Consider the following 111,976-nt stretch of genomic DNA (forward strand, 5'->3'; position numbering starts at 1 on the left):
GCGGACGCCTGGGGTACTCCGCTTCCTGTTCGGCACCATGGTTGAAAGGGGGCGCCAGATGCGTGCCTACGGATTCAAGTCGAACGGCGGCCCGGAGGTCCTGGAGGAGATCCAGGTACCGACACCGGCACCGGGCCCCGGTCAGGTACTGATCGAGGTCGCGTACGCGGGCGTGAACTTCGCCGAAGTGCAGCACCGGCGCGGCGAGTTCGGTGAGCCCGACGGCCCAGGCGGCTACGACGTGCCCGGGCTGGAGGTCTCCGGCACGGTCGCCGCGCTCGGCACCGGGGCAACAGGGCCGGCTGTCGGCGAGGAGGTCGCCGCCTACCTTCCCGCTTTCGGCGGGTACGCCGAGTTCGCCGTGGCCGACGCGGAGTTCGTCCGGCCGGCGAGTGGGCTACCCCTGGCACATGCGGCGGGAGTCCCGTGCGTCTATCCGACGGCCTACGGCGTGCTGACGGACGCGGGACGGCTGCGCGAGGGTGAGAGCGTACTGATCCATGCCGCGGCCGGCGGGGTCGGATCGGCCGCGGCACGGATCGCGCGTGCGCTAGGTGCGGCACACGTCTTCGGTACCGTCGGCTCCCCCGGGAAGACGGAACTGGCCACCGCTCTGGGCTACGACGCCCTGTTTCCCCGGGAAGGCTCCGCGGACGCGGTCCGGGAGACCACCGCGGGCCACGGAGTGGACCTGGTGCTGGACCCGGTCGGCGGGCCGGTGCGGCGGGCGAGCCTGGACGTACTGGCCCCCTTCGGCCGGGTCGTCGTCTACGGGGACCTGGGGCTCCACCAGGACTGGACGGCGGACGCGTGGGACCTGTGGAAGAACAACCGAAGCATCGCCGGGTACAACATCGGCGACGTGGCCCGCCGCTCCCCGGCCACGATCGGCGAGCACCTGTCCAGGGCACTGTCCCTGCTCGCCTCCGGAGCACTTCCCTACGCCCCTCCGACCGTCATCCCGTGGACCGAGGTCGCCGAGACCCACCGGCTCTTCGAGGCCGGCGCCACCAGCGGGAAGACCGTGCTCGACATCGCGGGGCACGCGGAACGCAGCCCCGCGTGAACGAGCGACCGGGCGCGTCCTCCAGGAAAGCGCGCGGACTCTCGGAGCCGGGGCGATGGGACGTTCGTACGGGATGCCGTATCCGCTCTCGGTCAACTGCCGCGTGCCGAGGGCGAGTCCGAGGCGGGAGCGGCCGGGGCCGGCGAGGGAGAGTCGTATCCGAAGGTCTGACGATGGGAGCAACGACCTCACTCGCGACCGGCATTTCACCTCATGGACGACAGCTTCGTAGCGGCCTTCCAACGCGGCCTCGCAGCAGGACCATCCGGACGGACCGACTTGCCTCTGACGCACACGTCAAGGAATAGCGTGCGCCGACCGCTACGGCCGGGCAGTCACCGACGCGCCCCCTATCGGTTCCTGAAGTCCTGTCAACTGACGCCTGGAGTGACCGAGATGACCGCCGCACCGCCCTCCACGACCCGAGAGATCCGTCTGGTCACCGCACCCGAGCAGCTGCCCGGGGCCGATCACCTGTCCGTAGTCGAGACGCCGCTGCCCCCGCCCGGGCCGGCCCAAGTCGTGGTCCGCAACCAGTACTTCCTCGTCTTCCCGGGGCTGCGCACACTCATCGGAGGCGAAGCCAAGGACGTACCCCTGCCCTCCGTCCGCGTCGGGGACGCACTGTTCGGCCCCGCCGTCGGCGAAGTCGTCGCGGCCGGCCCCGGCAGCGGGTTGCGCCCCGGCGACAAGGTGACCCACCTGCTCGGCTGGCGCGAGCACGCCCTGCTGGCGGCGACCGACTGCGCACCGCTGGACGACGCGCTGCCCGACCCCGTCGCATACCTGTCCTCCGGTGTCGCCGCGTACGCAGGACTCACCCGACTGGCCGACGTACGCCCCCATGACACGGTCCTCGTCACCGGAGCCGCCGGCGCCGTGGGCAGCCTGGCGGGACAGGTGGCCCGGCTGCTCGGCGCCGGTCGGGTCATCGGCACCACCCGCTCGGCGCACAAGGCCGACCGGCTGCGCACCGAACTCGGCTACGACGCGGTGGTGGTGCCGGGCGCGACGCCGTTCGCCGAGCAGCTGGCCGCTGCGGCGCCGGACGGCATCGACGTACTGCTGGACACGGTCGGCGGCGAGCAGCTGACCTCTGCTGTCCGCGCCGCACGCCGTGGCGCACGGTTCGCGCTGATCGGCGCACTCTCCGGGCAACTGTCACCGGAACCGGACAGCGACGGCGCCAGTGCGCCGGCGGAGATCGACACCTTCCGGATCATCACGCAGGGCATCACTCTCCGAGGATTCAGCAGCGCGGACCTCAGCCAATCGACAGACGAATGGAACAAACGCTTCGGTGACTGGCTGCGCTCCGGCGAGATGGTCTTCCCGCATGTACGGATCCCGGGCATCGATCGCGCGCCAGGAGCGTTGCAGGAACTGATCGAGGGGCGGCACACCGGCACCGTCGTCGTGGAACTCCCGCAGCGGTGAGACAGCGGTGACGCGAACGCCGACGTCCCTCGGCCAGTCGGCGGCGCGGTACGAGCGGAGGCGAGCAGCGGGATGCGGATCGGGGACGCGGCGGCAGCGGCAGGGACGACACCACGCGCACTGCGGTTCTACGAGGAACGCGGCCTGCTGCCACCACGACCTCGAACGCCGGCCGGACAGCGTGAGTACGGTCCGGCCGACGTGGCACGGGTCAAAGTGATCCGGGAGCTCCTGGCTCTCGGACTCACGGTGGAGGATCTGGGCAGCCTTTCCGACCGCATCCACCTGCTCGTCGACGACCCGCGGCAGCGCTGCGCCGACAGCTCGGACGGCCCCGGCGCCGTCGTCGTGCACCGCAGACTGGCGACCCTTGACGCCGAGATCGACCGCCTGACCCGGCTGCGGACCAGGCTGGCGGGGCGGACCACCGCAACGGAGTGACGGTGGTCCTGTGCAGCGTCAGCCGCCGAGCCGTCCTCGAAACGGTGGACCGCACCTCGCACGGCGACGCTGTTGCATTCGGGCAGATCAACAACCTGGGGCGCGGCCACACTTCGCGCACTCACGCCCCTCTCACGCTCCTGATCAAGCTTCAACTTCACGCGCTGGACCTTCGGCATGGCAGCCCCGCCCTGCCCACCTCGCACCCGAACTGGAGCAACCTCACCGACTGACCGCTCTCAGTCGCTCCCGTACGCGCGCAGGAAGACGTCCACGGCCGCATCCGCGATGACGCGGAGCTCGGCGGCCGGGACCCGACGGGTGCCCAGCCGGGAGCGGGACTCCAAGGGGCCGGTGAGCAGGGCGAAGAAGTGTTCGGCGGCCTGCTCCGGATCGCATGGACGCAGGCGGCCGGCGAGCGCCAGGCGGGCCAGCCGGTCGGCGAGCGCCGCGCGGGGACGGTGCGCGGTGCGCTCCTGCACCGTCTCGATCAGGTCGGGGAACCGCGCCATCTGAGCGTAGGTCAACCAGCGCAGCGCACGAGCGCGTTCGCCGCAGCAGACCCGCAGCAGTCGCTGAGCCAGGTCCGCAAGCGCGACACGCAGGTCATCGTCCGGGGCCCGCTCGCGCAACCGCTCGACGAGCGCGAGGTTCTCCGCCATCACAGTGTCGGCCGCTGCCTCGATGGTGTGACGGAAGAGGGTCTCCTTGTCGTTCAGGTGGCTGTAGACGGTCGGTTTGGCGACGCGCGCCTCCTCCGCGATCTCCTGGACGCATGCCTGTGCGTATCCGCGCCGCGCGAAGACGGCGAACGCGCCGTCCAGGATCGCCTGTCGCTTGTCGACCCGCCCGCGCGAGACGCCATTGCCCGCGCTTGACGCTGTTGAACTCATGGGTTCATTCTAAGTGCACTACCGATAAGGACGATTTACTGAACTGACGAGTTCAATCAAGGGTGGGGAACCATGATCGTTCACACGCTGCGCTTCGCCTTCAAGGACGAGACGACCGAGGAGCAGAAGGCCCAGGTGCTCGCGCTGATGCGGCGAACGGCGTCCGTCGAGTCGGTCTCGTTCGCAACAGTCGGGCAGAGCCTGGGCGATCCCGCCGAGGGCCTTACCCACGCCTACTGCGTGGGCATTGAGGACCTGGAAGCTCTGGAGCGGTACATGCACGACCCGGTTCACCTGGCGGGAGACCCCGAGATCCTCCCGCACCTGGCCAAGATCTCCATCGGCCCCGACCTTTCCGACGACATGGCCCCGGAGCTGGCCGACGAGATCATCGCGCTGCACGAGAAGAAGGCCGCCATGCACCCGGAGTGGGCCGCCCAGCTCGAACCGCTCCTTGAGATTCAGCTCGCCTCGGGGCTGTCAGATCGTTCATGACCGGAGGGGCCGCCGTCCTCGCGGATCCGACCGCGATGGGCCACTGACCGCGAGGACGGTACATGGCGGGCTTGGCGGTGTCGGCATCCGTCAGGGCGCGTTGCACTCAGCGGTCTCCGCGGTGTAGCGGGCGACGACCGCAGCGGTGGCGCGGTGCTGTCGGGCCAGTCCGCGGGCTCATCGGGAATGGCGCGGTCCGAGATCCCTCCCCAGACATCGTGCGTCTGCCCGGATGCTGGCTGACCTTCCGCGCCAGCAGCTTGGCTCTTGCCGTCCGATCCCCGGCTACTGCGGCCGCTGATCGTCGGGCAGCGGATCCAGCGTGGTCCAGATCCTGACTGCCGCGGCAGGTGCTGCCATGGTCCCGGGCGGGGGTTCTTGGTAGGCAATGACCATGCTCAGCGGCAATTGTTGGTCCATGTTGTAGTAGCCCAGAAAAAGCCCCAGATCACGGCAGAGAGCGTGGGCTTCCCGCCCCGTCATCCCGACCACGTCAGGGACTTCGATACTTGCCGGCCAGTCACCCATCTCCGCACCATACGGCCGACTCCGCCGCAGCGGCGAGGCCTCCGCGCCACGACGAAACAACGTCCCGCACACCCACACTGGCAGCCTGCCTGGCACCGAACGAGCCGACCGTTGCCTCATGCAAGTCTGCGGCATCACCTTCTCCGCGACGGCGCGAAGACAGTGCTTGAGCATAGGCCCGGCTCGACGGGGTAGACGGACGGCGCTGGACGGGGAAGGACCGTGACCTGGGGAGGTCAAACGGTCCTTCCCCGTTCTCATGACTGCACGCAAACTACCCATCCCCAGGCCCGTCCCCCCGAACGCCTCGACGTCGCCCCCCGACCGCGTGCTGGGTGATGTCAGCCGCCTGGTGTAGCGGCGCGGGATTCTTGACTTCGCAGGTCAGTTGACCGATGCAGTCGCTTCGCGCCGGATGGGCGTGCTTACGCCCGCGCGCAGCACGCGCTGCGGCCGGGTGAGCCAGCCGGCTATCCCCACCTCGCCCCTGAGCGGAGCCACACGGCCGGTATGGCTACACCACGCGGCGGGACGCCAGCGCATGCTGCCCACTGCCGCCCACCGGGCGAACTCCCGCCCGCCCCGACAGCCATGAGGACGATCCTGCGCGAGGCCTCGCGCAGGCGGCCTCCGCCATCGCCGACGCAAGATGGCGGCCGCCCCACCCTCATTCGCAACCCTGGCGGCCCGGCCACCTCCGTCGGTTCCGAACTGGCCCACCCCGATGGCTTGCCGGACCTACTGCGCCGCCTGTCCGACCCGTGTCGGCTGCGGGGCCCACGTCACCACGGACTGGTTATGGAACGATCACCAGCGTCACTCAGACTCACGTCCTCGCTCCCAGCCGAACGCGAGAACGGTTGAACCGCGGAACCACCGAACTGGCCTGTGAGTCAAAGGCCATGGCTGAGAGGATTGAGATGAAGCAAGTCATCGTCGCCGTAGCAGTAGTTGCCGGGGTGCTCACAGGCTGTGCGACTACAGGTGAAGACAAAACGGCTGCCCGGTCGGCATCGCCCGGCCGGGAGATCCCCTTCGACCTCTATACGCATTGCGGAATCGACGAAGCCCGTATTGGCTCGACATTTTTCGAAGCAGAAGTCCCGCTCTCCGACGGTTCAGGAAACCCGCCCGAGGGATGGGACAACCCTACCCAGCCTGGCACGATGACGTTGAAGTCCGAGACGGAAGCCGTCTTCACCGACGACGCCGGACATGAGGTCCGCTTCCGCGCCCGGCCGGGCGCGAGCACCTACAAGCGTGTCTGCGCGTAGTGGATCTGCTGAACTGACAGGCCATCACGAACCGCACGCTCTGGGCCTACGCTGAAGCCCCGTCTGGCGTGCGGAGCGCGTCGAGGACATGCGGCCAGGCAGCCGCCCCCAACAGCGCGTCGGCTTCGGGAGTGCCTCCATACTCATAGCGCGCGGATGCCGACGCCGGGCTCTCGCCGGGAAAACGTGGGCGGTGACCGGCATCGTGACGAGCGATCAGACGCACTGAGGCCCCGGCTGAACGCCGACGTTGTGCCAGTTGCTCAGCGAAGGCAAGAGACGGCCACATCGCATCATCACCACCGGCGACCAACAGCAGATCACCCCGCGCCGTCTCCACGGGAATTTCCGCAGAAGGCAGCAGCTCAGCAAACGTCCTCTCGCTGAGCTCGTACCACCCGCGGATGGCGACCGGCCCACCCTCCGCCTGTGCGGGAGTCCAGGAATCGTCCAGCGGTACGAAAGGCAACCCCTGCCCTCGCCACGTCCAGGACGATCGGTAAGGACGGTGCAGACCATCACGCCCTGGTCCTACGTTGCACCAGACCCGAGACGTGGGCGACACCGCGATGACGAGGTCCACGCGCACGTCGTGCACTGCCGTCAGCAGAGCGGCCTCGGCCCCCTTGGAAGTGCCCAGAATGCCGATGCGTTCCGCGCCGTTCAGCCGCAGGAAGTCGACAGCCGCGGTGAACGTCTCCAGGGGGATCTCGCAGATCCCCGGCGACTGCCCCGGACCGCCGAACCAGCGGATCGACACCGCCGTCATGCCCTGCCGGGCAAGGATGCGTGCCCTCTCCCGCTCGATCCGCCCGCTCGAACCCGCCAACACCAGGACACCAACATCACTGCCGCCGACTGGAGCGGCCAATACGCCCTCCCACGGATCGGTCAGCTCGCGCTCAAGGACATCCACGTGAGCCCCTCGGTGAGTCCGCTGCAATCCGTCTGCTCACCTTAATCTTCCAGATCAATTGGGTGACGAGATGGGCCTCGTCACGACCGTAGGGAGAGCAGCGAGGACCTGTCCCGCCCAGGGATTCGGCCCCTGCTTGAGGATGGCGAGCCGGCGCGCCTGGTCGGTGGGCCATACGTCGATCCGATAGAGGAAGTGGTCACCGGGGCCGCCGTTGGTGTCGACGACCGGAGGCTCGGAGGGAACGTAGGAGACCCGGACGCGGAGCAGCCCACGGGGAACCGCCGTGCTCGGTCCGCCCTCGGGAAAAACTCCTGGGCTGGACACGGCGAGTTGGCCGGACTGGCGGCACGTCGACTGGTGTGCCGGCCGTACGCGCGCCGCCGGGAGCCCGTTCGACCACCCGGCGTCATCGGCCGACGCCCTGTCTCCCGGTTCAGGACCTCTGGACCGGCCGACGGTATCGGCGGTACCGTTGATACCATGACGCATCCGAAAGCCATGAGCCTGCGGTTCCCCGACCCGGCTCAGCATGCCGCAATCGAAGCCGCCGCAAAGCAAGCGGGCGTCAGTCTGCAGGAGTACATCCTGTCCGCCGCCTACGACCGTGCCACCGCCGTGGAAAACGCCTTCCTCGACGCCTTCCGTGCCTCGATGGCTCACAGCGCAGCCGCGTTCGCCGAGGAGAGCAGCACGGTCGACCCCAGTGCACAGCAGCGCGCAGCCGAGCTCCAGGCGCGCCGTGAGCTCGACGGACGGCAGCCGGGCCGGGGCCACGCCGCGTGACCCAGAACGAACCCCTCCACCCGCTCGATGTGGCCTTCCTTCTCCATGCCGCCGAGCTTCTGCCGGGCGACCCCCAGGTGGATGACTACGGCCCGCTGTATGCGGCCGTCGCCCGGGTCAACGCACGCGCCCTGGAACACGACGTGTACGGCTCCCTGCACCTCAGAGCCGCGGCACTCTTACAGACGCTGGTACGGCTGCCCTGTTTGGAGCACTCCAACGAGGCCTTCGCCTGGCACGCAGCCGAGGCGTACCTGGCGCTCAACGGATGCCGACTCGAGTACGCGCCCAAGGAAGCGGTAGCCCTGGTGCGGGATGCAGCCACAGGCGCCGCCGGAGTGGGCCTCATCGGCCGTCAACTGCGCGCCTGGAGCATCTCCTGACCCACTGCACGCAGCATCACCCGACACCGTGCCGGGCCCGGTTCGGGCCATCCCGCCGAGCGAACCGGATGTAGCCGTCCGGAATCATCGGCCGGTGTGCGGCGGCCAGCGCGGAGAAACCAGAGGACAGGCGCAGCTCGTCAATCGCACCCACCTCGCCCGGCGCACCGACGTGCGACAGGCCAGATGTCGATGGCCAGCTGTCCGAGCCCGCCGCACCCCCAGGGCTCTGTAGGCCTCATGCCTATCCCCCGTTACGTCCAGCTAGGACGGTCAGCTGATCTCTTCAGCCCCGAGCCACTCACCCCAGCAGGGCAGCCGTGAACATCTCGCGGTGCGCCACCAGCCACTCCTGGATGCGCTCCCAACGCCGCCAACCACCGTGCTCGACCAGCGCCCGGGTATAGAGGGGGTCATCGTCGGCCACTCGGTCGGCGACGAAGGCCCGGCAGGACGCGGTGGCCTGTTCGATCACGCCGGGCAGTTCAGTACGTTCCTGCAAAGAGAGGCCGTAGCCGTCGGCGAGGATCCGCAATCGTGCCGGGATATCCAGTCCCGCTGGATAGAGAACTGCCGCGGACGTGGGATCGAGCATGGGCACCCAGTAGCGGGCGGTCATGGCAACGTCCCACACCGCTCGGCCGGGGGCCGCCAGGTCGAAGTCGATCAGGGCTACGGCGCGTCCGTCGCGGAAGACGACGTTTTCCGGGCACACGTCGTTGTGGCACAGCATCGTCCCTCCCGCCGGGTCAGCCAGGGACCGGGGCCACTCCACGCCCGCGTCGACCACGATGGCCGCGCCGGCCTCGTGCAGACGCCGCAGCAGGCTCCCCACCGAGTGCAGCGCGGTCTCGCTCATCGCCCAGCGCGGAAACGGCGGCAGGGCGACGTCACCGGGGATGAAGGTCAGCTGCTCGCGGCCGTCGGCGGTCAGTTGGATCGGCCTCGGAGCCGCGTCGAACCCCTGTTCCTCGAGCGCGAGGAGATGGGCATGGAGGGCACGTGCAGTGCGCGGCGCCGGGCGTTCCACCACAGCACCGCGGCGGAAGACCGCGCCCGCGTTCGCCATGCCCCCGACCAGCGCTTCGCCCTCTGCAGTCTCGCCCTCAGCCGTCATGTCGATCACGCTACCGCCAGGTCGGCCAAGCGTGGGACGGTCAAGAACTGCGCTGCGAACTACGTTACGCGCATGGGTATTTGTCAGACGTGAGACGGGCCAGGCAGGCGACGCTCCAGACTGCGAGACCGTCATGGTCGGCATCCGTGTTCCGCGAAGATCCGCAAGACCAAGGTCGCCGGGACCACCCGACTCCGACCCTGCCCATGACAGGGCCGGCGTCCGCGCGGATTCTTCGCATGCTTGGTGAGATCGAGATGGAGAAGAGAAGCGGAAACGTCTCGCGGAATTGATCGAAAAAACAATTCATAAGCCGCTGTGACCGCATACCCAATTCATCCTGCCGTTGTCAGCCGGACCGCTTAACCGCGTTTTGAAACAGCATCGCTTCCAAGCTGCCACATTTCGTAGTTCCCGCATTCTGCCGTGATCTCGGCCGTCGCCTGAGCCGCGGCGAAGAAGTCATCGACTACTGGCGAGGTGCGCGATGCCGCCACCGCCAGGCACACCTGGTCGGGTGCCAGATCCGGGATGGGCACGTAGATGACGTCCGGGTGCGAATAGAACACGGACGCCGAACGGGCCAGGAACGAGATGCCCCGGCCGGCCGCGACATGCTCGAGCGTCTCGTCCACCCCACGCACCAGATACCCGGCGTTAGGGTGCGGGCGGTTGGTGGGCTGCGTACTCGGGTCGGCATCCCAGACCAGCGGTTCGCCGGCCAGGTCGGCCTCGGTGACCTCCTCTTTCCCGGCCAGCCGGTGGCCGGCGGGCAGTACTGCCACTCGCGGCTCGGGGTACAGCGGGGTGACGCGCAGGCCGGTCTCGTCGATGGGCAGCCGCACATAGGCGACGTCGATGCGGCCGTCGAGCAGCATCGAGGCCTGGTCGTCGCCTTCGATGCGCTGCACGTCCACGACCACGTCCGGATGCCGGGCCTCGAACGCCCGCGCCGCCGGGATGACCGGGATACCGGCCCGGAAACCGACCATCAGCCGCCGGCTGCCGCGGGCCGCCAGGGACACCCGGCGGCGGACCGCGTGCGCCGAGGCGAGCAGCGGACCGGCGTCGACCAGCAGTTGTCGGCCCGCGTCGGTCAGCGCTACGCCGTGGCGATCCCTGGTGAACAGCGGGGCGCCGAGATCCTGCTCGAGCGCGCGGATCTGCCGGCTGAGCACCGGCTGCGCGATATGCAGCTCATCGGCGGCACGGCCGAAGTGCAACTGATCGGCCACGGCGGCGAAGTAACGCAATTTGCGCAGATCCAGATCCATGGCGTCTCCCATTCCGGTGATGCCTTCAGGGTATCACCACGACTAAAAGAGGTCTTGGACACCCGCTCAGGCTAATGGCAACCTGAATAGGGACCTGAGGCCGAGGCGAATTCAGCACAGGCCCAGGGCCAAAATGAGCACATTATTTCGGATACCCATCAATTCAATGGAGCGACCGTGGGAAAGCTCGATGGCAAGGTAGCGGTGATCACCGGCGGATCCACCGGCATGGCGTTGGCCGGCGCCAAACTGTTCGTCCAGGAAGGAGCGCATGTCTTCATCCAGGCCCGGCGGCAGGAAGCACTGGACGACGCCGTCAGGCTGATCGGTCGTAACGTCACCGCCGTCCAGGGTGACGCGGCCGAACTGGACGACCTGGACCGCTTGTTCGACACCGTGAAGCGGGAAAAGGGCTCTATCGACGTGCTGTGGGCCAGCGCCGGGATGGGCGAACCCGCCGCGCTCGGTGAGATCACCGAGGAGCAGTTCCACCGCGCCTTCTCGCTCAACGCGCGCGGCACCCTGTTCACCGTGCAGAAGGCACTGCCGCTGATCAACGACAACGGCTCGATCTTCATGACCGGATCCAACGCCTCCCTCGGCGCCTTCCCCGGCTGGAGCCTCTACGCGGGAAGCAAAGCCGTCCAGCAGGCCTGGGCCCGCGTCTGGCTCAACGAACTGCGCGAGCGCAAGATCCGGGTCAACGTCCTGACCCCCGGCCAGGTCTCCACCGCCAAGCAGGAGGAACTGTTCGACGAGGCGACCAAGGCCTCATTCGAGTCCCTCATCCCCCGCGGAAAGATGGGCCGCCCCGAGGAAATCGCCACCATCGCCCTGTTCCTCGCCTCCGACGACTCCAGCTACGTCAACGGCCTTGAACTGGTCGCCGACGGCGGCACCACCGCCCTCTGACGCACACATCAGCTGGAAGTACCGGGAAAGGTGCGGCAGTTGACCAAGAGGCATCGCGGCCGACACCTGCGCCTGACCCGGCACGAACGAGACAGAGCGACACCTCGAGAACTGGAAGAGAGCCCACCTCATGAGCAGCATCACCCTCATCGGTACGGGGAACATGGCCCGTACCATCGGCACGCTCGCGGTAGCGGGCGGCAACACCGTTGAGGTCATGGGACGCGATCAGTCCAAGGCCGATGCCCTGGCCAAGGTTCTGGGCGGCGGCGCGACGTCGGGCAAGTGGGGCGCCGTCCCGGCCGGGGACATCGTCATCACGGCCCTGTTGTACGACGGCGTCGTTCCGGTCGTCACCGAGTACGGAGACGCCCTCGCGGGAAAGGTCATCGTCGACATCAGCAACCCCTTCAACGCCACGTTCGACGGCCTGGCTCACAGCGAGGAGACGTCGGTCGCGCAGGAAGTCGCCAAGGTGGCCCCGACCGGCGCCAGCGTGGTGAAGGCGTTCAACACCATTTTCCGCAATGTCCTGGAGAAGGGCCGGCCCAACGTCTTCATCGCCGGCGACAATGCGCAGGCCAAGGCGGGCGTGGCGGCATTCATCGAGAGCCTCGGGCTGCGCCCGCTGGACGTCGGCGGACTGAAGATGGCGCACTGGCTCGAAGGAATGGGCCTGGTCACGGTGAGCCTCGCCGGCAACGGGGTCGGCCACGGGGACTTCGCCCTCGGCGTCAGCGAATTTACCGGCTGAGCCCTCCCGGAGCCGAGCAGGCGACGAACAGAGCACCGTGCGCCTCACCAGGGCTGCCGAATCACCGACCCGCTGATGTCGGATGTCAACGTCGGCGGGCGACGAGGCCCAGGCCAACACACGCGGCCCGGCGTCCATCGAGAGCCTGGGCTTACGCCCGATGGACGCCGGGCCGCTGGCAAAGGTGCGGACGCCGAAGAACGTCATCCTCGCGCCACAAGGCGCCCACCCCTCCACCTACTCTCACAAGGAGCAGCAGCATGCGCGTTTTCGTCACTGGTGGGACCGGCCATGCCGGTTCGTACATCATCCCCGAGCTCATCGCCGCCGGACATGAGGTCACCGGCCTGGCTCGCTCAGACACGGCCGCGGCAGCGGTGTCAGCGCTCGGCGCGAAGGTGTGGCGCGGCGACCTCGAGGATCTCGACGGACTCAAGGAGGCGGCCGCGGACTCCGACGGCGTCATCCACGTCGCGCACAGGCAAGACCTGCTTCCCTCCGGCGGGATCGACGCCGTGGCCGCCGCCGAGCTCCCGATCATGCTCGCGTACGGCGAGGCACTGGCGGGAACCGGGAAGCCGCTGGTCGCGGCGGGAAGCATAGGCTCGCCAGGGAACCTGGGCCGGCCGGTCACCGAGGAGGACCCGGCCCTTCCCGGCGGGGATGAGTACAAGGGCACCCTGCGGGTTCGCAATGTCGTGGAAACCACCGTGGTCGGCCTCGCTGAGCAGGGAGTACGGTCTTCGGTCGTACGGATCGCCAATATCGCGCACAGCACGACCGATCGTGCAGGCTTCCTCGTACAGCTGATCGCGCTCGCGAAGGAGAAGGGTTTCGTCGGCTACCCCGGAGACGGCGCGAACCTGTGGAACGCCGTGCACGTCCGCGATGTCGCGTCCTTGTTCCGCTTGGCCCTGGAGAAGGGGCCGGCCGGCAAATGCTGGCACGCGGTTGCGGACGGGGCCGTCCCGCTCCGCGAGATCGCCGAGGCCATCGCCAGCCGTCTGGGCCTGCCCGCCGTCAGTGTTCCCGCGGACGTACTGATGGTGCCGGGATACTTCGGGTTCCTCGCGAACATCGTCACGCAGAACTACCCGGCCTCCAACCTCATCACCCGCCAGACCCTCGGCTGGGAACCAGCCCAGCCGAGCCTGCTCGCCGATTTGGACAACGGCCACTACTTCTCCGCCAGCTGACAACAGGGACCCGAATCACAAGGGCGGGCCAAGCCACAACACCCCAGCCCACGGCTGCCCTTTCAGACCTCCACCGGGCCTGACCTGTGGGTCCTTCGAGCTCAAACGAGCGGCGGCCGCTGAGCGGCCGATACCGGAGTACGGTGGCATTACCGAGCGCACCTCGCACGCCGTCATCCATTTCGGCGTCGCCCTCGGGGAACGGCAAGGCCGGAGCACATCGCGTCCGGACGGAAATGAGCCGCCCCACATGAGCCTTATGAGCCTCGGAGTACTCGCCTCCTCCCGCAAGGAGAACGAGTTCCGTCTGCCGCTGCACCCCCACCACCTCGACCGGATCGCCCCGGCCATACGCGAGCGGATCTTCCTCGAACAGGGCTACGGCGAACGGTTCGGCGTCGCCGACGACGCCCTGCGACCACTCGTGGCGGGACTGCGCTCCCGCGAGGAGCTCATCGCCGAGAGCGACATCGTCCTGCTGCCCAAACCGACGCACGACGACATCGCCGAGCTGCGCGAGGGCCAGGTGCTGTGGGGGTGGCCGCACTGCGTGCAGGACGAGAAGATGACCCAGATCGGCATCGACAAACGGCTGACCCTGATCGCCTGGGAAGCCATGAACCACTGGACCTCCACGGGCGCCTTCAGCGTCCATGTGTTCCACAAGAACAACGAGCTCGCCGGCTACTGCTCAGTGCTGCACGCCCTGCAACTCGGCGGACTGACCGGTAGCTACGGGCGCCGCCTGCGGGCGGTGGTCATCAGCTTCGGCGCCACGGCACGCGGAGCGGTCACGGGCCTGGGCGCCATGGGAGTCTCCGACGTCACCGTGCTGACCCAACGCGCCGCGGCAGCGGTGGCGTCACCGATGCCCTCGGTGGTGATGGGCCACTTCGAGGAGCAGGAGCACGATCCTTCGCGCCTGCAGGCCGTCACCGCTGCCGGTTCCCAGCCGCTCGCGGAGTATCTGGCCGGGTTCGACATCATCGTCAACTGCGTCCTGCAGGACACTGACGCGCCGCTCATGTTCGTCACCGACGAGGAACTCGCCCTCTTCCGGCCGGGAACGTTCTTCGTCGACGTTGCCTGCGACCAGGGCATGGGCTTCGACTGGGCCCGCCCGACCACCTTCGGCGAGCCCATGCTCTCGGTGGGATCCGGCTGCCACTACTACGCGGTGGACCACAGCCCCTCCCACCTGTGGAACTCCGCCACCTGGGAAATCAGCGAAGCGCTCCTTCCCTACCTGCCCAAGGTCATGAGTGGGCCCGCGGCATGGGACACCGACACCACCGTCAAAAAGGCCATCGAGATCCGCGACGGCGTCGTCCAGAACCCGAAGATCCTCTCCTTCCAGCACCGTTCAGCCACCTACCCCCACCCAGGGGTGAGTAGCACGCGCTGATAGCCGGCGGGTTGGCGGGCGGGGGTGCGACAGCAGGACGCTCACCTGCCGAGGGGCCCGGCCCCCTCGGGGGCGATCCGGCTGCGGACACGGAAGCGGCCGACCGTGTCTTCCTGCCCCGGGATCAGTTGGACGGCCACCGGTCCGGCGAAGATGTAGCCCTGTTCCGCGGCATGCCGACGCACGTGGCTCGACAAATGTGCGCCCAGTTGTCGGCTGGTGCCGGCCAGTTGCTGGTGTGACTGCGGTGGCAGCTCGATGACGAACGCATTGGGCACCAGGACACGTCGCCGGTCCAGAATCAGTGCACGGTCATCACACTCCCGGTACAGCGTCCTCACCACGTCCGCGTGATCGTGCTGTTTGTGGGCGAGCGGGATGAGCAACGTCCAGAGAGCATTGCTCCATCGCTCCATGGTGTGCTCCAGGGCGGCGAGGGATCTCATCTTCCGCGCCTGCCCTCCGGGTCACTGGACACGCTCGTCCGTACGGGTGCTGATCCGCGGCCGTACCGATGTCGTGTCGGCGCCCTCCCACCTGACGGCCACCGCCACGGTGCCCGGCCCCGCGCTCACGGTGGCGTCGAGCGAAAAGGGATGGCTGGAGTTTCTCCGGGCAGGCGAAAAGGGGTCTGAGTATCCATCCCACGGAGGATTGTGATCGTGCGCTCATCCGAGGAAGACGAGGAAGACCATAAGGCCCTGCACGGGGCGAGTCCGCAGACCGCGAAGCGGGCGAGGGATGTCACGCGCGGGTTCTTGTCCGCGGTGGCCGCACCTGCCGGAGATGACGCGGACGCTGTGCTGCTGGTGGTGTCGGAGCTGGTCACCAACGCGGTGCGGCACGCCGGTGGAGTGACCCGGTTCCGCCTGGTGGCCGGTCCGGGAGCCGTGACGGTGACAGTGGAAGACGCCAGCGCCACCGCCCCCTCGCTGCAGCGGAGCAGCGCAGGCGAACCGGGCGGGTTCGGCTGGCAGATGGTGCGGGAGCTGTCCGAAGACGTGGAGGTCAGCACCCGGCCCGGTGGGAAGACGGTGTCCGCGCTGCTGCCGCTGTCCCACTGACACGGAGGCCGGCTGGAGCGGCATCGCCGACGACGCGGCTCCAGCCCGCGCCCTCCGACAGCGAGTTGCTCCCGCGAGCCGACGCCGCAGCGCGCCGCCCATGAGCCCCCTACTCCCCCAGTACCCAGGCGACGCCCCCGTAGGTGTCGGTGCGTGCCGGCGAACCATTGAGCGTCGGAACAGTCATGCAGGCGGTGTTCTGGCGGAGTTGGGGTAACGGAAGGTGCAACCAACCCGAACGGGGGCCGTAATGGCACGCGGAGTTCTGCACGACAAGGCCGAGAAGTCAGCAGCGGGCCGGGCGGGCCCGGGCAGATCCGTCATCTCGTGGTGGGGCCGGGCGGTGGCCATGCTGCTGGCGTTCGCGGCAGCAGTGGCCTTCGCGGTGGTGCTGGCCCGACTGACGCTGGAACCCTCGGCCGCCTCCGCGTCGTTGACGCACAGCAATCTGCGCCCCGGGGACTCCATCCGCAACTACCTCGCGCAGCCCGCCTTCCGTGACACGGTCAAGCAGCTCGGCGGCAACATCGTGCTGGGCATCCCGTTCGGCGTACTGCTGCCGGTGCTGGTTCCCAAAGCCCGCGGGCTGCTGCGCGTGGCAGCGTGCACGGCGCTGTTGATGCTTCTGGTCGAACTCGTCCAGGGCGCCCTGATCACAGGGCGGGCCTTCGACATCGACGACGTCCTGCTCAACACGGCAGGCGCTCTGCTGGGCTACCTGCTCATCGGCCGTCGGCTCGGCCGCGCCGTGCACCCCCGGCGCCGTCACTGGTGGCACCGCCTGACCAAGCGACCGGCCAAGGCCGCCGACTGAGGCCCCCGTCAGTACACGGACCGCGACGACGAGTTCAGGCGCGATCCGTCTCATCTGCCGTGGGAGCCGCGACGGGGCCGAGCCATCGGCAGATCAGGATCGTGGCATCGTCCTGGAGCCGCCCGTCGTGGTGGTCGAGGAGCGTTTGGATGAGACGACGCAGGGTTTCGGGGACGGGCAGTCCGTCGGCATGCTGACGGACCAGAAGGTCGGTGAAGCGTTCCACTCCGAGTTCGTTGTCGCCGCGGCCGCGGGCTTCGGTGATGCCGTCGGTGTAGAAGACGATGCGGTCGCCCGGTTCCAGCTGCTCACGGCACACGGTGGTCTCCAGCCCCAGCGCCGTGCCCATCGGGTGTGCGGGTTTGCAGGCCAGCTGGCTGCTGGAGCGGCCCGCACGGATGAGTACCGGCGCGGGGTGGCCGCGGTTGACCCAGGTCAGCACGCCGGTGTCGGTGTCGAGATCGGCCAGGATGCCGGTGACGTAGCGCGTCCGGTCGTACTGCTTGATCAGTGCCCGCTCGACCGCTTCGCCGATGTCGAGAAGGCTCCCGCCCTGGCGGCGTGTGTTGCGGCAGGTCCCCATGGCCAACGCCGCGGTCAGGCCGGCGGCGGTGTCGTGGCCCATCGCGTCGAAGATCGATACGTGCACCGCCGAGCCGGCGGTGGCGTAGTCGTAGGCGTCGCCGCTGACGTGGTACGCCGGTTCCATCGCCGCGGAGATCGCCACGCGGCTGTCGGCGTACGTGGGAGGCGGCATCAGATGCCACTGCATCTCGGCCGCGATGTTCAGCGGTTCGGTGCGCATCAGCCGGGCGTAGGAGTCGCTGCTCTGTCGTTTGCTCACGACGATCAGCGCGAGCAGGGAGGCCAGCAGTTCCATGTTCTCCCGTGTGCGCGCGTCATCCGCCTGCGTGGTGAGGCGCAGTACGCCGAGCCGCTCGGTGCCGTTGAGCAACGGCACCCACCACTGTTGTGCCTCGGGGGCCGAGCTGCCGTTTTGCAGCACCTGCCCGTACTGGTAGGCCCGGCCCGGCAGCGTCCCCTCGATCTTGATCGAGGCTTCCTCGGCGCCCCCGTCACCCGCGGCGTCCAGTCCCTGGCCGGTCAGCAGGTGCAGCATCTCGCGCTGTAGGTCCGCCAGGTAGATCAGTACCTGCGTGAAACCCGCGTGCGCCGCATGCTCGGCCGTCTTGGCCGGCAGCCACTCCAGCGGTATCAGCTGGCTCGAGGCCAGCAGACCGGCCAGCATCTTCCCGCCGTCCCGGCCCTGATCGTTCACAGGATTTTCTCCCCACCCCGCGGCCCCGCCCGAGCCCCCGCACGTCGCCGTGAAGGAGGCGTGCTCACTCTAGCCTTCCGGGCACACGAAGCCTCCACGCTTCGCGCACACGCGGCCGCTGGGCACACCGCGCGGGTAGTCGGGTCGCAGCGGCAGAAACACCAGGCTCCGCCTGCCCGACCGGCACACCTGGCCGGGAGACAGCCTCAGCGGCGCATGCCGTTCCGGGGCCTGGTCCGGTGCGCAGGCAGACCCGTGTAGTGAGGTGATCAGGGCTCGAATCCGCCCACGGTATTCCCGCGTCTCGGCCCTTGTGGCGTGCTGGGAGCCCCGCGGTAGCCGTCAGGCGTGCGCCGGTGCGGTGGTACGCGCGGCTTCCTGGACATCGGGCAGGGGCAGCGCCAAAGCCTCGGCGAGTTCCGCCAGCTCTTCCGGGGTGGGGCGCACGGGGCCGGTGGCGCCGTCTTGGGCGAAGACGCGGATCCGTGGGGTGCGGATGCCGGTGCGGTCGGCGAGGTCCTGTGCGTTCAGGTGCCTGCGTCGCATGGTCTGTTGCAACAGCTGTGATAGTTCGGCCATTCGTTTCCCCTGCCCTGAACTCCGCGAGCCATGGCTGCTCTCACCGGTACGGGTGGCTGTGAGGCGGGGCCGAGCGGCCTTTGACCCGTGCGGAGTGCGGGCATTCCGGCCGTGATGTCAGGTGCGGCATGGCGGCCTGTTTCGCATACGGAGAGTTATGTCACAGGCATGTCGCGACCGTCGGGGGGTATGCGCCATTCACGACGCGCTCCATTTGGGGGCGCTCTTCTTTTTTCGGGAGCGATGATGGCGACGGCGACTTCGACGGTGACCGCTACTCACAGCAATCCCGCCTACGAATCCCCGCACGCGGACCGACATACCACCGGTTCGGGTGCCGCTGGTGAGGGCGTGTCGGGTCTTGAGGGTCTGCCGTCGCTGCCCGATCCGAAGCAGGTCGGGGCTGTCGACGCCAGGGCGCTGTCCAAGACTTTGTTCGCGCGGCTCGACGCCCTGGAGGAGGGCTCGCCGGAGTACTCCTACGTGCGCAATTCCCTGGTCGAACTCAACCTCGCCCTGGTCCGTTATGCGGTCGGCCGCATGGGGGTGCGCGGGGAGTCGTACGAGGACGTCGTTCAGGTCGGCACCATCGGTCTGATCAAGGCGATCAACCGCTTCGACCTGCAGTACGGGGTGGAGTTCCCCACCTTCGCGCTGCCGACGATCATCGGCGAGATCAAGCGGTTCTTCCGTGACACGAGCTGGTCCGTGCGCGTCCCGCGCCGCCTTCAGGAACTTCACCTCGACCTGAACCAGGCCACCGCCCGGCTCGAGCAGACCCACGGCCGCCCGCCGACCGTGGCGGAGCTCGCCGGAGAGCTGGACCTCGAAGAGGACGAGATCATCGAGGGTCTGGTCGCCGGGAACGGCTACACCTCGTCCTCTCTCGACTTTCCCAGCGATGCCGAGAATTCCGAGGACACCCTTGCCGACCACATCGGCTACGCGGACCCGGACCTGGAGAAGGTCGAGGACCTGCACGCTCTCAGGCCGCTCATCGCCGCTCTCCCGGAGCGGGAGCGCAAGATCCTTGCTCTGCGCTACGTCGGCGACATGACGCAGCGCGCGATCGGTGAGGAACTCGGGATCTCCCAGATGCACGTGTCCCGCATCCTCACTCGCACCCTCAACCTCCTCGAAGCAAAGCTCACCACGCGCCGGTAGGTCACGCCGGACGCCCGCACCCGTCGCCCCTGCCGGCGCACTGACGCGCACGGGCCCGGCGAGGGTGCTCGCCGGGCCCGTGCGGTGTGGATCACTGGTTCAGCAGACGACCGGAACAGTCGCGGACGTCAGCTCCTGGCCCACTGCTGGTTGCTGCTTCCGTTGCAGTACCAGACGTCGACCGCCGTGCCGTTGCCGGTGCCGCCGCCGGCCGCGTCCAGGCAGAGCTCCGGGTTGGCGACGCTGGTGACCGTGAGGTCCGCGTTCACGTTCCACTGCTGTGCCGCCGCGCCGGTGCAGTCGGAGATGGTCACGGGGTCGCCCGCCGTGGCGCCGGTGCCTCCCACCGTCATGCACTTGTTGCCGTAGACGGTGAGTTGCTTGTCCGGGTTCCAGTTCCAGGACTGGTTGCCGCCGTCGTTGCAGTCCCAGAGGTCGAGCTGGGTGCCGTTGGTCGTACTGAAGCCGGGCACGTCCACGCAGCGGTCGGAGCCCACTCCGCGCAGGACCTCGCCGGGAGGCGCGGGCGGCAGGTCGTTGACGGGCGGGGTCTTGCCGAAGCCGTAGCCCCAGCGCAGGAGCGCGACTCCGCTGGCGTTGTTGTCCACCAGGTTGCCCTCGGCGTCCAGCGACTCGATCGAGTAGGCGTCGCCGAACCTCAGCCCCGGCCAGTACACCAGGCCCATGCCCTTGCTGCGGGCGGTGTTGGTGACGGCCGCGAGATACGACGTGTAGATGTTGCCGTTCCAGGCGCCGTAGTTCAGACCGGTGGTCATCGGGGAGCCGGCCTCGTCGATGATGGTCCGGCCGGCGTACTTGCCGATGCGGGCCTCGAGGTCGGCGGTCCAGTCCGCCTGCTCGGTGTGGCTGGCCCAGAAGCCGTAGAAGTGCAGCGACAGCAGCGTTCCCCGCAGTTCGCGGGCCGCGCCGACACCGGTGACGTTGTCGTTGTAGCCGGTGCCGCTGATCACGACACGGCCGCGCGGGACGTCCTTGTGCTGGGCGAGCCAGCCGCCGGTGACGGACACCCACTGATCCAGGGTGTAGCCGTGCGGCTCGTTCATGGGCTCGAAGTAGACCCGCGGGTTGTGCTTGTACTCCCGCACCACGGTGTTCCACATCTTCTTCCAGGCGGCCGTGTCGTCGACCAGCCCGTCCTTGCTGCTGTCGGCCTCCCAGTAGCTGACGATGACCTTGTCGCCGTAGGCCGTGGCCGCGTCGATCGTCGCCCGGTACGACTTCCACCAGTTGGTGCCCACGGTCGCCGGGTTGATCGGCAGTCGCAGCGTGTTGGCGCCCAGGTTCTTCTTGAAGCCGCGCACCATGTGGCCCGTGGTGCGGTACACGGTGCGGTAGTCGTCGGTCACCTTCAGCCCGCTGGGCACCACCGCGTCACTGGCGTAGTTGTCCCGCGGGTCTGCCCAGTTCACCCCGCGGAAGTCACTGGTACCGCCCTTTGTCACGGGCTTCGCCGACGCGTACGAGGTGGCCGACGCCTCGGCGGCCGACTGCGCGAGGGCGGGTGCGGGGGCGGTCAGGAACATGAGTGTCGCGCCGAAGCCGGCCATGAGCACAGCGGCCAGTCTTCTCGACCTCGTCGAGGTCTCGGTCATGTCGTCTCCAGTGACGGGAATCGCGGAGGGCGGAGTGCGGGTTCGTCACCTGAGCCGAGGCAGTGATGAACCAGGGTCCGGATACAGCCACTTGGACCCCTGTAAACCGGCCATGGTTACGTAACCATTGCCCGGACACTCGCACGACGCCCGCTCTTGTGACAAGCCCCGTGACGCTTCCGAAACACGACAGACTTTTGCGCCGAACCCAGAACGGTCCATTGCCTGCCGGACTCGAGGGCGGCCGTTCGGCGGGCCGGACGGCGCATGCTTCGGGCTGCCGCGACCGATCGAGAGGAGTCATGCGCCGTGTCGCGGACACCCGCGACGGGGACGCGGACACCACGGCCGAGCACAAGACTCGGTCGTGCCCGGGTCGGGATGGTTGATGGTCGGCTGGAAGCGGAAGGGGAAGACGAGTCGGATGGGCGCGTTGACGGGATGGGAACGGACTCTGGAGCGGGTGGAGGAAGCGCTGCTGGCGCAGATCTTCCCGAAGGAACCGGTCGAGGTGGTGGACGCGCTACGGCGTGAGTGCGACAGCCAGGCCGTGGTGTGCAGTCGGAGCCGGGTGGTAGTGCCAAACGCCTACGACGTGGAGCTCGCCGAGCACGTCCATGACGAGCTCAGCCACAAGGGCGTCAGCGTGGGGCAGGTCCTCACCGACCGGCTGGCGGGGCACGGCGAGAAGAAGGGGTACGAATGGGCAGGGCCGCTGGTGGTGCACGTCACCAGGTCCTGCGACGTCCCCAACCGGCGCTACCGCGTGACGAGCAGGGTCATGCCTCACGTCAGGGCCGATGGGTTCCAGTCGGGCTGACGGGCCGTGGCCGGCGTTCACCGGCGCCGCTCCCGCTCGCGTCGGTCAGCCGGATGCGGCGCGCTCGAGCGCCGGTGCCCTGTCCGGGCGAGACGCGAAGACCGTACGGCAGGCAGGAAGCTGATCACGGGTGTCGGGTGCGGTCCTCGGAATATCCGCAGTTCATGAGATGGCTGGCGGGGCCGGGTGAAGTCGATCGAGCTGTGACGCAGCAGGCGGGTACGAGGGTGCCGGCCGGTGTCGGCGAAGCGTTGTCGGTGGTGGAGGAGTCCGCGGAGAGCGCGAAGTTGTGGTGCGGTGCCGCCGTGGTGATGGCCGCGTTCGGTGGCCGGGGGGCCGTAGAGCGACGGCTTCAGACATCACGGCGCTCGTGGTGGCGCCGTTCGTCTCCAACGGCGTGGGCGAGCAGCTCGCGGACCGGCAGAGACCGCCTCGGGACTGGTTCCTTCACGACGAGTTCGACGACCGGCCTCACTCGTCGTCGTTCCCCTCCGGGCACACCGCGGCGGCCTTCGCCTTCACCGCCGCCGTCACGCCGACATGGCCGCCGCCGCGGGCATCACGCTGGCGGTCCCGACGCTGCTGGTGAGCGTCGAGTGGGTGCAGTCCGGCGCCCACTACTCCAGCGACGTCGTCGCCGGCGCGGCCCTCGGCCTGCTCAGCGCCTGGCTGACGCGCCAAGTCCCGCACTTGCTGCGGAGACAGGCCTGGCGGCAGCTAGGGACACGAGCCCGGATCGGTCGTTGAGGACCGTGACCGGCAGTTGAGGACGGTCGAGTCAGTCGGGCTCGGCGACCGTGACAGGCCGCGGAAATTCGCCGCCCGGGACTCCATCACCGCCCGCGCGAGACGAGGCGACGGCCATGAGGGTCGTCTGCCGGATCGCACGGGCTGCCACTTGACTTCCTCCCCCGCCTAAAGGCGGGGGATTCCAGCGGTCGCCCGCTGGGGTTCCTGCTTCACCGACGACCGCCCCGTCCGGGAGGACTCCCGTTGAGGTCTTACACCGTCTCCACAGGCAGACGCCGCCAGCCCGGCGGCCAGGATGTTACGTGCCGCGTTGATGTCGCGGTCATGCACGACGCCGCACACGCACGTCCATTCGCGGACGTTCAGCGGCATCTTCGCCGCGACCGTCCCGCAGTTCCCGCACAGCTTGCTGCTGGGGAACCATCGGTCGACCACCACGAGCTCGCGCCCGTACCAGGCGCACTTGTACTCCAGCATGGAGCGCAGGTCCGTCCAGGCCGCATCACTGATGGCGCGTGCGAGCGTGCCATTCTTCAGCAGGTTGCGGACGCTCAAATCTTCGATCACGACCGTTTGATTCTCGCGGACGACTCGAGTCGACAGCTTGTGCAGCACGTCGCGGCGCCGGTCGGCGATCCGCGCATGCACACGGGCCACCTTGCGGCGGGCCTTCTCCCGGTTCGCCGAGCCCTTCGCCTTGCGCGACAACTCCCGCTGCGCGCGCGCCAGTCTGGCGCGGTCACGCCGTTCGTGCCGGGGATTGGTGATCTTCTCGCCGGTGGACAGGGTCACCAGGGAGGTGATCCCGGCGTCCAGGCCGACGGCCGCCGTGGTGACGGGGGCCGGGGCGATGGTGTCCTGGCACAGCAGGGACACGAACCAGCGACCCGCCGCGTCTCGGGACACCGTCACCGTGCTCGGCTCCGTCCCCTCGGGCAGCGGGCGCGACCAGCGGATGTCCAAGGGCTGCGTCATCTTCGCCAAGGTCAGCTGCCCGTTCCGCCAGGTGAAGGCACTGCGGGTGTACTCAGCCGACGCGCGGGACTTCTTGCGGGACTTGTAACGCGGGTACTTCGCACGCTGGGCGAAGAAGTTCCCGAACGCCGTCTGCAAATGGCGCAGCGCCTGCTGCAACGGAACCGAGGACACCTCCGCCAGAAAAGCGAGTTCCTCGGTCTTCTTCCACTGCGTCAACGCGGCCGAGGACTGCACATAGGAGATGCGGCGCTGCTCGCCGTACCAGGCCCGGGTCCGCTCCTCCAGCGCCTTGTTGTAGACGAGGCGGACACAGCCGAACGTGCGCGACAGCTCAGCCGCCTGCTCATTCGTGGGGTAGAAGCGGTACTTGAACGCCCGCTTGACCTGCTCCGCCATACCTCACAGCGTATCAATTTCCGTGTGGGCAAAGGGAGTCGGCCGGTAGACGGCGCACGCCGGTCCGCCTGGGTGGCGAACCGGCTTCCCCTACCCTGCTCCGCAGGAGCTTCGATTCCTCCCCGGCCTGAAGGCCGGGGTATCCACGAAGGACAGACCCGATGAGCTGAGCCGGGCCTGGCCTCTCCTCCTGCCGCCACACGCTTACCAGTTGCTGTCCGGGGCACCGGGAAAGCCGATGTCGTGCCGCCCGGCAGGAGCCGGTGGCGCGTATGCCGGGGCCGAAGGAGGAAACTGGGGTGTTCGAGGGATTCGAGGAGACGCAGGTCGACGTCGGGGAGGCGTCCATCTTCGTTCGCTTCGGCGGCGAAGGTCCGCCGGTGGTACTCCTGCACGGTCATCCCCGCACGTCGGCCACATGGCATCGGGTCGCTCCGCAACTGGTGGCAGCGGGACACACGGTGGTCTGCCCGGACCTGCGCGGGTACGGGCGTTCCAGAGGCCCCGGGTTCACCGCGGATCACGAGGGCTACTCCAAGCGTGCGGTCGCCGATGACGTGGTGGCCGTCATGCGTCACCTCGGGCACCGCCGGTTCGCGCTCGCGGGGCACGACCGTGGGGGCAGCGTGGCTCTGCGCCTGGTGCTCGACCACCCTGACGCCGTGTCCCGGGTGGCGTTTCTGGACTGCCTGCCGTTGACGGAGCATCTGTCGCGGATCACGGTCGAGTTCGCCACGCAGTGGTGGCACTGGTTCTTCTTCGCGCAGCCGGGCATTCCCGAGCGGGTGATCACCGCCGACCCCGACAGCTGGTACCACGGCGAACCCGAGGTCATGGGGCAGGAGAACTACGACGAGTGGCGGCAGGCCACGCGCGATCCCGACGTGGTGCGGGCCATGCTCGAGGATTACCGGGCCGGCCTCACGGTGGACCGCGGGCACGAGGAGGCCGACCGGGCAGCCGGCACGCGTGTCACCTGCCCGGCGCTGGTCCTCTGGTCCCTCAAGGACGACCTGGAAGACCTCTACGGCGACCCGCTCGCGATCTGGCAGCGGTGGGCCACCGACGTGCGTGGGTACGGCATCGACTCCGGGCACCATGTCGCGGAACAGGCACCCGACGCCCTGGCCTACGCACTCGCCGACTTCCTGCGCCCGGCTCCGGCCGGTTGAGCCTCGTATCCGGCGCCGGGTGAGACAGGACCGCCACTGGGACTCCGCAGCAGCGGTCCTTCGTGCTCGTCGCTGTGTCAGGCCGGAAGCGTCGGGTGCACGGGTGCGCGGCTTCTACGCGGGGATCACGTGCAGGGTCAGGTTCGCGCCGTACTCGCCGGTCAGGGCGAACAGCCGGGTGCCGTCCGGGGACCAGATCAGGCCGTGCGCCCGTAGCCACCGGCCGGTTCCCGGTTCCAGGTCGATGACTCGGGACGGTGTGTCGGCGCCGGTCCGGAAGAGGTAGACGTCCTGGCCGTACGAGTTGTCGATGCCCGCCGCGACCTCACCGGTGACGGACACCGCGGCCGCGTTCGGGTAGTTGGTCGTGGGATACGTGTGCACCACGGAGAGGTCGTCCAGCCGGAACGCCAGGTGGTGGTACGGGTAGCCCCCGACGATGAAGAGGGTGGCGGCATCGGGAGACAGTGCGAGATCGACGACGCTGCCGACACCACCGGGGTTGTCCTGACTCGTGCGCACGACCGGATCGCCCGAGCTGACGTCGTACACCGTCACGTTCGCCGACGACGAGTACTGCTCGCCGGCGATGACCACACCGGGCGCGGACGGCGAGGACAGCAGCATCGGCGGACCCGCCCAGGTGCCCCAGGGCACCAGCCCGAGCCGCACGGTCGGACGGGCGCCGCTCAGGTCGAGGGAGCCGATGTTGCTGTCCCAGTCCGATCCGTAGCTGAACCACAGGGTGTCGCCCGCGAGAGCCAGTCGCAGCGGCGCGGTTCCGTCGCCGGTGGCGTAGCGGGCCTTCTCCCGATACGTGCCGGTGTCGACGGCGGCGATCGCGTCGCCGTCGCTGAGCGCCACGTACAGGGTGCGCGAGTCGGAGGAAAGCACCAGGTCCGCCGCACCCGGTTTGTTCTTCAGGGTCCTGAGGAGCCTGCCGTCGAAGTCCGTCACCAGTACGGAACCTGTGACGATGTCGGCGATGTAGAGCCTGCGGTGCACGGCGTCCACGGCCATGTCCGCGTGGTAGGCGATCGGAAGTGCGGTGGAAACCGGGTCGGTCGCAGGCTTGGCTGCGGCAGTGCTGCTCGGGCCGAACAGCGGCAGCAACAGCAGGGTCAGTACACCGACTACGGCTCGTAAGCCGGGTCTTCTCATCAGATCGTCGTCCTCGTCGATCGGGTGCCTGGAGAGGCATGCGAAAAGGAGTGGGACACGTGCGACCGATGCCCGTCCGTGGTGCGTCCATGCGCGCCAAAGCGAACAATTTTGCGACACGGCGCGGCAAGTGAGGCTCTGTGAAGAGAGAGTCTCGGCTTGGCATCTACCGGTGGTTCGTTGGGGCGGGCCAGGTAGAGCTGGAACCGTTGACCTGGCTGACCGCGTCGGTCAACTTCCTCTACCTGTCGGTAAGTTGCCCACCGCACGCGAACCCTTGACGTTGAACCGTTTCATTGCTTCTCTCGAAAGGCTGTCTCTGGGAGCGCTCCCACCCCATGGCGAAAGGGAACCCCGTGCAGACCAACCCCCACACCACCCGCTTACGCCGTCTCACCCGCACCCTCCCCACGCTCATCACGGCCGTTCTCGTCGCCTGTCTGCTGTCCTGGACGGGGAGCTCCCCCGCCCAGGCCGCGCCGGGTGACGGCTCGGTCTCCGACCCGAACATCGACTACGTCGGGCGCTGGGACACCAGCGCCGGCACGGCGGCGGTGCCCTCCTGGACCGGTGCCTATCTGCAGACGGCCTTCACCGGCACCACGGTGAAGGTCAAGGCGAGAGACGCGGTCAACCTGTACGCCAGCATCGACGGCGGCCCCGACGTCTTCCATCCCGGCGTGCGCGGCACGGTGAACCTCACTCCCCAGCCGTTGTCCGCCGGCACCCACACCCTGCGCATTTCGTACCGCTCCGGCGACACCGTCTTCCAGGGCCTGGTGCTGGACCCCGGTGCGCGCACGGTGGCGCCGAACATCCCGTCCCGGCTCGTCGAGTTCGTCGGCGACTCCATCACCGCCGGCGCGCTCACGGACCGGCTCGCACTGGACTCGTACGCCTGGAAGACCGGCGAGCAACTGGGGGCGCGCCACACCCAGATCGCCCGGTCCGGCTACTGCCTCGTCGCCCAGTCCGGATGCACGGGCCTTGGCACGCAGTTCTTCAGGACGGCGAGCACGGGCAGCCAGAACTGGGACTTCTCCCGCTACCGGGCGGACGCCGTCGTCATCAACCTGGGCACCAACGACATCGGCCACGGCGTGACCGGCGCCGCCTTCCAGTCGGCGTACACCAAGTTCCTCACCGACCTGCGTGCCACCTACCCGAGCGCGCGTCTGTTCGCCGTGCAGACGCTCAAGAAGCGCTACGTCAACGAGACCAGGGCCGCGGTCACCGCCCGCACCAACGCCGGTGACAGTGGGGTGCACTACGTCGACACCACGGGCTGGCTGACCGACGGCACCGACTACGAGGACGGCAACGGGCATCCCAACGAGGCGGGCCACACCAAGTTCGCGAACCGTCTCGCCCCCGTCATCGCCGCCCGGCTCGGCGACCCCGCGGCCACTCTGGCGGCCGCTCCCGGCCAGCCCGGCGACCCGAACATCAAGTTCGTGGGGCGCTGGGACACCAGGACCGCCACCGCCTACACCCCGTACTGGGCGGGCGCCTACTACAGGGTCGGCTTCACCGGCCGGACCGTCCAGCTCAAGCAGCGCGGGACGATCGACTTCTGGGCGCGGATCGACAACGGCCCGGTGAAGTTCTACGACGATGTCAAGGGGACGGTGAACCTGACGCCCTCCCCGCTGTCCGCCGGCAATCACGCGCTTCAGGTCAACTACCAGGTGGTCGCCGGTTCCTACCGGGGCGACGCCGTCTTTCAGGGACTGGTCCTCGACAGTGGGGCCACGACGTTCGCACCGCCGGCGCCGGGCAAGCTGGTCGAGTTCGTCGGCGACTCGATCACGGTGGGGACGACGTCGTCGCAGAACGCCCGCACCGCGTACGGCTGGCTGATCGGAGAACGACTCGGCACCGAGCACACCCAGATCGCCCAGGGCGGCGCCTGTCTGGTCGCCGCGGCGGACGGATGCGTCGGCCTGGAGCGGCAGTTCACCAAGCTCAACCCGAACGCGGACACCCCTGACTGGGACTTCTCCCGCTACCAGGCGAACGCGGTCGTCATCAACCTCGGCACCAACGACGTGGGCCACGCGGTCAGTTCCGCGCAGTTCCAGACGGCGTACACCAGCCTGCTGCGCAAGGTCCGCGCGGCGTACCCGCAGGCGTGGATCTTCGCGTTGGAGACCTTCCGCGGCCGATACGTCCCGCAGACACAGGCGGCGGTCCAGGCGGTCGTGGCCGGCGGCGACTCCCGGGTCTCCTTCGTCGACACCACCGGCTGGCTGGGGTCGGGCGACCTGACGGACTCGGTCCACCCCAACGACCAGGGGCACCGCGTCATCGCGGACCGGCTGGCGCCGATCATCGCGGCGCGGATCGGGATGTGAGGCAGGGCCGGGGCCGCCGGACCGCGACGCGCAGGCGGACGCCTCCGCTGCCTGCGCGGACGTGTCCGGCCCAGCCCCGGCCCATGCCCCGACAGGCTGTCGTGAGTGGCGTCAGGGTGTGTCATCAATCCATGGCCACTGTCACAGCCGTGCCACAGGACTCGGCCGCAACTGCTGGGCGTACAACTTCTGTTGAAGGTCGCCGGTCTCATCTGCGGCAAAGGCGGTAAGCCGTGCGTGACCGGCACGGCGTGCTGCCTGGCTGATGAGGCTGCGGCAACGACGCAGCGCCACACAAGGGGGACTCTCATGCGCTCCACACGCGCCGCTTTCCTGGCGGTAGCCCTGCTCGGCGTCACCGGCACCGCGATCGTCGGCGGGCCCGCCTGGGCGGCACAGGGCGCCCAGCGCGCCGGCACGGTGGCCCACGACGACTTCAACGGCGACGGTTATGCGGACCTGGTGACCGCGGCACCCGCCGCGACGGTGGGTGGCAAGCCCGGGGCCGGGTTCGTCTCCGTGCTCTACGGCTCGTCCCAGGGCGTCGACACCGCCAAGAAGGTGGTCCTGACACAGAGTTCGGCCGGGGTGCCTGGCAGCCCGGAGGCCCATGACGCCTTCGGCGCGGCCGTCACGTCCGCGGACCTCGACGGCGACGGATATGCCGATCTTGCCGTGGGAGTGCCCGGCGAGGACATCGGTGACGCCGTCGACGCGGGCAGCGTCACGGTCCTTTGGGGCTCGGCCCGCGGGCTGACCGGCACGAGTTCGTGGCTGCAGAGCGACACCCTGGGCGCGCCCAGCCCGCGGGAGGCCTACGGCAGCGGGCTCACGGCCGCCGACGTCGACGGCGACGGACGCCCGGAACTCGCCCACGTCAACGCGGAGGACTCCGTCTACGTGCACGACTTCAGCGCCTCCCGCACGCCGGAGAACCCCGAGCAGCTCTACGGTGTGCCCACGCAGGACGGCTTCCGGCCCAGCGGTCTGACCGGCGCCGACTACGACAAGGACGGCTATGCCGATCTCGTGGTCACCGGCACCGCGCCGAGGCTGGAGTTCGTGCAGAGCCACTCGGTCCTGTTGCGCGGTTCCGCGGACGGACTGGAACTGGACCGCTCCTTCGCCGGAGGCTCGGTGGGCGTCTCCGGTGACATCAACAAGGACGGATACCCCGACCTCGTGCTGGGCGACCCCCGCATCCTGGAGCACGGCGAGTGGGACCTGTCCCCGGGCAGCGTCTCCGTGCGCTACGGCAGCCCGGACGGCCTGTTCGGCTCCCACCCGCAGACGCCGGATCAGATCTTCGAACAGGGCAGGGGCGGCCTCGGCGGCAGCTCCGAAGTCGGCGATCAGTTCGGTGCCGACCTCAGCCTCGGCGACGTCAACGGCGACGGATACCTCGACCTGGCGATCGGCTCCCCGGGCGAGAGCATCGGCGACCTGGCGGACGTGGGCGCGGTGTGGCTGCTGCGCGGTTCGGCACGGGGACTGGGGACGGCCGGCTCGCAGAACTTCAACCAGAACACCGCCGGCGTGCCGGGTGCGTCCGAGGCGGGCGACCGCTTCGGTGCGCAGGCGCGGCTGATCGACTCCGACCGCGATGGCCACGCCGAACTCGTCGCCACGGCTCCCTACGAGAACGACTCCGCAGGCTTCGCCTGGGTGCTCGACGGCACGGCGTCGGGCGTGACGACCAACGGTTCCTGGTCCTTCGGTGCCGCCGCACTCGGCGCATCACAGGACAACGCCTACTTCGGATCCGTCCTCGGCAAGTAGTCAGGGCAATCGCGGGCCGTCGTAGAACTGCTGGAAAACGCCGTCGGCAGGCCGCAGCCTCGGCCTGCCCGGCGGCGAGGGCGCCCCGGAGGCAGCCGTCCACATCGCACCCGACGGACGGCTGCCGCCGGCGCCCGGGCCGAAAGAGTGTCGCCCCCGGGATTGCGTGCGCCTGTCGTCGGCCCTCCTGGGTGAGAGCGCGGCACGTGGGTACTTGGGTTCCGCCGTCCTGCCCGCACGCGTGCCGGGACTGTCGTCATGGCACGCCGAAACGCTGCAAGGAGCCGAACGCCGTGACCGACGTCTCGAGCATGGGATCCCCCTCGGACGACCCCCGCCCGGTTCTCACCGACCGGCAGGGGCACCCCGTCTACGACAACCAGAACCAGCGCACGGTCGGCGCGCGCGGCCCGGCCACCCTGGAGAACTACCACTTCCTGGAGAAGATCAGCCACTTCGACCGCGAGCGGATACCGGAGCGTGTCGTGCACGCGCGCGGTGTGACCGCCTTCGGCTTCTTCGAGTCGTACGGGGCCTGGGGCGACGAGCCGATCAGCCGGTTCACCCGGGCGAAGCTGTTCCAGGAGCGCGGCAAGCGCACCGACGTGGCGGTGCGGTTCTCCACGGTGATCGGCGGCCGCGACTCCTCCGAGTCGGCCCGCGACCCGCGCGGCTTCGCCGTGAAGTTCTATACGGAGGACGGGAACTGGGACCTGGTCGGCAACAACCTGGGAGTCTTCTTCATCCGTGACGCCGTGAAGTTCCCCGACGTCATCCACGCGCTCAAGCCGGACCCCGTCTCCCACGAACAGAAGCCGGCCCGCATCTTCGACTTCATGTCGCAGACTCCCGAGAGCATGCACATGCTGGTCAACCTCTTCAGTCCGCGGGGCATCCCCGCGGACTACCGGCACATGCAGGGCTTCGGCGTGAACACCTACAAGTGGGTCGACGCCGAGGGCCGCACCGTCCTCGTCAAGTACCACTGGATGCCCAAGCAGGGCGTACGCAGCATGACCGAGGAAGACGCGGCGAACGTACAGGCCGATGAACTGGGCCACGCCACCAAGGACTTGTACGAGGCGATCCGCCGGGGCGAGTACCCGGAGTGGGAGCTGCTCGTGCAGATGATGGAGGACGGCGAGCACCCGGAGCTGGACTTCGATCCGCTCGACGACACCAAGACGTGGCCTGAGCAGGAGTTCCCGCCCAGGCCGGTGGGCCGCCTGGTCCTCGACCGCACGGTCGACAACTACTTCGCCGAGAACGAGCAGATCGCCTTCGGTACCGGTGTCCTGGTCGACGGCCTCGACTTCTCCGACGACAAGATGCTGATCGGGCGGACCTTCTCGTACAGCGACACCCAGCGTTACCGCGTCGGCCCGAACTACCTCCAGCTGCCGGTCAACCAGGCCAAGAACGCGGAGGTGCGCACCAACCAGCGCGACGGCTTCATGGCGTACGACAACCGGGCGGCGAACGAGAACCCGGAGGTCAACTACGAGCCGTCGATCACGGGTGGACTGCGGGAGGCCCAGTACCCGACCCATGACGAGCAAGGGCCCGAGATCCGGGGCCGGTTGACCCGCAAGCGGATCCCGCGCACCAACGACTACCTCCAGGCCGGTCAGCGCTACCTGCTGATGGAGGAGTGGGAACGGGACGACCTCGTGCACAATTTCGTCAACCTGATCTCCCAGTGCGACCGGACGGTCCAGGAGCGCATGGTCTGGCACTTCCTGCTGGTGGAGAACGACCTCGGGCTACGGGTCGGCGAGGGGCTGGGCATCGCCCCCTCCGACGTAGCGCATCTGGAGCCACTGGCGGACCAGACGCTGACGGACGAGGACCGCAAGCGCCTGGAACACCTGGGGAACAACCCGCCCCGCGACGTCTCCGGTCTGACCATGACGCACTGCGTACCGGACGAACGGCACGTGGTGACCCGGTGACCGGCTGATCCGTCGGGCTGTCCACCAAGAGGGGAGGCCGGGCCGTGGTCGTTTCGATCCATGACGTGCACCCGACGCGGCGTACGCCGCGGGTGACGTACGCGCTGGGCCGGTACACAACCGGCCGGCGCCATGGCGCGGGGCCGCGGCCGTGAGCGCCGAAGCGCTCGGTCGGGCGCTGAGCCGACTGCTGGAGGACAGCCACACAGCCGCGTTCGAACAACTCCCCGGTCTCCTCGAGGCCGCCGCTCGGGGCGCGGGCGCCGGCGGAGCGCGGTTGTTCGTGGCGGACCTCCAGGAGGACGTGCTGCGGGAGATCACCGGCGTCGGAGTGGATGCCGGGCGCGGCGGACAGGAGGCGCGCATCGAGGGCACGCTGCCCGGCCGCGCCTACCAGACGCTACTGATCACCACCGCACCCATGGGCGGCGTCTGCTGGGCCCCTGTGCTCGACGGCGCCGAACGCCTGGGTGTGCTGCGCGTCGACCCGGCCCCCGGCACCACCGCCCTCCCCGACGTGGACGTCGTGCGGGCGCTGGCCTCGATGGCCGGGTTGCTGCTGATCTCCAAGCGCAGCAACAGCGACGCCCACGCCCGCCTCACCCGCACGCGGCGCATGAGCGTGCCGGCGGAGATGCAGTGGGCGCTGATGCCGCCGCGCACCTTCGCCAACGACCGCCTCACGGTCAGCGCGGTGATGGAGCCCGCCTATCAGGTGGCCGGCGATGCCTTCGACTACGCCATCGCCGGCGACGTCGCGCACCTCGCGGTCTTCGACGCCATGGGCCACGACACCGCGGCCGGCCTGACCGCGTCGCTGGCCATGGCCACCTGCCGCAGCCACCGCCGCTCGGGCAGTCCGCTCGCCGCCGCCAGTCATGCCATCGAGGACAACCTGGTGCGGCAGTTCGGCCACAGCCGCTACGCCACCGGCATCCTCGCCGACCTCGATCTGACCACCGGACAGCTCAGCTGGGTCAACCGCGGGCATCTGCTGCCGGTGATCATCCGCGGCCGGCGCTGGGTGACCACTCTGCGCTGTGCACCGGCCGGGCCCATGTGCGCCGGGTTCGGCCTGCGCACCGACGTGTGCGTCGACCAACTGGAGCCCGGGGACCGGCTGCTGCTGTTCACCGACGGGATCACCGAAGCCCGCGACAGGAACGGCGAGCTGTTCGGCGTGGAGCGTTTCACCGACTTCATCATCCGCCACCACGCCGACGGCTTGCCCGTCGCGGAAACCCTGCGCCGCCTCATCCATGCCGTCCTCGACCACCATGACGGTCGCCTGGACGACGACGCCACCGTCCTGTCCTGCCAATGGCACGGGAAGCCGCCGAACGCGGCATGAGCCAGGACCTGTCTCGAAGTCCGGCTCTTTTGATCCTGTGAAAAGATCACGGGATGCTGCGACTAACCGACTTCATCATCGACTGCCCGGACACGATGAAACTGGCAGCCTTCTACTCCGAGGTAGTGGGACTGCCGGTCAAGCAGGACAGCAACGAGAACTGGGCCGGTATCCGGTTCGGCGAGCTCGAACTGGCCTTTGTCCAGGTGGATGACTACCGCGCTCCGCAGTGGCCCGACAGCGCGCATCCCAAGCAGTTCCACCTCGACTTCGAAGTCGACGACATCGAGGCCGAACAGCGCCGCGTCCTGGCCCTCGGCGCGACCCTGAAGCAGGACCACACCGACCCCGACGGCTACGGCTTCCGCGTCTACACCGATCCCATCGGCCACCCCTTCTGTCTCTGCCGCAACAAGGGTGTCGTCTGGACCGATCAGGGCCTCATCTGGCCCACGCAGGGGTAGCGGACGGGGGCACTCCCCGGGCGACACGAGGGTGCTTCCTGCCGTCGGCCCGCTGGGCACGGCATCGGTCCGGCCCGGCACCGCGGTTGCGGTGCCGGGCCGGACCGGTGTTGCGGCTCAGAATGTCAGCCCTGGCGGGCCTTGAAGCGCGGGTCCTTCTTGTTGAGCACGAAGGTGACGCCCCGTCGGCGCACCACCTGGGCGCCGGACTTGGCCTTCAACGAGCGCAGGGACTTCCGCACCTTCATAGCCGTCTCCTCCCGGGGATCGAACGAGGTCCGCTGTCAGGCGCGGACGGGAGTGGTGGCGCCGTAGCGCCTTTGGAAGCGCTCCACGCGGCCCGCGGTGTCCACGACCCGTGAGGTGCCGGTGTAGAACGGGTGGCTCGCCGACGAGATCTCGACGTCGACGACCGGGTACGTGCCGCCGTCCTCCCACTGGACCGTGCGCTCCGCGTGAATGGTGGAGCGGGTCAGCAGGTGGAAGCCTGCCGCGCGGTCACGGAAGACGACCGGGCGGGATTCGGGGTGGATGCCGTGCCTCATGGGGTGGCCTTTCTGGTGCTGCCGACGGGGAGCCGCGAAAAAGCGGGTGTCAGCGTTCTTCTCGGAAGAGGACGTGCGCGCCGACCTGCGGGTCGTACTTGCGCAGGACCATTCGGTCGGGATCGTTCAGACGGTTCTTGCGGGTCACGTAGGTGACTCCGGTACCGGCCGTCGACTTCAGCTTGACGACGGCGCGTGTGGTGCTGCGTGCCATGAGGTGCTCCTTCCGCCACCGCCCGAGCTCATTGACTCGGACATGTCAGACGACTACTTCAACAACGTCGGCATGTATCTCATTCCCGACGGTCACCGCTCTCACGGCGAAGAAAAACGTGGGGTGAAGGGCGGTCGCCTACGCGGCGAAACGCTCTGCGGGGCTTCAGCCGGACGATCGTCCCCGCAGGCACTAGATGAGGCCCGGGGACACTGTCCCCTTCACACCCACGCCGCCTTCAACACACCCTCCCCCGCCGGCATTCCCGACGCGGAGATGACGGCCGAAGGGGGTGGTCCGTCAGGGCACGGTGGCGGGAACGTCGATGTCGTCCGGGCCCGGCCGCTTGCCGGGCTGCGACGGGGTGCTCGGCGCCGTCGCGGACATCGCGGAGCAGATCGGTACGGCCCGCGCGACCCGCCTACGGCAGCCGGTCCTCCGGTACGACGTGCATCGCGGCCTCCTCCACGCCTGCCGCTCCCCCGTCGATGCCCTCATCCTCGGCGACGAGCTCCTTGGTGGTGTCCTCCCGCACGCCTTCGTCCGGTGCCACCAGGCGGCCGGCGCGCTCAATGCCGGCCTCCGGGTCGAGGGGTTCACCCTCCCCGTCGGGCAGGTCACCGATCTCGTCCCCCGGCGTCGCCTCCACGTCGGGGACCTCCTGGCCCAGGCGGTCATCCAAGGACTCGCCCTCGTGCTGCTCGGCCGCTGTCGTGCCCGTTTTGGTCACGCCCAAAGGCTTCTCCGGCGGCGAATAGCCCTCGTCCAACTGATCGTCGTAAGTGCGCTCGTCCACCGCGTCCTGGAGGTCCAGCGGGTTCGCGTCCTCCTGATCCTCGTTGCTGCCCGTGGGCTGGTAGACGTCGTCCGCCATGTCCGCATCACTCATGATCGCCTCCGGAACGTTTCTGATCATCTGTGGGTACGGAGTACCGAGTACCCGGCGCATGACACATGGAGGACGAGCCCCGTGAGGGAGTGCGCGCCAAGACCAGGCACCGGCTCTTCCGACCCACCAGGATTCACTCGCCGGTGGTTTTGTCCACCAGCGCGTTGTGTGCCAGCTGCAACGCGTCCGACCCGGCCAGCGCGGCCAGCGCCCCCATGGCGGTGCGCGTCGCGCGGGGCCACAGCAGCTGGCCAGCGGTCAGCGGTCAGCGTCGAGGCGACCCAGACGCTCACGCAGAACGGGCAGGTCACCAGCTCGCCCACGACGTCCTTGCCGTTCTCGGACCGGGCCTCCTCATGCAGTTCGGCCGGGCCCTGCGGACCGACGTACCGGGTGAAGGGGGCCCGCAGCGGACTGGTCACCGACGCCTTGCTCAGCAACCGGCTGAGCCGGAACGTGGCCACGGACGTGAGCACCACGTCCCACGGCTCGGGCCGGTCCGGCACCGGGCGTCCGCGCAGCCGTACCGCCGCCGCCCAGGCCGCCGTGTAGGCGCCGAACCCGGCCATGGTCGTGAGATATCCGCCGAGGGGCCGGTCCTGCGCGCCCGCGTAGTCCCGGCCCGTGCCTCGCACGATCGCCCGCACACGTCGCCCGAGGCGGCTCTCGGTCGCTGTGGTCATGCGCAGCCGGGTCTCCCCCAGCCGACGGACCAAACACGGTGGTGGGCGGCGGTTCGGCGGTTCGGACGTTCGGGCGGATGACCGCGCGGACGCAGCCGTCCGTCTTCTGCTTGAACATGTCGTAGGCGAGCGGCGCCTCGTCCAGGGACACGCTGTGCGTGGCCAGGTACGCGGTGCTCAGGTCCCCGGCGGCCAGGCGGTCCAGCAGCATGGGGATGTAGCGCTGGCCGTGCTGTTGGGCACCCCGGAGCGTCAGACCCTTGTTGATCACCGCGCCGAGCGGGAACTTGTCGACAGCGCCGCCGAACACGCCCAGGACGAAGACCGTGCCGCCCTTGCGGCAGGCGTGGATGGCCTGCCGTACGGCGGTGGGCCGGTCCGTCTGGAGCCGCAGCTGCTGCTTCACCTGGTCGTACAGGTGGACCGGGCTGTCGCTGTGCGCCTCCATGCCGACGGCCTCGATGCACACGTCCGGGCCACGCCGGCGTTCGGGGACGCGGTCGATGGAGATGACCCGTTCCGCGCCCAGCAGGATCGCGGCACGGGCCGCCATCTGCCCGACAGCGCCGCACCCCCAGACGGCCACCACGTCCCCCGGCTTGACCCCGCCCAGGTCGGCACCCATCCAGCCGGTCGGCACCGAGTCGGACACGAACAGGGCACTGGTGTCGTCGACGCCCTCCGGGACGTGGGAGTAACCGAAGATCCCGGCGGTGTCGTCCCCGAAGAGGGCCTGTCCGATGCCGGGGTTGGTGTTGGTGTTGTCGCACAGCGACCACAGGTCGTGTGTGCAGTACCAGCAGCGCCCGCAGCCGACGAACGAGGAGACGACGACCCGGTCGCCGACCTCGTGACGTCGGACCCCGGGCCCCACCTCGACGACCTCGCCGAGGAACTCGTGACCGATCACGTCCCCGGAGCGCATGAAGAGGTTGTAGCCGCCGATGAGATGCAGGTCGGAGCCGCAGGTGGTGCCCGCGATCAGTCGTACGATCATGTCCTGGTCGTTGCGCAGGCCCGAACGGTTTCTCCCGTTACTGGTCCGGTTCGGTTTCGGTTCCACCCCGCGCGCACCATCCCTGACTGTCAACGGAGACTCTGGGCTCCCCGGTGGCGGGCCAGTCGGTGCCGCCGGTGGGACGGGGCGGGGAGCTGGTCCCACCGGCGGCTGCTCAGGACGGCCTGCGGAGAGGCCGTGTGTGCCCGTGCGTCAGAAGGCGGGGATGGCGGCCGCGGCCCGGCTGTCGGCGTTGCGGGCCTTGTTGATGTTGCTCTGGAGGTTGCCGGTGAGCGGGAAGTTGGCCTTGCCCCATGTGGAGTTCCACAGCTGGTCGCGCGGTGTCTTGTCCATGTTCTCCATGGTGACCAGGGCCGGGCGGTCCCAGCCCCCGTCGCCCCACGCCTCCGGGGCCTCGCCCCACGCGGCGAAGCGGAACGCGTGCGTGCTCGCGCCGTCCTTGTGGTAGACGATCTCGACCCGGTTGTAGCTCGACTCGCCGTTCAGCCTGCCCATCGGCACCTCGTTGATCGGGTGGGTGCTGTAGCCGCCGTGCCGGGAGGCGGACAGGAAGCGGGGGCTCTCCTCGCCCTGCTTCTGGAAGACCACGACGGACTCCCAGTCGTGACGGTGACCGAAGGCGTCGGCGCCGGCCAGCGTCTGGTCCTTCTCGAAGTAGAGCGCGTAGACATACGCGCACCAGCCGTCCTTGCACCAGCTCTGCGAGTACGTGTTGGCCTTGCCGAGGTGATTGGTCCGGCAGCCGCCGGTGATCGCCCCGGTGTTGTCCAGACCGCCGTTGAGCTTTCCGCTCGCGTCGACGGCCGCCGCGGGGAAGCAGCTGTCCGAGTCGTAGTCGAAGAGCGGCATGTACTTGTTCTGGTAGGTGCTCGCGTTCCACGGCAGCGGGGTCAGGATGGCGGCGGACGCGCTTGTCGAGACGCCGACGGTCAGCGCGCCGGCGCTGAGCGCGACGAGTGCCGCCCGGCCGAGACGGGACGTTGTGCGGTGGTGCGTGGATGCCTTGAACATTGCGGGTGCTCTCCACTGGGTCGTGCCGGGAACACGGCTCGGTCGTGCCGTCGTCCGGCGTGGCGGGACCGACACTGGCAGCCGGAAAGTTGACTGGCACCCCTTTCATCAGGCCGTTCAATTCCGTCGTCCGGAGTTCGCGTGTGCCGCTCCGACTGTTTTCGGTTGTTTTCGATGTGAACAGCTATGGCGCACGCCCCGTTTACCCCTGTGATGTGACCGTGAGGTGACTCCTGTGCTGTACGGGGATGGGGAGGGTGGAGCTCATGGGGCGTCCCGAGAGACCGGTGGACCCGCAGGCCGGTCCGGTGCAGCGGTTCGCCCATGAGCTTCGGGAACTGCGGCGGACCGCGGGCGGGCCCTCGTACCGGCGGATGGCCGAGGCGGCCGGGTTCTCCGCGGCGACGCTGTCCGAGGCGGCGCGCGGAGAACGACTGCCGTCACTCGCGGTGGTCCAGGGGTATGTGCGGGCGTGCGGGGGCGACCCGGGTGAGTGGGAACCGCGCTGGAAGGACGCCGAGACGGAGACCGCGTCCACCGCCCGCGGCGAGGACGGGGCGGCCGCAGCGCCCTACCGAGGGCTGGCGCCCTTCGGCACGGACGACCGGGAGTTGTTCTTCGGGCGGGACGGACTGGTCGGCGAGCTTCTGCGACTGGTGCGGGAGCACAGGTTCGCGGTGGTGTTCGGGGCGTCGGGGAGCGGGAAGTCGTCGCTGCTGCGGGCCGGGCTGATACCCCGCCTCCAGCAGGAGAGCCGCGACCGCGAACGGAACTCCGACCAAGGTGCCCCTGTCGAGGCCGACTCCCCTGATCCCCCCGGCCCGCCGGACGCCCCGGACTCCTCTGGCGCGTCGGTCGAGGTGCGGGTGTTCACACCCGGGGAGCGGCCCGCCGAGACGTACGGGCACCTGCTGGTCCCGAAGGAAGGAGCGCCGGAGAGCTGGGTGATCGTCGACCAGTTCGAGGAGGTCTTCACCCTCTGCCACGATCGCGCCGAGCGGACCCGGTTCGTCGACCTCCTGCTGGCCGCCCGGAACCCGGACAGCCGGTTGCGTGTACTCGTGTCCGTGCGGGCCGACTTCTACGCCCGCTGCGCCGAACAGCCGGAACTCGCTGACGCGCTCGCCGATGCCGGGCTGCTGGTCGGGGCGATGACGGCGGACGAGCTGCGGGAGGCGGTGACCCGGCCGGCGGCGGCCGCCGGGCTCCTGGTCGAGCGGGAACTCACCGCGCGGATCGTCGAGGAGGTCGTCGGCCGACCGGGCGCGCTGCCGATGCTGTCGCATGTCCTGCTGGAGACCTGGCGGCGGCGCCGGGGCAGGTTGCTGACGCTGGCCGCGTACGAGGCGGCAGGCGGGGTGCGCGGGGCGATCGCGGCGAGCGCGGAGGAGGTGTACGGGCAGCTGACGCCCGAACAGGCGCGCAGCGCCCGACAGTTGTTGCTGCGGATGGTCGAACCGGGGCAGGGCGGCGCCGACACCCGGCGCCCGCTCACCCGGGCGGAACTGGCCGAGTCTGCCGACGGCCATGTGCCCGTGGTGGTGGAACGCCTGGCCCGGGCCCGCCTCCTCACCGCCGACGAGGACGGCGTCCAGCTCGCCCACGAGGCGCTGATCACCTGCTGGCCGAGGCTGCGCGACTGGATCGAGGAGGACCGGGAGTGGCTGTGCCACCACCGGCGGCTGGCCGACGAGACCCGGCTCTGGCTGGAGCACGACCGCGACCCCGGTGCGCTGATCCGGGGCAGCAGGCTAGCTCGCGCCGAGGCCGTGTTCGCCGGTGAACCGACCGGGGAACGGGGCCGTCTCACCCCGCCCGAGCGGGAGTTCCTCGGCGCGGCACTCGCGGCCCGCGCGGCGCACGCCCGGACTGCCGCCCGTACCGCCCGGCGTACCCGCGGGCTCGTCGGCGCGCTGTCCGCCCTGCTGGCGGTGGCCCTGATGGGCGGGCTGGCCGCCTGGCACCTGGGCGTCGACAACACACGGCATCACACCGACACCGCCGCGCGCCGGATCGCCGACCTCGCCGACGCAACACGGACGACCGATCCGCGCACCGCGATGCTGCTGGGCGTCGCCGCCTGGCGCGTCTCGCCGCTGCCGGAGGCCCGCCGGGCGCTGCTCGGTTCCCTCGCCCAGGTGGAACACGCCGTCTTCACCGACCCGGCGCCGGGCGACAACCCGAAGCGTTTCCTCGCCGACTCCGGCCGCACGCTGCTCAGCGTCGAGGGCCGTACCTGGCGGACCTGGGACGTGGTCACGAGCCGCCGCACCGCCTCCGGCCGACTCCCCGTCGGTGAGGTGCTCGCGGCCGGTCCCGACGCCCGGGTCCTCGCGGTCGCCGGCGCTGACGGCATCCGCCTGTGGGACACGGCCACCGGCCGCTGGACCGGCGACCCGCGCCCCCTCCCCGCCACCTCCGTCATCGACATCGCGGAGGGTGGTTACATCGTGAGCGGCACCGGCGACGACCGGGTGAGCCTGCGGTCCGTCACCGGCGGTGGCGTGCTGTTCGGGGGCCGGGTAGCGAGCGGCCCGGTCACTCCGGCCGTGAGCGCGGACGGGCGCCTGGTCGCCGTCTGCCCGGCGGGCGGGTCGCCGCAGGTCTGGGACATCTCCGGCCACCGCATCCGCCCCGGCCCCTGGGAGCGGGCGCGCGGCCTGTGCGCCGAGGCGCAGGCGACGTCCCTCGTGTTCGGCGCCGACGGCGCCCGGCTCGCCGCGCTCTCGGCGTCCGGTGTGACGGTATGGGACACGGCGTCCGCCCGCGAAGTCGCCCGCCTCGACGAACCGGGCGCGCAACAGGCCGCGTTCACCCCGGACGGCACCTTCCTGGCGACCGACGCCGGGGCGGAGATCCGGGTGTGGCGCCTGTCCGACCCGGCGGCCCCCGTGTTCCGCCACCTCGTCAACAACCAGAGCCTGTACGGCCTCTCCTGGGACCCCACCCGCCGGACCGCCCTGCGTTACCTCGAAGGCGGCGCCGTCCACTGCCTGGAACTGGGCATGGCGGTCACGCCGACCTGGCGCGCCCACCCGATGTCGGCCGTACGCATCAGCCCGGACGGCCGTACCTACGCGACCGCCCGACTCGTCGGCACCCGCTACCGTTTCGAACTCCGGGCCATCTCCGACGGCCACCTCCTGCGCACGCTCCCCGCCCCTCCCCCGCCCATGCCGACCGCCCCGTCCGACCCGGCACACACGGTGGCCCTCATCGCGTTCAGCCCCGACGGCAAGGCACTCTCGTACGGGCTCTCGACGCCCAGCCGGCAGGCGTCCTCCCAGCGCTTCACGGTCTGGGACCTGACCCGTGACCGGCTCCGGGTCGCCCTGGAACTCGCGACGCCCGAGTCCGCCGCCCCGGTGGCCGCCCTGGCGTTGGGACCGGGCGGCGGCACCCTTTACGCGGCCCGTCTGCCCGTCCCCGGCACACCGGTCGACGAGGCGTGGAACACCGAAACCGGCCGCCGCGCGACCGACCTCATCGGCCTGACCAGCACCCACCTGGCCGTCCACCCCGACGGCAGCCTCCTCGTCGGCGACAACCGCACCGCGGATCTCCACGCCGGGAAGGTCACCGGCAAAGGGCTCGTCCAGGGCGAACAGATCAGCGCCCTCGCCTTCGCAGCCGACGGTTCACGCCTCGCGGCGGGCGACCTGACCGGGCGGGTCGCCCTGTGGGACGGGGAGTTGAACGACCGTACGGGCGTTCTGCGCAACGTCTTCCGCGCTCCCCTGGGCGAAGTACCGGAGGCGGTGAGCGCGCTGGCGGTCAGCCCGGACGGTGCGACCCTGGCCGTCGGTGGCACCACGGGCACACTCCAGCTCTGGGACATCACCACCCAACAGCCCCTGGGCGGCCCGCTGACCACCCCGGGCGAGATGATCGACTCGCTCGCCTTCAGCGCCGACAGCGCCACCCTGTACGCGGCCAGCGCCCATGTCCCGCTCCAGCGGTACGCGGTCGACCCCGAACGGGCGGCCACCCAGGTGTGCGCCCGGGCGGGCAAGGGGGCGAACCTCTCGCGGGAGCAGTGGCGGACGTATGTGCCGGAGGTGGGGTTCAGGAGGGTGTGCGGCCAGGATCTGTAGGGCGACAGGGCCTGGAGGCCCCAGCGCCGATAGCTCCGTCCGGGCGCAGGCCCAACGGCAGCCCGCCGTCAGGAGGAAGTTGTCACCCAGCTCGCCGCAGAAGGGCGCAGAACCGTACCCGGCCCGCTCAGCGTCCTTGTGGGAACGCATCCGCCCGCGCAGAAGGCTGCTTCATGCCCCCACAGCACAACAGCACCGTTCCTTCGTCGCTCGGGGGGACACAACGCGGCGTCGCGGCCGCCACGTTCGCCGTGCTGCTTCACCACCGGCGCGCTCTCACGGCCGCGACGGTACGCGTCGTCACCCTGACCGCGCTCGCCGGGCTGCTGACGACATTCACGGTCTTCGCTCTGTCCTGGCCTCTGTTCACCCACATGCAAAGCGAACGCATCCGCTACCACCAGCTCGAGGACCCCTACTCGCACGACCACTCCGATCTGGGACTCGTCGCCCTGGCCTCTCTCCCTCTCTACCTCCTGCTGCTCGGAGTGGGCAGCGCGGCCCTGCAGACTGTGTGCTCCCGAACGGTCACAGCACAGGCTCCAAGGTCCCCGGAGTCTGACCGTTCACCTACGGCGGTGGGCGCACGACTGCCACCGATCCTCGCCACATACGTACTGCGCGGCCTGATCGTGTGGACCCCGCCGCTACTGTCCTTCGAGCTGACGCGCCGTCTGACCAGCAATCTGCTCGACACTCCCCTGCCGCTGGCCCGCGGATCATGGCCCTACACACTCGTCTCGGCGTCCCCGGCGGTCGCCGTGTGCCTCGCCGTGCTGGTCCGCCTCGCGCTTGCCCTCGCCCCCGCAGCCGCGGCCTCCGGCCTGAGCCCGCACGTGGCTCTGCGTCATTCATGGACGCTGACGACACGCACGCGTGCGGGCGCGGTCCGCGTCCTCGCGGTCGCCCTGCCACTGGCCGCACTGACCGCCACGGTCATCCGGCTCGCCACACAACTGGCCCTGCCGGTCCGCCCGTTCCTGCGCGACCTCCTCGAAGAGGCAACGGGCAACTTTTTCGCCGCGTACTACGCCGGCATCCTCGCGCCCGTCATCATCGGCATCCTCACAGCCGCGGCCCTGACCTTCCCCCTCACGGCCACCACCTTCGCGGCCCTCTACGACCGCCTGTGGTCATCTCACCTTCCGCCGCGACTCGCGGCGACCACGGGCGACTCCACGACCTGAGGCTCCCAACGCCCCCGGCCTGCCGAACCGCGCGACGTCAGCCCGCATCACCTCGCGCAAGCCGCCTGACGCAGACGGTCACCACGGCAGCTCCTCATCAGCGCGTCTGAGCGCCGCACGTTCCTGTTCGGCGCTCCCACCCCGCGTTCAGTCACGGATGGAACCGCCACCGCCCTTCAGAGACGACATCCACCTTGCCGTCCCTGACGCGAACGGCCGTGTCGTCGTCGAGGAAATAGATCGGGAAGTCCGCCCCCGCAACGATGCGGTCCGCCCAGGCGTCGTCCCGCTCGGGGAAATCCGGCGAGTACAGGTGGGGCTTGAGATACCAGTCGAAGAGGCCGAACGGCGGCTCCACGGTTGTCGCACCGAGTACGTGGAGGTCCGCGCTGTCCCCGATCACGTCGGCGGAGTGCCCGGTGAGATTGCGGCTGAAGATCATCGATCCTGCGCTCATCCCCACGTAGACCCGGCTCTCCAGGGCCTCCAGGAGACCGTCGGCCAGGCCGTTGCCCGTGATGCTGCGTGCGAGGTGGTAGTGATTGCCGCCCTCGACGTAGATGACGTCGGCGTGGAGGAGCCGGTCGAGCACCAACTGCCGCGGCAGGCCGTTCAGCTCCAGGACGTCGAACTCACGCCAGCCGAGGCCATGCAGCCGGCTCATGTCCGTGAGGACCCAGCCGTGGTCCCCCGGTTCGGCAACGGACGCCGTGGGAACGAACACAACGTTCGCCGACCCGAACGGCTTTCCCAGCATGTCCCGCAGCGCATCCCGAAGCGTCTCGTTGCGCAGTCCACTCGCCGTCAACAGAAGGTTCATCGAGCGAGCCAAGCACGGCGCACGGACGCCCGCAACGAACCAGGACCCGCGTGGCAGCTGTCCGAAGCCCTGGCGGGATCGCGCCGAGGCCCCATCTCCGGGGCGCGAGTCCGGTGCAGCATGATGAGGCTGTGGACTTCGAGCGGTACCGGGGTGAGTTGGTGGCGTTCTGCTACCGGATGCTGGGGTCGGTGCACGAGGCCGAGGATCTGGTCCAGGAGACGCTGCTGCGTGCCTGGAAGGCCCGTGACCGCTACGATCCGGCGCGCGCGTCGGTGCGGACCTGGCTGTACCGGATCGCGACCAATGTGTGCCTGACCGCGCTGGAGGGGCGCGGGCGGCGTCCGCTGCCGTCCGGGCTGGGGGTGCCGAGTGACGATCCCGAGGCGCCCTTGACGCCGGCGCTCGACGTGCCTTGGCTTCAGCCGTTCCCCGATGCGCGGTTCGATGTCGAGGTCAGGGCCGATCTGCGGCTCGCGTGGGTGGCGGCGGTGCAGGTCCTGCCGCCGCGGCAGCGGGCGGTGCTGGTGCTGCGCGAGGTGCTGGCCTTCACCGCCACCGAGGTCGCCGAGCAGTTGGGGACCACGGTCGCTGCGGTCAACAGCGCGTTGCAGCGCGCCCGTGCCGCCCTCACCGGCGTGGGCGACGCGGGTGCGGTCACCGAGCCGGACGATCCAGAGGTGCGGGCGGTCATCCAGCGGTACATGCGGGCGTTCGAGGCGGCGGATGTACCCGCGCTGGTGCGGCTGCTGGTCGACGACGCCGTGCTGGAGATGCCTCCCGTGCCGCTGTGGTACCGGGGCAGCCAGGACTACGGCCGGTTCCTGCGGCGGGTGTTCCGGATGCGTGGTACGGGCTGGGGGATGCGGGAGCTCACCGCCAACGGGCAGCCCGCGCTCGCCGCGTACGTACAGGATTCCGGCGGCGGGTACCGCCTGCACACTCTGCAGGTCTTCACCGTCACCGACGGCCGGGTGGCGCACAACGTGGTGTTCGCAGACCCACGGGTCTTCGACGCCTTCGAGCTGCCACGCGAGATTCCCGCAGACGGTTTCCGCCGGGAGCGATGAGTCGGGGCGGTGCGGCCGGTACATACCGGTGAGCACCGAACCGAAGGGAAACTCATCGTGAGCGTCATCGTCATCGAGTTCGTCACCCTGGACGGGATCGTGTCCGACCCGGACGGGTCCGCCGGCACGCCACAGGGCGGCTGGGCATTCAGGCATGGCCCGGAGGCGGTCGCCGGGGACAAGTTCCGGCTCGGCCGCACGCTGGACGAGGGAGTACTGCTGCTCGGACGTGCCACCTGGCAGCTGTTCTCGCGGCTCTGGCCGACCCGGGACGACCCGTTCGCCGCGCGGATGAACGCCGTCCCGAAGCTGGTTGCCTCCCGCACCCTGCTCCATACCGACACGTCGGTGTGGGCGAACTCCCGGCTGCTTGAGGGCGGTCTGGTCGACGCCGTCAAACGCGAGCGGCGGGACGTGGTCGTCGCCGGCAGCCTGAGCGTCGTGGACCGGCTGATGGCCGCGGACCTGGTCGACGAGTACCGGCTGCTGACCTTCCCCGTTGTCCTCGGCACCGGCCGACGGCTGTTCCCGGCCGATGGCCCCCACACCGAGTGGGAGTGCCGGGCCGCCGAGCAGGCCGGTGCCGCCGTACTCACCCGCTATCGGAGGGCCGCCCGATGACCGCCCGAGTCGTCGCCCTGGAAGCGAGGCCGTGGGCGAGGGGCCTTCTGCACTCGGCCATCCCACGGTGCTGCTCGCCTGCGGACGTGCAAGCACGCGCAGCCGAGCAGCACGGGCCGTGATCTTTCGACGGCCGCAGGGCGGGCGGGTCAGCGCAGGCCGGCGAAGAGGTCGTTCTCGGGCAGGGCCGCGCCGGTGGTGTCCTGGACGCGTACGAAGGTCTCAACGCCCATCAACTCGGTGAACTTCTCCTGGCCCATCTTGAGGAAGAAGATGTTCTCGCCCTGGCTGGCGTGCGCGGCCAGGGCGTCGAACTTCTGGCCGCCGAACGCGGTGGTGTCCACCCAGGTGGTGACCTCCTCGTCGGGGAGTCCGATCTCAGCGATGGCTTCGGCCTCGGCGGAATCCGGCTCGGGTACGTCCGCACCGAACTCACGCATGGCCTCCCCGAACCGCTGCATCGTCGAGCGGGGCATTGTTGTCCAGTACACCTTCGATGCCAGCCCGGTCATCTCCAGTGCCGCCATCGTGATGCGGTTGGCCTGGATGTGGTCGGGGTGGCCGTAGAAGCCGTTCTCGTCATAAGTGACGACCACATCGGGTCGGTAGCGTCGAAAGAGTTCCGCGAGCCGGGCGGCGCCCTCCTCGACGGGTGTCTGCCAGAAGGATTCAGGGGCGTCGTTGGTCGGCCAGCCCATCATTCCGGAGTCGGCGTAGTCCAGCATCTCCAGATGACTGATCTTCAGGATGTCGCGGCTTGCCTCGAGTTCCTGACGCCGCATCAGGGCGATGGCCGCCGGATCATGCCCGGGGTCGCCGGGCTTGACACCCCCTGGGCCGTCACCGCATCCGCCGTCGGTACACGTCACGAGGACCGTGCGGATGCCCTCCGCCGCGTACCGCGCGAGAACACCGCCCGTCCCGGTTGCCTCATCGTCGGGGTGTGCGTGTACCGCCATGAGCGTCAACGGCCGGTCGTTCATAAAACGGTCCTCCTGTGTGGAAAGCCTGGGTCCGAGTCCGCGGCAGGCGTACATGAGGGCACGCGGAGATCGAGTGACCGGGCTTACCACGGACCGGGGGCCGGACCGCGCCGGAGCGGACCAGCTCTTCTCTGATCCCCGCCCGCGCGATGCCGGTCCCTCGCCAGGTGCAACAGTGCCGACCGGCTCGGCTGTTCCCGCCGTGCAAGGGGAAACGCCTGAGTCTTGCCGCTTGTTCGTGTCGAAGCACACGACACGGGCCCCCGTGCCGGGCAGGCGCCCGCACCGGTACGACCCGCGCCCCGGTTGCTCAGGTGGCCGGGCCGCACCGGAGGACGGACCGCCGTCGTCAGACGGCGGTCGGCTCGTACGTCCAGCGCAGGAGTGCGCCCAGACCGCCGGCCGGAAGGTCCTCCGCGCCGTCCCCGTCGGAAGGAGGCACGATCAGTACGTCGGCGGCGGTGACAGCCGCCGCCCGCAACAGCGCGTCGTCGGCCCGTACGGGGACCGGATCAGCCTGCGCCAGGGTCCGCGCGTCGCTCCGGCGCGCCGCCACCTGGTCGGGCTCGCCGCCCACCCATGTCTCGCGGGCCAGGTCCGCCCCGTCGGGCCGGATGAGCAGCGTGTCGATGCGGTGCTCCCGGGCGGCTTCCGCGAGGGCCGCGACTCCCTCCACCGCGTCCGTCGGCCTGTCGGTGCCCACCCGTCCGGCGCGGAAGCGGTCGAGCGCCTCCTCGACGCGGTGTCGGGTGTACTGCCGTCGGGCCTGCTCGATGGCCTCTTCCAGTACGGCGGAGGAGGAGCCTTCGGCGCGGCCGCCGTGCTCGGTCTGCACCGTGATGTGTCGGACGGCCTCGGGCAGCCTTTCGTGCACGGCCGGCCGTGCGCGGGGGTCGCCGACCAGGACGACCAGGTCGGCGCCGGACTGTTCGTACGCCGAGCTCAGCGCTTCGGCGATCTCGCCGGCGTTGTGCTCCCAGGTGTTCTCGACCTTGAGCTGGAAGTGCCGCTCGGACCAGTCCGCCGTGGTCGTGCGGTGAACCGGCCACTGCCGCCCCTTCACCTGCCCGGCGTCCTGCCGCCCGGCGGCCCCGCGCAGTTCGAAGTCCGCGCCGGTCCGGTCGACGTACGCCACGAGACAGACGGGGTCCTGGCCGGACAGCTCCAGCAGCGGTGTCAGGCGGGGCAGCGGGGCCCAGCAGGCGATCTGGCCCTGCGGCCGCCGGGAGAGGCGATGACTGAGCACCACTTCCCCTCCGGCGGCGAAGATCACTCGGCCCGCCGGGTCTTCTGCGGGGCTGACGTTCATCAGGGCGTCGCGCACGGCCTGGGTGGTGGCCGCGTCAGCGCCCTCCTCCTCGAGGGTCCGGCTCACTTCCCGTGCGGACAGCTCACGCCGCTTGGCACCCGACTCGTCGTTCTGAGCGGGGTCGAAGTACACGGTCGCCCACGGGCCGGGGCGGTCGAAGAGCGGTTCCAGGAATGACAGCTGCATACGTTCCTCCTTACGTGTCCCCGTTCCGACGCCGGGTGCCCGACGGGCGGCACCAAAACACGTGTCACACCACTTGGATCACGGGAGTTGTCCGTCGTACGACCGTGCATCCGACGTCCCGCAAGGAGCAGCGAGGTTTCCCTCCTGCGGGCGCCATGGCGCCCTCCGTGTGCGTGTCGGATTGCCCGGCTCCCGCAAAGCGAACAACGTCAGGAGCAACAACCGGCAAAAGGGACAGATCCGAGCAGGAAGCAGGGTGCGCGCATGCCCGGCAGTGAGAGCGAGAATCCGGCAATCCCCTCCCCCACCCCCGCGGCGAGCCGGCCGCGGACGAACCGGGACTGGTGGCCCAATCAGTTGGACCTCCAGGTTCTCCATCAGCATTCATCGCGCTCGAATCCGATGGACGAGGGCTTCGACTACGCCGAAGAGTTCGCGGCCCTCGACGTGGAAGCGCTCAAGCGCGACGTCTTCGAGGTGATGACCACATCGCAGGCCTGGTGGCCGGCCGACTACGGCCACTACGGTCCGCTCTTCATCCGTATGAGCTGGCATTCCGCGGGGACGTACCGGACGGCGGACGGCCGGGGCGGTGGCGGTTCCGGCGCGCAGCGGTTCGCTCCGCTGAACAGCTGGCCGGACAACGCGAGCCTGGACAAGGCGCGCCGGCTGCTGTGGCCGGTCAAGCAGAAGTACGGGCAGCAGATCTCCTGGGCGGACCTCCTGGTCTTCGCCGGGAACTGCGCCATGGAGTCCATGGGGTTCAAGACGTTCGGGTTCGGTTTCGGGCGCGAGGACCAGTGGGAACCCGAGGAGATCTTCTGGGGGCCCGAGGACACCTGGCTCGGAGACGAGCGCTACAGCGGGGATCGGGAACTCGCCGGTCCGTTCGGCGCCGTACAGATGGGGCTGATCTACGTCAACCCGGAGGGCCCCAACGGGACTCCGGATCCGCTGGCCGCCGCCAGAGACATCCGTGAGACGTTCGGTCGGATGGCGATGAACGACGAGGAGACGGTGGCGCTCATCGCCGGCGGCCACACGTTCGGCAAGTGCCACGGGGCGGTCGACCCCAGCTACATCGGGCCCGAGCCGGAAGCCGCCCCCATCGAGCAGCAGGGCCTGGGCTGGCACAACACCTGCGCCAGTGGAGTCGGCGGCGACGCGCTCACCAGCGGGCTCGAAGGGGCATGGACGTTCGAGCCGACGAAGTGGGACAACGGGTTCCTGGACAACCTGTTCGGCTACGACTGGGAACTCACGTCGAGCCCGGCCGGTGCCCACCAGTGGACTCCCACCGACCCCTCCGCCCGGGACAAGGTGCCCGATGCTCACGATCCGTCCAGGCGGCACGCCCCCATCATGCTGACGACGGATCTCGCGCTGAAGCTGGACCCGGTCTACGGGCCGATTGCCCAGCGCTTCCACGAGAACCCGGACCAGTTCGCGCTGGCCTTCGCCAAGGCGTGGTTCAAGCTCCTGCACCGCGACATGGGCCCCCGCTCGCGCTACCTCGGCCCGTGGATTCCCGAGCCGCAGCTGTGGCAGGACCCGGTCCCCGCGGTCGACCACGACCTGATCACCGACTCGGACATCGCCGCTCTCAAGGGAAGCCTCCTCGCCTCCGGCCTGTCCGTCTCCCAGCTCGTCACCACCGCCTGGGCCTCGGCCGCAAGCTTCCGCGGCACCGACAAGCGCGGCGGTGCCAACGGGGCACGGATCCGGCTGGCGCCGCAGAAGGGCTGGGAGGTCAACGACGTCCCCGAGGTGACCGAGACGCTGCGCGCACTCGAGCAGATCCAGCAGGACTACAACGGCTCACAGACCGGCCGGAAGCGGGTGTCCCTCGCCGACCTGATCGTCCTGGGCGGCTGCGCGGCCATCGAGAAGGCCGCGTCCGACGCCGGGCACGACCTGACCGTCCCCTTCACGCCGGGGCGCACGGACGCCACACAGGAACAGACCGACGTGGAGTCGTTCGCCGTGCTCGAGCCCAAGGCGGACGGGTTCCGCAACTACCTCAGGGCGGGTGAGAAGCTCTCCCCCGAGACCCTCCTGCTCGACCGCGCGAACATGCTGAACCTCACCGCCCCCGAAATGACCGTCCTGATCGGCGGCATGCGAGCCCTCGGCACCACCTACAAGGGCTCCGCACACGGCGTTCTCACCGACCGGTCCGGGTCCCTGACCAACGATTTCTTCCTCAACCTCCTCGACATGCGCACGCAATGGTCCACGTCGGCCACGGACGAGAACGTGTACGAAGGCCGGGACCGGAACACGGGCGAGGTGAAGTGGACCGCGACCGCCGTCGACCTCGTCTTCGGCTCGCACGCCCAGCTCCGCGCCCTCAGCGAGGTCTACGCCTCCCGTGACGCCGACGCGAAGTTCGTACGGGACTTCGCTGCCGCGTGGGACAAGGTGATGAACCTCGACCGGTACGACGTCCGCCGCTGAGCGAAGCCCAGGGCCCCTCGGCCAGGCGTTTCCGAGCTCTTGGCCGAGGGGACCCCGGGACCCTCCTTCCGCGTTTTCAGTCGCGGGCGACGGGCACCCAGAGACCCATGAATCGGAGCTCTCGCCCCCCTCTCACCGACAGCTCACTCGCCCTCCTCGCCAAGGGGTACACCTGGCTGCCCGACCGTCGGGCCCGCACCACCGCTCCCGTGGTGCGTGCCCGGCTGATGGGGCAGCAGGCCGTCGCCCTGCACGGGCCGGATGCAGTCCGCTTCTTCTACGACGAGCGGCACGTGGAGCGTCAGACGGCCCTTCCCGGCCCGGTGCTCAGCACGTTGTTCGGCCATGGAGCCGTCCACACCCTGGACGGGCAGACGCACCGCGTCCGCAAGGAGATGTTCCTCTCGTTGCTCACCGGCCCTGAGGCGGTCGGTGGCCTGGTGGAATGTGTCACCGCGGCGTGGGACGAGGCCGTGGCGTCGTGGCCCGGCCGGCCGTCGGTCGTCCTGTTCGACGAAGCGAGCCGCATCCTCACCGAGGGCGTCTGCCGGTGGACCGGAATCCCCCTCCTCGACGACGCCGGGCAGACGGCCCGGGACCTGGTCGCCATGGTCGACGGCTTTGCCACCCCGGGGCCACGTCACTGGCGGGCGCGCCGCGCCCGGGCACGTTGTGAGGCGTGGCTGGAACTCCTCGTGACCGACGTACGGGAGGGCACGGCCTCGGCGCCGGCCGGGTCGGTGCTGGAAGCGGTGAGCCGACACCGGGATGCCGACGGCCAGCTCCTCGACCCGCACACCGCCGCGGTCGAGCTGCTCAACGTCATCCGTCCCACCGTCGCGGTGTGCTGGTTCGTCTCCTACGCCACTCACGCACTGCACCGCGATCCCGCCGTCCGGGAACGGCTGTCGGAAGACGAGGCCGCATACGCCGTCGCGTTCGCCCACGAGCTGCGCCGCTTCTACCCCTTCGTCCCGTTCCTCGGCGCCCGTGCGGTCACCGACCTGGAGTGGCAAGGAGAGCTGATCCCGTCCGGCACTCTGGTCCTTCTCGACGTGTTCGGGCAGCTCCACGATCCCGCCCTCTGGGACGATCCCTACGCCTTCGCCCCGGCGCGCTTCCTGGGGCGGCCGCCCGAGCGCGACGGGCTGATTCCCCAGGGCGGGGGCGACCGCGTCACCGGTCACCGCTGCCCGGGCGAGGACATCACGATCGCGCTGCTGGCCGCCCTCGGACCACGGCTGGCCCGGCTGCGGTACGACGTGCCGGAACAGGATCTGAGGATCCCGCTGAACCGTCTGCCGGCTCGCGTGCGCAGTGGATTCGTCATCGAGGCGGTCCGTGAGCCGGTAACGGCCAGCGGCACCGGCAAGGCGGCGTCGCGGGGACAGACGCGGACACGCGCCCTCTGACGGCCCCTGGCAGGAAGGACATCGACGCGCCGACGCCGTGTGCGAGCCCAAGGCCCGCACACGGCGTCGGCGCGTTAGTCGGTCAGGTACTCGACGTGGCACGCACCATTCGCCGCCCGGCGGTCACGGCCGCTCCCGTCAGGGCGGCGGCGACGGCCGTGCGGCGCATCGCAGTGCGTCGGCGCCCGCCCCAGCCTCCGTGTACCGCCCCCTCCCCTGGCGCCGGTACGTGCAGCACTCCGTGGGTGGCCGGAGCCTCCTCGTTCTGGGACAGATGCGTCCTGTCGGCCTGCCGTGCCATCACCCGCTCCGCGAGCGCCGGCGTCCTGCGGGAGCGGCGCACCAGGGCGCGGCCGGCGGGACCGACCACCACTTCACGACGTGGGTGGCGGACCAGGTCCACGATGGCGTGGGCAACCCGCTCGGGGCTGTAGACCGGGGGCATGGCGACCACCTTGCGCCCGGTGAAGTTGGCCGACTGCTCGAAGTGCGGGGTGTCGATGGTCGCGGGCATCACGGTGCACACGTGCACCCCCTTGACCCCCTCCACCCGCAGTTGCTGCCGGAGACTCGATCCGAGCCCTTGGACGGCGTGCTTGGACATGCTGTAGGGGTGGCTGTACGGCTGGGCGACGGCGCCCGCGATGGACGAGATGTTGATCAGCGTGCCCGTCCCCTGCTCCCTCATCACCCGCAGGGCGGCCCGGGCCCCGTACACATAGCCCATCACGTTCACGTCCGGCACCTTGCGGAAGTCCTCCAACGGCACGTCCTCGAAGCGGCCGAAGGCGTTGACGGCCGCGTTGTTGACCCAGACGTCGATCCGGCCGAACTCCGCCACGGCACGCCGCGCAAGCTCCTCGACCGCGCCGGCGTCCGTCGTGTCGGTCGGCACGACCAGCGTCCGCCCCCGCGATGCCGGGCGCACTCCTTGGCCGCCGCCTCCAGCGCCTCCTCCCGACGCGCCGCCAGCACCACGGCGCATCCCTTGCGGGCGAAAGCCTCGGCTGTGATCCGCCCGATCCCGCTGGACGCTCCGGTCACCACCACCACGTGATCCCGCAGTCCCATGCCGCACCTCTCATCTCCGCTCGCGCCGGACGGGTCGGGTCCGGCTCCGCAGCCGACCGGGTACCCGGAACGACCGGGTCACCCTCGGCGATGTGCCGACCGCGCGTGCACCCCCTGTTCGTCGAGGAAGCGCCGGCTGCGGGTGTCGCCCCGGGACGTGCGGTGCCCGGGATCAGTGCCGGGCCACCACGCGCAGCGTCTGCACCGAGGGGTCGGCGGCGTCCGGGATCAGGACGCCGTGTTCGACGCCGCTGCGCAGGTAGTCGAGGACCTCGTCGGTGATGACCTCGCCGGGCGCGATGGCCGGCACGCCCGGAGGGTACGGGCTGATCATCTCCGCGCAGACGCGGCCGGCGGCGCGTTCCGCGGGCACGTGCTCGACCTCGGCGAAGAACGCCTCGCGCGGCAGCATGGCCTGCTCCAGCTCCAGTGCCGAGGGCTCAGGCAGCCGGACCGGGGGGCGGCGCTCGATGGAGTCGGCGCCCTCGACCAGGGCACCCAGGGCGTCCAGCAGCACCCTCTCGGTCCCGTCGTCATCGGCGTGCGTGATGGACGCGCTGATGCGGCAGGTGTCGGAGCCGCCGACGTCCACGTGCCGTTCGGCGCGCAGCCACTCGGCGGCCTCCATGCCGCTGATGCCGAGTTCCCGCACGTCGATCACGATCTTGAGGGGGTCGAAGTCGGCGGCCAGACCCTCCTCGATGATCTCCCCGCCCATGGGCCGGAGGCCCGGCAGATCGCCGACGGCCGTGCGGATACGTTCGACGCGGCGCAGGGCGACGTCCAGGAGTTCGTGACCGTGCTCGACCATCTGGCGCCGCCAGCCGTCGAGGGTGGCGTACACCAGGGTCGACGCGCTGGTGGTACCGAGCAGGTCCTCCCGCTGCTTGAGCGCCTCCGGTGACACGCGGTCGTACTGGAGGTGGAAGACGGAGCTCTGTTCGATCGCGCCGCCCATCTTGTGCACGCTGGTCACCACGAGATCGGCTTCCGCGTCCATGCCCCAGGCGGGCAGCTCGGGGTGGAAGGGCAGATGGGCGCCCCATGCCTCGTCGACGATGAGGGGAACGTCGAACTCGTGGCACACCCGGGCCACGCCCCGGATGTCGGCACAGCTGCCCCAGTCGGTGGGCGTGATCAGCAGCATGCCTTTGGCGTCGGGATGCTCCTCGAGAGCGAGGCGTACGTCGTCGGGCTCCGGGGGGTGGGCGATGTGCCTTTCCCGGTCGAATTTGGGGTGGACCCAGATCGGTTCGACCCCGTTGACGATGACGGCGGAGATCACGGACTTGTGCGCGTTGCGGGACACCAGAAGCTTCTCGCCGGGACCGGCCACGGCGAGCATGGCGGTCTTGACCGACAGCGAGCTGCCGCAGGTGGAGAAGAACGCCTGCTCGGCGCCGACCGCGTCCGCCATCAGCTCCTGGGCCTGGCTCAGCACGCCCTGCGACTGGCGGCGGTCGTCGAGGCCGTTGAGGGCCAGGACGTCCGAGCGGAAGACGTCGAGGCCGACGATCCCGGCCACGCGCGGGTCGGCGCCGCGACCCTGCTTGTGGCCCGGCGGCCCGAACACGACGTCCTCACGGCGCCGGAATTCCTGCAGCGCCTCCAGTACGGGAACCCGCGAGTGATCCATGGCTCCTCCCAAGCCGCCGCCTCGCTTCGAGGCGTCGAGGCCGTACGGCCCTGTCGGTCCACACACCGTGTTGACCTCGTACGTGGCCGCGAACCCTCGAGAGCTCACCGGGACCGCCCGTCGCCGCACGGGCGGCGCTGCGCACGCCGGTGTTTCACAGCCCGCCGAGGTGCCGTTCCATCCAGTCGGCCGCTGCCCGGCGGAACAGTCGCCGGTTGTCCGCCCGCCGGAACTCGTGGCCCTCGTCGCGCAGGAGGAGGAGTTCGGCGGGGACACCGCGTTCGCGCGCGGCCCGGACGAACTGTTCGGACTCCGCCGTAGGGACGTTGGTGTCGTGTTCGCCGTGGACGGCGAGCACGGGGACGCGCAGTGCGTCGATGCGGTTCATCGGCGACAGGGCACGCAGCAACGCCTGGTCGCTTTCGGGGTCGCCGTACTTGTGGGCGGCGGACTCGGCGATCCATGGCTCGGTGCCGGCGAAGAAGGTCAGAAGGTCGGACATGCCGCAGACGGCGACGCCGGTGCGGAACAGATCCGGGTGCCACACGAGCGAGGCGAAGGTCAGATAGCCGCCGTACGAGTGCCCCATCACGGCCAGCCTGGTCGGGTCCGCCAGACCGGCCCCGACGAGGTGGGCAGCGCAGTCCGCGACGTCGTCCAGCGCGGCGAAGCGACCCGCCCCGAGGTCGGCGTCGACGAACGACCTGCCGTGCCCGCCGGAACCGCGGACATCGGGCGCGAAGACGTCCAGACCGCGGCCGATCAGCTCGTGGTAGAGCGGGTTGAACACCGGGCGTTCCTGCTCCTCCGGGCCACCGTGCAGATACAGGACGCAGGGGGCCGGTTCGTTCGGGGCGCGTCCCGGCGCCCGGTGGTACCAGCCGCTGAGCAGCAGGCCGTCGCGCGCCACCGGCCGCAGGGGGACGGGACGCACGGGTGGGCGGCCCGGCGGGACGGTGTCCTCGTCGCGGGCGGACCACGGGGTGCGCAGCAGCGACACGCCCTCGTGGGCCCACCACACGCCTGGGCGGCGGCGCGAGCCGGACAGGGCCAGCAGCAGCCGTCCCGCTCCGGCGGGGACGATCCGTGTGATGACCTCGTGCGGGAGGGGCACGGGCCGTGCCGGGCCGGTGGTGTCCGGGACGGGTCGCGCGGGGAAGGTCTCGACGAGTTCGAGTTCGCTCGCCCCCTGGACGTTCCACGTCAGCACGGCGGTGCGGCCGTCGTGGCCCAGCGACAGCAGTTCCAGCCCGCTGCCCTCGCGCTCCGCCACCACCGTGCGGCCGCACGGTACGCCGTCGGCGTCGAGGACGAGGGCGAACAGTGCCGCGTACTCACGGTCGGCGTCGCTGCGCAGCCACAGCGTGCGCCCGTCCGGGGAGAACCGGCCGATCCATGGATCACCGTCGGCGACCGGCAGGGTGGAGATTGTCGTCGCGTCGTCCAGACGCCGCAGAACCGCCTCCCGGCGCCCGCGCGGTCCGCGGCGCAGCAGCGCCAGAGAGCCGTCGGGGCTGAGATCGCACACCCGCAGCGTTGCGGCGTTGGTCTCCGTGGCCAGCAGCACGGGGGACATGAGGCCGTCCGGGTCGACCAGGTAGGACGACAGCCCGCCACCCGCACGGGTGATGAGAGGCGCAAGGGCGGTGGCCCCCGTGCCCGGCCCAGCGGTTCCGGGCCCGCCGTTGTCCCTCCCGGCCAGGTCGGGCGGGCCGGGACGCCGTGTGCCGTGGCCGCGGGCGGCCGATGTCGCGAGGGTGATCGCGACGGCCGTTCCGTCGTGCGCCCAGCAGCCGAGATAGGCGGAGGTGGCCGGGTCGGCGCCGGCCAGGATGCGCCGGCCGGTGCCGTCGGGCCGCACGCACAGCACCCGTGTGTGTTCGCCGCCGCCGGGTGCGGTGGTGTAGGCGATCCATCGGCCGTCCGGTGACCAGGACACCTCCGTGACCGGGTCCGGGGTGGCGTCGAGCAGTCGGACCTCCTCGCCGTCGACGGGGCCGGCCCACAGTTGCGGACTGCCGCCCCGGTCGCAGATGAACGCCGCTTGGGCGCCGTCGGGGTCGGCGGAGGGATACCAGCACCCGTGCGCGTGCAGCCGGATGACGGCGTCGCGCGGGCCTGTGGCGTCGGGCAGCGGCACCGGGGCCGGCGCGGCACGGTAGCCCGGTGGCGCTGTCCGCACGGTCGACGTGAGCGGCCGGCCGCTCACTGGATTCCGTGTGTCTGCAGCCATATCTCCAGCAGAGCCACCTGCCACAGGGCGTTGGCCCCACGCTTGGTCCGGTGTTCGTCGGGTGCCGCGAGGAGTTCGGTCACGTACGACTCCTGGAAGAGCCCGCGCTTCTTGGCCTCGGGCGCTTCGAGGGCCTCGCGCACCCGGTCCAGGACGGGGCCCGCCATCTGCCTGATGGCGGGGACGGGAAAGTACCCCTTGGGACGGTCGACGATTTCCCTCGGCAGCAGCTTGCGGCCCGCCTCCTTCAGTACGCCCTTGCCGTCGTCGGCGAGTTTGAGCTCCGGCGGGCAGGCCGCGGCCAGTTCCACCAGTTCATGGTCGAGGAAGGGCACCCGGGCTTCCAGGCCCCAGGCCATGGTCATGTTGTCGACCCGCTTCACAGGGTCGTCGACGAGCATGACATGGGTGTCCAGCCGCAGCGCGGCGTCCAGGGCGGTCTGTGCCCCGGGGAGCGCCATGTGTTCCCTGACGAAACGGCCCGAGACATCGTCGGCGGGCAGCATGTCGGGCTCCAGCACGTGTGCGAGGTCGGCATGCGGGCGGTCGAAGTAGACCTCGGCGTACCGGTCGGGTTCCTCCTCGCGCGCCACCGCGGCAAGCTCCGGATACCAGTGGTATCCGGCGAACACCTCGTCCGCGCCCTGCCCGCTCTGCACGACCTTCACCTCGCGCGAGACCTGCTCGGACAGCAGGTGGAACGCGACCACGTCGTGGCTGATCATCGGTTCGCTCATCGCGGCGACGGTGTCGTCCAGGGCGGTCGACACCCGCCGGGAGGGAACCATCATCCGGCGGTGGTCGGTACGGAACTCGCGGGCCACCAGGTCCGAGTAGCGGAACTCGTCGCCCTCCTCCCCGCCCTCGGCCTCGAACCCGACGCTGAACGTCATCAGGTCCCGCTGCCCCTCCTCGGCCAGCAACGCCACGATCAGGCTGGAGTCCAGGCCGCCGGAGAGCAGGACGCCGACGGGCACGTCGGAGACCATCCGGCGGCGCACGGCCGTGCGCAGGGCCTCCAGCACCGCGTCCCGCCACTCGTCGGGACCCATGTCCGCGTACTCGTCCCGGCGCGTGTACGAGGGCTGCCAGTAGCGGTGGTCGCGGTGGGAGCCGTCCGGTTCGACGACCCGCACGGTGGCCGGCGGCAGCTTGCGCACGCCGTTGAGGACGGTGCGCGGGGCCGCGACCGTGGCGTGCCAGGTCAGGTACTGGTGGACGGCCACCGGATCGAGGGTGGTGTCGACGTCGCCGGCGGCGAGAAGGGCGGGCAGCGACGAGGCGAACCGCAGCCGGCCCGGCGCTTCTGCCAGATACAGCGGTTTGATGCCGAGGCGGTCGCGGGCCAGTACGACGCGGCCGGTGCGGTGCTCGACGAGGGCGAAGGCGAACATGCCGTAGAAGCGCTCGACGCACGCGGTGCCCCACTGCCGGTACGCCTTGAGAACCACCTCGGTGTCGGATGTGGAGGCGAAGCGGTGGCCGAGGCGCTGGAGCTCTTCACGCAGCTCCCGGTAGTTGTAGACACAGCCGTTGAAGACGCCGGTGAGCTCGCCGTCGGTGTCGGTCATCGGCTGCGCCCCGAGATCCGACAGATCGATGATCTTGAGGCGGCGGTGTCCCAGCGCCACCGCGCCCCGAGTCCAGGTCCCGTGCCCGTCGGGTCCACGGGCGGCAAGGCTGTCGCTCATGCGCTCGACGGCCGCGAGGTCGGGTCGCCGGCCGTCGAAGCGGATCTCACCGCTCAACCCGCACATGCGACGTCACCTCCCTTGCGAACTTCGTCGGTCACGCTCCGGTGGGGGACCTCCGGGCCGTGGCTGCGGACCGCAGCCCGGAAGGGATGGCTGGACATGGGAAACCTCTTCTGTGACGTCGGGAAAGACTGCGCGCGGCGGCGCGGATCAGCGGGCGACGGCCTTCGGCGCCCCGGAGGCGGTGGAGGCGACCGCGGGGCCCGTGGCGGAGGGCAGGGTCTTCCTGCGGCCGGGGGATGATGGCCGACGGTCCCTGCGTTCGCCGCGGGTTTCGGCGATCAGCACATCGACACAGGCCAGCAGGTCCTCTTCCTGGGCCACGCGACGGATACGCCGAGCGGCGCTGCCTTCGGCCAGGACCCTCCTGGTCAGGGCGTAGACGGTCTGCCAGTCGTCGTGGGCTTCGAGCGCGGGACGCAGACGATCGAGAAGCTTGCGCACGACTCGTGCGGCGGATGCCTCCCGACGGGTCTCGGGGTCCACCAATGTCCCCTCCAGCCCGGATCGCGCGGCTCGCCAGGAGGCGCCGCGCAACCACTCGTGGTGGCCGTCGCACGCCACCGGGCCGGCCGCCAGACGGTCGCGGGCGTCGGTCACCAGGGCACGGAACAGCCCGGCGACGAGGACAACGGTCTCCACACGCGGACAGGCGTCGCAGATGCGCAGTTCCAGCGTGGGCAGATGGGCGGAGGGCCGTACGTCGTAGTAGATCATCCCCGGATCGCTGATGATCCCGGCCTGGACGAGCTCGTCGACGGCGGCTTCGTACTCGGCCGCGTCGGCGTAGCAACCCACCGGACCCGCACTCGGCCAGCGCTGCCACACGAGCGTGCGCCAGCTGGCATAGCCGGTGTCGACCCCCTGCCAGAAGGGCGAACTCGCGGACAGCGCCAGCAGCACCGGCAGCCACGGCGAGATCGCACACATGACGCGCACCGCGGTGTCGCGGTCGGGTACGTCCACGTGGACCTGCGCGCCGCAGATGAGCTGCTCGTCGGCCACCCGGCGGTACTCCTCGACCATACGGCGATAGCGCGCGTCGGCGGTGGGGGCCCCGGAGGCGGCGGGTGCCAGCGGCGCCGTCCCCGCGGCCACCACGGCCAGTCCCAGCGAGGAGGCGGCCGCGTCGAGCCGGCGTCTGATGCGGGAGAGGTCGGCGTACAGGTTGTCCAGCGAGGCGTGCACCCCGCTGTTCGACTCCACGGTCGACTGGTGCAGTTCCGCGGTGAAGCCTGGCCTGGGAAGCCGTCGCAGCACCTGCTCGGCGCGCGGCACGAGCAGCCCGCTCTCCACCTCCAGGAGATGGAACTCCTCCTCCACTCCGATGTGTACGTTCACGTCACTCCTAGCGGTCTGACCCGAGCTCCGCACGTGTCTGCAAACGTGCCCTCGAGGGGCGGACGCGGCGGCTGTGATGACGATCTCCAAGTGCCCAGAGCGGCGATGACTAAGCACGCTCAGGCGCCCATCTGGCACAGATGCTCCACAGATGAGCGGCTAGTCGTCGTCCTCGCTGGGCACCGGACCGCCGGGTTCTGCCCGCGGGAGTGAGTCCCGGTCCGTTCAGCGGATCACGAGCGTCATCACGCTTCGTGCAGGCAGCGACACGGTGAAGGAGCCGTTCGACACGCTGCTCGTGCCCTGAGACGCCACGTTTCTGCTCGCGTCGGTCAGCCACGAAGCGACACTGGAACCGGTGGTGTTCGCCAGGGTGAACTGCTGGCTCACCGCGGCGGATGCCTTGTTGATGGCGACGACGACCGTGGAGCCGCCGCCACGGTACGCGGAGACGTAGACGTTCGTCGCCGGATTCGCCGTCGCCGAGACCCGCACATACCCGGGTCGGACGAACCTGGCGAAGTGCGCCATGCAGGCACCGCGCTTGCTGATCCTGCCGTCCTCGCGCATGGGGCCGTAGCCGCGCCGAATGTACCACCAGACGTAGGCCTGGAACTCGGCGTCCACCATGGCCCGGTGCATGTGCTCCCCGACGTCGAGCGCCTGGGGCCAGAGGTCTGCCGAATCCGAGCTGTTGGGGTAGTAGACCTCGGTCATCCAGAGTTCCTTGCCCGCGCCCTTCTGCTTGAAGAGGGGGTACGGGAAGTTCGCGAACGGCGTGCCGTAGAGGTGGGCCCCTATGACGTCCACGTTGGCGAGCGCAGCCGGGTCGTTGAGGATCGGGTCCGACATGTTCTTCAGGTACTGGAAGGATTCCGGCGCGATGACCCTGGTGCTGATGGAGCCGGCGTTCTCGCGCAGGAACCGGACGATTTCGGCGGGGGTCCACCACGTCCAGTCGTGCGCGTAATCGGGCTCGTTCTGCACCGATATGCCGTACAGATTCACTCCGTTGTTCCGGAGATAGGTGGTGAAGTCGTTCAGGTGCTGGGCGTAGGCGCCGTACATGTCGTACCGCAGACGCCGGGCGTCGGTCTGGCTGCCGCGGACGAAGGTCTCGACCATGGAGGCGGGCGGATTCCACGGTGAGGCGAAGACGGCGGCCCCTCGTTCGACCGCACGCTGCGCTGTCGCCAGATCGCGGCTCCACGCCGCCCGGTCCTCGGGCACGGGGATCCTCAGCACACTGAACCCCAGCTGTCCGTCGCCGGTCCCGAATGCCGTGTCCCGCTGAGCCGCTGTGAGGTCGCCGATCCAGGCCGAGTGGGTCATGCCGCCGAAGCCGCGGATGGTCTGCCGGGTCGCCGACGGATCGATGACCGCCGTGGCAGCGACCAGCGCGGTCCCGGCATCGGAGGCCCGCGCGACCGATGCCGTGGCGGGGAGGACGGGCAGGGCTCCGATCGCGCCGAGAACAGTCCTCCGGCTCGGCGATTTCCGGTCCCCGCTCTCGGGCTCTTTCCGACTCTGTGCCATGTCTCCTCCGTAGGTACGGGCGATATGGGAGCGCTCCCATAGGCGTAGATGACTGCACACGTGCCGTTTGACGGAAAGCTTTGACGGACAGCACTACTGGTCGTCGCCCCGATGCCCGTTCAGCGGCTCACCGTGGCACCCATGTTGTTCGACATGCTGAACGATGTCCATGTGGCGGACCTGACGAAAGTTAACGATGCCCGTCACCGAGGTCAAGCCCCTCGACGCGGCGGCTTCGGACCGGGCGGCCGGCCCGCCGGCGGACGATCACCGAGTGGAGCGAGATCCTGTCGGACCACTCCCCCAGCACTTGGTGGTACATCCCAAACGTGTCCGGGCACCTGTCAGAACCCCCGATGCCGTGCCGCCATCGGAAACACCGGGGCTGCCCGTTCAGCCCTGCCTGGAGTGGACAGGACTGTTGGCGACCTCGTCCGGGCAGCGGCGGGGCGAATTGTCGCCCCCACGGTCGCGCAGCCAGTCGGCGGTGGCCAGCGCCAGCGAGGCGGCCATGCCGACAAGGGCCACGCCGAGCGCGGTGACCAATGCCGTGCGGTAGTGATCGGTGCCGCCCAGGACGAGGTAGTAGATGCCGGGCAGAGCCGCGGTACCCACAGCCGCCCCGAGACGCTGGCCGGTCTGCAAGGCGCCGCCCGCAGCCCCTGCCATGCGCACGGGCACGTCCCGCAGGGTCATGGTGATGTTCGGGGAGACCACGAAGCCTCCGCCGATGCCCGCGACGAACAGAGCCGGTGCGGCCACCCAGGGCGCCACGTCGCCCGCCACAAGCCACAGCAGCAGCGCGGCGCCACCCATACCGAGGATGACGGCGCTCAGCCCGCACACCGTCAGCAGGCGACCGAAACGGTCCACGAGTCGGCCCGCCACCACCGCGGCAGCGGCGGATCCGAGGGCGAAGGGGGTGACGGCAAGGCCGGACTTCAACGGCGTGAAGTCGAGCCCGCCCTGGTAGAAGAGCGCGAAAACGAGCCACACCCCACTGAACCCGATGAAGTACAGCGTGCCGACACCCGCACCGACCGCGTAGCCCCGCACCGTGGTGAACAGCCGCGGATCCAGCAAGGGCTGGGAGTCACGAGCGACCAGGCGGAACTGACGCCGGGTGAAGAGCGCGAGCAGCACCGCACCCACCGGGAAGAGCCACCACAGCCGTCCGATGCCGCCGGAGTCCGCCTGCACCAGCGGGTACATGACCGCCAGCACGCCCAGGCCGAGCAGCGCGATACCGGGAACGTCCACCGACCCGCGGCCGGAGCGCTCGACGCGTGGCAGCAGGCGCAGACCGAGCAGGACAGCGAGCACACCGATCGGCACGTTGACAAAGAAGATCCACCGCCAGCCCTCGGAGCCGTCGGCGAGCGCGAGGATGGCACCGCCGGTGAGAGGTCCGGCGGCGGAGGAGATGCCCACAGTGGCGCCGAAGAAACCGAAGGCGCGGCCGCGTTCGGCGCCGCGGAACATCTGCTGGATGAGGGCGGAGTTCTGCGGGGCCATGAAGCCGGCGGCCAGCCCCTGGGCGAGCCGGGCCGCCACCAGCAAGGCGATGTTCGGGGCCGCACCGCACGCGGCGCTGAAAAGGGTGAACCCGCTCAGCGCCAGCAGGAAGATCCGCCGCCGGTCGAGCGCGTCGCCGAGCCGCCCGGCGGTGACCAGGGCCAGGGCGAAGGAGAGCGCGTACCCGGAGACCACCCACTGCACCTGGGCGGGGGTGGCGCCCAGCTCACGCTGGACGGTCGGCAGAGCCACCGCCACGATCGTCACGTCGAGCAGGCTCATGAACCCCGCGACGAGGGTGACCCACAGCGCATGCCACCGGTTGGGATCCGGAACGTAGCCGTCCTCGGCCCCGCCCGCGTGCGGTCCGTTCGCCGCCGAGTCAGACACCGCTGCCACAAGGTTCCTTCCGCCGCGCCACGATCAGGCTGGACAGGTTCCCTTCCAGGACCCTGGCCACACCCGACCGGCCACTGACCGGCGCAGGACGGACCGCCTCAGACGTAGACGTCCATCAAGGTCGCATCAATCAGCAGCTCGCCGAGGCGGGCAGGTCGCCGTACTCGTCGCCCTTGAGGTAGACAGCGCTGACGTACCCCTCGGCGAGCTTCACCCAGACCCTGTTGGTGAAGCCGTAGTCGCTGACCCATCCACCCAGCTCCCAGCAGTAGGCGCCGCGCGTCTCACCCGCCGCCACCGTCCCCACCGCGGGGAAGGCAGTGGACGGCCCCGTGCGGACGTTGACGGTCTCGTACGGCACGACCGCGTACGGCGCGGCCATGACACGGGCGGCCCCCTGCTCGGCTGCGGTGGACGCGGCAGCGGTCCCCGCGGTGAGCGGGCTGAGCAGAGCGAGGGCCCCGGCGCCGACGAGCGCGGTCCTGGCGAAGAGGTGAGTGGTCATGCGAGTTCCCCCTGAGTGGTGTGGCTGACGCTCAGGACTGTAGGGAGCCCAGGGGCGGAGCGGACCCTGACAGTTGTCAGGGTCGCGGTGGGACGAAAGGGGAAACTGACGACTCGGATGACTCGGACGTGGCGGGACGACGTCCCGGGGATGTCACCGAGGTCCCCGGGAAGCCGTCCATCGAGGCCGTGTGCTCAGGGTGCGTCGATGAGGATCCGGCCATCGGTGGGCACGAGCGCGGCGACGCCGCTTGCGTAAGCGGACTGCACACGGGACCGCTCGGTCGCGTTGGGTACGGCGTTGGTGCATGCCGTACCGGCGCTCGACCCCGACATCAGTTGTGAGCAGGGGCCGGGTTTGGTGTCCGGCAGGCCGAGGCTGTGGCCCAGCTCGTGGGCGGCGATCCGCGTCTTGTCGTAGCCCTGGCTCACGGCCTGACTTCCGAGTTCGACGCGGACCTGACGGCCCGGGCGGACGGGGCCGAGGGTGGCTTGCGGCCAGCCCGTGGTAGCGACGATCACGATCTCGGCACCGGTGCCGGATGCCGCTTCCACCAGTTTGACGTTGCTCACGTTCGCGTTCCACGAGGCGACTCCGGCCGCGATCGCGGCCTCCCAGCCGGCGGCGCGGCTGTCGTCGTAGCGAAGGGTCACCACGGCCGCCTGTGCGGTGGGGTGTTCAGCCACAGGGGCCGCAGTCGCGGCGCTCGCCATGGCGAGGGTGAGCGCCGCGGCGGAAGTGCCTGCCTTGAGCCATGTGCCGAGGGGCATTTCTGCTCCTTGTCCGTGGGGGGATTCCGGCCCCGGCGGGGCCGGGTACGCGAAGGAGCGGCACGATGGTCCGGTGGGGCAGGACGTGTCGTCGACCGCCCCTCCGGGGCCTTGCGATGGTATGCCCCGCACGCCTTGTAGGTCATGTACCTGCCAGGCCAATTTTTTACGTCATTACCGCACCCTGAAAGGGAAGTTGGGCGGCCACCCGTCAGAACCGTCTCGAGATGCGGGGCATGCAGAGGCAGCCGCACCTCAGCGTCTCGCCGGATAGCCAGCGACCGGGGACCCGGTCCGCGCCGGTTGGCGTCTTGGACACCGCGACGGGACCGGACGCCACCGCAGCGCCGACCGCGTCCGCCCACGACAACACCGCCATGGCTCTGCTGCGGCCCCTATCAGAAGCGGGCTCAAACGCTACGCTTCGCGGGCTGGAATCGGCACAGCCGACGGCCGCCACTCTCGCCTGAGCAATCCGAACACCCACGAGTCGGACACCTCGCCGTTCACGACGCAGTCTTCCCGCAAGGTCCCTTCCCGCACGAACCCGATCTTCTCCAGGACCCGGGCAGATGCCACGTTGCGCGTGTCGGTCTCGGACTGGATCCGATTCAGATCCAGTGTGTCGAACGCCCACCGCACCAGGGCATGTGCCGCCTCCGTCGCGTAGCCGTGGCCCCACATCGCCTCGGCGAGGCAGTAGCCCAACGACGCGCTGCGGTACTCCGGCTTCCATTCGGCCAGAACGCACCAGCCGACGAAGGCCCCGTCAGAAGCACGGTCGATGGCCAGCCGCACCCCGGCACCCTCGTCCGCCATCGTCCGGCACGTCGCGATGAAACGCTCGGCGCGAGCCCGGTCGATCCACGGCGGGGAGTCCCAGTACCGCATCACGTAGGCGCTGCTGTGCAGCGCGAACAGGGATTCCGCGTCGGCCTCGGTGAAGGGGCGCAGTCGCAGGCGAGGCGTGTGCAGTGTGGGGGTGGCCAAAGTCATGCGCACCATCTTGTGTCCTCGCGGGGCGGGCAGGACACCGAATATCCGAGCCCGGTCCGGACCTCACGGCCATGACACCGCCTACCAGCGGATCGCGCATGCCATCCTTCAGCACCCCCGACCGGCCCCCTGCCCATAGCCTGGTCCACCAACAGGCGCATCGGGTAGGGCGGTTGACGCCGATGAGAAGAACTCTCCGTCACTGGCGCAGCGACTGCCCAGCCGGGCAGCTCGCCAATTCGCTTTCAAGCCGCGCCACTTGAGCGTCACAGAGCCGAGGTCGTCCGGGTGATCCCTAGGCCGACGTTCTGGTCCTCCTCCCCGTGTTCAAAGCGCGCCCCGGCCCGCAGCCGGAACCACTCCCCCGCTTGCCCTTCCGGCATCGGTCAGCCACGTAGCCATCAGATGGGCGTCCAGGCGTCGGGCCCGCCGCTGCGCCACTCGATCAGCGAGGACCTGACGACGTCCATCTCGTCCCAGTCCTGCAGCCCGGCCTCCTGCACGAAGGCGGCGATGTCGAGGACGCTGTAGGCGATGCCAACGAAGTGGTCATCGATCCGCACGCGTCGGCCTCCGTCCGCGGTGGGCGGGTAGACGACGACGGGGTGATCGGTAGCCATGAAACAACCCTGCACGCCGAACGACTGAGACGCCTGGTGTGCTGCGCCAGCCGCGTGGCCGTCAGGGACTGGTGTGGATTCTCCGCTCCCCTGCCGTCCGGCGCGGCTGGGACATGAGACCCCTGCGAAGCCGCGTGCGCGAGCGGACCAGCTTGACCGGCACTGGCACAAGAACGTGCGGCCGCGGCTGCACGGTCTTGCCGATGAGGAGTACTTCTGGGAGCCGGTGCATGGCTGCTGGAGCATCCGCCCACGTGGCATGTCGGCCGTGCCGATGTCGGCACGTTCGGGGCAATGGACGATGGACTCCGCGTCCTCTGACCCGGTCCTGCCTGGGCTATCGGGTCGGATGGCACTTCGGTGGCCAGGGCATCGACTCCCAGACATTCGCCTACACGGGGGTCCGCGAGCTCTCGGACGCCGACCTGGAGAATCCGCCCACGGTCGGTCCCGAGCGGTTTCCCATGGAGGGCATCGTCCTGCACGTCAACAGGAGCTGATCCATCACGGCGCCGAGATCTCCCTGCTGCGCGACCTCTACCGCTGACGGGACTGAGCCGTACCGCGCCGCATACCGCCGGAAGTGTCGGCCGGACGCTGATCGTGCCGCAGCATTCCGCCAGGCGGACGTGGCGAAGCGTATCGGGATGGACATACTCAAGGAGGTGGCGTGTTGTGGCGGGGTCGGGTGGGTCTTGGGACAAGGCTGTGGCCGACCGTTCGTGGCCTGGTGCGAGGGCTCTTGGGAGGGTTCACCGGATGCTTGTGCTCGGACGTTCGCAGGTCGAGGCCCTCATCGACATGGGCGCGCTGATCGACGCCTTGGCCCCGGCCATGGCGGACCTCAGCGCGGGCCGCGCCTCGGCACCGGACCGGATCGCAGCGCTTGTGCCCGAACAAGAGGGCTTCCTTGCGGCGATGCCGGGATACGTGCCGTCGGCCGGTGTTCTCATGACCAAGCTGGTCTCCCTCTTCCCGCGCAACGCCGCGACGCCGCTGCCTACCCATCAAGCGGTCATCGTCGTGTTCGATCCGTCCACCGGCGAGCCGACCGCGTTGCTGGACGGTACGGCCATCACCGCGGCGCGGACCGGCGCCTGCTCGGCACTGTCGGCGCGGCTGCTGGCGCGTGAGGACGCAACGGTCCTGGCCGTCCTGGGTACCGGAGTACAGGCCCGTTCCCACGCCCGCGCGATGTGCCGCGTCCGCCCCATCCGCGAAGTCCGCGTCGCCGGCCGCGACCCGGCGAAAGCGACCGCGCTCGCCGCGGAGCTCTCCTCCGAACTGGACGCCGACGTACGGGCGATGACCCCCGTCGAGGCACTCAATGGAGCCCACATCGTCGCAGCGACCACCCATGCCCTCGAACCGGTGATCCGCCGTCCCTGGCTGACGCGCGGGGTCCACATCACCTCGGTCGGCTACAACCCGGCCGGCCGTGAGATCGACGACGCCACCATCGCCGATGCGCTGGTGTGCGTCGAATCGCGGCAGGCCGCGCTGGCTCCCTTCCCCGCGGGCAGCAACGATCTGCTGGCGCCCATCCGAGACGGCGTCATCAAAGCCGAGCACATCCACGCCGAGCTGGGCGAGCTCGTCTCCGGTGTCAAACCGGGCCGCACCTCGTCCGACCAGATCACCTTGTACAAGTCAGTGGGGGTGGCGGTCCAAGACGCGGTCGCCGCGGGACTGGTCGTCACCGCCGCCCACAAACAATCGGCCGGCGCCGACATCACCCTGACGTGACGTCGACACGCGAAGACCGAACAGTTCGCCCGCCTCTTCATGGCCCCGGGTGCGGGCACTGGTGACGCTACGACTGTCGTCGCCAGTCAGCGGCAGTGGATCCAGCTGATCGAGGACACACAGCGCGAGCTGCACCCAAAGGAAACTGGCCCCAGAGCCCTACAGCTCAGCCCTGCACAGCCTGGCCGATGTCCCGCGGGTCCAGACCGGTGAGTTGGGCGATACGCGCCGCGGGGATCCCGGACGTGAGCGCCCGGTGGACCAGGGACTGCCAGTCCTGGGTGGTGTCGCGGAAGTTGAGCAGTTCGGACTCCATGTCCGTCACGGATTGCGGCGCGCAGGCGTGCTCCACCCGCATCGTCTCCTCCTGCGTCAGGGGCACCGGCAGCCGCTCCGCCTCCTCCGGGATGAGCACCTCGGCTCCGGCCGGGACGATCCTGACGCACTCGGAGGTCGCGGGAACCCCGTGCGCATCAAGCCACCCCCGCACCGCAGGGGTCTCGGTGCACTCCAGGTCGCCGACAGCGGCCAGAGCCGCGCCCAGACGCGGATGGCGCTCGGGGAGAACGAACAACAGAGCATCGTCGGCCATGGCCTTGGCACCCACCTTCGCAACGAAGCATGAACACGAACGTGATGCCAATACCCCCGGAAGGCACTTCGATCCCAGGGCATCCAACTACTCCCCCGCACGGGTGGCCGGACCGACCGCGGCGGACTCGCACGCTGGGCGACGGCCTCCACCACACGGTCCGGGCCGTCGCCCCTGTGCACAACCTCGGCTTCGCATCGTGAGCAGACGGGTACGGTCACGCATCCCGGGCTGCCCGAACACGGCCGTGCCCGACAGGCTTTCGAAGAGGCTCAGTGCTCGCAGAGCGAGAATTCTCGTTCGTAGAGCTGTTCGTTGTGCTCGTCGACGAAGAACTTGCGTTCTTGCATGAGCTGGTCGCGGTACTCATTGGCCTGTTCAAGCGTCATGGTCGAGGAGTCGGACCAGGGTTGCTGCGGTGGCACATCGGATGTCGAGACGATCTTTTCTGACGGATCGACCAGGAAGAACGCGAGAATCTTGCGATAGCCCGGGCGGGTTGGGTCCGTGAGGCGGAATGAACCGACGCGGTGTTGCAGGACGTTCGGGAAGGCAAGGCAGCGTCCCGCCGGGGTCGATGCCGATCCCAGAACCTGGTTCAGTGCGTCTTCGTCCTCGAGGCCGTAGACCTCGCGCAGACCGTTGTCGTCGTTCTGCTCGTAGCTCGGGTCGTCGAGTGCCGCCCGGAAACTCAGGTGGCTTTCGGTGATGTTCTCGCTGTCCCAGTAGTAGATGCCGGTCGAGACGATCCGCTCGTTCATCATCCCCTCGACATGCCAGGATCCGCCGGGGTACTCAGGTTTGTCCGGGGTCAGATGAATAGCGGCAATCTTGACGATGACCTGGAGAGAGCGGCCACGCAGGTCGACTCGGGCGGACGCGTCGGGCATCGCGGGCGGGGTGAACACAGAGGCATCCGGGATGACCGGCCGGCGGTCTTCCCACCAGGAATCGTGGGCTGCTTCCCACGCCTGGAGGGCTTCGGCGTACGCCTCGTCATCGCTGTAGCGGGACTTGTCCGGGTATTCGGGCTCCGAGTCGTACCAACCGTACGGATCGGCCTCGATCCGCACCGGTCGCGGATGCCGCAGGTCGGTCAGAACGTTCTCCCAGAGCGGGCGGAAGCGAGCGAACAAGTCGGGTAGCACGGAGACGAGTTCGCGATGCGCCTCGGGATGCACGTTGTTGACGTACGAACGGAAAGCGACTGAGCCGTCGTCACTGACGTCCACGTCCGTGGGCAGCCACTGGAACTTCTCCGAGAACTCGTACTTCGAGTATCGGTCCGTCGGATTGCGCCAAGCCCGCTCGGGCGCCTCGCTGACCCCTCTCACCAGGCAGAACAGTGAGGGGTGAACCAGATCCAGTACGAGGCCGTCGGATCCGGGATGCCAGTCCTGTTCTGCCTCGGGGACCTGCTCCAGAGGCTGCACCGCCTCGCGCAGCCGCGATCTGAGCTTGTCGTCGACAAGCGTGTCCGACTGCCACACTCCATCGACGGCGGACACCTCGATGCCGGATCGCACGTCTCGCAGCGCGGCGTAATGCCGAAGTTCAGCCAGCACGTACTGCACCTGTGCTTCGGTGAGCCCCTGGGCCATCGCCTCTCGCGTCCATCTGGCGGCGATGTCGGGGTCGTTCATCTTGTCGACCCAGCGCGGCTTCGCCCGAATCTGCGAGCTGCACTCCATCATCTGACGTTCTCGCAGTGTGCGGGGTGTCGCGAAGGCTATGGACCGGGAAGCGTGAAAAGGCAACGGAAAAGCAGACAGGTCAGTCAAGTCTCTGTGTCTTCCCAGTAGGTGAGTGGTGGCCGGAAGACTACTTGAGGGGACTGACACGAGGAGATGCCCCGCAAGTCACTGGCCAGGCCCCGCGGTCCAACAGATCGAGGACGAGCGCCGCGATGTTCCATGCGTCGTCCTCGCCTCGGTGATGGCGCCCCTCGAGCGGCAGTCCGGCGATCTGTAGAGCGTGATCCATACCCGGCTTCTTGCGCAGCCCGTACGCCGCGGCAAATACCGCCTTGGCGTTGGTGTGGGTGCGTTCCGTCGGATAGCCGAACGGGTAGGCCACCCCGTCGGCCCGACTCTGCCGAGCGAATTGCCGACGGTCGTACTCGCCCCAGCTCGCCCAGGGGCGCTTCCCGGCCTCGTACTCCTCGACGAGGATCCGGCATGCCTCGGCGAAGGTGACGCCCCGTTCCACCTCAGCTTGCGTCAGTCCGGTCAGTTCGGTGCAGAAGTCGCTCACCGCCGACCGGACAGGGCGGACCAGGACGCGGTGCCGGGACACGCGGCGCCGTGCCGACACATCCACGACGGTGAGACCGATCTCGATGATCTCGTTCACAGAGCCGGGCGGTGGCTGCCCGTCCCAGCAGGTGGCCTCGACATCAATGACGTTCAGCAGCGACGGTTCGTGGGGCATGGGCCGAGAGTAAGGATGCGCGCCCGGTTCGGGCACCTCGATTTCCACCCGCCCGCACCGTCGCTGCCGCTCGCCCGTTCAGGGCCGTACGTCGACGAAGTCGCCGGCTGCCTTGGCGGGCCCGGTGGTGGCCGAGCCGGTGAAGTTCCATCGCCAGTAGCCGTCCTTGACCGCTTTGACGGTGGTGCGCAGGGTGCCCGTACTGCTGGTGTTCACCGTGGCCACCGTGGCGTAGGTGCTGCTGCCCTTGGGGCGGAACTGCAGTTTCACCGCCCGGCCCGCGTATCCCGCATACCGGTAGGTGTCCCAGTTGGCCCGCACGAGCTTGCCGGTGACGGTGATCTGCGCGCCCTTTGCGACCGGTTCCGGTGCCGCGTTGACTGTCAGCTGCGCAGCACGCTTGAGGGCGAACGACGCTACGCCGGGGGAATAGACGGAATCGCCGTCGTTGGCGTCGACCAAGGCGTCCACCGACCAGGTTCCCGCGTTGGCGTTGGCCAGGTCCACCGGGTCGTCGCTGCCGGGAGACAGGTGGGCGTTGACGGTGAACACCGCCGTGCAGTCCGTCGCGGTCTCGCAGAACGCGTCGGTGGTGTAGAAGCCGCCGTGAGGTCCTTTCAGGTCCACGTCGACAAAGGAGAGCCCGGAGTCGTCCGATCCGGTGACCGTGACCGGGAAGACCACGTCGCGTGTGATCCCCACGATGACGTCATGCCCCGAGTTGATGACGGCGCCGCTGACCGCCGGCTCACTGCGCGAGGTAGCGGACGTGGCATCAGCCGAAGCTCCCGCCCCCACCACCACTACGGCGACGGCTCCCATCACGGCTCCTCGCCGTGCCGCGCTCCTGACGGGCTTGCGCCACGAGGCGCGCGTGGCTCGGGCGGCCGGGGAGGCCTCGCGCGCGTCGACTTGTCTGTCGCCCATCGGTGGGACGTAACGGCTCATGATTCCTCCACGGGCGACGCGCCACGCACCCAACCGTTCGCAGGACGAGGGCAGTTGGCGGCGGGCACAGCGGGCTGGTGCATGTCGCCTTCTACGACTACCGAACCGCCCCGATCGTTGCCCTGGATCGGAACCCGTACGGCAGAGCGGACTGGTGCCACCGAAACCGGCACCGAAGTGTCCGATTATCACCGCTCCGCCGTAAATGCATGGACTGAGAACCTTGTTCGACGGGACACTGCCCGCTTCCTCACCCCCGGGAGTGTGATGGGCACCTCTGACACGTACGGCTCCGCGCCGGGCAGGAGTGCGGTCCTGCTGGCGCTGCGCCACTACAACCGTGAACTCCTGCGCCTACGGTGGCTGGCGCTGCCCGCGCTGCTGCTGCCGGCCCTGGGCAACATCGGCATCCGCTACGTCGCCCCCTTGCTGATCGCCAAGCTGGCGGGACAGGCCGCCACGGACGGTGGCCTCACCCTCGACTCCGCGTCGCCGTACGTGCTGGGGTTCGGGGTGACGCTGCTGGCCTCCGAGGCCGTGTGGCGGGTCGGGCAGCACTGTCTGAACCGGGTGGCGGCGCTCGGCATGGAGCACCTGTACGTCGACGGCATGGACGAACTCCTGGCCAAGGACGCGGCGTTCTTCCACGACAACTTCGCCGGCTCCCTCACCAAGCGGGTCCTGAGTTACGGCAAGCGATTCGAGGACTTCATCGACACGATGACGTACCGGATCGTCGGCAGTCTGGTGCCGTTGCTGTTCGGTGCCGCGGTGCTGTGGACCTACTCGCCGATGCTGGTCGCCGGCCTGCTGGTGATGATGGCTCTGACCCTGGTGGCCGCGACCCCGCTGATCCGGCGTCGGCAACGGCTGGTGAACGAACGGGAGGCGGCGATCGCCCGTGTCTCCGGCCATGTCGCCGACAGCCTCATGAACATGGAGACCATCCGGGCGTTCGCGGCCGAACGGCGCGAAGGCGCCGAGCACCGCAGCCGGGTCGCGGAGTCCCGTCGGCTGACGCTGCGGTCGTGGGACTACGGCAACCTGCGCGTCGACACCGTGATCGCGCCGCTGTCCGTGGCCACCAATGTGCTGGGGCTGGTGGTGGCGATCGCCTTCGGCGGTCCGGGGCTGGGGGTGGAGGGGGTTGTTGTCGCCTTCACCTACTACTCCCAGGCGACCGAGATCATGTTCGAGTTCAACCAGATCTACCGGCGCCTGGAAAGCTCGATGACCGAGGCGGCGCAGTTCACGGAGCTGCTGCTGGACCCGCCCACCGTGCTCGACCCTCCGTCGCCGGAGCCGCTCGCGCCGCGTGACTCCGGTGTCCGCTTCGACAAGGTCACGTTCGCCCACGCGGGCGCGGCACCGATCTTCGAGGGGCTCGACCTGGACGTGGCGGCGGGTGCACGGATCGGGCTGGTCGGCCGGTCCGGCGGCGGCAAGACCACCCTGACGCGCCTCCTGCTGCGGATGTCAGACGTCAACGGCGGACGCATCCTGATCGGCGGCCAGGACATCAGCCGCCTGCGGCAGAGTGATCTGCGGTCACTGATCGCCTACGTCCCGCAGGAACCCGCCATGTTCCACCGCACGTTGCGGGACAACATCGCCTTCGCCCGGCCCGGCGCGTCGGACGAGGAGATCCTCGCGGCGGCCGAGGCGGCGCACGTCACGGAATTCGCCGAACAGCTCCCCGAAGGCTTCCGGACACTGGTGGGCGAGCGAGGCGTGAAGCTCTCCGGCGGCCAGCGCCAGCGCGTCGCCCTGGCCCGCGCCATCCTGCGGGACGCGCCGGTCCTCCTGCTCGACGAAGCGACCAGCGCCCTGGACTCGGAGAGCGAGATCCTCGTGCAGGACGCGTTGTGGCGGCTGATGAAGGGGCGCACGGCGCTCGTGGTCGCCCACCGGCTGAGCACCGTGGCGGGCATGGACCGTCTCGTCGTCCTGGACCACGGGAGGGTGATCGAACAGGGCTCCCACGAAGAGCTGCTCACGGCACAGGGTGCCTACGCCAGGCTCTGGCAACACCAGTCGGGCGGCTTCCTCGGTGAGAGCGACCAGCAGAACTCCACTCCGGACCAGGCGGCGGTCCCAACGCCGCACGAGGGCCCTGCGCTGCCCTCGCCCGCGGGGACCAAGACCGCGTGACCAGCAACACGGAACGATCAGGACGCAGCCTCTGATGATCACCCTGCCGCGCCTGGTCGATCAGGCGCGGTCGTGGAGGGTGACCTGGTAGCCGTCGGGGTCGGCGAAGGTGAAGGTCCGGCCGAAGGGGCCGTCGATCGGTGCGGAGGCGATGGTGTGGCCGTCGGCGACGAGCGCGTCGTGGATGGCCTGGACGTCGGTGGCGTGGAGCCAGATCGCGGCACCGATGCCGGGCTGCGCGACGGATGCGAGGTCGGTGCCGGGAATGACGTCGCGCAGGGCGAACGCGATCGGCTTCGTCTCGAAGACGACGGCGTGCGGAGGCCCGGCCGGCGAGCGGACGAGGCCCAGGTACTGCTCGTAGAACGCTTGTGACGCGTCGAGGTCGCGCACTTGGAGCGAGATGAAGTCGGGGCCGGTGGCGGGCATGGTGGAACTCCTTCTTTTGTGTCAGTTTTCTGACACGCCGGAACGTATGTCAGAATACTGACATGAGTCAAGAAGGTGTCGGCGTCGACCTGGAGACGTCCCTGGGCTACCTGCTCAAAGAAGCCTCGAGCGCCCTCCGCGCGGCCATGGAGGAAGTGCTGCGGCCGCTCGGGATGAGCGTGACGCACTACTCCTGCCTCGAGCTGCTGGCACAACGACCGGGCTTGTCGAACTCCGAGCTCGCGCGGGGCGCGTTCGTGACACGGCAGACGATGAACGTGCTGCTCCAGTCCCTGGAACGAGACGGCTACGTGACCAGACCCGCGGAGGCGGCCGTCGGGAAGGTGCTTCCCACGCGGCTCACGCCTCGCGGCCGCCGAAGCCTCGAAAAGGCGAGCGCGGCCGTCCGGTCCGTCGAGGCCAGAATGCAGGGCGGCCTGACCGAGACCGAACAGTCAGAGGCCTTCCGGATCCTGCAGAGCATGATCCGTTCTCTGCGCGGGGACAACGAGGATGCCCCGCGTCCCACGCAGCCGTAGGCAGTTGCTCTTCCGGTATCAGGTGTCGGCGCGGTCGCCTGTCGGGTAGCCGATCTCGGCCGTGTCCTTTGCCAGGGCGTCCAACGCCACCTCCGGATTCAAGGCCGCAACCACCTCGCTCGTCAGAGGACGCTGTGCGAACACGTGCTGAATGGCCGCGAGGGGAACCGGGATTTCGTAGTAGTCCTCGGCGAAGCGCTGGAATGCTTCCGGAGCCCGGTCGACGAGGAGTCCGAACAGGTTCTCGGAGCCATCCGGATCGCCGGCACCGTCGTCAGGGAACTCGATCGTGCCCGCCTTCCAATCGCCATCGCCCCGCTCTCGCCACGCGCAGGCGGTCACGGCAGGCATTCCGTCCTCGTCCGCGAACGCGGGCTCTTCGACGCAGGAACGGAAGACGTCCGGGACGTCGTCCAGGACACCTGGCCACGGCCCGTCATTGGCGTAGGGGCTCATGGGCGACTCGTGCGCGAACCCGCGGATGTAGGCGCCGGCGTCCGAGAAGACGATGGAGAACTCGTCGCCCGATCCGTTGCGCATCGAGGCCATCTCCTCTCCGGCGGACCAGTGCGCGTCGAAGGAGTAGTACCGGTCGGCCCATTCCGGGCTGAGTATCGCTTCCAGCATCGCCATCGAACGGCAGTGATCGCGCAGCTCGGAAATCTCGGGCAGCCGCCGGGCAACACGGTGAATGGTCATGCCTTCATCCAACATCAGGGGTCTGACAGTCCCGGCGACGCCGAGGGGGTCTTACCGGGATCCGTATCGGGTACGGCCCCGCCCTCTTGCTGTCGCCGGTCGGGGGGTCAGCGGACGTTGAGGTCCCGGCAGGTGTGCTCGTCGGGCAGCAGGGGCCGGAAGGACACCGCGTAGAGGCTGCCCCCGCTGGTCCAGCGGCAGTCCTTGCGTGTGTCTCGGGCGAGACGCTGAGCCTGTGTCAGCGCCTGACCGGTCAGGACGGTGCACTTTCCTCACGGGTCCACGTGCCTTCGGAGAGCGGGTGCAGGGGCCACGGCGTGGCCGCGGCCGATCCCGCGCTCACTCCGCTGGTGGCCAGCACCGCAGCGCTGTCGGGCGCGAGCCCGTCCCGCCCGCCTCCGGAGCGGTGATCCGAGTGGTCCGCACACCCTCCGTCGTCCGCAGTGCCACTCGCAACAGTGAGGCGTCGGTACTGCCGGAGTCCTCGTAGGTCCGGGCCCGGCCGGGGCCCACTGCCCGGGCATCCGCCTCGACCTTCTCGTACTGCGGGCCCGGGAGCGGGAATTCGCGGGCCGTCTGGAGTGCTCCGGCCGGCTCTCCGGGAACGATGAACCGGCCTCCGCCATAGAGCGAGAAGCCCGGCAGCCGGCCCACTGATTCCGGTCGCCCCCGGGACGTACCGGCCTCCTCCTCCACGGAGCTCGCTGACATCACCTCGCGCTGCCCCGGCGTCGCGCCCTTGTGGTCCTGACAGATGTCAGGACGGCAGGCGGCGCACTGGCGCGTACGTTGCTCTCGGTCCGCAGGTCAACCGCGGGCCGGGACGACGCGCCCGCATCGGGGGAAGTGGATTTTGATGAAGCGCATGGGCGCTGCCGCGCTCGTCGTGACGGCGGCTCTGGGTGTTGTCACGGCGGGATGCGGCCCGCAGAAGCAGGACGAGAAGCCCTCCGGGACGGATCGGGGAACCTCGGCCGCAAGCACGCGACCGCGCGAGCTGACCGACGCCGAGCAACTGCGTATCGCTGATGCCCAACAGCGGTTGATCAAACGCTGCATGACGCGCAAGGGCTTCGACTTCTGGGAGGCGGAGCGGCTGAGCCTGGAGGAAAGCCGCACGCTCGGCTGGGTCACGGACGACGTCGCCTGGGCGGACAAACACGGCTACGGCAGCCGCATTGACGCCAAGCACGAACGCGCCCGGCTGACCAACAGGAACGTCGCCTACCGCGCCGGCCTCTCCGATGAGCGGCGTGCGGCATACGACAGGGCCCTGGACGAAGGCATCGACGCCCCCGTCATCACGGCCGAGGTGCCCACCGGCGGGACAGTCCGCAAGCGAGTGGGCGGTTGCGTGGCAGAGGCGGAGAAACACCTCTACGGGGACCGGGTGGCCTGGTTCCGCGCGGAGAAGACGGCGATGGGTCTGCAACCCCTCTACGTCCCCCAGGTGATGGCCGACAAGCGCTTCGCTTCGGCGCTGGCTTCCTGGTCCCAGTGCATGGCACGTTCCGGCCACTCGTACCGCACTCCGCAAGAGGCCCGTCAGGCAGCCGTCGAGCTGGGCCTGAAGGCGGGCCCCGGCAAGGCATTCGAGACAGAACGCAAGCTCGCCGTCGCCGATGCGGCGTGTGCGAAGAACACCTCGCTCCGGTCCATCGGGAACGAACGCGAGACCCATTACGTCAACAAGCTTCGCGACCGGTACGGCAACGACCTCGACACCTACGCGCGCCTCCAGCTCCAGGCGCTCGCCCGCGCCAAGAAGGTCGTCGAACCGCGCACGTGAGAGCTCCGTTCAGGTCCTCCCGTGACGACAGCGCACGATCGCGACACCCACGTCCATGGTCACCACCGTGGATCAGCACACCTCCCACGACACAGACAACAGGAGTACACATGCGCAAGCTGACCACGGCCATCGCGGCCACGGGCCTCATGGCCCTCGGTCTCGCCGTCCCCACATCCGCCCATGCGGCGCAGCAGGGCCAGTACTGCGATGCGGAGTGGGGCAGCCACGGCCGCGACGGCAACGTCCGCGCCTGGAACGGGTTCGACTGCACGGGCACGCTCCTGGGCGTCACCCCCGGCAACGACCCCGACTGGAGCGACGGCTCGGGGCCCTTCCAGGGCGACGACTGGAGCCAGCCCAAGTCCGTCGCGAACAACGGCACGATCGGCGGCAACGACGTCGTCGCCTTCTACCTGGGGCTCAACTACGCCGCCGAGCACGGATATGTCTGCCTCTCACCGTACGAGCTGTATGCAGACGACGTGACCGACAACAGGTACACCAGCGGCAGCGTCCCCAACCACATCTCCTCCCACCGGTGGGTGCAGAGCACCGGGTGCGCCACGAACAGCTGGCTCACCTGACCGAGCTCGCTTCCGGCATCCCGCACCGGAAGGGCACTGACGCGCGCCTCCGGGGCCGTCCCCGCCGCGTGCACAGGTGAACGGGTGGGCCATCGCACTGCGTGCAGCAGTTGATGGCCCGCTCACATCCGCCTTCTCCCGTCACACCGTGTCCGCCCACTTCCGAATGAGCTGCTCGGCGAGCTGAGATGCCGCTGAGACGGGATGCCGCGAACCTGCTCGCCGCCGCCAACCGCTGTGAAATCGAGCCCGGATTGACCGACGCCGAGTTCCGTCGTATCGAGGCGGATTACGGCTTCGAGTTCGCCGACGGCCATCGGGCGTTCCTGGCTGCGGGGCTTCCGGTGAGGCAGCCGCCCGAAGAGGGCGCCACGTGGGAGAACCCGTGGCCCGACTGGCGGCACGGGGGCCCGGCGCAGCTTCGGAAGCACTGACGGCCTCCCCGTTCGGCGAGAGAAGCAGCCTCGGGCTCGGCCGCCACTGCAGCGCCGGCGCACCGTCACCGCGATGATTTTCCGCTGCCTCAACGTGTGATGGACAGGGCTCACACGTGCGGGTGCTGGGACTTCTCGACTGGCAGCCCTCCGGCCCTGGCAGTGGCGGCGAGCGTTGCCACGGTATGTGGCGGGGCGTTAGGGTCGATCATGTGACTGCCGGGTCGGCCATGGGCCATACACGAGTGAGGCCCCCGGCCTCGGCGTGAGTGCGAGGCGGGCAAGAGCCCCGCCGACGTCTCCTTGTCTTTCCTTCCAGCGCCCCACACGCGGCGCTCAACAGTGGAACCGAGACCCGGAGACCCGTCCACACATGCCACATGATGAGCAGCGCCAGCGCGAAGCTGAGCTGTCGGCCAACGCCGTCCAACTGAACCACACCGCCGTCTTCGCCACGGACCGGCGCCTGTCAGCAGAGTTCATCGCCGCGATCCTGGGTTTGAAGGTCGGCGCGCCCTTCGGGCCGTTCCTGCCCGTCGACTTGGGCAACGGCGTGACACTCGACTACTACGAGAAGCGCGACGAGCCGATCCAGCCGCAGCACTACGCGTTCCTCGTGCCTGACGAGCACTTCGACGCCGTGATCGCCCGCCTGGAGGCGGTGGGGGTCACCTACTACGCCGACCCCCGCCACACCGAACCCGGCCAGATCAACCGCCTCTTCGGCGGACGCGGTGCCTATTTCGACGACCCGAGCGGCCACAACATGGAGATCATGACTGTGCCGTACGTCCGCCCCTAGCAAGCCGCAGGGCGGCTGCCCCGTCGGGTTCGCACACTGAGCGGCTCCCCAACTTCCCGCCCCGAGCGAACACTTGGGGCGGCGAGGTGCCGGGGAGCCGCTTGCCGAGCGGATTCACCTCAAACCGGGTTCACACAAGCCGCCCTGCCTTGCGCCGACTTCCGACTGGTCGTCATGGGCCTTGGTCGGCAGCGGAGTTGGGCCGCTTCGACGGAAGGTCGCCCGGGCTCGGACAGCAGTCTCTGGAAAACCCGTGGAATCCCCTTGCGCAATGGTCAAGAAACGTTGACCATTGCTCGCATGCCTGCCGATGACCTCCCCGAGACGTTTCACGTCACCACTGACGAACAATTGCGCGCGGTCTCCAATCTGACCCGCCACCGGATCATGGCGGCGCTCCGCTTCGAGCCCGCGACGATCACGCAGATCGCCGAGCGAGTGGGTCTCGCGAAGGGGAGCTCCAGCTATCACATACGGCTGCTGGAACGGGCCGGCCTGGTGAAGGTGGTACGGACGCGGAAGGTACGCGGTGTCACCGAGCGGTACTACGCGATGGCCGCGCGGTCGATCGAGCTGCCGGATCCGGGCGAGGGAGGGCCGGATGTGCTGATGCGCCATGCGGTGGCGGACCTGGAGGCGTCGCCGGTGGACGGCGAGCGGCACGTACGGATGGCTCATCTGCGGCTCACCGAGGAGCAGTTCGCGCAGTTGGGGGCGCGGCTGGAGGAACTGGCGGATGAGTTCCAGGCGCTGTCCGATCCGTCGCTGCCGGACGCGTCACTCGTCTTCGCACTGTTCCGTCCGGCACCGCGCGAGCAGGCCGAGGGGGGTGCCAAGTGACCTCAACCGCTCGGAAGTTGCCGACCGGGTTCGGACGGCTGTGGACCGCGCAGACCATCTCCTCGCTCGGTGACGGGGTGTCGCACGCCGCACTGCCGCTGATCGCGTTGACGCTGACGCGGGATCCGATGGCACTCGCCGTCGTCACGGCCGCCGGCACGCTGCCGTGGCTGCTCTTCGGGGTGCTCGGCGGTGCCCTGGTGGACCGCTGGGACCGCCGACGCACGATGTGGGTCGCGGACGCGTCGCGTGCGGCGCTGCTCGCGATACCGGCGGCGGCAGCCGCGCTCGACGCGCTGAGCATTGCGCTGCTCGCGGCCGTCGCCTTCCTGCTCGGCCTCGGCGGGCTCTTCTTCGATACGGCCGCCACGGCCTACCTGCCGGATCTGCTCCGCCGCGACCCCGCACTCCTGGAGCGCGCCAACTCCCGCCTGCGCGGAGCCCAGACCGCCATGTCCGGTTTCGCGGGACCGCCTGCCGGCAGTGCGCTGCTCGCGCTCGGCCGGGCGGTTCCACTGCTCGCCGACGCGGTGTCCTTCCTGTTCTCCGCGCTGCTCGTCCGTACGCTGCCCGCCATGCCCCGGCCCGTGCCGGAAGTCCGCGAGTCGCTGCTTCGGCAAGCGCGGGCCGGCGCCTCGTACGTCTTCCGGGACCGGGTGCTGCTCGGACTCGCGCTCCGCCCGGCGGTCGGGAACGTCGCCTTCCTCGCCGTGGAGACCGTCCTCGCCCTCTTCGCGCACGACCGCCTCGGCATCGACACCTACGGCTTCGGCCTGCTCCTCACGGCGGAGGCCACCGGCGGTCTTCTCGGCGCAGGCATCGCCTCCTACCTCGGCCGACGACTCGGCACCGGCACCGCGCTGACCTGCACGGCCGCCGTCGAAGGGCTGGCCATCCTGGGCCTGGCCGCCGCCCCGAACCCGTACGTGGCCGGGCTCGCGCTCGCCGTCTGCGGGGTCGGCATGGGAGCCACCATGGTCCTCGCACCCTCCCTCCGGCAGGCGATCGTCCCCGCCCACCTCATGGGCCGGGTCGCCTCCACCTCCCGCATGCTGGCCATGTGCGCCGCCCCCATCGGGGCCTTCCTCGGCGGCTGGCTTGCCACCACCTACGACATCCGCACCCCGCTCTACGCCGCCGCCGGCCTCCTCCTGACGATGACGGCCGTCACGGCATCCATGACCAGCAACCGCCGGGTCGAAGCGGCCCTGCGCGCCGCCGCCCCGGCCGACGGCCCAGCTGACCGGGCAACCAAGCAGCAGCCCGCCCGGCAAAGTGCGTCCGACGTGTTGTGAAGCCTGCCGGGAAGGCGTCGACAGATGTCGGGTGCCAGGCCACGGTTTGACTGCCTCATGGAAGCCGAGAGCGCGTGGTCAGGGTCCATGCTGTGCGTCGGCGGAGGGAGAGGTGACGGTGGCGGCGTCGATGAGTTGGCGCAGGGCGCCGTAGTAGACCTCGTCGTCGGTCACGGCGGGCACGATCGCGGCCAGGTGACCGGTCAGCGCCGGAAACTCCTCCGGGTCGAGCGCGGCCAGCGCGGTGCGCGTCGCGGCCCGGGTGGCCTTGGGGTCGCGGTGGTCGACGAAGCTCGCGCTGCCGAGTGTGAGCAGGTACAACCGCCGGTACGCGGTGATCGCCTCCTGCGGGCTCATCCCTGCCGCGAGGCTGTCGGCCAGCTGCGGCTCCACCAGGCGGGCCAGCAGGTTCGATCCCAGCCAGGGTCGCGTCCCGCGCAGCGCGAGCAGCCCGGGGTGGGCAGCGAGCAGCCGGTACAGCGCGAGGAAGCGCGCTTCGGTCGCCGTGGCCCAGTCGGTTCCCGGCTCGATCACGGGGAGGCGGGCGGCCAGGTGGTCGGTGCACAGGTCGAGGAGGCCGGCCATGTCGGTGCAGCGCCGTTGGAGGGAAGCGAGGGAGATGTCCAGTCGCACGGCCAGGGCCCGGAAGGTCAGCGCCTCGGGGCCACCCTCGTCAACGAGGAGAAGGGCGGTCTCGGCGATGCGGTCCGGGGTCGCACGGTCCAGGGAGGGTGAGTGACGCGGCATATGAGTCACTGTACGATACGACGTATCGAAAAGCCCGGCCGAAGAGGGGGGTCGCCCCCTCGACAGGAGCAGCACCATGGACCAGCTCACCTACGGTGACGTCAAAGCGGCCGCCGAACGGATCAGCGGCCGGGTCCGCCCCGTCAGCCTTGCTCCGGCCGACGCCGGCAGCGCGCCGGGACCGTGCGAGCTGTGGCTGGCGCAGGAGTTCATGCAGCACACCGGCTCCTTCAAGGCCCGCGGCGCGCAGAACTTCCTCCAGGCCCACCGCGACGCCGGCACCCTCCCGGACACGGGGGTCGCCATCGCCTCCGGTGGCAACGCGGGGCTCGCGTGCGCGTGGGCCGCGCGACAACAGGGCGTCACCGCGACCGTCTTCGTACCCACCACCGCACCCGCGGTGAAGGTGGCCAAGCTGCGCGCGTACGGCGCCGTCGTCCGCCTCGTCGGCACGGAGTACGCCGAGGCCCTCGCCGCCTGCCAGGAGTTCGCCGGCACCACCGGCGCACTCACCTCCCACGCCTACGACCACCCGCTCATCGCGGCGGGCGCGGGCACCCTCCTGGAGGAGATCCACGCCCGGCTGCCCGGCCTGGACACGGTCGTGGTCGCCGTCGGCGGTGGTGGGCTGTTCGCCGGTGTGTCCACCGCCGCCCGACACCACGGGATCCGCGTCGTGGCCGTCGAGCCGGAGAACTGCCGGGCCCTGAACGCCGCCCTGGAGTCCGGGCGCCCGGTCGACGTCCGCGTGGACTCCGTCGCCGCCGACTCCCTGGGCGCCCGCCGCACCTCCGCGATGGCACTCCACGCGGCCCAGCAGGACAACGTGCGCTCCGTCCTCGTACCGGACAGCGAGATCATCCGGGCCCGCCAGGCGCTGTGGGACGACCGCCGACTCGCCGTCGAACACGCCGCCGCCACAGCCCTCGCCGCCCTCACGGCCACCGAGGCCCCCTACCGGCCCGCCCCCGGCGAGAAGGTCGCCGTCGTACTCTGCGGCGCCAACACCGACCCCAGCGACCTCGTCCACTGACCAGCGAGACCACGCCCCCGCCGGCGTGTGGGAGCGCGTCCTGTCTTGGCTCTGCGACCTCAGCTCAGCTCGGCTCGCCTGGCTCGTCGGTCAGCCAGGGTTCTCGCCGGAGTCTGCGGGCTGGGAGTCGTCCAGGGTGGTCCGGTCGATGTCGTCGTTGGCCGCGGCCCAGCTGGCCAGCAGGTTCAGGGCGTCCTGGGACGGGGATGCGGGCTCGGCGGTGTAGGTGAGGAGGAACTGGCTGGGGCCGTCGGGGAGCGGGAAGGTCTCGAAGGGCAGGTCGAGGTCGCCGACGACCGGGTGATGGAGGAGCTTGACGCCGGTGGTGTGCATCCGGACGTTGTGGGCCGCCCAGCGGCGCCGGAACTCCTCGCTGCGGGTGGACAGTTCCCCGATCAGGTCCGTCAGCCGTCGGTCGTAGAGGTCGCGGCCGGCTTCGGCGCGCAGCATGGCGACCGTGTCGTTGGCGACTTCGTCCCAGTGGCGGAAGAACTCTCTCGCGTGCGGGCTGAGAAAGACGAACCGGGCGTTGTTCGGCGGCCGTACGGGATCGGCGTAGACGAGGGAGAACAGGGCGCGCCCGAGGTGGTTGGCGGCCAGGATGTCCCCGCGTCCGCTGAGGATGAACGCGGGTGTGCCTGCCATCGAGTCGAGGACGCGCTGCACCGCGGGCCGGACTCGCTGCTGGGCCGGGCGGCGGCGTGGGGGGCGGGTCGTGCCGGCGCCCCTCAGGAGGTCGAGCAGGTGGATGCGTTCGGCCTCGTCGAGCTGAAGTGCCTGGGCGATGCCTTCGATGACGCTCTCGGAGACGCCGGTGGCGTTGCCGCGCTCCAGCCGGGTGTAGTACTCGCTGGAGATGCCCGCCAGGAGGGCGACCTCCTCGCGGCGCAGCCCGGTGACCCGTCGGCGCTCTCCGCCGTACAGGGGCAGTCCGGCCTGCTCGGGGGTGACCCTGGCCCGTCGTGTGACGAGGAATTCCCGGATCCCCGCACGGAAATCATCACGGATGTCGCGGTTATTGCCTTGCGGGTCGTTTCTGCCTGCCATGCGCTTCACTCTACGAGCGCTGGCGCCGGGCTGGGGGTCCCTGTCAGTGACCCCCTCATCAGGGACTCCCACCCTCGCGTGACAGCGGGTTTTGTAGGTGGTGCACCGCCCACGGCGATGCGAACCCCCGCACACACCAGGTGCCGGATCACGGCGCCTGAAAGGAAAGTCCTCATGAGCAAGGTCATTCTCGTCACCGGTGCCGGACGCGGCCTGGGCACCGACATCGCCCGCGAGGCCCTCGCCGCCGGCCACCAGGTCGTCGCCACCGGCCGCCGCCCCGACGAGATCGAGAAGACCCTGGGCGGGCCGCAGGACAACCTGCTGGTCACCAAGCTCGACGTCACCAGCCTCCAGGACGCCGAGTCCGCCGCGCAGGCCGCCGTCGACCGGTTCGGGCGCATCGACGTCCTGGTCAACAACGCCGGTAACCTCTTCACCGGCTACTTCGAGGAGATCTCGCCCGCGCAGATGCGCCGGCAGTTCGAGACGAACCTCTTCGGCCCGATGAACGTCACCCGCGCCGTTCTGCCGATCCTGCGCCGGCAGCGCGCCGGCCACATCATCACCATCACCTCGACCGCCGGCCGGGTCGGCATGGAGTTCACCTCCGCCTACGCCGCCTCCAAGTTCGCGGCCGAGGGCTGGATGGAGTCGCTGCGCTACGACGTCGAGCCGTACAACATCCACACCACCGTCGTGGAGCCCGGCTACTTCCGCACCGAACTCCTCGTGGACGGCTCCACCACCTGGCCCGAGCTGTCCATCGAGGACTACGCCCCGCGCACCACCCCCAGAATCGAGGGCATGAAGAGCATGAACGGCAAGCAGCCCGGCGACCCCGCCAAGCTCGCCCGCGCCCTGCTCACCATCGCCGGCCAGGACAAGCCCCTCCAGCGCTTCATCGCCGGCGCGGACGCCATCGAGGCCGCCGAAGCCAAGGCGAAGGAACTCCTCGCCCAGGCCGACGCCTCCCGCGAACTGGGCGACAACCTCGCCTACGCCGACACCCACGCCTGAACAGCACACCCCCACGCACAGACCGAGGCAGAGGACCGGTCGAGCGCACTCCTCGACAGCGAGGAGAGAGGTGCACGCCCCTCAACGGCGAATACGAGCCGAGCAAGGCGCAGTGCATACGTGACCAGTACAGATCCCCGCCGCCCCTCCCTCGCCACACGAACACCCACAGCTATCGCCCACCGAACAGGCTCAACGGCCACTACGACAAGGAGTACCTCATGAAGCACGTATCACTGGGCGGGCTCGATGTCTCGCGCATCGGCCTGGGAGCCATGACCATGGCCGGCACCTACACCACCGGCGGAGGACTCGACGACGCCGAGTCGATCCGCACCATCCACCGGGCCCTGGACCTCGGGGTCACCCACATCGACACCGCCGAGATCTACGGACCCTTCCACAGCGAGGAAATCGTCGGCAAGGCCATCAAGGGCCGCCGCGACGACGTCGTGGTGGCGACGAAGTTCGGCCTCGTCTCCCACGCCGGTGACGGCCCCGGCGTGATCGACAGCAGCCCCGCCAATGTGAAGACCGCGGTCGAAGGCTCGCTCCTGCGGCTCGGCATCGACCACATCGACCTCTACTACCAGCACCGCGTCGACCCCGACACGCCCATCGAGGAGACCGTCGGCGCGCTGGCCGAGCTGGTCGCCGAGGGCAAGGTGCGCCACATCGGCCTCTCCGAGGCCGGCCCCGACACCATCCGCCGGGCGCACGCCGTGCATCCGGTGGCCGCGCTGCAGACCGAGTACTCGCTGTGGACGCGTGACGTGGAGGCCGAGATCCTGCCGCTGCTGCGCGAGTTGGGCATCGGCTTCGTCCCCTACTCGCCGCTCGGGCATGGTCTGCTGACCGGGCAGATCCGTAGCGTCGACGACTTCACGGACGACGACTGGCGCAAGACCAACCCGCGCTTCACCGGCGAGAACTTCCAGCGCAACCTGGCGATCGTCGACGAAGTGCAGGCCATCGGCGCCGAGATCGGAGCCACCCCCGCGCAGACAGCGCTGGCATGGCTGCTGACCCGCGGCAACGACATCGCCCCCATCCCCGGGACCCGCCGTGTCACCCGCGTCGAAGAGAACACCGCCGCCGACGCCGTCCAACTCAGCGCCGCGCAGCTCGACCGCCTGAACAACCTCACGCCTGCCGCGGGCGAACGCCACGACGAGGCGAACATGGCCAGCATCGACCGCTGAGCCGCAGCGAAGATCCCACCCCACCTGCACCCATTCTCAATTCACTGACTACTGAAGCGGTTTCTCCCATGTCCAAGGTTCTCCTTGTCGTAGGCCACCCCGACCTGTCCCAGTCGAAGGCCAACGCCGCGCTCGTGGACGCCGTCCGCGATCTGGCCCATGTCACCGTGCACGACCTCTACGCCGCCTACCCCGACTTCCAGATCGACGTCGCGGCAGAGCAGGCGCTGCTCGCCGAGCACGATGTGATCGTCTTCCAGCACCCGGTGTTCTGGTACAACACCACGCCCCTGTTCAAGCAGTGGCAGGACAAGGTCTTCACCTTCGGCTGGGCCTTCACCATCGACGGCTCCCCCTCGCAGCTGGCCGGCAAGAAGGCCGTCGTCGCGGTCACCACCGGTGTCCCCGCCGACCACTACACCCCCGAAGGCTCGAACCAGGCCACGATCGAGACCCTCCTCAGCAACTGGCACGCCACCCTGCGACTGTGCCAGTTCGACATCCAGCAGCCGATGGTCAAGGTGCACGGCACCGCCTTCGGCCTCTCCGACGAGGACCTGGCCACCTCCGCCAAGCAGTACAACGAACTGCTCGCCTCCTACGCCGCCTGAGCGCATTCTCACCACGGCGGCGGCCCTTGCGGCACCGCAAGGGCGGCACGAACGCCGTCAGGACGCTGCTCCCGGACGGGACAGCCGGGTCAGCTGTCGGTGCACGAGGGCCAGTGGTCCAGCGCCCACTCCGGCCAGCCCGGCCAGCCGGCCGGCGGGGGCGGGATCTCGCCGCCGGCGAGTTCAGCGGCGTCGGGCACCTGGAACTGCTCCCGCCATCGGTCTACGTCGGCCTCAGTCATCGGGAACGTCTGATGCGGTGCCGTTGTCTGGCGGTGCGCGATGCGGGCGAGCTGGACTTCCTTGTCCACGGGCAGATAGACCACCTGGCATGCTGCCCCGGCCGACCGTGCCAGCCAGCGCAGTGCCGAGCGTTCGTCGCGGCCCCAGAGCCCGTAGTCGAGCACGACGTTGGTCCCCAGCCGCAGCGCCTGCAGGGCGACCGAGATGAGCCGCCCTTCGAGCACGAAGCGCTTGCCGTCGGCCATCGAGTCGTCGAAAAGCGGCACCATCCAGTGATCCGGGGTCAGCCGCAGCGCCCGGTGCGTCACGGCGAGCTCATTGGCCCGGGTGGTCTTCCCGGCTCCGGGGAGCCCGACCATCAGGAACAGGATGGCGACAGCCGGGTCCTGTGTGACGACGAGCCCGGCTGTATGCGGGCATGGGTACGGGTGTGGGTTTTCGTGCTGTGCGTCGAAGCGCTGCGACTGAGACATGTCTCCCCTGATCAGGCAGGATGGCCCGGCAGCACAGAGACCAGTGGGTGGCTGCCGGCAGAACACTGATCCGGCGGTACATCAGCAAGGGGCCGTGGTTACGGCAGCCTCGGACACCGCCGCAGAGCGGCGGTACGGGTAGTCATAGTGGCGCAGCAGCACATGCCCGCACGATAACCGACCACGACGCCGATCCCTTCAGCAAGCTGCCCGTCACAAGCGTCCGCACGGTCACGCCGACCACCGGGACGGGGACGGGCATCGCGGACCGGGCAGGCAGTGGATCATCCCGGCCGGCTCCCCGGTAACGTGAGGGTATGAGCCATCCACACCCAGAACTCAAAGCCGCCCCTCCCCTGCCCAACGGCGGACTGAGAGTGACCGCCCTGGGAGGCCTGGGCGAAATCGGCCGGAACATGACCGTCTTCGAGCATGCCGGCAAGCTGTTGATCGTGGACTGCGGTGTGCTGTTCCCGGAGGAGAACCAGCCCGGCGTGGATGTGATCCTCCCGGACTTCACCTCCATCCGGGACCGCCTCGACGACATCGTGGCCGTCGTGCTCACGCATGGCCACGAGGACCACATCGGCGGTGTGCCCTATCTGCTGCGGGAGCGGGCGGACATCCCCGTCGTCGGCTCGAAGCTCACCCTCGCCTTCATCGAGGCCAAGCTCAAGGAGCACAGGATCACCCCGCGCACCGTGCGCGTGCGGGAGGGCGACCGGCGCAGCTTCGGCCCCTTCGAATGCGAGTTCGTGGCCGTCAACCACTCCATCCCGGACGGGCTGGCGGTGGCCCTTCGTACCGCCGCCGGGCTGGTGCTGCACACCGGTGACTTCAAGATGGACCAGTTCCCTCTCGACGACCGGATCACCGACCTGCGCGCGTTCGCCCGGCTCGGCGAGGAGGGTGTGGACCTGTTCCTCACCGACTCCACCAACGCCGAGGTTCCCGGCTTCACCACCTCCGAGCGCGAGCTGAACCCCGCGATCGAGCAGGTGATGCGGACCGCCCCGCGGCGGGTCATCGTCTCCAGCTTCGCCAGCCATGTGCACCGCATCCAGCAGGTCCTGGACGCCGCCCACCAGCACGGCCGGAAGGTGGCCTTCGTGGGCCGCTCGATGGTCCGCAACATGGGCATCGCCCGCGATCTGGGCTATCTCAAGGTCCCGTCCAACCTGATCGTGACTCCCAAGGAGCTGGAGAAGCTCCCTGACCACAAGATCACCCTGGTCTGCACCGGATCCCAGGGTGAGCCGATGGCGGCCCTGTCCCGGATGGCCAACCGCGACCACCAGATCCGTATCGGCAAGGGCGACACCGTCCTGCTCGCCAGTTCCCTGATCCCCGGTAACGAGAACGCCATCTACCGGGTGATCAACGGTCTGACCCGGTGGGGCGCCAACGTCGTCCACAAGGGCAACGCGAAGGTGCACGTCTCCGGCCACGCCAGCGCCGGCGAGCTCGTCTACTGCTACAACATCGTCCGTCCCCGCAACGTCATGCCCGTGCACGGCGAGTTCCGTCACCTGCGGGCCAACGCCGACCTCGCCATCCGCACCGGCGTCGACCCCGACCGGGTCGTCATCGCCGAGGACGGTGTCGTCGTCGACCTCGTCAACGGCCGCGCCTCCATCACCGGCAAGGTGCCCGCGGGCAACGTCTACGTGGACGGCATGGAAGTCGGCGGCGCCACCGAAGCGTCCCTCAAGGACCGGGTCACCCTCGCCGAGGAGGGTGTCATCACGGTCGTGGCCATCGTCGACGCCGACACCGGCGCCCTGGCCGAGGCCCCTGACTTCCTGGCGCGCGGGTTCGTCCACGACGACACCACCTTCGAGCCGGTCATCCCCGTCATCGAAAAGACGCTGGCCACCGCCGCCCAGGAAGGCGTCGGCGACGCCCACCAGCTCGAACAGCTCATCGCCCGTGCCGTGGCCAACTGGGCGTTCCGTGCCCACCGCCGCAGGCCGCTGATCATTCCCGTGATCATCGACGCCTGACCGGGCCGCCGTCTCGGCTCCGGGCTCTCACGCCCGGGCGGAGTATGCGTCGCCACACCGGCGACGGCAGCCGAGCATTCACGAACGTCAGAAAGGTAGCGGATGAGCCTGCGCTTCGAGGAGATCGATTGGCGACCGACGCCGATCGGCGAGATCAGTCTGCGCAGGCGCCGCCACCCGGTCTCGGGGGACGACGTGTACGAGGTGAAGCTCGGCGATGAGTTCCTGATGTCCAGTCTCTTCACCGTCGGCGAGGTCGCGCTCACGGAACTCGCCCTGGCCGAGCTGCCGGACGCCGAGCTGGACGTCGCGGTCGGCGGACTCGGGCTCGGCTACACCGCCCAGGCGGCTCTGGACGATCCCCGGGTGCGCTCGCTGACCGTGATCGACGCGCTCGCCGAAGTCATCGACTGGCATCAGCGGCACTTGGTACCCCTGGGGGCCCGGCTGACGTCGGACGCCCGTTGCCGCTTGGTGCACGGCGACTTCTTCGCGTTGGCCGCCGACCCCGGCGGCCTGGACGCGCAGGAGCCGGGCCGTCGCTTCCACGCCATCCTGCTGGACGTCGACCACTCACCACGCCATGTCCTCCACCCCCGCCATGCCGCTCTCTACCAGCCGGCCGGGCTCCGCGCTCTCGCAGCTCACCTGCGCCCCGGCGGGGTGTTCGCCCTGTGGTCGAACGACCCGCCGGACGAGGAGTTCACCTCCACCCTCACGAAGGTCTTCGCACACGCAGCGGCCCATGTCGTCGACTTCGACAACCCCCTGCAGGGCGGCACCTCGACCAACACCGTCTACCTCGCCCGCACGGCACCGGACACACCGTAGGACGCTGGCGGCCGGCACCCGGGCCCACACGTCGAGGAGCGTCGTCACGCCTGCCTCGCCGTGACGGAGTCCGACCTGGCGATCCACGGGACCCTGCTCCGCCCGGGAAGTCGACTTGATCGGCTGCCGCCTGGCTGGGAACGCGAGGCCCGCAAGCACGGCGCCCCCGCGTCCTGCCGTGGGGCCGTCGATCGGACGGTGGCAGCAAGCTGGAACTGGAGTAGTTGACCGCCGAGGACTTCGATCGAACACTGCCCCACTTCCAGCCCGGGGACGCGGTCATCGCCACGGCAACGGGGGCCAGGCCCGACCTGGACACCGCAGGCCCGCACATGCCGCCGGACGGTCTGGCCCAGATCGGGAGCGACACACCCCTGGGCCGCGCGGCGTCGAGCTTGCCTGACGCACCGTCAATACCGCGTGAGCGCAGCTACGAATCCGGCCCACAGCCTGCGACGCCACCACCTGTATTGAAATCCCCGTACCAGGGAATTCAGATATGGAGTGCTCTGACAGGGAAAGGACCAAACCGTGATGATATCTCACATGTTTGACCGACGTGTTCTCGTCATCACGATGCACGACGATCCCGGCATCGATATGAGGGCGGCCCTGCTCACCGAGATCAGCGACCTCGTCCACGCATACAAGCCCGCTTCGGTCGTGATCGTCCTTGACCAGCCCGCGCCAACCCAAGCCGCGCTCAGCGTGGTACTGCGCGCCCACCGGTTGTGCAGCCGCCTCGGCCTGGTGATGTCCGTGGCCACTCGTAGCGCCCCCGCTCGACGCCTCCTCGCGGCCAGCGTCGAAATGGAAGAACACATTCGACTGGTCATCCACGCCAGCGCCGACACGGCAATCGCCACGGCCACCGCACTGACCATGGCGGCATGAGGACCAGCCACCAGCCGCGGCCCTGAACGCCCAGCATCAGAGCACAGTCAGCAACGGTCACGCTGTTGAGGATGAACCCGCCCGGGCTACCCAGCGACCCTCTCGTTACGCTCCACGCGCGCCAGCCACTGCCACGCCCGTCTGACCGAGACGGCGCCAGGACGCTGACCACGCAAGCTACGACGCGGAGGGTCGCGAGGCGCGTTGCGCGCACATCTTCCGCTCGGCCTCGACCGGTCACGGCCCGGACGATTCGCCCTCCTGGTTGTTCGTCCGCGCGGGCGGGTCCTCGTCGTCCTCGGGATCCTCGCCCTCTGCCTGAGACGGGGTCGTGCGGGGTACGTCCCGGCGGTCGGGCGACTGGGGTGCGTCGTCCGCTGTGTCCTGTGGCTGTTCGCCTTCCGCCTGGGAAGGGGTTTGCTCGCTCATGTCGGCCTCACTGTCGGCCGTGTTCGTACCCCCGTAAGTCACTCCTTGGTCGGAGGGCCGGGTACCCCCGGCCGAAGCACTCACCCTGGTGAGAGCGGGAGTTCGGAACGTCCGCGCGCAAGGGAAACGCCACGGCAGCCCGGCTCGCCCAGCCGTTCATTCGTGCTGGTCCGCGGCCAGTTCCTGGGTACCGGCACCCACTGTTCCGCTCCGTGGACCACTGCAGGAGAGCCAGGTCCCCACCAGGATTGGATCAGCGCCTCCTGGGCACCCAGAGTGACGCCAGAGGCGAGACCCGACGAATGGAGATGCCCGATGGTGGCGGAAACTTTGGTGCCGGCTCCGCCGGTGTCGTTGCTGACACCTCCGGGCGTGTACGCCCCCCAGTGGGACACAGGGCTTCTGGTGCGAGCCATGGGCCAGGAGGACGTCGGCTCCGCGACCGACGTCCTGGACCTCGGCACCGGCAGCGGCGCGGTCGCTGTGCAGGCGGCGCGGCTGGGTGCCCGGGTGACCGCCGTCGACATCTCACGGCTGGCCGTGCTCACCGCGCGCGTCAACGCGCTGCTGGCCCGGCAGCGGGTCCGCGTCCGGCGCGGCGACCTCACGACGGCGGTGACGGGGCAGTCGTACGACCTGGTGGTCAGCAATCCGCCCTACGTCCCCTCCCCCGCCGCCCGGCTGCCGCGCCGGGGTCCGGCTCGGGCCTGGGAGGCGGGCGGGGACGGCCGGATCTTCGTGGACCGCATCTGCGAGGCGGCTCCCACCGTGCTGCGTCCGGGAGGGGTCCTGCTGATCGTGCACTCCGGCCTGTGTGGGACGGAGACCACGCTGCGGCTGCTGGCAGAGCGCGGACTGCGTGCCTCGGTCGCCGACCGCGCCGTGGTGCCGTACGGGCCCGTCCTCCGTTCCCGCCGACCCTGGCTCATACGGCAGGGGCTGGTCGACGCGCACGACAGTGACGAGGAGCTGGTGGTCGTCCGCGCCGAGCGACCGTGAGCACGAAGGTGGCCTGCGCCGACGGCCATTGAGCCCGGACAGGCCCTCCTTGGAGGCCACTTGGGCAGGGAAAACGCAACTTCGACATGTCTCGCAGCGGCAGCTACCTTCACCTGGTCGTCGGCCAACCAGGGAGAGACGCATGCCCCAACTTGCTCTGTACACATTCGGCGTCCTGAAGTCACCTCTCGTCGATCCCGCGCCTCTCACGCGCGAGTTCTACGACATTGGTGAGGCCGTCTACCGGGAGTTCAGTCGGCATCCTGGATATCTCGCGCGTGCTGAAGCGGCAGAAAACGGTGACCGGGGCGCGCTCTTCGGGACGGACTGGGGCGCCTGGGGAGAGTTCGCCGCACCGGCCTGGTACGGCAAGGGCCGTACGGTGGAAACCACCGCCTTGGCCACGACGCTCTCACTCTGGACCGATCTGCGCCCCGCCTTCGACGCCGTCTACACCGGTCTGCACCGCGGTGCACTGAACAGGCGTTACGACTGGTTCGAGAGGACAGGGCGCCCGAACTACGTGTTCTGGTGGGTTCCTGACGGCGTGACACCCACCTGGCAGGACGGGGTTTCCAGGCTGGAACACCTCCACGACCACGGCTCCGCGCCGCACGCGTTCACCTTCCACCACTCGTTCGCGCCGGATGGGTCCAGCGTCAAAAGCCCGACGGGATGAGGGCCCAACGCCTTCGTCAGAGAGGCCGGCCGCCGTGTTCCTGCACGGCTTTTGCCAAGTGACTGGCGAGCGGCTCGGGCAGGTGGTCGCCGTGCACGGTGTTCATGAGTGTTTCCGCGAGCAGGCGGAGTTTGGTGTTGCTGGTCTGCGAGGTGGTCACCAGGACCTGCCACGCCTGCTCCGCGCTGATGGTGTAGGCGGCCATGAGGATGCCACGGGCGATGTCGATGGCCGGACGGGTTTGCATGGCGCGTCGCAGTTGTTCGATCTCCGCCCTGATGCCGTCGTTGGCCGGGTCCGCGTCAGGCTGCGGCCCAGAGGGTCCCCTGTCGCCTCCCGTGGCCGTTGCGGTGAGCTCGTCGACGGTGCCGGTCAGCTCGAGCAGGCGTTGTACGGCCGGGCTGGAGACTTTGACGGTGAGCGTCTTGGCGGCCTCGCAGGCACGTCGGCGCACGTGCAGCAGAACGTCGAGTCCGGAGCAGTCGCAGAACCCGATCCCGGCGAGTCGACTTCCACGCCGTCCGCGGAATGGTCCAGCGCCTCTTGCAGGATCTGTCCCAGTGCGGGGCTGTTGCCGAAGTCGATCTCGCCGGACACCGTCACCACAGTGTGATGGCCGTCCGCGTCTGCGTGGATGGTCAACGACAACGGGGGAACGTGCGAGACGGGGCGCCGTCCCGCGCCGCAGTCGATGCAGAACTCCCGCCGGACGCCTGGCAGGGCAGTTACCTGATCGGACATGGCCGCTCCGAGCATCCGTCCTTCCGTGCTTCTTTCAGCATCCCCGTCTCTCGCTTTCCACGTCAACAGATACACGAAACAGAAAACGTGCTTTTGAATACGCGTAGCGGTCCGACCTGCTCTGGTTGCGGAGCCACGTAAATCCGAATACCCAGCTGGGAGGCCGGGAACTGCGTCAGGGTGAGCGGGCCGCCGGTCGATGATCGCCCGGATGGCCAAGGCCGGACACCACGATCCGGACGGCGAACGCGCTCGCCGGCAGAAGGGACGAGGGTGCCCGGGGACGGGGAGCCAAGCGATCAGGACGCTGAACGCACTGCGCAGCGCGAGCGTTCCCGCATCGCCCGCGAGCTGACCAGTGCGGTCGCGGGACTCCCCGCCGCCGCGATACCCGACGCGCTGTACCGGGCCTGCGTGACGCTCCTGCCGGAGGTCTCCGGCCTGTCCGCCTCGCTCGCCGACCCTGGCACGGGCACCAGCATCGTGCTCTTCGCCAGCGGCGACGTCGCCTCGGAGCTGGCGGAGACCCAGTTCACGCTCGGCGAAGGTCCGTGGACGGAGGCTCTGCGATTGCGGGCCCCGGTGCTCGCTCCGGACCTGACGCGCGGCCCGAACGCCAGCCGGTGGCCGCTGTTCACGGTGAAGGCGGCCAGGATCGGCGTCGAAGCCGTCTTCTCCGTGCCGTTGACGGATGCCGCGGGCCCGCTGGGCGAACTGGACCTCGGACAGGCGCTGACGGACGCGGCCGTCCTGTCGCTGATGCACTGGGCCACCGAACCCCGTCACGACGACGTCACCACCCGAGTGCAGAGCGCCATCGCCGCCAAAGCCACCCTGGAGATCGCCAAAGGCATGATCGCCGCCTACCACGACGTGACATCCCCCAGGCCGGACGCCTCCTCGCCGACCACGCCGCCCGTCACCGGACCAGCCTCGCCGACACCGCCCTCGCCCTCGCCCTGGTCGACCGCACCATGGAACCAGCCCTCATCCTGAACACGCCGACCGGATGATGACGACTGCGACTCGTCCTCCACGACCCGGCGGCAGTGCGTGACAGGCGACGAGGCCGCGCGGCTGCTCGGTGTCACCGTGCGCGCGGCCCGCGTCTGCCGGCGGCCGTCAGCCGTCCTTGCCCATGGCCTTGCGTACGGCGTCCCGGGTGCGGTCGACCAGGGCCGTGATCGGGCCGAGGGTGAGGTTCTTGGCCGCGGACTCCGTGCCGGGGTGAGGGTGGGTGGGAGCCATGGCCTCGGCTGCTTTCAGGGCGGTGGCCATGGAGGTCAGGAGAGCCGTGTCCGCGTGGCGGCGGATGTGGTTGAACTCGTAGCGTTCCTCGGCGCGGGCGTGCCGCATCACGTCCGTGCGCAGGGTCTGGAGCTCGGTCAGGAACTTCGGGTCGTCGGTGTCCATGGTGTCCAGCCGCGACAGCAGCTCCTTGGCCTCCCGTTCCTCGGCCAGCCGTGCCTCGACGATCCGTGCGCCGTCGGGCACGGCGCTGCGGGTGAAGGGGTGGATCACCTCTTCCTCGGCCGTCTCGTGCACGGCGAGGAGCTGGACCAGGTGACGGAAGGCGGTCCTGCGTTCGTCTCCGGTGGTGCGCTCGACCTTGTCGAAGAGGTTGCGGATGTCGCCGTGCTGACGCATCAGGAGGGCGACCACGTCGGCGTCGCTTGCCGCGATCCCGGCCATGTCAGCTCCTCTCGCGTGAGGCGACGTCGGGGTGCTCGCCCTCGGACTCGATGCGGTACTCGCGGCCGAACATCTCCCGGTGCTGCGCCATCACCCGTTCGCTGGGCGGTTCCCCGCCGCCGTGGATCTGCTCCTGCATGCTCTCGAAGCGCTCGTGTGCCTCGCGGACATAGCCGGTGCCCAGGGTGGTCAGGTCCATCTGGGTGTCCAGCAGACCTCGTACGAACTGCTTGTTCTCCTCGAAGGTCAGGACGTTGGGCAGCTCCGGGGCGAGGATCTCCTGCGGTTCGCGGCCGTCGTGGCGGCGCATCAGGTCGCAGGCGATCTGCAGATGAGTGAGCTCCATGTTCAGATGCAGCTCCCAGATCGCCTTGACCTTGGGATCGGGCTCCTGCTCCATGAAGGAGTGGTACAGGTAGCACTCGTTGTATTCGTGGTTGACGAGCTGCTCCCACCAGCTCTCACCCGGGTCGACGAGGGACTCGTAGTGCGTGACGTGCTCCTCCTCGATGAGCCCGATCTCCTGGTAGAGCTGGCGGGCGATGGGCTCCATGTACTGGGGGCCGACGTTCATGTAGAAGTTCATGGTCTGCTGCTCCGCCGACATGATCGTCAACGCGTGCAGCCGGGACAGCGGGCTGACGGTCGTGCGGTCGTAGGGTTCACGCACGTTGTCGGCCGGATGGCGGTGGTGGAACTTGGTCGGTCGTCCCGGCATCACCTCGGTGAGCCCCTCGACGATCGACTCCGCCTTGCGGTGCTCGATCATCTCGTAGAGGTTGGCGTACCGGTACAGGTGGTCGAAGTCCTCCAGGACGCCGAACTCGTACGCCTGCTTCAGATACGGGTCCGGTTCATGACGGGCGATCCAGCCGGTGAGGTCGACCGCGACCTGCTCGTAGGCGATCGTGGTCTCCAGCACGGAGGAGAGGCCGGGCAGCAGCCAGTTGACGGCCTTCTGTTGCTGGTGCTCGATGTAACGGACCTCCGCCAGCTGCCGTTTGACGTCTGGGTCGGGACAGTGGCGGGCGAACTGATGACTGAAGAGGATCGCCTCGACCTCGATGCCGTTCATCGTGATGATCCGGCACTTGGTGTACGGGTCCCCGTGGTCGGGGTCGACGGGCTCGACGTCGAGCTCCCGCCAGTTGCGCAACTGGCGGTCCAGAGGGATGCCTTGGTGTTCCAGAGGGTTGAAGCCCATGAGGTCTCCTCGGCTGGGGCCGCAGCGGAGCCGCGCGAGTACCCGCGCCCATTCCCCCTGTAACCAGAACGTGAAGGCCGCGGAAAGGAATCGGTCAGACCGAGGAGGGGCGTCTCCGCCGTGGGTCAGGTCGATGAGCCGGTGTCGGCCGCAGCCGTAGACGGCGGTTCCTTGGGCTGCGTGGGGAACAGCAGGGCGGTGGCGGCCCTGGAGTGCAGGGAGTCCAGCGTGTTGATCTGCCGCTCCGCCCTGCGCAGCAATTCCTCCAGGCGGTCGGCGTCCAGGCGCGCGTCCTGTGCCGCCGCAGCGAGCAGGCCGCGCCACAGGGCCTCCTTGCCGAGCGCCCCCAGCCGCAGGGCTTCCAGCTCGACCAGCAGCGCGAGCCCTGAACGGCGCACCAGCCGCCCATTGGGCTTGGCCCGTCCCGCCTTCTCACCGAGCCACGCTCCGTGGACCTTGTAACGCCGGACCGGGACGTCGAGGTCACCGAGGAGGCGTACCAGGGCCTGCCGGTCCTGCGAGATCTCCTTCCGCAGGTTCTCCAGCGCCTCACCGAAGGGCGACCCCCGGTGCTCCTGAGCCGCCCGGGCGGCAAGCTCGACGCCCGCCGTCGCCCCGGCCAGGTGGTCGTTGAGGTAGATCGCCAGCCGCTTGTGCCGTGTCGGACCGTCCTGGGAGGCCCGTGCCGTCGTGTTCAAGGTTCTCCTCCGGCTGCCGAAGTCCGGTGATGACCTCCGAGTGCCCCCACCGGGCCGCCCGTCAACCGATCTGTCCCGAAAACCCGGCGTCGGCCACGCGCCCGGGCCCGTCCGGCGGCGACGTACCAGCTCACCCCCGTCAGCAGGGCCATGCCGGCTTCCGCGAGGTCGCCGCCGTAGCACATCCATGCGGGTCCGGCAGGGGGCGGCGCCGTACGTCACCGGGTCCTGGGCGGCTCAGTGAGAACGCGGTGTCCCCATGACGCCCGGCTGTACGGCTTTGTAGCGTTCGGCCGGTGTCAACTCGGCTTCGTTTGCGTCGCGTTGACCTGCATCACTCGGTCGGGTGGCCGCTCGTGTGCTCGCGACACCCTGCGGCATCGACCGGGGCCTGGCTCACGCGTCGCACGCACTGACCGAACGGTGTTGGTGGTTGACAGGTGTCCGCGCAGATCAGGTAGAAGAGCGAACTCGGGGAAGGAGCTCATCATGGCAAGTGCACGGCCCGAGACGGGGATTGTGGTGCTGCCGGTACAGGGTGCTCGGCAACCTGCGGTGCGAACGAGGTCGCTTCGCCGTCCGGATGGCCGCCCTCATCAGCCGTGGGAGGATGCCGACGCTTCAGGCCGAAGAAGACCGGCGAGGTCCGTGGCGTGCGCCGACTCGTCCGCCGCGACCTCCAACGGAGCACAACAGTCGTGAGCCCGCCGCCTGCCGGCGACGCTCGATAGCTCAGCGGCAGCACGCTACGGCGCCGTCCCGCCGACGATTCACCGGTCGAGCCCTTTAGCGGCCACCAGACCCGCCTCCCCTCCGGGAGGCCCACACACACATGGGATACGGACATGTCTCCTACCGGGCATGAGCACTCGGCAGCTCCCGCGCTGCTCGCCCTGGTCGACGCCCCGCTGCGCGGAGACGACGACGAACGCCTCCTGTCCCGCCTCGCCCGCACCGTCACAGGTCTGTCCGGTGTGGAGGCGGCGGGCTGCAACCTCCTCGACACCGACGGCCGGCCCGCGCTCACCGCCGCGACTCACGACAGCGCGGACCAGCTCGAACGCGCCCAGAGCGAGTTCCTCGAAGGGCCCTGCCTGGACAGCGCGCGCACCAACAAGGCCTTGGTCAACGTGTCGATGACCCACCCGCACAGCCGGTGCCGGTGGCCGCGCTACTCACAGCGGGTCCTCCAGGCGGGCTTCACCGCGGTCACCGCTCTGCCCATCCGGCACGAGGTCGGCGTCACGGGGTCGCTCAGCCTCTACCACCAGCGCGAAGCCCTGTGTGAGGAGGATGTCGCGTGGGGCCGACTGCTGGCCTCCGCCGCCGCTATCAGCCTGGCCCACCGCAACACCCTGCTCCGGGCGCAGACACGCGAACGGCAGTTGCAGGCGGCCCTCGACAGCCGCGTCCTGATCGAACAGGCCAAAGGCCTCCTTGCCGAACGCTTCGACTGCACCGTGGACGACGCTTTCGATCTGCTGCGCCATCACGCCCGCACCCATCAGCTGAAGTTGCTCAACCTCGCCAGGCAGGTCATCGACGACCGCGCCACCGGCGGACCGTTCGCGCGCAAGCGAGACTGACCGGACAGGTGCCCCCGTGCCGCGCCGGAGGTTCGGTGATTCAGGCTCCGTGTTCGGGGGCGGCGGTCCGCATCCTGGCGTGGGCGGCGCGGAGCCGGTCGTAGCGGTCCACGTCGGTCCACAGGTCACGGTCTGCGGGGCGGCCTCCGCACCAGGCCCAGATGCCGGCCAGGACACACGTGACCAGGGGAATGAGCAACCACATCAGGGCGGTCACAGGTACCTCCATTCGGCCCGGCACGCCGTGCACGAGGCGTGCCGGGCCTGCTTCTCATTCGCTGCTTGCTCTGCCTCGCTTTCCGGTGTGTCTCGGTCACCTCGTGATCTGGCGGGCCTCCTTGTCGCCTCGGGTGATTTCGATACGGCGTGGCTTGGCCTGTTCGGCCACGGGGATGCGCAGGGTGAGTACGCCCGCGTCGTAGTGGGCGTCGATCTTTTCGACGTCGAGTGCGTCGCCCAGGAAGAGCTGACGGCTGAAGACGCCGTAGGGGCGTTCGGCGACCAGCAGATCGGCGTCCTTGGCGTCGGGTGCGGGCCGCTCCGCCCGTACGGTCAGGACGTTGCGCTCCACGTTCAGGTCGACGGTGTCCGGGTCGACGCCGGGCAGGTCGAAGTGGACGACGAAGCTGCCCTCACTCTGGTATGCGTCGATCGGCATGGCAGCCGGCCTGGCGACGGTGCCGAACGCCTGCTGGGTCAGCTGCTGGGCGAGCCGGTCGAGTTCCCGGAAGGGATCCGTGCGGATGAGCACCATGGTCCAACTCCTTTCGCCTGGTCGGTCGGGTCCGCCCGGGCTCCGGGCGCCCGGAGTGCGTTCGGTAATGCGTATACCCCGCCCGCTCATACTTGACAAGAGGGCACTCAAGTTTTATCCCTGGCGATAGGCAAGTATGAGCGGAGACAGCAGCTCGCGGCAGGTAGGGAGGTGGCTGCCTTGGGGTCGCGGAACCTGTACGACGTACTGGGCGTGAAGCCCTCGGCGACGACCGAGGTGATCACCTCCGCGTTCCGTGCCCGAGTGCGTGAGCTGCGCCCGGACATCCGGGTGGATGCCGTCACCGCGGAGCGGTTCGGGCGGTTGCGGGCCGCTTACGACACCCTCCGCGACCCCGGACTGCGCGCCGCCTACGACCGCGAGCGCGCCGCGTCGCGGTGGTTCTGGTGGTGGGCGGTCCACCTCCCCGTACGAGCCGCCGCTGCGGGCGGGACCGGTCCGGTGGGAGCGCGGACCGTGAGGGCATCCGCCGACCAGGAAACCCGGGCGACAACGTGAGGAAGGAGAACGCAGATGGCGCGCTCGGTCGGCATCGGCCTCGGCCTCGGCCTCGGCACCACGAACTCGGTGGTCGCGGTCCTCGAAGGCGGTGTACCCACCGTCGTCACCAACACCGAGGGAGCCAGGACCACCCCGTCGGTGGTGGCCTTCGCCAAGAACGGCGAGGTCCTCGTGGGCGAGGTCGCGAAGAGGCAGGCCGTGACGACCGTGGAGCGCACCGCACGCTCGGTGAAGCGGCATATGGGCGACCACGACTGGCGGTTCCCGGACAGCGGGAGCGTCGACGGCAAGCGGTACACCGCGCAGGAGCTCTCCGCGCGAGTGCTGCAGAAGCTGAAGCGGGACGCTGAGGCGTACCTGGGTGAGGACGTCACCGACGCGGTGATCACCGTCCCGGCGTACTTCGACGACACGCAGCGCCAGGCCACGACGAGCCGAAGGCGAGCTGACCTCTGTACGGACATCCTGCGCCCCGGGCCGGGGACCGCCTGCTGCGCCCGGCCCAGGTGAAAGTCGCCGGGCACGTCGGCCGGAGCGGAGCCGGCAGGCCCCGCGGATGACGGGAGGGAAGACCATGACACGGCGGAAGGAGGCAGCAAACCGTACGGTCTCACGCGCACCGGACCGGGTGATCCCGATCGTGGGCGACCTCGATGTCGCCACCGTCGCGGACTTCCGCGTCCGGGCGCTCAGCATGCTCGACTCCGACTGGCAGCCGCGGAGCCCGTCGGGTTCCCGCTCTGGCCGATCCGCCGCGGGAACCATCCTGCAGCGCATGGTCTCGCGCGTCAGCCGGAGCAGCCGTCCCGCCAGGTCGTCGGCGACCACGCCGTGGCTCAGGCGGGCGTGGTGTGGAGTTCGCGTACCAACTGCGGGGTGAGCAGTTCGCCGGCGCGGTCGGCGAGGACGGCCATTTCGTAGCCGACCAGGCCGACGTCGCATCCCTCGGCGGCGAGGACGCCGAGGCAGCTGCCGTCGCGGATGCGGCCGACCATGAGGAATCCGCCGAACATTTCGATCATGACGAGCTTCATGCCGCGGAATCCGTGTGCCGTCGCCGCGTTCTGGGCGAGGCTGGTGATGCCGGAGACGATGGCCGCGAGATGGTCGGCGCGGTCTCGGCCGAGTGTGTCCGAGGCGGCCATCAGCAGGCCGTCCGAGGAGACGGCGACGGCGTCGGTGACACCGTCGGTGGTGCGTGCGAACTCCGAGATGAGCCAGCCGAAACTCTGGACGGCGGTGGTCACGATGACGCTCCTTGGGTGGTTCGGGCCTCGGCACGGGCGACACCTGCTCTGAAGCCGTTGAGCAGGGAGGAGACAGCGGGCCGGGCGGGCGGGGGTGAGACGGAGGGGTTTTCCACGGGGGCGAGCAGACGACCGGGGAGGGCAAGAAGTGCGGACAAGCCGCCGCCCGGAGTGTCGAAGAGGTGGACCTGGGCGCCTTCACCGAGACGGTGGGCGAGCCTGCCGACGACGAGGTGGCCGAGGAACCGCGTGGGCGCGGCCAGGAAGGCCTCCTGCCCGGGATCGCGGAGGCGGGCGTTGGCGCGTTCCTTGTCGGCCTCGGACATGCCGACGCCGTGGTCGACGACGGCGAAGCTGTATGTGTCGTCCTCGGGGTCGTACCAGCCGTGCACCTCGACCGGTTCGGTCGGTGGCGAGAAGGTGAGCCCGTTCTCGATGAGTTCGGCGAGGAGGTGGGCGACATCGGCGACGGCGTGTCCGCGTACCCGTACCGGCTCCACGGTCGCGATCAGGACCCGCCGGTACTGCTCCACCTCGGCGACGGCGGACTGGACGACTTCCAGGCCGTCGGCGGGCGCTGCGGTGGGCCGCGGCGGGTTCTGTCCGGCCAGGACCAGCAGGCTTTCGGCGTTGCGCCGCATACGGGTGGCGAGGTGGTCGAGTTCGAAGAGCTCGGCGAGGGCGTCCGGGTCGAGTTCCTTGCGTTCCAGGCGGGTGATGAGGCCCAGTTGGCGGCGCACGAGGTTCTGGTTGCGGCGGCCCAGATTGGCCAGTGATTCGGTGGTGTTGCGGCGCAGGCCGGCCTGCTGGGCGGCCAGGTGGAGGGCGGTGTCCTCCACCTGGTGCAGGGACGCGGCGACCTCGGCGATCTCCGCGGTCCCGCCCAGTTGCCGAGCATCGGAGCCGGTCGGCACGTCCGACCGCTGGAGGAACTCCCCCTGGTCGTTCGGGGATTGCTGGATCCGGGCGACGGCCTCGGGCAGCCGGCGGCGAGCCACGTCGTGGGCTGCCTCGGCGAGCGCGCCGAGCGGGCGGGTGAGGGAACGCGAGGCGAAAGCGGCGAGTCCTACGACGAGGGCGGCCATGAGCGTTCCCGCGGCGAGGTAGGCGGCGAGGGCCAGCTCGGCGTCGTGGCTGAGCCGGTCGGCCCGATCCCGTACGTCGCCACCGACCGACTGCTGGACGGTGTACAGGTCATCGACGAGTACCGTCATCGCGTCCCACCAGGTGCCGGCGTCGACGTGCAGCGCGGAGCCGTCGGCGGCGCCCGCCGCCTGCTTCTCGTAGGCAGCGGCGCGTCGGGCGTCCTGGGTCGCGAAGGCGTTCTTCAGGGCCGCGCGCTGGGGTGCGGTGGCGACCTGCCGGAAACGGGCTTGGGCGGCGACGCGTGTGGCGCGCACCTCGCTGAAGTCGAGGTACGCCTGGCCGCGGAAGGCGCCTTGGGCGAACACGCCGTTGAGGAGCCCGCGTTCGAGAGCGACGGACTCCTTGACCGCGGCCAGCTCTCGCAACGCCGCAAGGCCGTCGCGCAGTTGACGGTCGGCGCCCGTCGCGGTCTCCGCCACCGGATCGACGGCGTTCAGGGCATCGACGGCGCGCGTGTAGAAGGTGAGAACCGCGTTCGGGTCGGCGGTGCCTGCGTCGGCGGAGGCACGGATGTCGGCCAGCCGTCGCAGGTGACGCTGGAGGACATCGTCGACCGCCCTTTCGGGGCGCATCGCGCGCAGCGCCGTGTCAACGCGCTTGCGGGTAGCGGTGAGTGAGGGGCGGAAGTCCTCCTCGCCACCCAACAGCCCGTTGGTCAGGCCGCGTTCGCGTTGCAGCTGGTGCACCAGGGCCTGGATGCGCAGGCTGAGGCCGACCTCGGTACGGGTCGTCCGTGCGTCGCCGACGGCCTCGGCACGGCCGCTCACAGCGAGACCAGCCACCACCAGCAGCAGGCAGACGGGGACCGTGATGACCACAGCCACACGGCCTTTGATGCTGCGCCAGCCCGGGATCGGACGGCGCTCCAGAGCGGTTCCGTCACGGTGGCGTGGCCCTGAACCGCCCCTGCCGAAGGCGCCCTTGGCGATTGCGCCGAGTCTGCCGAGCAGCGGCCGTACTGGCGTCCACAATCTCATAGTCACGAAGCTAGTCCGGCTGCGATACCGGCCGGTTTCCGACCTGTTAGACCGCGTGGGAACTTCAGTTGCGCCGCCCTCACACCGCAGGCCCGGACACTGTGACCGCGGAGGGCACGACAGGTGGTCGAACTGTCGCTGGTCGATCTCACCTCGTTCACCTGGCGCCTGTTCGCGGGCGAGCCAGGCCAAGGAAAGGCCAAGGGAAAGCAAGGGGGGACAAAAATCTCCCTGCCACGGGTGACGCCTGTGGTGCGAGACTTCCGGCGTGATCAGCCGCCCTGTCGAGGCGAGCGGTCACCCAGTTTCCCGCGGTGGCGTCGATCTCGTGCCTGGTCCCCCGCTGGTGTACACGACTGATCCGTCCGTGACGCAAAGGCGAACGCATGTCCTCTGAACTCCCTGATTCTGCTGTTTCTCCGCCCACCGGAGCCGGTGAGTCCACCTCGGGGCCCAGTCGGCGCACCGTCATCGCCACCGGTGTCGCGGTGGGCGGTGTCGTGGTGGCCGGAGGAGCGTTCCTGGCCGGTGCCGAGGAAGCGACCGCCGCGGGTACGGCCCCTTCCAGCCGTGTGTCCCTGACGGTGAACGGCACCCGCCGCACCGTGACGGTCGACAACCGCACCTCGCTGCTGGACCTGTTGCGCGAGCACCTCGACCTGACCGGCTCCAAGAAGGGCTGCAACGCCGGTGCCTGCGGGGCCTGCACCGTGCTGGTCGACGGCCGGCGGGTCAACTCCTGTCTGACGCTGGCCGTGCGGCTGGAAGGCGCCGAGGTCACCACCATCGAGGGACTGGCCAAGGGCGACCGACTCCACCCGCTGCAGCAGGCGTTCGTCGACGAGGACGCCTTCCAGTGCGGCTACTGCACGCCCGGCCAGATCATGTCCGGCGTCGGCTGCATCCAGGAAGGTCACACCGGCTCACCGGAGGAGATCCGGGAGTACATGAGCGGCAACATCTGCCGCTGCGGCTGCTACGTCAAAATCGTGCGCGCGGTCGAGCAGACCGCCGCCCGCAAGTAAGGACCAGCCACCATGCACCCCTTCTCCTACACCCGCGTCAGCAGCGTCCCGGAAGCCCTGGCCGCCGGCAGACGCGGCGGCCGCTACATCGCCGGCGGCACCACGCTGGTCGACCTGATGCGCGAGACCGTCGAAACCCCCGACACACTCGTCGACATCAGCGCCCTGCCCCTGCGCGAGATCACCGCCACCGCGGGCGGCGGCATCCGCATCGGCGCCCTGGTCCCGATGGCCACCGCCACCGCCGACCCGAAGCTCAACTCCCTGTTCCCGGTGGCCGCCCAGGCACTGCGGGGCGCCTCGGCACAGCTGCGGAACATGGCCACCATCGGTGGCAACATCATGCAGCGCACCCGCTGCACCTACTTCCGCGACATCACCGCCGACTGCAACAAGCGCGAGCCCGGCTCCGGCTGCGCCGCCCTGGGCGGCTACAACCGCGGCCACGCGATCCTCGGCGGCTCCGACCACTGCGTCGCCACCCACGCCTCCGACTTCGCCGTCGCCCTCACCGCTCTCGAGGCAACCGTCGACCTGCGGGCCCCGGACGGCAAGGAGCGCAGCCTTCCCTTCGCCGACTTCCTGCTCCGCCCCGGCGACACCCCGCACCGCGAACAGGCCCTCAAGCAGGGCGAGTTGATTACGGCCGTGGAGATACCGGCGTATCCGCGTCCGCTGAAGTCGGCCTATCTGAAGCTCCGCGACCGGCAGTCCTACTCGTTCGGGCTCGCCTCGGCGGCCGTCGCGCTGCACATCCGGGGCGGGGTGATCCGCGAGGCGAAGGTCGCCGCCGGCGGTGTGGCGACCGTCCCGTGGAAGCTTCCGGCCGTCGAGCGGGCCCTGATCGGCGAGCGCCCGTCGGACCGTCTGTGGGCCGAGGCCGCACGCCACGCGGCCGACGGTGCCCGCCCCCTCCAGCACAACCGGTTCAAGGTCGAGCTCCTGCAACGGACCGTCGAACGCCAGCTGCGCACCGTAGGAGAAATGGAATGAGCCCTCAGCCGCAGGCAGCCGTCGGTGCACCCCTGTCTCGGGTGGACGGCGTGCTGAAGGTCACCGGCAAGGCGGAGTACGCCGCCGAGCACGACCTCAAGGGTGTCGTGCACGCTGTCATCGTCGACGCGAGCATCGGCCGCGGCCGGATCAGATCCATCGACACCCGCGCCGCCGAGAAACACGCCGGTGTGCTGCGAGTCATCCACCACGGCAGCGCCCCGAAGCTCCCCTACCGCGACAACGCCGGGTCCAACAACCCGGCCGGGCGCAGACTTCGGGTCTTCCAGGACGACCGGGTGCTCTTCCACGGCCAGCCCGTCGCCGTGGTGGTGGCGAGCACATTGGAGGCCGCGCAGCACGGGGCGAGCCTCGTGAAGGTCCGCTACGACGCCGAACAGCCCTCCACCGACCTCACCAAGGCCACACCGGGCGAGCCCACTCGTTATGCGCGCGGGGACGCGGAGGCGGGGCTGCGCTCCTCGGCCGTACGACTGGACCTGACGTACGAGCTGGCCCGCAACCACCACAACCCGATGGAGCCGCACGCCACGGTCGCTCGCTGGGACGGCGACAAGCTCACGGTCTGGGACAAGACCCAGTGGATCATGGGCACGCACGATGAGATCGCGGCGGTCTTCGACCTGCCCGCGGACGCGGTCCGGGTCATCAACCCGTTCGTCGGCGGCGGGTTCGGCAGCGGACTGCGCTGCTGGCCGCACACGATCGTCGCGGCGTTGGCCGCGCGGGTGACGCGTCGGCCGGTGAAGCTGGTGCTCAGCCGCAAGCAGATGTACTTCGGCACCGGTTTCAGGCCGTCGTACGAGTACCGGCTGCGGCTGGGCAGCGACCGGCGCGGTCGCCTGAACGCCGCGATCCACGACATCGACGCCGAGACCTCCTCGTACGAGACGTTCAACGAGGCGGTCATGCTGGCCGGGCAGATGCTCTACAGCATGCCGAACGTCCGTCAGGCGTACCGGCAGGTGCCGCTGGACGTGAACACACCGATCTGGATGCGCGGACCCGGTTTCGCCTCGGCGTCCTTCGTGATCGAGTCGGCGATGGACGAGCTCGCCCACCGCCTCGACATCGACCCGATCGAGCTGCGCCGGCGCAACGAGCCGAGCGAGGACGAGTCGACCGACGAGCCCTTCTCCACCCGGCGGCTCAGCGAGTGCTACACCGTGGGCGCCCGCGAGTTCGGCTGGGACCGCCGTAACCCGAAGCCACGCTCGACGCGGGACGGTGACTGGCTGATCGGCCTGGGCATGGCCACCGGCGTGTACGACCCGGGACGGTTCCCCGCGCAGGCCCGGGCCCGGCTGGACGCCGACGGCACCGCGGTGGCCGAGGCCGCCACCAGCGACATGGGGCCGGGCACCTACACCGCGCAGACCCAGGTCGCCGCGGACGCGCTCGGGCTGACCATGCGCACGGTGACCTTCCGGCTCGGCGATTCCCTCTATCCGCCGACCTCGCCGCACGGCGGCTCCGCGACCATGGCCAGCGTCGGCTCGGCCGTCGTCGAGGCCTGCAACAAGGTACGGCAGCAGGCGATCAAGCTGGCTGTCGAGGACCGCGAGTCCCCGCTGTACGGCGTGAACGCGGACGACGTGGTCGTACGCAACGGCCGACTGCACGTGCGCGACAACCCCGCCCGCGGGGAGACGTACAAGAGCCTGCTGGCCCGCAACGACCGCTCCCACCTGGAAGCGGAAGGCTCCTACACCGGAGCGGGCAGCGACCGGTCCGCCTATTTCGCCTACAACGCCACCTTCGCCGAGGTCGCCGTGGACGCCACCCTTGGACTGGTGCGAGTACGGCGGATGCTCGGCGTCTACGACGCGGGCCGCATCATCAGCCCCAAGCTCGCCGACAGCCAGGCGCTCGGCGGAATCGTGGGCGGCATCGGTACCGCGCTGCTGGAGCACACGGTCACCGACCACCGCGACGGACGGATCGTCAACGCCAACCTCGCCGACTACCTCGTCCCCGTGAACGCCGACATCCCCGACATCAGGGCGATCTACCTCGACGGCGAGGACAACGCCGGGAACCTGCTGGGCGTCAAGGGACTCGGCGAGGTCGTCCAGGTGGGCGTGGCCGCGGCGATCGGCAACGCGGTCTACAACGCCACCGGCCGACGGATCCGCCAACTGCCCATTACCGCCGAGGCGTTGCTCTGACACCACCGCCTCCCTGAACGGGTCCGGCAGCCGAACCCCCCGTACGGCTGCCGGACCTCCCAGGCCGCCGCCGCGCATACTCCCCGTCGACGCGGCGGCGGCCCGCTCACCTTCTGCGACAGCGACCGTCTGCTCTGGAGACCTCCATGCTCAACATCGCGGACATACTGCACCGTTGGTGCCGCGAGGAACGCCCCTTCGCCCTGGCCACCGTCGTCGACATCACCGGCAGCGCACCCCTGCCCATCGGTACCTCGGTCGCGGTGGACGAGGACGGCAACGCGGTCGGCAGCATCTCCGGCGGCTGCGTGGAGGGCGCGGTGTACGAACTGTGCCAAGAGGTGCTCCAGGAGCAAGGCGCGCCACAGCGTGTCCGGTTCGGCTACTCCGACGACGACGCCTTCGCCGTGGGCCTGACCTGCGGTGGGGATCTCGATGTGTTCGTGCAGCGTGTCGATCCGGCCGCACAGCCGCATCTCGGCGCGGCGCTCGCCGAGGCGGTCGAGGGCCGACCCGCCGCGGTCGCCCAGGTCGTGGACGGGCCCGAGAGGATGCTCGGCGCCACTGTAGGCGTCCTCGGCGACAGTTGGATCGCCGACAGCGCCCTCGGCGACGGGCCGACCGGCCGGGCCGTGGCGGACCGTGCCACCGCCCAACTACGCACCGGGCGCACCGCGTTCCTCGTCCTCGGCGGCGACGCCGACACCTGCCCCGAGAAGCTCTCCGTCCTCGTCCATGCTGCTGCCACCCGCCCCCGCATGCTGGTCTTCGGCGCCGTCGACTTCGCCGCCGCCCTCGCCCAGGCCGGCCGATTCCTGGGCTATCACGTCACCGTGTGCGACGCCCGCCCCGTCTTCGCCACCACAGCACGCTTCCCGCACGCCGACGAAGTGGTCGTCGACTGGCCCCACCGCTACCTGGCACAGACGGCCGTGGACGCCCGTACCGCGATCTGTGTCCTCACCCACGACGCAAAGTTCGACATCCCCCTGCTGAAGCTGGCACTCGACCTGCCCGTCGGCTACGTCGGCGCGATGGGCTCCCGGCGCACCCACGAAGAACGCCTTCTCCGGCTGCGCGAAGTCGACGTCACACCTGAGCAGTTGGCCCGGCTAAGGTCCCCGATCGGCCTCGACCTCGGCGCCCGCACGGCCGAGGAGACGGCGATCTCGATCACCGCGGAAATCATCGCTCACGCCGACCAAGCGAGTGGCTTGCCCCTGGCCCGGGTCAGCGGCCCGATCCATCGCGGCTCCGGGGCGGTGCCGGAGCCGGCGCGGTACGGAGGAGGAATGGTCTCAGGAACGTGCTGACCGACACTTACGGCCGGCAGGCCACCGACCTGAGAGTCTCGCTGACCGACCGGTGCAATCTGCGCTGTACGTACTGCATGCCCGAGGAGGGCCTGCAGTGGCTGGCCAAGCCCGATCTGCTCACCGACGACGAGATCGTCCGCCTGATCGACATCGCGGTCACCTCGCTGGGCATCCAAGAAGTCCGCTTCACCGGCGGCGAGCCGCTGCTGCGCCCCGGCCTGGTGGGCATCGTGGAGCGCGTCGCGGCCCTGGAGCCCCGCCCCCAGATGTCGCTGACGACCAACGGCATCGGCCTCAAACGCACCGCGAGCGCCCTGAAGGCGGCGGGCCTGGACCGGGTCAACGTCTCCCTGGACACCCTGCGCCCGGACGTCTTCAAGACCCTCACCCGCCGCGACCGCCACAAGGACGTCATCGAGGGCCTGTACGCGGCCCGCGAGGCGGGCCTGACCCCGGTCAAGGTCAACTCGGTCCTGATGCCGGGCCTCAACGACGACGAGGCCCCCGACCTGCTGGCCTGGGCCGTCGAGCACGACTACGAACTGCGCTTCATCGAGCAGATGCCGCTGGACGCCCAGCACGGCTGGAAGCGCGACGGCATGATCACCGCGGGCGACATCCTCACCTCCCTGCGCACCCGCTTCGACCTGACCGAGGAAGGCTCCGAAAAGCGCGGCTCGGCCCCGGCCGAACGCTGGCTGGTGGACGGCGGCCCGCACGTCGTGGGGGTCATCGCCTCGGTCACCCGCCCGTTCTGCTCCGCCTGCGACCGCACCCGCCTCACCGCCGACGGCCAGGTCCGCACCTGCCTGTTCGCCACCGAGGAGACCGACCTGCGCGCGGCCCTGCGCTCCGGCGCCCCGGACCAGGAGATAGCCCGCATCTGGAAGGTCGCGATGTGGGGCAAGAAGGCGGGCGCGGGCCTGGACGACCCGACCTTCGTCCAGCCGGA

At 69.6% G+C, this 111,976-nt stretch carries 106 protein-coding genes and 5 pseudogenes (2 of these 111 cut by a window edge); 59 read left to right on the top strand and 52 right to left on the bottom strand.

What is annotated here, in order from left to right; genetic code table 11:
- From OG381_RS03335 to OG381_RS03355, 5 genes are all read left to right on the top strand, one after another.
- Positions 1-45 carry the end of a nitroreductase family protein gene (locus tag OG381_RS03335; RefSeq protein ID WP_327714565.1) on the top strand. 564 nt of this gene lie to the left of the window's left edge, so the window shows 45 of its 609 coding nt (coding positions 565-609); its start codon lies off the left edge, out of view; its stop codon occupies positions 43-45.
- A gap of 13 nt (positions 46-58) precedes the next feature.
- Positions 59-1,066 (top strand): quinone oxidoreductase family protein, encoded by a 1,008-nt coding sequence (locus OG381_RS03340; RefSeq protein ID WP_327714566.1) that lies wholly within the window; start codon positions 59-61, stop codon positions 1,064-1,066.
- A gap of 396 nt (positions 1,067-1,462) precedes the next feature.
- A complete protein-coding gene (locus tag OG381_RS03345; protein ID WP_327714567.1) occupies positions 1,463-2,503 on the top strand; it encodes an MDR family NADP-dependent oxidoreductase in 1,041 nt (346 codons plus the stop codon).
- Positions 2,504-2,575: 72 nt separating this feature from the next.
- Complete coding sequence (locus OG381_RS03350) at positions 2,576-2,944, top strand: MerR family transcriptional regulator (protein ID WP_327714568.1); 369 nt, start codon at positions 2,576-2,578, stop codon at positions 2,942-2,944.
- A complete protein-coding gene (locus tag OG381_RS03355) occupies positions 2,941-3,177 on the top strand; it encodes a hypothetical protein (protein WP_327714569.1) in 237 nt (78 codons plus the stop codon). The genes OG381_RS03350 and OG381_RS03355 overlap by 4 nt, the downstream gene beginning before the upstream one ends.
- A gap of 6 nt (positions 3,178-3,183) precedes the next feature.
- Here the strand turns inward: OG381_RS03355 and OG381_RS03360 are convergent, their stop codons facing one another.
- On the bottom strand, positions 3,184-3,837 hold the full coding sequence (locus tag OG381_RS03360) for a TetR/AcrR family transcriptional regulator (RefSeq protein WP_327714570.1): 654 nt from the start codon (positions 3,835-3,837) through the stop codon (positions 3,184-3,186).
- Between the two features lie 72 nt (positions 3,838-3,909).
- On the opposite strand from OG381_RS03360, the gene OG381_RS03365 reads away from it, so the two are divergent.
- Positions 3,910-4,332 (top strand): Dabb family protein, encoded by a 423-nt coding sequence (locus OG381_RS03365; RefSeq protein ID WP_327714571.1) that lies wholly within the window; start codon positions 3,910-3,912, stop codon positions 4,330-4,332.
- Between the two features lie 285 nt (positions 4,333-4,617).
- On the opposite strand, the gene OG381_RS03370 is transcribed toward OG381_RS03365, so the two are convergent.
- Complete coding sequence (locus tag OG381_RS03370; protein WP_327714572.1) at positions 4,618-4,860, bottom strand: PASTA domain-containing protein; 243 nt, start codon at positions 4,858-4,860, stop codon at positions 4,618-4,620.
- Positions 4,861-5,780: 920 nt separating this feature from the next.
- On the opposite strand from OG381_RS03370, the gene OG381_RS03375 reads away from it, so the two are divergent.
- A complete protein-coding gene (locus OG381_RS03375; RefSeq protein ID WP_327714573.1) occupies positions 5,781-6,134 on the top strand; it encodes a hypothetical protein in 354 nt (117 codons plus the stop codon).
- A 46-nt stretch (positions 6,135-6,180) separates the two neighbouring features.
- Here the strand turns inward: OG381_RS03375 and OG381_RS03380 are convergent, their stop codons facing one another.
- Positions 6,181-7,050: an acyl-CoA thioester hydrolase/BAAT C-terminal domain-containing protein gene (locus OG381_RS03380; RefSeq protein ID WP_327714574.1), complete on the bottom strand. Its 870-nt coding sequence runs from the start codon at positions 7,048-7,050 to the stop codon at positions 6,181-6,183.
- 483 nt (positions 7,051-7,533) lie between these two features.
- Between OG381_RS03380 and OG381_RS03385 the strand changes: the two genes are divergently transcribed.
- Entirely contained in the window at positions 7,534-7,836 is a 303-nt protein-coding gene (locus OG381_RS03385; RefSeq protein WP_327714575.1) for a hypothetical protein, read from the top strand.
- Positions 7,833-8,219, top strand: a complete 387-nt coding sequence (locus OG381_RS03390) for a fic family toxin-antitoxin system, toxin component (protein ID WP_327714576.1) — start codon at positions 7,833-7,835, stop codon at positions 8,217-8,219. The genes OG381_RS03385 and OG381_RS03390 overlap by 4 nt, the downstream gene beginning before the upstream one ends.
- A gap of 301 nt (positions 8,220-8,520) precedes the next feature.
- Here the strand turns inward: OG381_RS03390 and OG381_RS03395 are convergent, their stop codons facing one another.
- The gene (locus OG381_RS03395; protein WP_327714577.1) at positions 8,521-9,336 is read right to left on the bottom strand and encodes a phosphotransferase; all 816 of its coding nucleotides are present in this window, start codon (positions 9,334-9,336) and stop codon (positions 8,521-8,523) included.
- A gap of 362 nt (positions 9,337-9,698) precedes the next feature.
- Positions 9,699-10,610: a LysR family transcriptional regulator gene (locus OG381_RS03400; protein ID WP_327714578.1), complete on the bottom strand. Its 912-nt coding sequence runs from the start codon at positions 10,608-10,610 to the stop codon at positions 9,699-9,701.
- 177 nt (positions 10,611-10,787) lie between these two features.
- Here OG381_RS03400 and OG381_RS03405 point away from each other — a divergent pair, with 177 nt between their 5' ends.
- The 4 genes from OG381_RS03405 (at position 10,788) to OG381_RS03420 (ending at position 14,877) form a co-directional block, all read left to right on the top strand.
- A complete protein-coding gene (locus OG381_RS03405) occupies positions 10,788-11,522 on the top strand; it encodes an SDR family NAD(P)-dependent oxidoreductase (RefSeq protein WP_327714579.1) in 735 nt (244 codons plus the stop codon).
- A gap of 130 nt (positions 11,523-11,652) precedes the next feature.
- Entirely contained in the window at positions 11,653-12,276 is a 624-nt protein-coding gene (locus OG381_RS03410; RefSeq protein ID WP_327714580.1) for an NADPH-dependent F420 reductase, read from the top strand.
- A gap of 260 nt (positions 12,277-12,536) precedes the next feature.
- Positions 12,537-13,472, top strand: a complete 936-nt coding sequence (locus OG381_RS03415) for an SDR family oxidoreductase (protein ID WP_327714581.1) — start codon at positions 12,537-12,539, stop codon at positions 13,470-13,472.
- A 250-nt stretch (positions 13,473-13,722) separates the two neighbouring features.
- On the top strand, positions 13,723-14,877 hold the full coding sequence (locus tag OG381_RS03420; RefSeq protein ID WP_327714583.1) for a N(5)-(carboxyethyl)ornithine synthase: 1,155 nt from the start codon (positions 13,723-13,725) through the stop codon (positions 14,875-14,877).
- Positions 14,878-14,918: 41 nt separating this feature from the next.
- Here OG381_RS03420 and OG381_RS03425 read toward each other — a convergent pair whose 3' ends face one another.
- A complete protein-coding gene (locus tag OG381_RS03425) occupies positions 14,919-15,323 on the bottom strand; it encodes a DUF3662 domain-containing protein (protein WP_327714584.1) in 405 nt (134 codons plus the stop codon).
- Between the two features lie 216 nt (positions 15,324-15,539).
- Here OG381_RS03425 and OG381_RS03430 point away from each other — a divergent pair, with 216 nt between their 5' ends.
- Both OG381_RS03430 and OG381_RS03435 read left to right on the top strand, forming a co-directional pair.
- Positions 15,540-15,941 carry an ATP-binding protein gene (locus OG381_RS03430; protein ID WP_327714585.1) on the top strand — a complete coding sequence of 134 codons (402 nt, stop codon included), beginning with the start codon at positions 15,540-15,542 and terminating at the stop codon, positions 15,939-15,941.
- Between the two features lie 250 nt (positions 15,942-16,191).
- The gene (locus OG381_RS03435; protein ID WP_327714586.1) at positions 16,192-16,755 is read left to right on the top strand and encodes a VanZ family protein; all 564 of its coding nucleotides are present in this window, start codon (positions 16,192-16,194) and stop codon (positions 16,753-16,755) included.
- Between the two features lie 34 nt (positions 16,756-16,789).
- On the opposite strand, the gene OG381_RS03440 is transcribed toward OG381_RS03435, so the two are convergent.
- Positions 16,790-18,004 carry a PP2C family protein-serine/threonine phosphatase gene (locus OG381_RS03440; RefSeq protein WP_327722371.1) on the bottom strand — a complete coding sequence of 405 codons (1,215 nt, stop codon included), beginning with the start codon at positions 18,002-18,004 and terminating at the stop codon, positions 16,790-16,792.
- A gap of 372 nt (positions 18,005-18,376) precedes the next feature.
- On the bottom strand, positions 18,377-18,580 hold the full coding sequence (locus OG381_RS03445; RefSeq protein ID WP_327714587.1) for an XRE family transcriptional regulator: 204 nt from the start codon (positions 18,578-18,580) through the stop codon (positions 18,377-18,379).
- A gap of 276 nt (positions 18,581-18,856) precedes the next feature.
- On the opposite strand from OG381_RS03445, the gene OG381_RS03450 reads away from it, so the two are divergent.
- Positions 18,857-19,777, top strand: coding sequence for an RNA polymerase sigma factor SigF (locus OG381_RS03450; protein ID WP_327714588.1), 921 nt, complete (start codon positions 18,857-18,859; stop codon positions 19,775-19,777).
- Positions 19,778-19,905: 128 nt separating this feature from the next.
- Here the strand turns inward: OG381_RS03450 and OG381_RS03455 are convergent, their stop codons facing one another.
- Positions 19,906-21,390, bottom strand: a complete 1,485-nt coding sequence (locus OG381_RS03455) for a ricin-type beta-trefoil lectin domain protein (protein WP_327714589.1) — start codon at positions 21,388-21,390, stop codon at positions 19,906-19,908.
- Between the two features lie 424 nt (positions 21,391-21,814).
- Here OG381_RS03455 and OG381_RS03460 point away from each other — a divergent pair, with 424 nt between their 5' ends.
- The 3 genes from OG381_RS03460 (at position 21,815) to OG381_RS03470 (ending at position 22,957) form a co-directional block, all read left to right on the top strand.
- Complete coding sequence (locus OG381_RS03460; protein WP_327714590.1) at positions 21,815-22,210, top strand: DUF3662 domain-containing protein; 396 nt, start codon at positions 21,815-21,817, stop codon at positions 22,208-22,210.
- Positions 22,211-22,607: 397 nt separating this feature from the next.
- Positions 22,608-22,799: a phosphatase PAP2 family protein gene (locus OG381_RS03465; RefSeq protein WP_327722372.1), complete on the top strand. Its 192-nt coding sequence runs from the start codon at positions 22,608-22,610 to the stop codon at positions 22,797-22,799.
- Positions 22,751-22,957, top strand: coding sequence for a hypothetical protein (locus OG381_RS03470; protein ID WP_327722770.1), 207 nt, complete (start codon positions 22,751-22,753; stop codon positions 22,955-22,957). Before OG381_RS03465 ends, OG381_RS03470 begins: the two co-directional genes overlap by 49 nt.
- Positions 22,958-23,125: 168 nt before the next feature.
- On the opposite strand, the gene OG381_RS03475 is transcribed toward OG381_RS03470, so the two are convergent.
- Positions 23,126-24,334, bottom strand: coding sequence for an RNA-guided endonuclease InsQ/TnpB family protein (locus OG381_RS03475; protein WP_327714591.1), 1,209 nt, complete (start codon positions 24,332-24,334; stop codon positions 23,126-23,128).
- Positions 24,335-24,633: 299 nt separating this feature from the next.
- Between OG381_RS03475 and OG381_RS03480 the strand changes: the two genes are divergently transcribed.
- Positions 24,634-25,506, top strand: coding sequence for an alpha/beta fold hydrolase (locus OG381_RS03480; protein ID WP_327714592.1), 873 nt, complete (start codon positions 24,634-24,636; stop codon positions 25,504-25,506).
- 114 nt (positions 25,507-25,620) lie between these two features.
- On the opposite strand, the gene OG381_RS03485 is transcribed toward OG381_RS03480, so the two are convergent.
- Positions 25,621-26,667, bottom strand: a complete 1,047-nt coding sequence (locus tag OG381_RS03485) for a YncE family protein (RefSeq protein WP_327714593.1) — start codon at positions 26,665-26,667, stop codon at positions 25,621-25,623.
- Between the two features lie 356 nt (positions 26,668-27,023).
- On the opposite strand from OG381_RS03485, the gene OG381_RS03490 reads away from it, so the two are divergent.
- From OG381_RS03490 to OG381_RS03510, 5 genes are all read left to right on the top strand, one after another.
- Entirely contained in the window at positions 27,024-29,021 is a 1,998-nt protein-coding gene (locus OG381_RS03490; protein WP_327714594.1) for a GDSL-type esterase/lipase family protein, read from the top strand.
- Positions 29,022-29,330: 309 nt separating this feature from the next.
- A complete protein-coding gene (locus tag OG381_RS03495) occupies positions 29,331-30,800 on the top strand; it encodes an FG-GAP-like repeat-containing protein (RefSeq protein ID WP_327714595.1) in 1,470 nt (489 codons plus the stop codon).
- 293 nt (positions 30,801-31,093) lie between these two features.
- Complete coding sequence (locus OG381_RS03500) at positions 31,094-32,752, top strand: catalase (RefSeq protein ID WP_443061866.1); 1,659 nt, start codon at positions 31,094-31,096, stop codon at positions 32,750-32,752.
- A gap of 151 nt (positions 32,753-32,903) precedes the next feature.
- Positions 32,904-34,103 (top strand): PP2C family protein-serine/threonine phosphatase, encoded by a 1,200-nt coding sequence (locus tag OG381_RS03505; protein WP_327714596.1) that lies wholly within the window; start codon positions 32,904-32,906, stop codon positions 34,101-34,103.
- 53 nt (positions 34,104-34,156) lie between these two features.
- Positions 34,157-34,567, top strand: a complete 411-nt coding sequence (locus OG381_RS03510) for a VOC family protein (RefSeq protein ID WP_327714597.1) — start codon at positions 34,157-34,159, stop codon at positions 34,565-34,567.
- A 125-nt stretch (positions 34,568-34,692) separates the two neighbouring features.
- Here the strand turns inward: OG381_RS03510 and ykgO are convergent, their stop codons facing one another.
- The 7 genes and pseudogenes from ykgO to OG381_RS03545 form a co-directional block, all read right to left on the bottom strand.
- Positions 34,693-34,815: a type B 50S ribosomal protein L36 gene (gene ykgO / locus OG381_RS03515; RefSeq protein WP_327714598.1), complete on the bottom strand. Its 123-nt coding sequence runs from the start codon at positions 34,813-34,815 to the stop codon at positions 34,693-34,695.
- Positions 34,816-34,851: 36 nt separating this feature from the next.
- Positions 34,852-35,112 (bottom strand): type B 50S ribosomal protein L31, encoded by a 261-nt coding sequence (locus OG381_RS03520; RefSeq protein ID WP_327714599.1) that lies wholly within the window; start codon positions 35,110-35,112, stop codon positions 34,852-34,854.
- A 49-nt stretch (positions 35,113-35,161) separates the two neighbouring features.
- Positions 35,162-35,326: a 50S ribosomal protein L33 gene (gene rpmG / locus OG381_RS03525; protein WP_266833770.1), complete on the bottom strand. Its 165-nt coding sequence runs from the start codon at positions 35,324-35,326 to the stop codon at positions 35,162-35,164.
- A gap of 421 nt (positions 35,327-35,747) precedes the next feature.
- Positions 35,748-36,215, bottom strand: coding sequence for a DUF5709 domain-containing protein (locus tag OG381_RS03530; protein ID WP_327714600.1), 468 nt, complete (start codon positions 36,213-36,215; stop codon positions 35,748-35,750).
- Positions 36,216-36,348: 133 nt separating this feature from the next.
- Positions 36,349-36,898 (bottom strand): annotated as a pseudogene (locus tag OG381_RS03535) (DUF1360 domain-containing protein).
- 205 nt (positions 36,899-37,103) lie between these two features.
- Positions 37,104-37,895 (bottom strand): annotated as a pseudogene (locus OG381_RS03540) (alcohol dehydrogenase catalytic domain-containing protein); the annotation flags it as partial.
- A gap of 213 nt (positions 37,896-38,108) precedes the next feature.
- Positions 38,109-38,927: an NPP1 family protein gene (locus OG381_RS03545; protein ID WP_327714601.1), complete on the bottom strand. Its 819-nt coding sequence runs from the start codon at positions 38,925-38,927 to the stop codon at positions 38,109-38,111.
- Between the two features lie 266 nt (positions 38,928-39,193).
- Between OG381_RS03545 and OG381_RS03550 the strand changes: the two genes are divergently transcribed.
- Positions 39,194-43,021 carry an nSTAND1 domain-containing NTPase gene (locus OG381_RS03550; RefSeq protein WP_327714602.1) on the top strand — a complete coding sequence of 1,276 codons (3,828 nt, stop codon included), beginning with the start codon at positions 39,194-39,196 and terminating at the stop codon, positions 43,019-43,021.
- A gap of 173 nt (positions 43,022-43,194) precedes the next feature.
- Positions 43,195-44,208, top strand: a complete 1,014-nt coding sequence (locus tag OG381_RS03555) for a hypothetical protein (RefSeq protein ID WP_327714603.1) — start codon at positions 43,195-43,197, stop codon at positions 44,206-44,208.
- Positions 44,209-44,359: 151 nt separating this feature from the next.
- Here the strand turns inward: OG381_RS03555 and OG381_RS03560 are convergent, their stop codons facing one another.
- Positions 44,360-45,028: a Type 1 glutamine amidotransferase-like domain-containing protein gene (locus OG381_RS03560; RefSeq protein WP_327714604.1), complete on the bottom strand. Its 669-nt coding sequence runs from the start codon at positions 45,026-45,028 to the stop codon at positions 44,360-44,362.
- Positions 45,029-45,141: 113 nt separating this feature from the next.
- Between OG381_RS03560 and OG381_RS03565 the strand changes: the two genes are divergently transcribed.
- Both OG381_RS03565 and OG381_RS03570 read left to right on the top strand, forming a co-directional pair.
- Positions 45,142-46,098 (top strand): sigma-70 family RNA polymerase sigma factor, encoded by a 957-nt coding sequence (locus tag OG381_RS03565; RefSeq protein WP_327714605.1) that lies wholly within the window; start codon positions 45,142-45,144, stop codon positions 46,096-46,098.
- 57 nt (positions 46,099-46,155) lie between these two features.
- Positions 46,156-46,719 (top strand): dihydrofolate reductase family protein, encoded by a 564-nt coding sequence (locus OG381_RS03570; RefSeq protein ID WP_327714606.1) that lies wholly within the window; start codon positions 46,156-46,158, stop codon positions 46,717-46,719.
- A 149-nt stretch (positions 46,720-46,868) separates the two neighbouring features.
- Here OG381_RS03570 and OG381_RS03575 read toward each other — a convergent pair whose 3' ends face one another.
- Complete coding sequence (locus OG381_RS03575) at positions 46,869-47,702, bottom strand: PIG-L family deacetylase (protein WP_327714607.1); 834 nt, start codon at positions 47,700-47,702, stop codon at positions 46,869-46,871.
- A gap of 349 nt (positions 47,703-48,051) precedes the next feature.
- Entirely contained in the window at positions 48,052-49,197 is a 1,146-nt protein-coding gene (locus OG381_RS03580) for a baeRF2 domain-containing protein (protein WP_327714608.1), read from the bottom strand.
- A 264-nt stretch (positions 49,198-49,461) separates the two neighbouring features.
- Between OG381_RS03580 and katG the strand changes: the two genes are divergently transcribed.
- Complete coding sequence (katG, locus tag OG381_RS03585; protein ID WP_327714609.1) at positions 49,462-51,654, top strand: catalase/peroxidase HPI; 2,193 nt, start codon at positions 49,462-49,464, stop codon at positions 51,652-51,654.
- 107 nt (positions 51,655-51,761) lie between these two features.
- Positions 51,762-53,066, top strand: a complete 1,305-nt coding sequence (locus OG381_RS03590) for a cytochrome P450 (protein ID WP_327714610.1) — start codon at positions 51,762-51,764, stop codon at positions 53,064-53,066.
- Between the two features lie 82 nt (positions 53,067-53,148).
- Here OG381_RS03590 and OG381_RS03595 read toward each other — a convergent pair whose 3' ends face one another.
- From OG381_RS03595 to OG381_RS03650, 12 genes and pseudogenes are all read right to left on the bottom strand, one after another.
- On the bottom strand, positions 53,149-53,961 hold the full coding sequence (locus tag OG381_RS03595) for an SDR family NAD(P)-dependent oxidoreductase (RefSeq protein WP_327714611.1): 813 nt from the start codon (positions 53,959-53,961) through the stop codon (positions 53,149-53,151).
- Between the two features lie 80 nt (positions 53,962-54,041).
- A pseudogene (locus OG381_RS03600) lies at positions 54,042-54,137 on the bottom strand (SDR family NAD(P)-dependent oxidoreductase); the annotation flags it as partial.
- A gap of 172 nt (positions 54,138-54,309) precedes the next feature.
- On the bottom strand, positions 54,310-55,773 hold the full coding sequence (locus tag OG381_RS03605; RefSeq protein ID WP_327714612.1) for an aminotransferase class I/II-fold pyridoxal phosphate-dependent enzyme: 1,464 nt from the start codon (positions 55,771-55,773) through the stop codon (positions 54,310-54,312).
- A 154-nt stretch (positions 55,774-55,927) separates the two neighbouring features.
- On the bottom strand, positions 55,928-58,006 hold the full coding sequence (locus tag OG381_RS03610; protein WP_327714613.1) for a S9 family peptidase: 2,079 nt from the start codon (positions 58,004-58,006) through the stop codon (positions 55,928-55,930).
- A complete protein-coding gene (locus OG381_RS03615; protein ID WP_327714614.1) occupies positions 57,979-59,763 on the bottom strand; it encodes an N-acetylglutaminylglutamine amidotransferase in 1,785 nt (594 codons plus the stop codon). The genes OG381_RS03610 and OG381_RS03615 overlap by 28 nt, the downstream gene beginning before the upstream one ends.
- Before the next feature lie 147 nt (positions 59,764-59,910).
- A complete protein-coding gene (locus OG381_RS03620; protein WP_327714615.1) occupies positions 59,911-61,101 on the bottom strand; it encodes a carboxylate-amine ligase in 1,191 nt (396 codons plus the stop codon).
- A gap of 225 nt (positions 61,102-61,326) precedes the next feature.
- Positions 61,327-62,637 (bottom strand): glucuronoxylanase, encoded by a 1,311-nt coding sequence (locus OG381_RS03625; RefSeq protein WP_327714616.1) that lies wholly within the window; start codon positions 62,635-62,637, stop codon positions 61,327-61,329.
- Between the two features lie 393 nt (positions 62,638-63,030).
- Positions 63,031-64,542 (bottom strand): MFS transporter, encoded by a 1,512-nt coding sequence (locus OG381_RS03630; RefSeq protein WP_327722374.1) that lies wholly within the window; start codon positions 64,540-64,542, stop codon positions 63,031-63,033.
- Between the two features lie 139 nt (positions 64,543-64,681).
- The gene (locus OG381_RS03635) at positions 64,682-65,056 is read right to left on the bottom strand and encodes an SH3 domain-containing protein (protein ID WP_327714617.1); all 375 of its coding nucleotides are present in this window, start codon (positions 65,054-65,056) and stop codon (positions 64,682-64,684) included.
- A 194-nt stretch (positions 65,057-65,250) separates the two neighbouring features.
- Positions 65,251-65,826 carry a snapalysin family zinc-dependent metalloprotease gene (locus OG381_RS03640; protein ID WP_327714618.1) on the bottom strand — a complete coding sequence of 192 codons (576 nt, stop codon included), beginning with the start codon at positions 65,824-65,826 and terminating at the stop codon, positions 65,251-65,253.
- Between the two features lie 417 nt (positions 65,827-66,243).
- Positions 66,244-66,822, bottom strand: coding sequence for a GNAT family N-acetyltransferase (locus OG381_RS03645; RefSeq protein ID WP_327714619.1), 579 nt, complete (start codon positions 66,820-66,822; stop codon positions 66,244-66,246).
- A gap of 401 nt (positions 66,823-67,223) precedes the next feature.
- Positions 67,224-67,442 (bottom strand): hypothetical protein, encoded by a 219-nt coding sequence (locus tag OG381_RS03650; protein ID WP_327714620.1) that lies wholly within the window; start codon positions 67,440-67,442, stop codon positions 67,224-67,226.
- Between the two features lie 106 nt (positions 67,443-67,548).
- Here OG381_RS03650 and OG381_RS03655 point away from each other — a divergent pair.
- Both OG381_RS03655 and OG381_RS03660 read left to right on the top strand, forming a co-directional pair.
- A pseudogene (locus tag OG381_RS03655) lies at positions 67,549-67,989 on the top strand (DinB family protein).
- A gap of 212 nt (positions 67,990-68,201) precedes the next feature.
- Positions 68,202-69,188 (top strand): ornithine cyclodeaminase family protein, encoded by a 987-nt coding sequence (locus OG381_RS03660; protein WP_327714621.1) that lies wholly within the window; start codon positions 68,202-68,204, stop codon positions 69,186-69,188.
- A 166-nt stretch (positions 69,189-69,354) separates the two neighbouring features.
- On the opposite strand, the gene OG381_RS03665 is transcribed toward OG381_RS03660, so the two are convergent.
- From OG381_RS03665 to OG381_RS03680, 4 genes are all read right to left on the bottom strand, one after another.
- Positions 69,355-69,780 carry a DUF6003 family protein gene (locus OG381_RS03665; protein ID WP_327714622.1) on the bottom strand — a complete coding sequence of 142 codons (426 nt, stop codon included), beginning with the start codon at positions 69,778-69,780 and terminating at the stop codon, positions 69,355-69,357.
- A 272-nt stretch (positions 69,781-70,052) separates the two neighbouring features.
- Positions 70,053-71,561 (bottom strand): DUF4246 domain-containing protein, encoded by a 1,509-nt coding sequence (locus tag OG381_RS03670; protein ID WP_327714623.1) that lies wholly within the window; start codon positions 71,559-71,561, stop codon positions 70,053-70,055.
- A 40-nt stretch (positions 71,562-71,601) separates the two neighbouring features.
- Positions 71,602-72,210, bottom strand: coding sequence for a 3'-5' exonuclease (locus tag OG381_RS03675; protein ID WP_327714624.1), 609 nt, complete (start codon positions 72,208-72,210; stop codon positions 71,602-71,604).
- Between the two features lie 78 nt (positions 72,211-72,288).
- Positions 72,289-73,137: a calcium-binding protein gene (locus OG381_RS03680; RefSeq protein ID WP_327714625.1), complete on the bottom strand. Its 849-nt coding sequence runs from the start codon at positions 73,135-73,137 to the stop codon at positions 72,289-72,291.
- A gap of 288 nt (positions 73,138-73,425) precedes the next feature.
- On the opposite strand from OG381_RS03680, the gene OG381_RS03685 reads away from it, so the two are divergent.
- On the top strand, positions 73,426-75,309 hold the full coding sequence (locus OG381_RS03685; protein WP_327714626.1) for an ABC transporter ATP-binding protein: 1,884 nt from the start codon (positions 73,426-73,428) through the stop codon (positions 75,307-75,309).
- A 60-nt stretch (positions 75,310-75,369) separates the two neighbouring features.
- On the opposite strand, the gene OG381_RS03690 is transcribed toward OG381_RS03685, so the two are convergent.
- The gene (locus OG381_RS03690) at positions 75,370-75,738 is read right to left on the bottom strand and encodes a VOC family protein (RefSeq protein ID WP_327714627.1); all 369 of its coding nucleotides are present in this window, start codon (positions 75,736-75,738) and stop codon (positions 75,370-75,372) included.
- A gap of 62 nt (positions 75,739-75,800) precedes the next feature.
- On the opposite strand from OG381_RS03690, the gene OG381_RS03695 reads away from it, so the two are divergent.
- On the top strand, positions 75,801-76,277 hold the full coding sequence (locus OG381_RS03695) for a MarR family winged helix-turn-helix transcriptional regulator (protein ID WP_327714628.1): 477 nt from the start codon (positions 75,801-75,803) through the stop codon (positions 76,275-76,277).
- Positions 76,278-76,295: 18 nt separating this feature from the next.
- On the opposite strand, the gene OG381_RS03700 is transcribed toward OG381_RS03695, so the two are convergent.
- Both OG381_RS03700 and OG381_RS03705 read right to left on the bottom strand, forming a co-directional pair.
- Positions 76,296-76,976: a hypothetical protein gene (locus OG381_RS03700; RefSeq protein WP_327714629.1), complete on the bottom strand. Its 681-nt coding sequence runs from the start codon at positions 76,974-76,976 to the stop codon at positions 76,296-76,298.
- 339 nt (positions 76,977-77,315) lie between these two features.
- On the bottom strand, positions 77,316-77,687 hold the full coding sequence (locus OG381_RS03705) for a hypothetical protein (protein WP_327714630.1): 372 nt from the start codon (positions 77,685-77,687) through the stop codon (positions 77,316-77,318).
- Positions 77,688-77,841: 154 nt separating this feature from the next.
- Here OG381_RS03705 and OG381_RS03710 point away from each other — a divergent pair, with 154 nt between their 5' ends.
- The 6 genes from OG381_RS03710 (at position 77,842) to OG381_RS03735 (ending at position 82,723) form a co-directional block, all read left to right on the top strand.
- A complete protein-coding gene (locus tag OG381_RS03710) occupies positions 77,842-78,765 on the top strand; it encodes a hypothetical protein (RefSeq protein WP_327714631.1) in 924 nt (307 codons plus the stop codon).
- 110 nt (positions 78,766-78,875) lie between these two features.
- Positions 78,876-79,352 carry a hypothetical protein gene (locus tag OG381_RS03715; protein WP_327714632.1) on the top strand — a complete coding sequence of 159 codons (477 nt, stop codon included), beginning with the start codon at positions 78,876-78,878 and terminating at the stop codon, positions 79,350-79,352.
- Positions 79,353-79,540: 188 nt separating this feature from the next.
- Positions 79,541-79,786 carry a hypothetical protein gene (locus OG381_RS03720; protein WP_327714633.1) on the top strand — a complete coding sequence of 82 codons (246 nt, stop codon included), beginning with the start codon at positions 79,541-79,543 and terminating at the stop codon, positions 79,784-79,786.
- A gap of 373 nt (positions 79,787-80,159) precedes the next feature.
- Positions 80,160-80,588, top strand: coding sequence for a VOC family protein (locus OG381_RS03725; protein ID WP_327714634.1), 429 nt, complete (start codon positions 80,160-80,162; stop codon positions 80,586-80,588).
- A 300-nt stretch (positions 80,589-80,888) separates the two neighbouring features.
- Positions 80,889-81,428, top strand: a complete 540-nt coding sequence (locus OG381_RS03730; protein ID WP_327714635.1) for an ArsR/SmtB family transcription factor — start codon at positions 80,889-80,891, stop codon at positions 81,426-81,428.
- On the top strand, positions 81,425-82,723 hold the full coding sequence (locus OG381_RS03735; RefSeq protein WP_327714636.1) for an MFS transporter: 1,299 nt from the start codon (positions 81,425-81,427) through the stop codon (positions 82,721-82,723). The genes OG381_RS03730 and OG381_RS03735 overlap by 4 nt, the downstream gene beginning before the upstream one ends.
- Before the next feature lie 78 nt (positions 82,724-82,801).
- On the opposite strand, the gene OG381_RS03740 is transcribed toward OG381_RS03735, so the two are convergent.
- Positions 82,802-83,470, bottom strand: coding sequence for a TetR/AcrR family transcriptional regulator C-terminal domain-containing protein (locus OG381_RS03740; RefSeq protein WP_327714637.1), 669 nt, complete (start codon positions 83,468-83,470; stop codon positions 82,802-82,804).
- Between the two features lie 76 nt (positions 83,471-83,546).
- Here OG381_RS03740 and OG381_RS03745 point away from each other — a divergent pair, with 76 nt between their 5' ends.
- Positions 83,547-84,503 (top strand): threonine/serine dehydratase, encoded by a 957-nt coding sequence (locus OG381_RS03745; RefSeq protein WP_327714638.1) that lies wholly within the window; start codon positions 83,547-83,549, stop codon positions 84,501-84,503.
- 90 nt (positions 84,504-84,593) lie between these two features.
- On the opposite strand, the gene OG381_RS03750 is transcribed toward OG381_RS03745, so the two are convergent.
- The gene (locus OG381_RS03750; RefSeq protein ID WP_327714639.1) at positions 84,594-85,550 is read right to left on the bottom strand and encodes a helix-turn-helix domain-containing protein; all 957 of its coding nucleotides are present in this window, start codon (positions 85,548-85,550) and stop codon (positions 84,594-84,596) included.
- A gap of 174 nt (positions 85,551-85,724) precedes the next feature.
- Here OG381_RS03750 and OG381_RS03755 point away from each other — a divergent pair, with 174 nt between their 5' ends.
- The 3 genes from OG381_RS03755 (at position 85,725) to OG381_RS03765 (ending at position 88,383) form a co-directional block, all read left to right on the top strand.
- A complete protein-coding gene (locus OG381_RS03755) occupies positions 85,725-86,570 on the top strand; it encodes an SDR family oxidoreductase (RefSeq protein ID WP_327714640.1) in 846 nt (281 codons plus the stop codon).
- Positions 86,571-86,791: 221 nt separating this feature from the next.
- On the top strand, positions 86,792-87,772 hold the full coding sequence (locus OG381_RS03760; RefSeq protein ID WP_327714641.1) for an aldo/keto reductase: 981 nt from the start codon (positions 86,792-86,794) through the stop codon (positions 87,770-87,772).
- Positions 87,773-87,840: 68 nt separating this feature from the next.
- The gene (locus OG381_RS03765; protein WP_327714642.1) at positions 87,841-88,383 is read left to right on the top strand and encodes an NAD(P)H-dependent oxidoreductase; all 543 of its coding nucleotides are present in this window, start codon (positions 87,841-87,843) and stop codon (positions 88,381-88,383) included.
- Positions 88,384-88,472: 89 nt separating this feature from the next.
- Here the strand turns inward: OG381_RS03765 and OG381_RS03770 are convergent, their stop codons facing one another.
- A complete protein-coding gene (locus OG381_RS03770; RefSeq protein WP_327722375.1) occupies positions 88,473-88,985 on the bottom strand; it encodes an AAA family ATPase in 513 nt (170 codons plus the stop codon).
- A gap of 431 nt (positions 88,986-89,416) precedes the next feature.
- On the opposite strand from OG381_RS03770, the gene OG381_RS03775 reads away from it, so the two are divergent.
- From OG381_RS03775 to OG381_RS03785, 3 genes are all read left to right on the top strand, one after another.
- Positions 89,417-91,102 carry a ribonuclease J gene (locus tag OG381_RS03775; RefSeq protein WP_327714643.1) on the top strand — a complete coding sequence of 562 codons (1,686 nt, stop codon included), beginning with the start codon at positions 89,417-89,419 and terminating at the stop codon, positions 91,100-91,102.
- A 102-nt stretch (positions 91,103-91,204) separates the two neighbouring features.
- On the top strand, positions 91,205-91,933 hold the full coding sequence (locus OG381_RS03780) for a spermidine synthase (protein ID WP_327714644.1): 729 nt from the start codon (positions 91,205-91,207) through the stop codon (positions 91,931-91,933).
- Between the two features lie 546 nt (positions 91,934-92,479).
- Complete coding sequence (locus tag OG381_RS03785; RefSeq protein ID WP_327714645.1) at positions 92,480-92,827, top strand: hypothetical protein; 348 nt, start codon at positions 92,480-92,482, stop codon at positions 92,825-92,827.
- A 237-nt stretch (positions 92,828-93,064) separates the two neighbouring features.
- Here the strand turns inward: OG381_RS03785 and OG381_RS03790 are convergent, their stop codons facing one another.
- The gene (locus tag OG381_RS03790) at positions 93,065-93,256 is read right to left on the bottom strand and encodes a hypothetical protein (protein ID WP_327714646.1); all 192 of its coding nucleotides are present in this window, start codon (positions 93,254-93,256) and stop codon (positions 93,065-93,067) included.
- A gap of 315 nt (positions 93,257-93,571) precedes the next feature.
- Between OG381_RS03790 and OG381_RS03795 the strand changes: the two genes are divergently transcribed.
- Together OG381_RS03795 and OG381_RS03800 are read left to right on the top strand one after the other, a co-directional pair.
- Positions 93,572-94,255, top strand: coding sequence for a HemK2/MTQ2 family protein methyltransferase (locus tag OG381_RS03795; protein WP_327714647.1), 684 nt, complete (start codon positions 93,572-93,574; stop codon positions 94,253-94,255).
- Between the two features lie 142 nt (positions 94,256-94,397).
- Complete coding sequence (locus tag OG381_RS03800) at positions 94,398-94,934, top strand: DUF3291 domain-containing protein (RefSeq protein ID WP_327714648.1); 537 nt, start codon at positions 94,398-94,400, stop codon at positions 94,932-94,934.
- Between the two features lie 16 nt (positions 94,935-94,950).
- On the opposite strand, the gene OG381_RS03805 is transcribed toward OG381_RS03800, so the two are convergent.
- Positions 94,951-95,388: an ANTAR domain-containing protein gene (locus OG381_RS03805; protein ID WP_327714649.1), complete on the bottom strand. Its 438-nt coding sequence runs from the start codon at positions 95,386-95,388 to the stop codon at positions 94,951-94,953.
- Between the two features lie 560 nt (positions 95,389-95,948).
- On the opposite strand from OG381_RS03805, the gene OG381_RS03810 reads away from it, so the two are divergent.
- On the top strand, positions 95,949-96,671 hold the full coding sequence (locus OG381_RS03810; protein ID WP_327714650.1) for a GAF domain-containing protein: 723 nt from the start codon (positions 95,949-95,951) through the stop codon (positions 96,669-96,671).
- 126 nt (positions 96,672-96,797) lie between these two features.
- Here OG381_RS03810 and OG381_RS03815 read toward each other — a convergent pair whose 3' ends face one another.
- From OG381_RS03815 to OG381_RS03825, 3 genes are all read right to left on the bottom strand, one after another.
- Positions 96,798-97,367, bottom strand: coding sequence for a hemerythrin domain-containing protein (locus tag OG381_RS03815; protein WP_327714651.1), 570 nt, complete (start codon positions 97,365-97,367; stop codon positions 96,798-96,800).
- A gap of 1 nt (position 97,368) precedes the next feature.
- Positions 97,369-98,571 carry a hypothetical protein gene (locus OG381_RS03820; protein WP_327714652.1) on the bottom strand — a complete coding sequence of 401 codons (1,203 nt, stop codon included), beginning with the start codon at positions 98,569-98,571 and terminating at the stop codon, positions 97,369-97,371.
- Positions 98,572-98,696: 125 nt separating this feature from the next.
- Positions 98,697-99,269, bottom strand: a complete 573-nt coding sequence (locus OG381_RS03825; RefSeq protein ID WP_327714653.1) for a hypothetical protein — start codon at positions 99,267-99,269, stop codon at positions 98,697-98,699.
- 845 nt (positions 99,270-100,114) lie between these two features.
- On the opposite strand from OG381_RS03825, the gene OG381_RS03830 reads away from it, so the two are divergent.
- Entirely contained in the window at positions 100,115-100,855 is a 741-nt protein-coding gene (locus tag OG381_RS03830; RefSeq protein ID WP_327714654.1) for a GAF and ANTAR domain-containing protein, read from the top strand.
- A gap of 40 nt (positions 100,856-100,895) precedes the next feature.
- Here the strand turns inward: OG381_RS03830 and OG381_RS03835 are convergent, their stop codons facing one another.
- Both OG381_RS03835 and OG381_RS03840 read right to left on the bottom strand, forming a co-directional pair.
- The gene (locus OG381_RS03835; RefSeq protein ID WP_327714655.1) at positions 100,896-101,072 is read right to left on the bottom strand and encodes a hypothetical protein; all 177 of its coding nucleotides are present in this window, start codon (positions 101,070-101,072) and stop codon (positions 100,896-100,898) included.
- A gap of 96 nt (positions 101,073-101,168) precedes the next feature.
- Complete coding sequence (locus OG381_RS03840) at positions 101,169-101,609, bottom strand: Hsp20/alpha crystallin family protein (protein WP_327714656.1); 441 nt, start codon at positions 101,607-101,609, stop codon at positions 101,169-101,171.
- 180 nt (positions 101,610-101,789) lie between these two features.
- Between OG381_RS03840 and OG381_RS03845 the strand changes: the two genes are divergently transcribed.
- Both OG381_RS03845 and OG381_RS03850 read left to right on the top strand, forming a co-directional pair.
- Positions 101,790-102,128: a J domain-containing protein gene (locus tag OG381_RS03845; protein ID WP_327714657.1), complete on the top strand. Its 339-nt coding sequence runs from the start codon at positions 101,790-101,792 to the stop codon at positions 102,126-102,128.
- A 15-nt stretch (positions 102,129-102,143) separates the two neighbouring features.
- Positions 102,144-102,560 (top strand): annotated as a pseudogene (locus tag OG381_RS03850) (Hsp70 family protein); the annotation flags it as partial.
- Positions 102,561-102,967: 407 nt separating this feature from the next.
- Here OG381_RS03850 and OG381_RS03855 read toward each other — a convergent pair.
- Together OG381_RS03855 and OG381_RS03860 are read right to left on the bottom strand one after the other, a co-directional pair.
- On the bottom strand, positions 102,968-103,378 hold the full coding sequence (locus OG381_RS03855) for a roadblock/LC7 domain-containing protein (RefSeq protein WP_327714658.1): 411 nt from the start codon (positions 103,376-103,378) through the stop codon (positions 102,968-102,970).
- Positions 103,375-105,348, bottom strand: coding sequence for a sensor histidine kinase (locus OG381_RS03860; protein ID WP_327714659.1), 1,974 nt, complete (start codon positions 105,346-105,348; stop codon positions 103,375-103,377). Before OG381_RS03860 ends, OG381_RS03855 begins: the two co-directional genes overlap by 4 nt.
- Before the next feature lie 539 nt (positions 105,349-105,887).
- Between OG381_RS03860 and OG381_RS03865 the strand changes: the two genes are divergently transcribed.
- The 5 genes from OG381_RS03865 to moaA all read left to right on the top strand — a co-directional run.
- On the top strand, positions 105,888-106,526 hold the full coding sequence (locus OG381_RS03865; protein ID WP_327714660.1) for a (2Fe-2S)-binding protein: 639 nt from the start codon (positions 105,888-105,890) through the stop codon (positions 106,524-106,526).
- Positions 106,527-106,538: 12 nt separating this feature from the next.
- Positions 106,539-107,519, top strand: coding sequence for an FAD binding domain-containing protein (locus tag OG381_RS03870; protein WP_327714661.1), 981 nt, complete (start codon positions 106,539-106,541; stop codon positions 107,517-107,519).
- Positions 107,516-109,708 carry a xanthine dehydrogenase family protein molybdopterin-binding subunit gene (locus OG381_RS03875; protein WP_327714662.1) on the top strand — a complete coding sequence of 731 codons (2,193 nt, stop codon included), beginning with the start codon at positions 107,516-107,518 and terminating at the stop codon, positions 109,706-109,708. Before OG381_RS03870 ends, OG381_RS03875 begins: the two co-directional genes overlap by 4 nt.
- A 146-nt stretch (positions 109,709-109,854) precedes the next feature.
- Positions 109,855-111,021 carry an XdhC family protein gene (locus tag OG381_RS03880; protein WP_327714663.1) on the top strand — a complete coding sequence of 389 codons (1,167 nt, stop codon included), beginning with the start codon at positions 109,855-109,857 and terminating at the stop codon, positions 111,019-111,021.
- Positions 111,015-111,976, top strand: partial view of a GTP 3',8-cyclase MoaA gene (moaA, locus tag OG381_RS03885; RefSeq protein WP_327714664.1) — the 5' portion only. It continues 28 nt past the right edge of the window; the window shows 962 of its 990 coding nt (coding positions 1-962); the start codon lies at positions 111,015-111,017; its stop codon lies beyond the right edge, outside the window. The genes OG381_RS03880 and moaA overlap by 7 nt, the downstream gene beginning before the upstream one ends.

Source organism: Streptomyces sp. NBC_00490, assembly GCF_036013645.1.
GTDB classification, from domain to species: domain Bacteria; phylum Actinomycetota; class Actinomycetes; order Streptomycetales; family Streptomycetaceae; genus Streptomyces; species Streptomyces canus_F.

Excerpts from the sequence above, each read along its gene's own strand:
- OG381_RS03530 (WP_327714600.1), bottom strand. The coding sequence starts at position 36,215 with ATGAGTGATGCGGACATGGCGGACGACGTCTACCAGCCCACGGGCAGC.
- OG381_RS03555 (WP_327714603.1), top strand. The coding sequence starts at position 43,195 with ATGCCCCCACAGCACAACAGCACCGTTCCTTCGTCGCTCGGGGGGACA.
- OG381_RS03690 (WP_327714627.1), bottom strand. The coding sequence starts at position 75,738 with ATGCCCGCCACCGGCCCCGACTTCATCTCGCTCCAAGTGCGCGACCTC.
- OG381_RS03635 (WP_327714617.1), bottom strand. The coding sequence starts at position 65,056 with ATGACCACTCACCTCTTCGCCAGGACCGCGCTCGTCGGCGCCGGGGCC.
- OG381_RS03400 (WP_327714578.1), bottom strand. The coding sequence starts at position 10,610 with ATGGATCTGGATCTGCGCAAATTGCGTTACTTCGCCGCCGTGGCCGAT.
- OG381_RS03445 (WP_327714587.1), bottom strand. The coding sequence starts at position 18,580 with ATGCGACGCAGGCACCTGAACGCACAGGACCTCGCCGACCGCACCGGC.
- ykgO (WP_327714598.1), bottom strand. The coding sequence starts at position 34,815 with ATGAAGGTGCGGAAGTCCCTGCGCTCGTTGAAGGCCAAGTCCGGCGCC.
- OG381_RS03470 (WP_327722770.1), top strand. The coding sequence starts at position 22,751 with ATGGCCGCCGCCGCGGGCATCACGCTGGCGGTCCCGACGCTGCTGGTG.
- OG381_RS03665 (WP_327714622.1), bottom strand. The coding sequence starts at position 69,780 with ATGGCCGACGATGCTCTGTTGTTCGTTCTCCCCGAGCGCCATCCGCGT.
- OG381_RS03350 (WP_327714568.1), top strand. The coding sequence starts at position 2,576 with ATGCGGATCGGGGACGCGGCGGCAGCGGCAGGGACGACACCACGCGCA.
- OG381_RS03395 (WP_327714577.1), bottom strand. The coding sequence starts at position 9,336 with ATGACGGCTGAGGGCGAGACTGCAGAGGGCGAAGCGCTGGTCGGGGGC.
- OG381_RS03880 (WP_327714663.1), top strand. The coding sequence starts at position 109,855 with ATGCTCAACATCGCGGACATACTGCACCGTTGGTGCCGCGAGGAACGC.
- OG381_RS03545 (WP_327714601.1), bottom strand. The coding sequence starts at position 38,927 with ATGTTCAAGGCATCCACGCACCACCGCACAACGTCCCGTCTCGGCCGG.
- OG381_RS03675 (WP_327714624.1), bottom strand. The coding sequence starts at position 72,210 with ATGCCCCACGAACCGTCGCTGCTGAACGTCATTGATGTCGAGGCCACC.
- OG381_RS03425 (WP_327714584.1), bottom strand. The coding sequence starts at position 15,323 with ATGAGATCCCTCGCCGCCCTGGAGCACACCATGGAGCGATGGAGCAAT.
- OG381_RS03385 (WP_327714575.1), top strand. The coding sequence starts at position 7,534 with ATGACGCATCCGAAAGCCATGAGCCTGCGGTTCCCCGACCCGGCTCAG.
- OG381_RS03625 (WP_327714616.1), bottom strand. The coding sequence starts at position 62,637 with ATGGCACAGAGTCGGAAAGAGCCCGAGAGCGGGGACCGGAAATCGCCG.
- OG381_RS03700 (WP_327714629.1), bottom strand. The coding sequence starts at position 76,976 with ATGACCATTCACCGTGTTGCCCGGCGGCTGCCCGAGATTTCCGAGCTG.
- OG381_RS03650 (WP_327714620.1), bottom strand. The coding sequence starts at position 67,442 with ATGGCTACCGATCACCCCGTCGTCGTCTACCCGCCCACCGCGGACGGA.
- OG381_RS03770 (WP_327722375.1), bottom strand. The coding sequence starts at position 88,985 with ATGGTCGGGCTCCCCGGAGCCGGGAAGACCACCCGGGCCAATGAGCTC.
- OG381_RS03680 (WP_327714625.1), bottom strand. The coding sequence starts at position 73,137 with ATGGGCGACAGACAAGTCGACGCGCGCGAGGCCTCCCCGGCCGCCCGA.
- OG381_RS03785 (WP_327714645.1), top strand. The coding sequence starts at position 92,480 with ATGTTTGACCGACGTGTTCTCGTCATCACGATGCACGACGATCCCGGC.
- OG381_RS03800 (WP_327714648.1), top strand. The coding sequence starts at position 94,398 with ATGCCCCAACTTGCTCTGTACACATTCGGCGTCCTGAAGTCACCTCTC.
- OG381_RS03605 (WP_327714612.1), bottom strand. The coding sequence starts at position 55,773 with ATGGATCACTCGCGGGTTCCCGTACTGGAGGCGCTGCAGGAATTCCGG.
- OG381_RS03870 (WP_327714661.1), top strand. The coding sequence starts at position 106,539 with ATGCACCCCTTCTCCTACACCCGCGTCAGCAGCGTCCCGGAAGCCCTG.
- OG381_RS03780 (WP_327714644.1), top strand. The coding sequence starts at position 91,205 with ATGAGCCTGCGCTTCGAGGAGATCGATTGGCGACCGACGCCGATCGGC.
- OG381_RS03440 (WP_327722371.1), bottom strand. The coding sequence starts at position 18,004 with ATGCTGGCCGGTCTGCTGGCCTCGAGCCAGCTGATACCGCTGGAGTGG.
- OG381_RS03360 (WP_327714570.1), bottom strand. The coding sequence starts at position 3,837 with ATGAGTTCAACAGCGTCAAGCGCGGGCAATGGCGTCTCGCGCGGGCGG.
- OG381_RS03755 (WP_327714640.1), top strand. The coding sequence starts at position 85,725 with ATGAGCAAGGTCATTCTCGTCACCGGTGCCGGACGCGGCCTGGGCACC.
- OG381_RS03485 (WP_327714593.1), bottom strand. The coding sequence starts at position 26,667 with ATGAGAAGACCCGGCTTACGAGCCGTAGTCGGTGTACTGACCCTGCTG.
- OG381_RS03730 (WP_327714635.1), top strand. The coding sequence starts at position 80,889 with ATGCCTGCCGATGACCTCCCCGAGACGTTTCACGTCACCACTGACGAA.
- OG381_RS03660 (WP_327714621.1), top strand. The coding sequence starts at position 68,202 with ATGCTTGTGCTCGGACGTTCGCAGGTCGAGGCCCTCATCGACATGGGC.
- OG381_RS03450 (WP_327714588.1), top strand. The coding sequence starts at position 18,857 with ATGATGGCGACGGCGACTTCGACGGTGACCGCTACTCACAGCAATCCC.
- OG381_RS03560 (WP_327714604.1), bottom strand. The coding sequence starts at position 45,028 with ATGAACCTTCTGTTGACGGCGAGTGGACTGCGCAACGAGACGCTTCGG.
- OG381_RS03575 (WP_327714607.1), bottom strand. The coding sequence starts at position 47,702 with ATGAACGACCGGCCGTTGACGCTCATGGCGGTACACGCACACCCCGAC.
- OG381_RS03875 (WP_327714662.1), top strand. The coding sequence starts at position 107,516 with ATGAGCCCTCAGCCGCAGGCAGCCGTCGGTGCACCCCTGTCTCGGGTG.
- OG381_RS03685 (WP_327714626.1), top strand. The coding sequence starts at position 73,426 with ATGGGCACCTCTGACACGTACGGCTCCGCGCCGGGCAGGAGTGCGGTC.
- OG381_RS03615 (WP_327714614.1), bottom strand. The coding sequence starts at position 59,763 with ATGTGCGGGTTGAGCGGTGAGATCCGCTTCGACGGCCGGCGACCCGAC.
- OG381_RS03760 (WP_327714641.1), top strand. The coding sequence starts at position 86,792 with ATGAAGCACGTATCACTGGGCGGGCTCGATGTCTCGCGCATCGGCCTG.
- OG381_RS03370 (WP_327714572.1), bottom strand. The coding sequence starts at position 4,860 with ATGGGTGACTGGCCGGCAAGTATCGAAGTCCCTGACGTGGTCGGGATG.
- OG381_RS03640 (WP_327714618.1), bottom strand. The coding sequence starts at position 65,826 with ATGCCCCTCGGCACATGGCTCAAGGCAGGCACTTCCGCCGCGGCGCTC.
- OG381_RS03420 (WP_327714583.1), top strand. The coding sequence starts at position 13,723 with ATGAGCCTTATGAGCCTCGGAGTACTCGCCTCCTCCCGCAAGGAGAAC.
- OG381_RS03475 (WP_327714591.1), bottom strand. The coding sequence starts at position 24,334 with ATGGCGGAGCAGGTCAAGCGGGCGTTCAAGTACCGCTTCTACCCCACG.
- OG381_RS03580 (WP_327714608.1), bottom strand. The coding sequence starts at position 49,197 with ATGCAGCTGTCATTCCTGGAACCGCTCTTCGACCGCCCCGGCCCGTGG.
- OG381_RS03815 (WP_327714651.1), bottom strand. The coding sequence starts at position 97,367 with ATGGCCGGGATCGCGGCAAGCGACGCCGACGTGGTCGCCCTCCTGATG.
- OG381_RS03710 (WP_327714631.1), top strand. The coding sequence starts at position 77,842 with ATGGGCGCTGCCGCGCTCGTCGTGACGGCGGCTCTGGGTGTTGTCACG.
- OG381_RS03550 (WP_327714602.1), top strand. The coding sequence starts at position 39,194 with ATGGGGCGTCCCGAGAGACCGGTGGACCCGCAGGCCGGTCCGGTGCAG.
- OG381_RS03705 (WP_327714630.1), bottom strand. The coding sequence starts at position 77,687 with ATGTCAGCGAGCTCCGTGGAGGAGGAGGCCGGTACGTCCCGGGGGCGA.
- OG381_RS03720 (WP_327714633.1), top strand. The coding sequence starts at position 79,541 with ATGCCGCTGAGACGGGATGCCGCGAACCTGCTCGCCGCCGCCAACCGC.
- OG381_RS03410 (WP_327714580.1), top strand. The coding sequence starts at position 11,653 with ATGAGCAGCATCACCCTCATCGGTACGGGGAACATGGCCCGTACCATC.
- OG381_RS03590 (WP_327714610.1), top strand. The coding sequence starts at position 51,762 with ATGAATCGGAGCTCTCGCCCCCCTCTCACCGACAGCTCACTCGCCCTC.
- OG381_RS03790 (WP_327714646.1), bottom strand. The coding sequence starts at position 93,256 with ATGAGCGAGCAAACCCCTTCCCAGGCGGAAGGCGAACAGCCACAGGAC.
- OG381_RS03340 (WP_327714566.1), top strand. The coding sequence starts at position 59 with ATGCGTGCCTACGGATTCAAGTCGAACGGCGGCCCGGAGGTCCTGGAG.
- OG381_RS03865 (WP_327714660.1), top strand. The coding sequence starts at position 105,888 with ATGTCCTCTGAACTCCCTGATTCTGCTGTTTCTCCGCCCACCGGAGCC.
- OG381_RS03840 (WP_327714656.1), bottom strand. The coding sequence starts at position 101,609 with ATGGTGCTCATCCGCACGGATCCCTTCCGGGAACTCGACCGGCTCGCC.
- OG381_RS03645 (WP_327714619.1), bottom strand. The coding sequence starts at position 66,822 with ATGACTTTGGCCACCCCCACACTGCACACGCCTCGCCTGCGACTGCGC.
- OG381_RS03520 (WP_327714599.1), bottom strand. The coding sequence starts at position 35,112 with ATGAGGCACGGCATCCACCCCGAATCCCGCCCGGTCGTCTTCCGTGAC.
- OG381_RS03610 (WP_327714613.1), bottom strand. The coding sequence starts at position 58,006 with ATGGCTGCAGACACACGGAATCCAGTGAGCGGCCGGCCGCTCACGTCG.
- OG381_RS03415 (WP_327714581.1), top strand. The coding sequence starts at position 12,537 with ATGCGCGTTTTCGTCACTGGTGGGACCGGCCATGCCGGTTCGTACATC.
- OG381_RS03365 (WP_327714571.1), top strand. The coding sequence starts at position 3,910 with ATGATCGTTCACACGCTGCGCTTCGCCTTCAAGGACGAGACGACCGAG.
- OG381_RS03460 (WP_327714590.1), top strand. The coding sequence starts at position 21,815 with ATGGGCGCGTTGACGGGATGGGAACGGACTCTGGAGCGGGTGGAGGAA.
- OG381_RS03455 (WP_327714589.1), bottom strand. The coding sequence starts at position 21,390 with ATGACCGAGACCTCGACGAGGTCGAGAAGACTGGCCGCTGTGCTCATG.
- OG381_RS03375 (WP_327714573.1), top strand. The coding sequence starts at position 5,781 with ATGAAGCAAGTCATCGTCGCCGTAGCAGTAGTTGCCGGGGTGCTCACA.
- OG381_RS03775 (WP_327714643.1), top strand. The coding sequence starts at position 89,417 with ATGAGCCATCCACACCCAGAACTCAAAGCCGCCCCTCCCCTGCCCAAC.
- OG381_RS03750 (WP_327714639.1), bottom strand. The coding sequence starts at position 85,550 with ATGGCAGGCAGAAACGACCCGCAAGGCAATAACCGCGACATCCGTGAT.
- OG381_RS03495 (WP_327714595.1), top strand. The coding sequence starts at position 29,331 with ATGCGCTCCACACGCGCCGCTTTCCTGGCGGTAGCCCTGCTCGGCGTC.
- OG381_RS03820 (WP_327714652.1), bottom strand. The coding sequence starts at position 98,571 with ATGGGCTTCAACCCTCTGGAACACCAAGGCATCCCTCTGGACCGCCAG.
- OG381_RS03715 (WP_327714632.1), top strand. The coding sequence starts at position 78,876 with ATGCGCAAGCTGACCACGGCCATCGCGGCCACGGGCCTCATGGCCCTC.
- OG381_RS03345 (WP_327714567.1), top strand. The coding sequence starts at position 1,463 with ATGACCGCCGCACCGCCCTCCACGACCCGAGAGATCCGTCTGGTCACC.
- OG381_RS03725 (WP_327714634.1), top strand. The coding sequence starts at position 80,160 with ATGCCACATGATGAGCAGCGCCAGCGCGAAGCTGAGCTGTCGGCCAAC.
- OG381_RS03740 (WP_327714637.1), bottom strand. The coding sequence starts at position 83,470 with ATGCCGCGTCACTCACCCTCCCTGGACCGTGCGACCCCGGACCGCATC.
- OG381_RS03510 (WP_327714597.1), top strand. The coding sequence starts at position 34,157 with ATGCTGCGACTAACCGACTTCATCATCGACTGCCCGGACACGATGAAA.
- OG381_RS03795 (WP_327714647.1), top strand. The coding sequence starts at position 93,572 with ATGGTGGCGGAAACTTTGGTGCCGGCTCCGCCGGTGTCGTTGCTGACA.
- OG381_RS03695 (WP_327714628.1), top strand. The coding sequence starts at position 75,801 with ATGAGTCAAGAAGGTGTCGGCGTCGACCTGGAGACGTCCCTGGGCTAC.
- katG (WP_327714609.1), top strand. The coding sequence starts at position 49,462 with ATGCCCGGCAGTGAGAGCGAGAATCCGGCAATCCCCTCCCCCACCCCC.
- OG381_RS03765 (WP_327714642.1), top strand. The coding sequence starts at position 87,841 with ATGTCCAAGGTTCTCCTTGTCGTAGGCCACCCCGACCTGTCCCAGTCG.
- OG381_RS03830 (WP_327714654.1), top strand. The coding sequence starts at position 100,115 with ATGTCTCCTACCGGGCATGAGCACTCGGCAGCTCCCGCGCTGCTCGCC.
- rpmG (WP_266833770.1), bottom strand. The coding sequence starts at position 35,326 with ATGGCACGCAGCACCACACGCGCCGTCGTCAAGCTGAAGTCGACGGCC.
- OG381_RS03745 (WP_327714638.1), top strand. The coding sequence starts at position 83,547 with ATGGACCAGCTCACCTACGGTGACGTCAAAGCGGCCGCCGAACGGATC.
- OG381_RS03435 (WP_327714586.1), top strand. The coding sequence starts at position 16,192 with ATGGCACGCGGAGTTCTGCACGACAAGGCCGAGAAGTCAGCAGCGGGC.